We start from the raw sequence: 115,343 nt of genomic DNA, 5'->3' as shown, positions 1-115,343 counted from the left end.
TGTTTCTGAATACTATGTTCAGAACGCTGTAAACGCTCTGATCAAAGGAGAACCAGTCAATATGACAAAAACCGTAGCAATAGGATGTACCATTAAGGCAAAGAAATAATATATTTGCTTTACGTTTTAAATAAAATCGGTGTTCCTGGAACGCCGATTTTTTATGACCAGAATATATTGCGTCAATAGAAGCAGGTTTATTCCCGCTTAAATAATAACTAGTCTAAAATGCTTTAGCCAAAATCAAAAGCACAGCATGAAATTTAAATTCAGTCTTACATATTTTCTCATTACCATCTTCATTTTCCTGGTAGAGGTCCTGATTGCTACAAAACTTGCAGATATTTTCTTTGTAAGGGCCTACCTTGGCGATGTCATTGTTGTCATGCTTCTGTTTACCTTTATTAAGAGTTTTGTCAAAATGAACGATGAAAAACTGATTCTTGGTATTCTGGTTTTCTCCTGCATAGTAGAATTCGCACAATACTTTACTGTGGCAGAAAAACTAGGCTTCCGTCCTGGAAGCCTGATATATATTGTAATCGGAAACTCATTCTCGTGGATAGATATCCTGTGCTATGCGGCGGGCTGCCTGTTGCTTTTCATTTGGGTTAAACTTAATAATGCAAGGGCACAGCAGACTATTGCAGATTAAAAACCAAAGGCTGTCTCATCACGCTTCTTACTTTTTTGCCATCCTGTTCAGCAGGAATCCATTTTGTTTTAACCATTTTAAGAGCCCTCAGGAATTCATCTCTCACCATGGTATGCTCATAGGATTCTATTCTGATATTAGTCATATTGCCTTCTGCATCTACAATAAAATTGGCAACAGCTCTTGCGCTCATGATTTCTGCCTTTACCAAAGGAGAAGTACGGAAGTTCTTAAGAATTTCCGTTACAAAGGCCCTGTGGCCGCCGGGAAATTCAGCTGCTTTGAATGGGGCGGATTCCGCAGATACGATAGGTTTTGCTCTCTGAGCTGCAGTAGAATCTTTCTGGGCACTAGCAGAAATGAAACAGAAGAGCAGAATAAAAAACAGATATTTTTTCATAGTTCAAAAATTATCTTCCGAAACTGTCATACTTATCCTCTGCATATTTGATAAAACGGTTAAGTAAGGCCACATTTTCCTTTTCCATAGGCGAAAGATCTTTATCTACATTATTGGAAACAGGAATATACCAGTCAGTCTGCTCAAAGAAATATCTGTAAGTTTCCTTTTTGAAAGAATAGCCGTGTCTTGCGAAAACAGAATTTTTAATGATCTCAAGATCTAATTTCCGCAAATTTTTCAGGTCCTTTTCAGTTAATTTCTGCTTAGAAGCATTTAAATTAAAAATGGCTTCAGAAGCGACTCTGTTCTTGGACGTGGTATAGCTTTCGGTTTTTCCGGTTTCTTCATCTGTGTATTTTTCAACAAAATCTTTTGGATTGGACCAGTCGACCAGATCAGAATCTTTATCCAGCATAAAGTTTGGATTGTAAACGAATTCTTTCTTAGACAGTTTGATTGTTTTCAAAGGAGATTTTACTGCAGTTTTATTAAAAGCATTCCATTTTCCGGTAATGCTGTCGCCGCTTATTTTTATTTCAAATCTGCCATCTGTTTTATCATTTCCGGGTTCATCCAGCACAAAAGACTTTGTACTTTCATTAAAAATACCTCTGAAAGGGCGCTGATTTCCATTGACAATGCTTTGTCCGTACACACTGTCCTTTGTAATTCTGTTGATCTTCAGGGAAAGTCTTTTATTGACGAAGTCCTCGTATTCTTCACCATCTTCGGATGTAATCATTTCTTTTCCTGCAAAATTTCCCATATAAATTCCGTAATATTCCTTATAAATTTCAGGAACTACAGCAGAATCTTTTTTTGCAATCACAGAATCCTTTCCTGTGCCGCTTATTTTCCCGTCTTTTTTGCAGCTTATCAGGGAAACTGCCAGTAAAGAAACAAAAGTGTAATTTAGAATTTTCATAGATGTTTTTTTGTAATTAAATATTCAATCAAAAGGATATTGGGAATCCAGCCAAGCCATGCAATGATCTGATAAACATCCATAGGATTTGGATGGAATAAATATACAATAATTACTTTCCAGATTCTTAAAGTGAGGGCAGATAATGTAAAGGCAAAACTCCGCCACATCCACTGCTTGTGTTCTTTAAATCTTTTTTGTCTGGCAGACTGATAGGCTTTATAAGTACTGAACCACCAAAGCAAGCCTAAAATAACAAACGAAATTTTGGAGAAAAAGCCTCCATTGGCAAAAAATCCCATATAGATGCCCGATGGTGCGGCCAGAATCAGGATTAAAAAAATATAAACCTTACCTGTATTTCTGTGGAAATTTTTCAAGCCGAAATCTTTTCGGAGAATAGCCAGGAACCCTGAAAGAAGGACAAAGATACTTGTATAAACATGAGTATAGAAAAATGTGAGATACTCCGGCCTTTTTACAACTTCCGTCTGTTTAATCATCAAAAAACTGACTTCAGGATTAAAAGGAATATACTCTAGCGTAATCTTAAGCATCAGCCAAAAGAAATATGCAAACCCTATGATGAGAAGGATTTTAAAGAAAAGAGAAATATTTCTTTTGGCAGAAATCATTATTGGCTAATCAAAGCTTAGAGTAACAGGAAAGTCAAAATAACTGCGAACAGGTATTCCGTTACGTTCTCTCGGTTTCCATCTGGTTTTTAAAGATTTTATCGCTCTTTCTACTTCTTTATTGAAATCGGGATCATTTCCGGTTACCAAAACATTTTCTATCCTGCCTTTGGTATTAACCATAATTTTTGCTTTCGAAGAGAGAATTCCTTTTTTCAAATTTATATCTTTTATCCGGTTTAAATCTATTTTGTCAGCGAGATCTTTTCGAAATTTCATCATCCCTCCTGGATATGGTGCAGATTTATCGTCTGCAGGATTATATTGATCTGTTGAATGATTTTCTGCAGGTTGTGCTTGGGTTTCCTGTGCCTGACAAAAAGCAAATTGTACTCCTAAGAGTAAAACGAATATTAAGATTTTTTTCATGTTTATAGTTTACAGTAAAAATAATACTTTTTTACAATCCGTTGAGATCCTGAGCAATAAGCCATCCTTCACTCCAACATGCCTGAAAATTAAATCCTCCCGTTACTGCATCAATGTTCAGTACTTCTCCGGCAATGTGAAAATTAGGAAGAAGTTTTGATGACATATTTTTGAAGTTAATTTCCTTTAAATCAACGCCTCCAGCGGTTACGAATTCGTCCTTGAAAGTAGATTTTCCTGTTACCTTCAGCTTTTTTCTGCAAAGATTTTCAAGGATTTTCTGCATTTCTTTACCTGAAATATTGGAGGTTTGTTTATTAAGATCAATTTGTGAAACTTCCAGTATTTTCTGCCAGAATCTGTTCGTAATTTCAAAGATTTTAGACTGCCCGATTGTCTTTTTCGGATTAGACAGTTTAAAGTTCTGGAAAATTTCCTCAGCTTCATCCATCGTTTTTGAAATAAAATTTACTTCGATTTCAAAATTATACTTTGATTTGGCCAGACTTATCGCCTCCCAGGCTGAAATTTTCAGAACCGCAGGCCCTGAAAGCCCCCAATGTGTAATCAGTAAAGGCCCGCTTTCCTCAGTTTTCAAAGCAGGGATTGAAATTTCTGCATTTTCAAAGCTGGTTCCTGCAAGATCTTTCAGTAATTCGTCTTTAATATTGAATGTAAAAAGGGATGGGACAAGATCTACAATTTTGTGCCCAAGGTTTTCAATGATTTTCAATGACTTTGGAGAACTTCCGGTCGTGTAGACAATGTAATCTGCCTGAAAATCACCTAAACTTGTTTTTACCAGATATTTTTCATCCTGTTTTTCAATTTCCTTAACGGAACATTTTGTTTTGACCTCTGCTTTTTTATTCTGAACTTCATTCAGCAAAGTATTGATAATGGTCTGCGAAGAATTGCTTTCAGGAAAAACACGGTTATCGTTCTCGATTTTTAAAGGGACATTGCGCTGGTCAAACCATTCCATTGTATCTCCCGGCTGAAATTTGGTAAAAACACTTAATAATTCCTTATTGCCTCTCGGATAGAATTGCACCAGCTCTCTCGGGTCAAAACAGGCATGGGTCACATTACAGCGCCCGCCTCCGGAAATTTTTACCTTCTGAAGGACATCCGAGTTCTGTTCCAGGATGGTAATTTTATATTTTTTTTCGTCAAGGTTTGATGCACAGAAAAAGCCTGCCGCACCGCCTCCGATAATGATGATCTGTTTCATGTATGGGTAATCCTATGCTGAAGATTATTTTTTCAAAAGTACAATTTTTATAAACCATCTTATTTGAGTAATTTTGAAGAATATAATTTAATCATACTAAAAACGACTTTTACATGATTTTTTACCATAAATTCGAAGTACGCTGGAGTGATCTTGATGCCAATAAGCACTTAGCCAATTCATCATATGTACAATACTGTGCCCAATCCAGAATGGCTTTCATGACCAAAGAAAAAATGGGGGTTACCCAGCTAAGCAGATGGGGAATAGGACCTGTAATTATGCACGAAAGATATTCTTTCTTCAAAGAGATCTATGCAGACCAGACAGTTATTGTAAGTCTGGAGATTGATGGATGTTCGGAAGATTCTTCTATCTACAGATTTGTACATAAGTTTTATACACCGGATGGAGTACATTGTGCTACTGCAGAAGCCACAGGAGTATGGATTGATATGATGCTGAGAAAAATGACGACACCGCCGGATGATGTAGTAGAAGCTATGAACAAATATAAAAGTCCTGAAACGGTAATGATGAGCAGGGAAGACTTCAAAAAGCTTCCTTTCCGTCCGGATAATATTGATCCGGCAGAATTTACAAAATAGTTCAAGGTTTAATGTTTTTAAAATGATTTTTAAATCATGAATACATTTTACATTGAACATTAATACAAAAAAATATGTTTGAAGATAAATCACAGGAACTGACCCCAATCTCCAAATTAGGCGAATTCGGGCTTATAAAGCACCTAACGGAACATTTTCCTCTATCCAACGAATCTTCGGAACTTGGAGTGGGAGATGATGCTGCAGTTATTAACCCCGGAAATAAAAAAGTGGTTTTAACCACAGATGTTCTGGCGGAGGGAGTTCATTTCAATCTGGGCTATGTTCCATTAAAGCATTTAGGATACAAAGCTGTTGTCGTGAACCTCAGCGATATTGCTGCAATGAATGCCGTTCCTACACAGATTCTCGTTTCTCTGGCTGTTTCCAACCGTTTCCCGGTAGAAGCTTTGGAAGAGATCTATTCCGGAATCCAGTCTGCATGTACAAGATATAAAGTGGACCTGATTGGTGGGGATACTACAAGCTCTAATGCCGGACTGGTTATGAGTATTACTGCCGTGGGAATTGAAAACGATGAAAATATTGTAAAAAGAAGCGGTGCAAAACCCAACGATCTTCTGGTAGTAAGCGGAGATCTTGGAGGTGCTTATATGGGGCTTCAGATTCTTGAAAGAGAACATTCTGTTTTCCTGGCGAATCCTAATATGCAGCCGGAAATGGAAGGCTACGATTATATTCTGGAAAGACAGCTTAAGCCCGAAGCAAGAACGGATGTAAAAGCTATCTTGGAAGAGCTGGATATCAAACCTACTTCAATGATTGACATTTCTGATGGTCTGGCTTCCGAAATCCTTCATCTTTCTGACCAGTCGAAAACAGGATTCAGGTTATATGAAGAAAAAATCCCGATGGACAGCCTTACGATTTCCACAGCTGATGAAATGAATCTTAATCCGGTAATGACAGCTTTAAGCGGAGGTGAAGATTATGAACTTCTGTTCACTATTTCGCCTAATGATTTTGATAAGATCAAAAACCATCCTGATTTTACGATTATTGGTCATGCTGTAGAAAATGAAGAAGGAAATTATATGGTAGCAAGAGGGTCTAATCAGTTGGTTCCCCTTACGGCACAAGGCTGGGATGCTTTTTTAGGCAATCAGCAAAATGGATAAAATTACAAAATATCAAATAAAGCTTTATTGGAGAAATCATAGGCAAATTTAAAGCAAGTATAAGATCTAGAATGGATGAACAGCTACTTATTATTTAACAAATGATAGAGCATCTCCTCAAAGAACAGTTAATTTGAAAAAATAAGATTTATGATTATTGAAGAGATTCTTAAAATTAAAAATCATCCGAATTGGTGTTGGATTATATAAAGGATTTGGAATAGGAGTTAGTAATTTAGAAGTTCCGAATGTTTCGGTAAGTAGTATTTTTACCTCTCAAAAATTAATCAAAAAATTAAAATAAAATGGGACATATATCTATTTGTTGCGATGCATTTGAAGGAAATGTATGATCTACAAATCGGGTGAATCTAAATTTATTATGTATGACACCAATTTCTCAAGCTACGACTCAATATATGATTAATTATATTAATAAAAAGCGTGCTAAATAATTAATAATGAACAAATTAATAATATTTTCCTTTTTATCAATACTAGGTTGTAATTATCAGAAATCAAATAAAAAGATTATTGGCTGGCATGATTTTGATGATTTGAGCAATCTAAAAATGAAAGGTGTTATATTTTACGTAAATAAAGATATAGGTAATGGCTATCATGGAAGAGGAGTTGTAAGAATTAATATACTAGAAACAAATATAACCTCTTACGATCCTTCAAAATATCAGGAAAACTATTATTGTAAAATAAAAGGAAAAGAAGCCGAAATATATGATAACAACCTTAGAGATATGAATGTAGGAGATACTATTCAGATTGATACAACGGTATCTTGGAAGAATTTAAAGAATGAAAAATTCGAATACTCCATATCGATCGGTGAGCCAGCCTTTTTTGAATATATTAAAGAAAATAAATTACAAAAGTTATAGTGTTAAATTTTATAACATAAGGTTTTACAGCCTCTTGATAATAAGAAATCAAAACCAAAACCATTGCAATTGCTGTGGTTTTGGTTTTGAATGAATGGAAGATCACATTAAAGAGTAATAAAGTTATCTATAGTTTTGATAATACCAATAGTCCCGGCGGAGATCAAATGTTCCTTTTAGATAATTATTTATACTATAGCGCCGGAGACCCTATGTTTATATATAGATTTAATCTTAATAATACATTAGATAAAATACAAGAAGCGGATAAATCTATTTATGGAGTTTATAAAAAGGCTGATAATAAAATTGAATTCATTTATTAATATTGCTTTTAGAGAATATATATGGCTTAATAAAAGAACCGTCACAATATTGTGGCGGTTCTTTTATTAAGATAGATTTTCTTTACATTTATAAAATAGAAAACTATTCAAGATTTACAACTAACTGTTACCGAAAGACAAAAGTATATTTATAATATCAAATTAATGCCTCCACCAGAAAAAAACATCCCCACCCACCACCTCACCTCCGAGCAGTTTCAGCTCACAACTCTTGAAACAGGACATCCTGAAAATTTTAATGATGTCCATCGTCATAATTTCTTTGAGATTATCTGGTTCAGTCATGTAAAAGAAGACAGTTATTTAGAACTGGATTTTGAAAGTCATTATCTCAAGAATAATCAGATCTGCATCATTGCGCCGGGACAGGTCTTCAATATGAAACTGAAGGGTGAAAAAGGCTATGTGCTTGCTGTGAGCAGGGAAATATTTAAAGAAGTCTGTGATATTGAAATGATTTTAACAGGAGGAACATGTCCTTTTTTATTGGATGTCCAAGGCAGGAAGGCTTGTAGTACATTAATATCGCTTATGGAAGAGGAGTATAATGGCGCATCAAGAATTGATTTATTAAAAGCATATTTGCAGGCGTTCTGCATTATAATCAAGGAGCAGATTAACCTGCAAAATACCTCAATTAATGACAGACAGCGCATCCAGAAGTTAATAGGTCTGATAGAAGAACATTATATTATCCAAAGAGAAACAAATTTTTATGCAGATCAGTTAAAAATAAGCACCCATCATCTTAACGATATTGTCCGTTTATCAAGAGGAACTACAGTAAAAAAAATGATTGCCCAGAGGCTTTTGCTTGAAGCAAAAAGAGAACTTAGCTTTGGTGCTTTAACGGTTAAAGAAATTGCTTTTAAGCTAGGTTTCAGTGATGCCTCCTATTTCTCCAGGTTTTTCAAAAAACATTCTGGCCGGAATCCTGATAATTTTAAAGTTGGAAAAGCCTAGTCCTCAGAAAGTTCTTTTAAATAAGTTTTAAAACAGAGAATACTTTAAAAAACGTCAAATACAATCCTCAGTTTGTGCTAGTCTTCCTTCAGTTCCTATATTGAAAAGTAATATTTTTTAGAAGAATTTTGCAGACAGAAAAACGATCCTTCAGATTGTTTAATGATTTACCTGTTTTATGAAAAATTTAAGCATTGTAGTGTTTATTCTGGCGCTGCTCAACACCCTTGAATCACTAAGTATAGACCTTTATCTGCCTGCTTTTCCAAGTATGGCTCAGATTTTCCGGACTGATATCGGGCATATCCAGATCTCAATTTCAGTATTTTTTGCCGGATTTGCATTCGGGCAGCTGCTTTGGGGCCCGTTATCGGACAGAACAGGGCGAAAACCAATGTTATATTGCGGGCTTTTGCTTTTTATTATAGGTGCCACCGCGATATTTTTCACAGAAAATATTTATGTATTGTGGGCAATGCGTTTTCTTCAGGCATTTGGAGGAAGTGCTGGTATTGTCATCGGGCGTGCTATAGTGATTGACCTTTATGACAGACAGAAATCTGTAGCCATTTTCTCACAACAGTCACAGATAAGCGGGATTGCTCCAATTGTTGCTCCGCTGCTGGGAAGTGTATTTCTTAAATTCTGGGGCTGGAACAGTTCATTTGCTTTCTTGACCATTCTGGGGATTATTACTTTGTTCATGGTATACAAATACGTTCCCGAAACTCATTCAAAACTTATACTTCCTGATCACAAAGAAGATGAAAAAGGATTAAAAGACCATCTGAAAACAATTCTTTCCAACAAAGAATTCATCAACAGTACCATGATAGGGAGCATTGCCTTTGCCTCCCTGATCATTTATATTTCTAATGCACCATTTTTATTTATGAAGCTTCATGGATTCTCAAGCGGAGTTTTCAGCCTGATATTTGGATTTAATTCATTAGCACTAATAACAGCGGCATATCTTACTCCTAAATTAATAAAGAGGATAAGTGACACTAAACTTTTATTGGCAGCTACTGTTTTGTTGTTAACCGTATGTAGTCTTCATATTCTGATAGCTGCTTCAGATTTTTCCGTTGCTCTGGAAATTATAATGCTGTATTTGTCATTGCTGGCAATAGGAATCTTGTTTCCAATTACTTCTGCCCATGCATTGTCTCCTTTTAAAGAAGGACGTGGAACAGCAGCTGCAGTGATGGGATTTATGCAGCTGATGGTAACGTTTTTACTTTCAGGTCTGGCGGGATTCTTAGAAGCAGATTCTATAATACCGATGGTTTCTATGCGTGCAGGTATTGCATTATTTGCGGTCTGGTTTGCATACCGTTCATTTAAAAATAAAAAGATTCCCGTATAGTTTTAATTTATAGCCGATGTTTACAAAATATGACCTGTTTTTTAGATCTTATTTTAATCAAATTGCAATATTTTTGTTGAGAACTATAATGAATTAGAGCTTTAAAGAACGAGAATAATGCTTTATGAGATAGGAATATTATATTTAAACATTAATGAATAGAAACAAACGAAAACAAAATAATGAAGGTAATATTAAAATAGAAATTTTGGTGTTGCTGGCTTTAATTATCATTTTTTATAATAAGGATAGTGAAATAATGAATTTCACAATTCTTGCTAAAATGCTTATTTATTGTGCTGTAGTTGCAATTTATTTTTTAGTTGATTTTGTTTTTTTAAAGAGAAAAGGAGATGTTATTGATAATGTAGTAAGAGGAAGTTGTGTGTTTTTTGTTTTAATGTACTTTTTCAGTATCTATATAGTAGAAAATTCGAAAAGTAACAAATCAGCCTATATGGAAGCCAATATTGAATCATATATGGGTGGGCGATCGAATTTAATATTTTTTAAGTTTAAAGGTAAAGAATACAGTATGAAGTTTTTTAATAAAGAAGGTATTTCTAGAGAGGATATGGTAAATAAGTATAATATAATGGTAGAGTATAGACCTTCAGTTTTAAATACATTTGTTATTGTTGAGAGTACTTTAAAGAGAAAAGAAAAACTTTCCCAATAGCCTTTATTTCTTTTGCAAAGAAAAACTTACTCATTTTATTTTTGATAAGCTATTTCAAAAATTAGGAATAAAAAATCGGAAGGTCTAACTTCCGATAAATATTAAAAAGGTTCTTCCTCACAAATAGATGGAGGGATGCATCCAATAGGACCTCCGGTTCCAGGACCTCCACCGACGGCAATACATGTTCCCGGATTTCCGTCATCAGCCATTTCACAAGCCTTTCCGAATGTACATTCGCAGTCTGTCCAGCAATATGCAGAATCACCATTCATGTGGCAGCCACCCGGTCCGCTGCCAAGAATCGTTGACAGATCTTTTCTCAAAAGTTTTTTCATTTTTCCCATACTAAATTGATTGTTAAATGTTAATAGTTTGATATTTAAGTAAATATAATAAAAAAACAGATTCATTTCAACAGCAAGAGAAATATGTTGAATAATTTTGAGTATGAAAAAATGAAAAAAATAACACATCCGCTTAGTCAGATCAATCGAAGATTGATTATCTCTTTGCATCCTTAAAATCAAAGATATCCAACTTAAACTTTGCGTTAAAAATTTCTGCACAAAAAATAAACCGCTGTTCTCACAACGGTTTAATTATTTATTTACTGAAATTCATCTGTAACGGAAGACTGACTACAGAAAGAACCGGTTTCCCGTTCGATTCCGCAGGCTTCCATTTACCTTTATCCTTAATTCTGTAAAAAGCAGCTTCTATAAATGTATTAACAGCCTCATTGTTACCTTTTACCTTCACATTATATGCATTTCCTTTTGAATCCAGAGTAAAACTTAATGTAATTTTATAAGGATTGACAGCGAAGTTCAAAAAAGAAAGATCAACAGCATCATTTAAAAGCTTTTGGAATGAAGCTTTTCCCGTTGCATATTCAGCTTCTTTAGTAATCTTCGGTGTCGTAGCAGAAGGTACATCAGTTATCATTTTCTTTTCTTCTTCAGAGATCTTTTCTAATGCATTTTGATAGGCTGATATTTTCTCTTCAGTAAGAAGCCATTCCTGCTTAGTTCTTTCATCATTAGGCTTCGGATATTTCCTGTATAAAGATTTTATTTTTCTTTCATACTTCGAGTCTGCTTTTTGAAATTCAGATACCTGGGCATTGCTGAAGGCAAAAAGCAAAATAAATACTAATGCTGAAAGTCTTTTCATCAATGTTAGGCTTTTACGATATTAATGATCACTTCAGTAGCTTTTTCCATACTTTCCAGAGCAACATATTCATAAGGTCCGTGGAAGTTCATTCCTCCTGCAAAAATATTAGGGCAAGGCAGTCCCATATAGGATAGCTGTGCACCGTCCGTTCCTCCTCTGATTGCTTTGATCTTAGGTTCAATATCAGCTTCTTTCATCGCTTTTGCAGCAAGATCTATGATGTGCATTTTTCCTTCAAACTGCTGTTTCATGTTACGGTACTGCTCTTTAATTTCAATCTCAGCCGTTCCTTCACCATGTTTTTGGTTGAATTCAGCTACTTTTTCTTCCATGAATTTTTTTCTGGCTTCATATTTTTCCTCATCATGATCACGGATGATATATTGAAGTTTTGCCTCAGAAATATCAGCTGTAACATCCATTAAGTGATAAAATCCGTCAAAACCTTTAGTCGTAGCCGGAGTTTCGTTTGCAGGAAGCAACTGGATAAATTCAGCCGCTAAAAGGCTTGCATTGATCATCTTTCCATAAGCATAGCCCGGGTGAACGCTCAGTCCATGAATTTTTACGACAGCTCCTGCTGCATTAAAGTTTTCATATTCCAGTTCTCCCACTTCACTGCCGTCCATTGTATAGGCCCATTCTGCACCGAATTTAGCCACATCAAATTTATGAGCTCCTCTTCCGATCTCCTCATCTGGTGTAAAACCTACTGCAATTCTTCCGTGCTTAATTTCCGGGTGGGCGATAAGATATTCTGCTGCCGTTACAATCTCTGCACATCCTGCTTTATCATCAGCTCCAAGAAGCGTATTTCCGTCAGTTGTGATCAGTGTTTGTCCGATATATTTTTTTAAGCTTTCAAATTTTGAAGAAGATAAGGTGAACCCTGTTGTCTGGTTCAGAAGAAGATCACTTCCGTCATAGTTTTCCCAAACCTGCGGTTTCACATTTTCGCCACTGAAATCAGGTGAAGTATCATAATGAGAGATAAAACCAATGGTGGGTCTGTCATCATTCTCTAAATTCGAAGGAACATAACCCATAATATAACCATTATCATCAATAGAAACATTCTCCAGGCCTATTGTCTTCAGTTCTTCTGTAATATACTTGGCGATATCCCATTGTCTTGGAGTAGAAGGTGTGGTTTCACTTTCTGCATCACTGGTTGAATATATTTTTACATAAGCGAGAAAACGGTTCAGTAATTTCTCTTTCCACATCTGGTTGAATTCTATTGCGCTCATTAATTTTAAATTTCAACAAATATACAATGTAAATTTTTCAAATTTAAACTTTGAGAGGAGTAAATTAGATTCACTTATATAATCGGAGATCTCGATTTCGCTAATCAAATAAAATGTTATAACTTGCATCAATTATGATGTCCAAACGTTGCAAATATGCTTTGAAAGCAATGGTCAGATTGGCGAGAAACTACAACCAGGGATTTCTGCCAACTTCCGTTATTGCAAATGATGAGAACATTCCCAAAAAATTTCTGGAACAGATTCTTCTCGAACTTAAAAGAGCTAGACTTGTGAACAGTAAGCAGGGGACTGCCGGCGGCTATTATCTCCTTAAATCACCGGATGAGGTTTCCTTAGCTGATATTTACCGTCTTTTCGAAGGTCCGATTGCTTTGACGCCCTGTGTTTCTTTGAATTTTTATGAAGCTTGTGATGATTGTGTCGACGAAGCTACATGTTATCTCAGAAATGAACTGATTATTGTAAGAGAAAAAACCCGGAAAAGTATGATGGAAGCTACACTTACATCCTTCATTAAAAAAGGATAAAAAATTTTTTATTCTTAAATTCTACTAATTTGGTAGAATTAATAGAATTTATATATATTTGCAGCAGTTAATTTCAATTCAAAATGGAAAATACGCTGAAAATAGAATTCAATAAATTACTTGAAAGCAGCTCTGAAGGTGCTTTAAATGCAGATTTTTTACAGATTCTGGCAGAAAAATTTCCGGGAGAAGTTATATTTTCCACCAGCTTCAGCTATGAAGATCAGGTGGTGAATCATCTGGTAAAAAACCTTGACATTGATATTTTCACCCTTGATACAGGAAGGCTTTTTGAACAGACCTATGAAACCTGGACCTCATCCAGAGCTTTTTTCAAAAAGAATATCAAGGCATATTATCCGGACCCCGAAGCCTTGCAGGAGTTTGTTTCGGAAAACGGACCGGATTCCTTTTACCAGTCTGTAGAAAAAAGAAAAGCTTGCTGCAATATCAGGAAAGTGCAGCCTTTGAAAAAAGCACTTCATGGATATAAAGTCTGGATAACAGGATTACGTTCAGAACACTCTGCAGGCAGAGGGCAGATGCCACAGCTGGAATGGGACCCGGATCATCAGATCATTAAATTTCACCCCATTCTTCATTGGACTACCCAACAGGTTGCAGATTATGTTCAAACCCATCAGCTGCCCTACAATTACCTTCACAAAAAAGGATTTGTAAGCATCGGATGCGAACCTTGCACAAGAGCCATTAAAGAAGGGGAAGATTTCAGAGCCGGCCGCTGGTGGTGGGAAGATGCAGATAAAAAAGAATGCGGCTTACATGTTCATCAATAAAAAAAATACTATGTCATTATATAAGTTAAACTATTTAGATCAGTTAGAATCCGAATCCATTTACATTCTTAGGGAGGTTGCGGGACAGTTTGAGCGTCCGGCTTTACTGTTCAGCGGAGGGAAAGACAGCATTGTACTCGCTCACCTGGCTGCAAAAGCATTTCCTCATGGAAAAATTCCTTTCACATTTGTTCATGTGGACACGGGGCATAACTTTCCGGAAGTTTTAAACTTCAGAGATCAGCTTGCATCAGAACTGAATGTAAATCTGGTTGTACGGAAAGTGGAAGACACCATTCAAAAAAGAAAGCTTACGGAACCTAAAGGAAAATTTCCAAGCCGTAACTGGCTGCAAACCTTTACTTTACTTGATGTAATAGAAGAATTTGAGTTTGATGCTTGCATTGGAGGAGCAAGGAGAGATGAAGAAAAGGCCCGCGCAAAAGAAAGAATATTTTCTGTAAGAGATGAATTCGGGCAATGGGATCCTAAACTTCAGCGTCCCGAGCTTTGGAACATTTTCAATGGAAAAATCCACAAAGGCGAAAACGTAAGGGTTTTCCCGATAAGTAACTGGACCGAGCTTGATGTCTGGAACTATATCCGAAGAGAAAATATAGACCTGCCATCCATTTATTTTTCGCATGAAAGAGAAGTGGTAGAACTTAACGGACAGTGGATTGCCAATTCTGAATTTGCCGTACTAGAAGAAAGTGACACCATAACAACAAAACGGATTCGTTACCGTACAGTTGGAGATATGACCTGCACTGCCGCCGTAGAATCTGAAGCAGCTACTATTGACCGGGTAATCGAAGAAATCGTAGCCACCAGAATATCAGAAAGAGGAGAAACCAGAATTGATGATCGCGTTACTGAAGCGGCAATGGAAGACCGGAAAAAAGGAGGCTATTTTTAATAGATAATGAGCAATGAGTAGTAAGCAATAAATGTAAAAAACAGCTGATGCTCACCATTTATCATTCATAACTTATCATTTATCACTAAAAAAACATGGACATATTAAGATTAATAACAGCAGGAAGCGTAGATGACGGTAAAAGCACCCTCATTGGAAGACTGCTTTACGATAGCAAGAGTATTTTGCAGGATCAGCTGGAGGTACTTGAAAAACATTCCAAAAACAAAAATGAGGATGGTGTGGATCTGGCTCTATTAACAGACGGACTCCGTGCTGAAAGAGAACAGGGAATTACCATTGACGTTGCTTACCGGTACTTTTCTACTGCAAAAAGAAAATTCATCATTGCAGATGCTCCGGGGCACGTTCAGTACACCCGGAATATGATTACAGGAGCCTCAAACTCAGACCTGATGATCATTCTTATTGATGCTCGTAAAGGAGTCATTGAGCAAACCAGAAGACATTCCATTATCGCCTCATTACTGAAGTTGAAAAAAGTAGCCGTTGCAATCAACAAAATGGACATGGTAGATTATTCGGAGGATGTTTTTGAAACTATAAAAGCAGATTATTCTAAAATTGCCGAAGGTCTTGGTTTAAATGATGTCACTTACTTCCCGATTTCTGCTCTGAAAGGAGATAATATCGTTTCCTTATCGTCTGTTACAGATTGGTATAAAGGAAGCTCCCTTCTTGAATATCTGGAAGAAGTACAGCTTGGTCAGGAGCAGAATAGTGGCGGCCGCTTTCAGGTACAGTACGTCATTCGCCCGCAAACCGAAGAATTACATGATTACCGTGGTTATGCAGGACAAATCGTAAGCGGAAACTTTCAGAAAGGCAATAAAATAGCGATACTTCCGGCCGGTATCATCACAGAAATTACATCAATAGAAGTTAATGGCGCTGAAGTTCAGGAAGCTTTTGAAGGACAGCCTGTTGTCATTCAGGTTAAAGATGATATAGATATCAGCAGGGGAGATTTCTTTACCTCAGCAGAAGAGCTTCCGAATGTTGAAAAAGAAATAGAAGTACTCTTATGCTGGCTCGATCATAAAGGTCTTCAGCCGGGCAATAAATATGTGCTGCAACACCATAGTAGGCAGTTGAAAGCAGTCGTAAAACAGGTAGATTACAAGATCAATGTCAATACATTGGAACAGGAAGTTGCAGATGAAGGGATAAAACTCAATGAAATTGCCAAAGTAACGATCCGTACGGCACAGCCTTTAGTTTTTGATGATTTTGTAAGCAATAAAAAAACGGGATCGGCTATTTTGGTCGATGAAACGTCCAATGCTACCGTGGCAGCTTGTATAATTCAGTAGAAATGAAAGTATCTGAGCTTTTTATTAATAAGATCCTTGTAAAAAAGCACCACAATCCTGGTGGCTTCTTTGATAAAACCAAGATGAAAGCCTTTGTCAGAAAGCTATATAATATCCTGTTTCTTTCACAGCCTGTAAATACAGCGAATCAACTTCAAGATGATTTTAAAGCATTGGATGAGCTTCTTTTGGATCTGATTAAAAGTACTACACAGGATGAGGTTTTTGCTAAAAAGCAGGCTGATGATTTCTTTCTTGCACTGCCGGATATTTATAATAAGTTGATTCTGGACGCTGAATCTATTCTGGAATTTGATCCTGCAACAGAATCTTTGGAAGAGATACTTCTCTCATATCCCGGCTTTTTTGCAACCTATGTCTACAGGATTTCCCATCAGCTTTGGATTCAGAAAATAAAAACACTGCCGCGTGTCATCTCAGAATATGCGCACAGCAGGACAGGAATAGACATTCATCCGGGAGCAGTTATTGGAGAGCATTTCTTTATTGACCACGGAACAGGAATCGTGATCGGAGAGACAACAGTTATCGGGAATCATGTGAAACTATATCAGGGAGTAACACTGGGAGCCTTGAATGTTTCAAAAGATAAAGCCAATGAGAAAAGGCATCCCAATATTGAAGATCATGTGATTATTTACTCAGGGGCTACCATTTTGGGAGGAGAAACAACCATCGGAAGAGACAGTATTATTGGAGGAAATGTGTGGATCACACAGAACGTACCTTCCAATTCTCTGGTTTACAACAAAAGTGAAATAAAAATAAAAGACAACGGACCCCTTCCTGAATCTTTAACATTTGTGATATAAAAATAAAAAACAACATAAAATTGAATCGGTATGAAGTTCCAGAACACATTAGAAACTATCGGAAATACTCCGGTCGTAAAAATTAATCAACTTTTCGGTACAGATCACAACGTCTGGATCAAACTTGAGAAAGCCAATCCCGGAGGAAGCATCAAAGACAGAATTGCTTTATCCATGATTGAAGATGCAGAAGCTAAAGGTCTTTTAAATAAAGACAGCGTTATTATAGAACCCACAAGCGGAAATACAGGAATTGGACTTGCTTTGGTAGCCGCCGTAAAAAACTATAAGCTGATTCTCGTGATGCCGGAAAGTATGAGTCTGGAACGCCGTAAAATTATGGAATCATACGGAGCAGAATTCGTTCTGACTCCCAGAGAAAAAGGTATGAAAGGAGCCATTGAAAAAGCCGAAGAGCTTGCAAAAGAAACTCCCAATTCATGGATACCGAGACAGTTTGATAATCCGGCCAATGTAAAAATTCACATTGAAACCACAGCACAGGAAATCCTGAAAGACTTTCCGGAAGGAATTGATTATCTGATCACAGGAGTAGGAACCGGAGGCCATATCACAGGAATTTCCCAGGTTCTTAAGCAGAAACTTCCCAATATCAAAGTAATTGCCGTTGAGCCTGAATTATCTCCCGTACTCAGTGGAGGTTCCCCAGCTCCACATCCATTACAGGGATTGGGGGCAGGATTTGTCCCTTCCATTCTGGACACTGCTGTTTTGGATGAAATTGTTCAGATTAATAAAGACGAAGCTTTTGAATACACAAAAAATGCCGCTAAAAAAGAAGGTCTTTTTGTAGGAATTTCTACAGGAGCTGCTTTAGCTGCAGTAGCAAAAAAACGATCTGAAATTCCTGCAGGCTCTACCATTTTAACGGTAAACTATGATACCGGTGAAAGATATCTGTCCATTGAAGGACTTTTCTAGACACCTCTAATAAAAAGATTAAAAATGAAACAAAATAGCAATTCGCCACAGGTTTTTCTTGTTGGCGCAGGACCCGGCGACCCTGATCTGATCACTGTGAAAGCTGTAAAAGCCATTGCTGCAGCCGATGTTATCCTGTGCGACCGCTTGGTAAGTCCTGAAATAATAAACCGCTACGCCAATAAAAATACTGAGATTATTTATGTAGGAAAAGAATGCAGTAAAAATGCTTCTACACCACAATCCCGGATCAATACATTAATTATAGACTATGCTTCTCAGGGTAAAACGGTGGTAAGGCTTAAAGGTGGGGATATATCCTTTTTTTCCAATGTTCTGGACGAGCTGAAAGCACTTAAACAGCATCATATTCCATTTGAAATTGTACCGGGAATTACAGCAGCTTCAGGAGCGGCTGCATATGCCGGAATACCCTTGACAGCAAGAGGTTATGCTACATCCGTACGTTTTCTTACCTATTATAAAACAGAAATCCTAAGCAATGAATACTGGAAAGAGCTGGGAACGTCTGATGATACCTTAGTTTTTTATATGTCCAAGGGCAACCTGAACGGATTGGTTGATCAGTTTTTGGCATTCGGAAAGACGGATAACAAAAAGATTGCTGTCATAGAACAGGCTACTACTCCTTATCAAAAAGTACATACCTCTTCTCTGGAAGACTTTCATAAAAACTTTGGAAATAAAGACTTCGTATCCCCATCGTTGGTGGTTATTGGCAAAGTAGTGAATCTGCATGAAGAATTTTCCTGGCGTGAAACCTCTCTACAGGACGGAGTTTACTTTAAATCTGTAACTAACGGAACCTTAGTGTCAAACAATCAAAATATACTCGAATATGCTGTCTGAAACCAAATTAAATGCCCTCAAAGAAATATCCGGCAGCTTCTCAAGAGACGAAGCAGTCTGGGCCAGTGGTTTTCTTGCAGGTCTTGCAGGATCAGCCGTTGCAGCAAAAGAAGCTGTTCCTCTTGCCATTAATACTGAGACTCTTTCTGCAAAAAAACTGACTCTTGCTTACGGTACTGAAACCGGAAACAGTAAAAAACTGGCAGTAGAGCTTGCCGGAATCATAAAGAAAAAAGGGATTCAGGTAAAACTGGCAGACCTTTCCCAATATAAACCTAAAGATCTTACTAAAGAAGAATATTTCTTTGTAATCATCAGCACGCAGGGAGAAGGAGAACCTCCAGTTCTTGCCAGGAAATTTTACGATTATCTTCATGAAAATGATCCCGATCTCAATAATCTGAAGTTTGGGGTTCTTGCACTAGGTGATACCAGTTATCCATTATTCTGCAAAACAGGGGAAGATGTAGATTCCCGTCTCGAAGTACTGGGTGGCCAACGAATTATTCCTTTAAAAAAATGTGATGTAGATTATGAGCAGGACTCACACAGCTGGGCAGAACATATTCAGAATGTGGTTCATAAAACAGCTGAAAGCAGTCAGAAAAATAGTACAGCACCGAAAGTTTCAACAGGAAGAAAAAAATACCAGGGAAAAATTTCAGCAATTATCAATCTGAATGATATTGAATCTGACAAAGAAACTTATCATATTGAAATTGAAACGGAAGAACCTTTAATTTACAGTTCTGGGGATGCATTGGGCGTTATTGCTTTCAATCCCAAACATGAAGTGGATGAGATTATCAGCCTTACCGGAACTGATCCTCACAAACAGATAACGACTACAAAAATTACTGCCGGGGCAGAAGAACTTTTATATAAACATCTTAACATCAGCTATCTGCTTAAAAATACAGTGGCTCAGTATGCACAGATCACCGGGCATCATATCCCCGAAGTAAGATTAAGTCTTCTTGATCTGCTGCGTATTTATCCGGTGAAAAATGCAGAAGAGTTTGAGCAGGTTCTTACAATTCTGACAGGTCAGTCACCCCGTCTATATTCCATTTCTTCATCGCTTGAAGCTCACGGAGATACTGAAATTCATATTACCGTCGCGAAATCCGAGTTTTTCATCAATGATAAAAAGCAAAATGGATTATGCAGCAGTTTCCTCGCCGAATTTAAGGAAGGAGAAAACCTTGAATTTTATATCCAGGAAGCCAAACATTTCAGGCTTCCGGAGCAGAATAAAGATATCATCATGATCGGGCCGGGAACTGGTATTGCTCCTTTCAGGTCTTTTCTGTACGAAAGAGATGCTGTTGGGGCAGAAGGTAGAAACTGGCTCTTTTTCGGGGACAGGAACTTTGTTTCGGATTTCCTTTATCAGGCAGAGCTTCAGGACTTCCTTAAAACCGGAACCATAACCCATCTCGATCTTGCTTTTTCCAGAGACACCCCTGAAAAAATATATGTTCAGCACAGGCTGGAGCAGAAAGCGCAGGAAGTATACCATTGGCTGGAAGGCGGAGCATCGCTTTACGTATGCGGAACAAAAGATCCCATGAGTAAAGATGTTGAAAAAACAATTCTGAATATCATTCAGGATAAGGGAAAGCACAGCCCGGAAGAAGCTCAGGCTTATCTTGAAGACTTAGAACTCAGCGGCAGATATGTAAAAGACGTGTATTAAATCATAAATGGATAAAATATGACAGATAAGAATAACCTTTCACCTGTTGAAAGGATCAAAACCGGCAGTAACGGACTCAGAGGGACTTTAAAGGAAAGCCTTCTGGATGATTTTACCGGAGCGATCAGAGAAGATGACCAAACCCTCATTAAATTTCATGGAATGTACCAGCAGGACGACAGGGACAGACGTGAGGACAGAATAAGAAAAAAACTGGAATGGCTGTACTCTTATATGATCCGTCTCAGGCTTCCGGGAGGTTTTTTAACTCCTGAACAATGGGTTGGACTTAATGAAATTGCAGGAAAACACTCTACAGGAGTCATTAAAATAACCACACGCCAGACCATTCAGCTACATGGGATCTTAAAATCTCATGTGAAACCCACTATCCAGAGTTTCAATCTGCAGCATCTGGATTCTATTGCAGCCTGTGGCGATGTAAACCGGAATGTGACCTGTACTTCAAACCCTTCCGAGTCACCTTTGCATCAGGAAGCCTATGAATTGGCAGGAAAAATAAGTGAAATGTGTCTGCCGAAAACACAGTCCTATTATGATTTATGGATTGATGATGAAAAGGTAATCGACAGAAAAGCAGAGGAAGATCCTTTGTATCAGGACAGGTATCTTCCTAGAAAACTGAAAATCGGAATTGCAGTTCCTCCAAATAATGATGTAGACGTCTTTATCAATGATATAGCCTTGATTGCGATCATTGAAAATAATAAAATTATCGGCTACAATATTGCTGCAGGAGGAGGTTTAGGCGCCACCCATGGAAATGAAGCAACTTATGCCCGTCTGGCATCTCTTTTAGGCTTTGTAGATACAGAAGAGAAAGCATTGAAAGCGGTGTATGAAATTATTACCGTGCAACGCGATTTCGGAAACAGAAGTGAAAGGAAACTGTCAAGGTTAAAATATACGATAGACAAACTGGGTATTGAGGGCTATAGAGCTGAGGTAGAAAAAAGATGCGGTTTCAATTTTGAGCCTGCCAGAGAATTTAAATTTGAGCAGAGAAAAGACCGTTACGGATGGGTACAGAATCATGAAGGAAAGTGGTTTTATACCTTATTTGTAGAACATGGAAGAGTTCTTGATACAGAAGTATATCCTTTAAAATCAGGTCTTTTAAAGATTGCCCGGACCGGGAAAGTCAATTTCCGTTTTACCTGTAATCAAAACCTTATCCTGTCTGATATTCTGGAAAAAGATAAACCTGAAATTGAAGCCCTGCTTAAAGAATCAGGAATTTCCACATATACCGATGAATCCAGTGCAATACGTAAAAACTCTGTAGCCTGTGTAGCTCTGAATACCTGTTCATTAGCTTTGGCAGAAGCTCAGCGTTATCTGCCGTCTCTCGTTACAAAAATAGAACCTGTTCTTGAGAAATACGGTCTTCAGAATGAGGATATTACCATAAGAATGACAGGCTGTCCCAATGGCTGCGGAAGATCTCCTAATGCAGAAATTGGATTTGTCGGTACAGCTTATGGCAAATATAATCTTCATATCGGGGGCGACAGATTGGGAATGCGCCTGAATACAAAATTCAAAGAAAACATCGGGGAAGAAGAGATTATAGAAACCCTTGATGAGCTTTTCGGGATCTATTCGGAACAGAGAAATCCGGAAGAAACGTTTGGTGACTTCTCTTACCGTTATTTACAAACCATAAAATAAAAAATATGATCAACTTTCTTTACAGGCAGAAAAAAGTCAGGAGACATTACCATGATCTTTTAGGAAGACGAATGTGTATGTGCTGTTCATTCATTGACAACGCATAAATCATTTTTCAACCCTAAATTTTTATACAAGTGAAATCCATACACCACAAATATTTTAGATATTCTATATTCTTATCCGCACTTTTCTTAACGAGCCTTTTTCACGCCCAGCAGCTAATTGAAGTAAGCGGAACCATTCAGCATACAGAAACCCGGAAAGGAATAGCCGGAGTACAGATACAGGCTGAGAAAACACAGGATACAGCAATTACTGATCAGGAGGGAAATTTTAAACTGAGAACAAGAGTGAAAATACCATTCAGGATTGTAATCACTAAAGAAGGATTCGCAGGACAAACAGCCGAAATACTTTCTCTTTCCAATAAAATTGCCATAGAATTAAACCCCCAGAACACCATTATTAACGAAGTCGTTATTTCAGCTTCCCGTGTTCCTGAGAAAATCCTGAAATCACCGATTGCGATTGAAAAGATTGATATAAAAGCCATTCGGGAAAGCCCCGCCGCCTCATTTTATGAAACGCTGGAAAATGTAAAAGGGCTACAATTATTAACCTCTAGTCTTACTTTGAAAGTTCCCAATTCAAGGGGATTCAATTCTCCGAATAACTTCCGTTTTATGCAGCTGGTAGACGGAGTTGATGTGCAGTCTGCCACACTCGGAGTGCCGCTGGGAAATGCAATAGGCCCCACAGAGCTTGATATTCAGTCCATGGAAATTACTCCCGGAGCCGCATCTGCTTTGTATGGAATGAATGCGGTTAACGGGCTCGCCAGTCTTCAGACAAAAGATCCGTTTACTTCAGAAGGAGTAAGTCTCTATTTCAGAGGAGGAGTCAATCATGTAGATAATATCAGTCACAAAACGGCTGCTTTGGGGGAAAGCGCATTTAGAATTGCAAAAGTTCTGAATAAAAACTTTGCAGTAAAGATCAATGCCTCTTATTTCAGCGGTATCGACTGGATTTCTGATAACCGGACAGACCAGAATCCCAACTCATTAATTACCGCGAACCCAAACTTTTCCCTGACCAACAATCCCGCCGAAGACCTCTGGAATAAGTATGGGGACGAAAGGAATAATCGGACCACAGTGAAAGTCAATTATAATGGAAAACCGACCACGTTTAATGTTTCGAGGACAGGTTATTATGAAAAAGATCTGGTAAGCCCGGAAGTGAAAAATGTGAAATTTGATGCCGGATTGTATTACCGTTTCGGAGATCAGTGGAGAACATCTTACGTTTACCGTTACGGTTTGCTGGACGGTACTTTCCAAAGAGGGAACAAGATCCGTCTGCAAAACGCCACAGTTCAGAATCATAAAGTGGAACTTACAGGTAAAGATTTGACATTCAGAGCCTATATGTCGATTGAGAACACCGGAGATTCTTATAACCTGAAGCCCTTGGCAGATAACCTTGATCTTACCAACCTCTCGAACAATAACTGGAAAAATATTTTTCAGACCGTTTTGCAGGACAGGCTTAATTCAGGAGTAAATCTGAATGATGCTTTTATTTTTGCCAGACAGGAAGCGGATAAAAACAGAGTAATTCCCGGAACTGCTGCCTTTGAACAGTTAAAAAATACAATCATAGGAATTAATAACTGGGATTCTGCCAATTCCGGAATTGCCGGAGCACCTGCTACCGGAGGAGCAAAGCTTGAGCAGAAATCCCGCTTTTATCAGGGAGAAATCACCTATGATTTCAGCCGGTTTATAAAAGTATTCAGCCTTCTGGCCGGAGCAGACTATCGTCTTTACAGCATTACTCCGGACGGAAACAACTTTGTTGATTTTGAAAGACCAGTCAGTGAAAGAAATATTCCTCTGTCTGACGGAACTTTCGGTAAAAATGTGATTTACCAGAAATATGGAGCATTTGCCCAGATTACCAAGCTTTTTTTCAATGATAAACTGAAAGTAAATCTGGCATTACGTGTCGACAGAAATCCAGAATTTGAAACAAAGTTCAATCCGAGAATAAGTCTTGTTTACTCTCCTGTCAATCAACATAATTTTAGAGTTTCTTTTCAAAACGGGTATCGCTTTCCTTCCTTGTTTGAAGCATTGTCATTCGTCAATAACGGAAATGTGAGGAGAGTGGGAGGGCTTCCACAGGCCAATGAAGGACTGGGGTATCTTGAAAATTCTTATACACTGGCTTCTATCGATCAGTTTATCGGAGCAGTCAATAAAGATGTGGACGGAGGGCTGAACCAGAATCAGGCAGCACTGAAGAACAGAAACCTTTTAACTGCTGCCAATCTCCCGAAGTTACAGCCTGAAAAGGTAAATTCTTTTGAAATAGGATATAAATCAGCCTTATTGAACAGCAAACTGGTCATCGACTGGGACTTTTACTATAATGTTTATGAAGGATTTCTGGGACAGGTAGAAGTTGCTGTACCTAAAAATGAAAGTATAGGAAGTGACAATTCTGTTTTGGCTATGCTCGACAGAAGCAAACAGGACAGATACAGAGTTTATACAAATAGCAACAGCAAATATAAGAGCTTTGGAACCTCTCTGGGAATTCGCTATAACCTGGTTAAAAACTATAATATCAATGCTAATGTATCGTATAACGATCTTCTGACAACGAATACTTCAGATCTCTTTATTACAGCTTTCAATATACCAAAGTGGGCGATCAATATAAGTGTCGGAAACAGAGAAATTATTAAGAATATAGGGTTTACGGTAACAGCAAGATGGCAGGACAGTTTCCTGTGGGAAAGCCCGCTAGCTTCCGGAAATATTCCTGCTTATTACACTATTGATGCACAGGCAACGTGGAGGCTTCCGGAAATAAAGGCAAGTGTCAAAGTTGGAGCAACGAATCTTCTTAACCGCCGGTATCTTCAATATGCTGCCGGACCTGAAATAGGAGGCCTGTATTATTTGGCATTTACTTATGATTTAAAACTTTAATAAAATGAGTAACTACTTGTACCCCATATTCTTAAAGCTTGAGGAATTATCACTGCTTATCATTGGTGGCGGAAATATTGCTTTGGAAAAACTGGAATCGGTTCTGGCCAATTCTCCTAAAGCACGTATTAAGCTGGTAGCAAAGGAGATCAGTGATCAGATCAGGATATTAAAGCAGGATTATCCCAACCTTACCCTGCATGAAAGGTCTTACACAGATAATGATTTTAACAGTGCCGATCTTGCTATTGTAGCAGTTAATGATATTTTCGTAGCAGAACAGATTCGCGACAGAGCCCATCAGAATAATACATTGGTAAACATTGCCGATAAACCTAATCTGTGTGATTTTTATCTGGGTTCAGTTGTAAAAAAAGGGAACCTTAAAATAGCTGTTTCTACCAACGGAAAATCCCCGACGGTAGCCAAAAGACTGCGTGAAATTTTAACGGAAACTATTCCTGACGAAGAAATGGACGGGCTTTTAGACAATATGCAAAGCATCCGTAACCAGCTGAAAGGTGATTTTACCTATAAAGTAAAAGAGCTGAACAGGCTCACAACGGAGTATCTGGATGGAAAAAAGGACCAGCCAGCTGAAAATAAGCTGGAAATGGAAAAATTAATTAATATCACTAAAACAGTACAGCGAAGAGCCAATATTTACCTTGGAATTATAGGTGTTTTGACTCTTGTTGGAGTATTGGCATTAATTATTTATCAGTTCAATCTGTCTGGAGATATTCAGAGTTTTCTCAATAAGGATGGCCATATTTTTTACTGGATGCTGCTGGCTGGTTTTCTGGCTGAGATTGTGGCAGGATCAATGGGAATGGGATATGGTGTAATCTGTACAACAATTCTTCTATTGTTAAATGTTCCGCCGCCGGTTGTAAGTGCAAGCATCCATTCTGCAGAGTCATTTACCTCAGCAGCCGGAAGCATCAGTCATTATAAATTGGGAAATGTCAATAAAAAAATGGTCTTGGTCTTATTTCCCGTTGCAGCAGTTGGTGCTTTTATCGGGGCATTTGCACTATCTCATTTTGGCGAATATTATGCTCATATTGTGAAGCCTGTTATTGCCTGCTATACACTGTATCTGGGAATCAATATCCTTAGAAATGCATTTAAAGGAAAAGAAAAAAATATTGAAAAAAGAAGACATAAAAGGAAAACAAATCTCAGGGTTCTCGGATTGGCAGGAGGATTTATCGACTCTTTTGCAGGGGGAGGATGGGGACCTTTGGTTACCGGAACATTAATCAAAGAAGGCAGAACGCCGCGGTACGTTGTAGGTAGTTCTACATTAGCCAAGTTTTTACTGACTATTGTTAGTGCTTTAACTTTTATTTTTACGATAGGTATCCATCACTGGAATATTGTACTTGGGCTTCTTTTGGGAGGTGTTTTTACTGCACCTTTTTCAGCGATGTTTGCTTCACGGCTTCCGGCTAAAAAAATGTTTGCCATAGTAGGTGCCGTGGTTATTATCATGAGTCTCATTACCATTGTAAAATCATTGGTATAAGTCTCTTTTTAGATAATATTTCTGTCAAAAACGTCATATTGTGTTTTTTGAAAGGTTTATTCGGGACAGTATATCAGTTATTGAAATTTTATATCAGATATAAATTATTGAAAATCAAAATAATGTTAGCTTTGTGTAAAGTCGATACAGAATTGTATAGTTTTGTTATATTTGAGAAAATCAAAAAGTAAAAATGTTTCTAACAGAATGTCCTAGAGATGCCATGCAGGGTTGGGGAGAATTTATCCCTACGAGCAAGAAAATAGATTATATCAACTCCCTGATGGAGGTTGGGTTTGATGTATTGGACTGTCTGAGTTTTGTTTCCCCGAAAGCAATTCCGCAGATGGCTGATTCCGATGAAGTGGCTGAAAATATTGATAAATCTTTATCCGGGACGAAAGTCTCTGCAATCATTGGAAATTACAGAGGAGCCGAAAAAGCATTAAAACATCAGTCTGTAGATATTTTAGGTTTCCCGTTCTCTATTTCGGAAACATTTCAGCACAGGAATACCAATAAAAATCAGGAAGAAGCTTTTGAAGAGATCATAAGAATGCTTGAGCTGGTTAAAAGTGAAGGAAAACAGCTGAATATCTATTTTTCTATGGCTTTCGGAAATCCATATGGAGAAATGTGGAAATGGGAAGATGTAGATTTCTGGGCGAAAAGATTTTCAGAAATAGGGATTAAAGATGTCCTGCTTTCTGATACTACAGGTGTTGCCACTCCTGAAACTATTGCTCTTTTATTCGAAAAAATTCCTTCCAAATACCCTGAAATCAATTTCGGAGGACATTTTCACAACCGTTACGAAGATTCATATTCAAAACTGAAAGCAGCTTACGATAAAGGCTGCAGAAGATTCGACAGTGCCATTAAAGGAATCGGCGGATGCCCTATGGCAAAAGATGATCTGGTAGGAAATATGCCTACAGAACAGGTAATTAATTTTATGAGCGTAGAGAAAGTAGAGCATAAGCTGAATCTGCTGAATTTTGAAAGTTCTTACAACAAAGCAAAAGATATCTTTCATTTTTAATAATTTAAGGACCACAGACTTTACAGATTACTAGATGTTTTTTTAATATAATCTGTGCAGTCGGTGAGATCTGTGAGAACAAAATAAAAAAACAGGAGCGGGCTTTAGTCCGCTTTCCTATATTGAAAACTTAGCCAAAAATTATCAAAAAAATAACCCCAAAACCAACAAAATGTCACCAATCATATCCCCATCTGAATTAAAAGAAGTTTTTCAAAATCCCAACCTTATCATCCTTGATGCCAGAGCAGGAAAAGATATATACCAAAACTATCTTGAGAAGCATATCAAAGGAGCCCGTTTTATAGATCTGGATAAAGATCTGGCTGAGATTGGAGAAAATGCTGCTTTCGGAGGAAGACACCCGCTTCCTGATATTAAACAATTTGCAGAAACACTTTCCAGATTTGGCATTTCTGAAGAGTCACATGTTGTTGTTTATGATGACAAGAATGGAGCGAATGCAGCAGCAAGAACATGGTGGATGCTAAAATCTTTCGGACTGCAAAATGTACAGGTTTTGAATGGTGGAATTCAAGCTGCTGAAAAAGAAAACATAGAATTTTCATCGGGTGAAGAAACCTTTGGAGAAACTTCAGTTATCAAAAAAGAAGGTTGGCTTCTTCCGGTTAAGAATCTGGAAGGTGTTGAAAATGAATTGATAAGCCATTGTTCAACAGTTGTTGACGTAAGAGATGCTTACCGCTATAGAGGGGAGTCTGAACCAATTGATCTGGTGGCCGGACACATTCCCGGGGCGATCAATATTCCTTTTTCAGAAAATCTTGACGAGAACGGAAATTTCCTGAAACCTGAAATTTTAAAAGAAAAATACACGGAGCTTTTAAAAGATCAACCTCAGCATCTGATTATCCATTGCGGATCTGGTGTTACGGCTTGCCATACTATTTTAGCATTAGATTATGCAGGTTTCCCAATCCCGGATCTGTATGTTGGCTCATGGAGTGAATGGAGCAGAAGAGAAGGAAAAGAGATTGCTAGAGAAATTTGATGAATATTTTAATAGGTTATTTTGTTGAATATTAGTGATTTAATAAAAAAAAATAAAGGCTGCCAAAATTGACAGCCTGATTTATTTTATTGGAAATTTTAAAGCATTCCCAATTCAAACTTAGCTTCTTCACTCATCATATCTTTATTCCAGCTTGGCTCGAAAGTAAGCTCTAAGTCTACGCTTTTCACTCCTTCTACATCGCCCACTTTGTCTTTTACTTCCTGCGGCAGGGTTTCTGCAACCGGGCAATTCGGGGTAGTAAGGGTCATAATAATTTTTACATCGCCATCTTCGGAGATCTGTACATCATATATGAGGCCTAATTCGTAAATATCTACCGGGATTTCCGGGTCGTATACGGATTTTAGAACCTTGATGATTTCCTCACCAATGTCAGCAATTTGATCGTCTGTAAATTTCATTTTTTAATCTAGATTGATATTCCTTTTCAACAAATCTTCCTGACGCATACGCCGGAAAACATTTGCCAAAGTTAAGACATCTTTTTCACAATAGTCAACAATTCGCTGCAAGTCTTTTTCTATGTAGTAGATTGATGAAACCATTGAGCCGTCTATATCATCTTTGGGAGTAGGAATTCCGAAGACATGAGCCAGTAATTCCAAAGAAACAAAACTTTTATAATCTCCGAATTTCCAAAGCTCCATGGTATCAATATGGGGAATTTCCCATGGCTTTTTTCCAAACATCTGAAAAGGAACTGGAGGCTGCATTCCATTGATGAGGTACCTTCTGGCAATCCAGGGAAAATCAAATTCCTTTCCATTGTGAGCGCAAAGGATTACATTATTCAGTCTGGGACTGTTAAAGATCTCCCCGAATTCCTGAAGCATTTTTTTCTCATCGTGGCCGGAAAAACTTTTAATCTTTAAAGTATCATTCTTTTCGACCATTCCGATGGTAATACAGATAATTTTTCCAAACTCGGCCATAATGCCGGCACGGTCGTAGAATTCTGCTGCAGTAACATCTTCTTTTCTCTGAAATTTTGTTTTCTTTTCCCAGAGTATCTGCTCAGTTTCCGGTAAAGCGTCCCAGGATTCTGCCCCGGGAACAGTCTCAATATCAAGGAATAAGATCTTTTCTAATGGAATGTGCTGTATCATATGTGTTTGTGTTTTATCCTATTGGCATTCCGTTTTTTACGGGAAGTGAAGGGGTCAAAAGAGTGACGTCTTTTTTATCTTCACCATAAACCCCCATCACAAGGCATTCGCTGAAGAAATTGGCGATTTGCTTTCTTGGGAAATTCACAACAGCCATTACCTGCTTTCCTATAAGCTCTTCTTTTTGATAAAGAGAAGTGATCTGTGCAGAAGATTTTTTAATGCCAAGGTCCCCGAAATCTATTTCAAGCTGATAAGAAGGATTTCTTGCTTTTTCAAAATCATCAACTGAGATTATCGTTCCACATCGTATGTCTATTTTTTCAAAATCCGTCCAGGATATTTCCGGTTTTATGTTCATGATAATGAATTGATTAAGTGTTCTACTTCTGCTTTTCCTGTTTCATACTTTTTCTGAAGCTCGGATCCTTCGCCCATTCTTCTGTAATATTCCAGAGCCTGACCTCCAAAGAATTTCTTATAATGATCCGTGAGTTCCGGGATCTGTGGAAAGACCTTGTGGAAAAGCATCTCATAATAAGCTTGAAATTCACGCTCGTTTTTATCTTCAATGACCTGTCCGGGAGCTTTCTGCCGTACATGGAGCATTTCATGGGCAACCATATTCAGGACAAGACCTAGATCAAAATCGAATAAGTTTTTTGGAATCATTACGGTCTGAGGTCCACCTAATATTCCTTCTGCTGTCAAAAGCATAGAGGTGGGAGACAACTCTTCCCGAAACCCGAAACCTGCAAAGTTTTCATGTTCCAGGTCGAAAGAATGGATTAAAAATCTGGCGGCATCCAGAATCTGGTCATGTTCTTTGTAAGCCTCCAGATGTAAATTGATCTGTTCTAAATTCATTCGGAATATGTTTTAAAACAAATGTATTAAAATATTGAAAATACTGGTAGTATTTTGGAGGGAAAGATTATGTAGTAGTGATGTATACTCACTTTTTAGGGATTTTAATGTTAAGCAAGATGTTAATATAATTCTTTGTTAGTCAATGAAGTGGTTTAATATACACTGCGTTGTGAAAAAAAATACAGAAATTATTTGGTTAAATAAGAAAAACTATTACTTTTGCAAAGTAAGGGGAAGTCAAACAATGAATTTATAACCTTCGTGGTACAAAAATACAGGCCTGAGACCCTGTCTTCCCTTTTTTTTAAAAACTAAAAACTAAATGATAACCAGAAAGAAGTTTCTTGCCCTAAGTTCTTTAGGGGCAGTTTCGTTGTTGTTTCCTACGTATTTATTTTCAAAGGATAAAAGTATACCAGTATCGGCTGATGTTAATACACTTTTAAAAAATGCGAAGGATCTGAGAAGCAAAGGGAAAAATAATGAGGCAAAACAGATCTATCAACAGATCATTCTTCAATATCCCAACGACATTCGGGGTTACGACGGGATGAGGAAAGCTATACTGTCTCAGAAAAAAAAGGAATGGGAAGTGATTCTTATGTTTAAGGCTGCCCTGGCTTTGAATCCGGATAGCGCTGAACTGAAGCAACGTCTGTACAAAGAGTACCTTAATGCTGCTTTGGGTAATAAAAGGATAAAAAATACCATAAATTTTAACGGACGGCTTTTAGCTGATGTAAAACAGAAATATGAAAACCTTGCTCAGAATCAGCCTGGGAATAAAAGCCTGAACAAGCAGTATTCAAAGATCTGCAGATTATTGGACTATAATGCAGATTCCCAGAAAGCTAACAAAAATTCAGCGCTGAAAAAATACAGAAAAACATCCTTAAAAAACTATAAAAAAAGGTTTGATACTATTACTACCGCCCAGCTGGAAACAAAATTGGCATCATTGGAGGCCAAACCAAAATCTAATGACAGGAAACAGCATATAAGGGAAATCAACCATCTTATAGTTAAAAGATACCGGAAGGATAAAAATAATACAGCAGCTTTAAACAGAGCCCTTTCATATTATAACAACTTTGATAAGGCAGATCCTCTGTTTTTAAAATATATCAGAGATCTTGCAAAACTTCAGAAAAACCATAGCGTACTGATTTCTGTCGAGACTCAAAATCATGCAAGCAAAAAATCTTTCTGGTCTGCTTTGGCATTGCTGGATGCATACATAAGAAAAGCAGAACAGACAAGCACTTCAGTGCCTGCTGATGCTTCTCAGACTATACTGTTTCTTGAGGCCAATGCATTTACCCCACAGATGATTTTCGAGGTTACTACAAGAAAAATTAAAATGGATCTTCTGGCCGGACGTAATGAAAATGCAAAGAATAGAATACTGGAACAGTGCCAGAATATGTTCGGGATTGTAAATCCGCATTATATTGACAGAATAAATGTACTGACAGCTGTTTACTACAAAAAGACAAATAATGCCGGCGGAGCTAAAAAAATAGTTGATATAGCTATACATCCGGATTCTTTTGTACAGGACACAGATCCAATAATTAAATCATTGGCACATATGAATCTTAAAAGATCAATGTCCAAACCTATCCATATCCAAAATTTAAACAAGCTATTACAAAAAATATGAAGTTAAAATACTTTTTGATTTCATTTTTTCTTTTTCTTTTCAACATTGTTTCTTCTCAGCTTATGATTACAGAAGTGTATTTCAATACGCCTTTTAATGAGAAATTATGGTTCAGCAAAAAGGAAAATGGAGTTGCAACAGGGGAATTCCTGGAGGCTTACAAGCATCACAGAGGAGAATTTATTGAGATTTACAACTACAGTGATAAAGATATTTATCTTAATAACTGGTATATACAAGACTATATAGGGACATTCAGACTGCCTCATGATAAGCTAATCAAATCAGGGCAATTTATGGTGATCGCTTACAGTACAATTCATACACAGCCCCCATATTTAACAGAGTTCCCAGCTCTTTTTCCGACTACTGCAGGGAAAGAAAGCCAGATTATTTTACAGGACCAGATCATTCTGAGAAATAAGCATGAGAATGTGAAACTGATGTATTCTTTTAACGGATTTTCCGCCGTTAATAAAAGTGAGGTAAGATGGGAATACAGAGCAGAGCCGCCTACCAATTTTGTATCGAATGTATGGATGCATCCAAATGAATTCTATGCGGTAAATTCAATACAATATAATCCGGATCCCAATTTCAACAATACCCAGAATAATGACGGGGATACCTATAATAACTACAAAGCCACTCCAAACCCGTTAGATGCTACTTATAAACCGGCTATCCAAAGCTATGAATCTTTAGTAATGAATGATTTTCAGGATAATTATGCTTACCTGGACTGGACAGACAACGTAACGGACCTGGTGGATAAGACATGCCCGATTAATATTGAGACGGTATCGCAACCGGCTGATACATCGGATACAGATGCCGGCCATAACTGTTTTTCCTATGATGAGGCTGGAAATATGGTCTTTTCGGCAGACTGTAGTGGTAAATCGGCACCTCTATCCAAGATGTCCTCAGGATATAGTGCTGATGAGCTTGAAGCAATTAAAAACAGCATTATCATCTCTCCCAATCCTACAAAAGCCTCAGATTCCTATAATGTAAATATTACATGGTCCGGACCTGCGCTTGATAAGATTAACAATATTCAGATATTTAATTCTTCAGCAACTACAGTATACGGGTTTTCCCCAGGAGCTGGGGTAAATACAACGAGCTTTAATCTTCAGAACCAGCTTCCGGGATCATTCGTTGCCAATTTTACATTAAGTACCGGACAGGTAATATCTAAGAACATTTTAAAGTGGTAAAATGAAAAAACACAATTTATCCTACATCATATTTTTTTTATTATTTATTTCGGGGCTGAAATCTCAGGAAACACAGCAGATCCCTTTAGAATATAATACTTCCGGTTATTCTGAAAGTAACGGAACACCATTACAGAAAACGGTGAATGATCCTCTGATACCCACCATCAGTGCTGAAATGTCCGTAGCAGAATCGGGGGCATTAACCTATACGCTGCCTATAGAAATACATAAGGGAGTTAACGATTTTCAGCCTAATATAGCACTTGCATACAACAGCCAGAGCGGAAACGGAATGGCAGGCTGGGGATGGAATATCGTGGGGCTTTCTTCCATTTCAATAGGAGGAAAAAACAAAGAAATTGAAGGGATTACAAAAGGTCCGCAGTATGATAATACAGATCCGTATTATCTGGATGGGCAGCGGCTGATTAAGATAGATGCCAGTACTTTTGTTACAGAGAAATATTCCAAAATCAAGATCACAAAACCTTCTTCCGGGGAATTTCAGTTTATTATCCAATATACAGATGGTAAAATAGCAAAGTATAAGGAGCTTACACCGGGACAATTTTATATTTCAGTATTCCAGGATGCTTTTAATAATACTATAAATTATACCTATCAGGTAGAAAATTACGTTGCCAAAATAACCAAGATATCCTATGGCAGTACGGGCAGTGCTGATCCCTTCAGTATCAATTTTGAATATAAACTGCGCAAGGCACAGACAGAGGCATACCGTAATGGTGTAAAATTCATCAATAAATACATCCTGTCAAATATTTACAGCAGTTCCACAGCTGACGGAATCTTCAGAAAATATACTTTAACCCATGATTTTATCAACAGTAATACGAATGAAAGAATACGCCGTATAGATGTTGAAAACAAAGCAGGATTGAAGCTGAAGCCCCTGGATTTTGATTATAATCTGGGAGTTACGACAGGTACTGTTGAAAAAGCCTCAAAAAGTATCGCAGGGTTTCCGCAGGAAACAAAAGAACTTGGTGATATTGTGGCGGGAGATTTCTACGGGAATGGTGAATTATCTACCTGCTATATTGCAAAAGGGGTTGACGGAAGTTTTTCTCTGATCAATTCATCTTACGGAAAAGTACAGATCCCGGTTGAACCCGGTTCAAAATTAATTGTTGGAAAAACACTTACCTCCGATAATAAAATAAGTGAAAGAGATCAGCTGATCATAGCAAACACAGGCCTTTTTGCCACTCTGAAAGTCGTTGACCTGCTGACGATGAATACCAGAACCATGAGTACAGGTTTTCAGGCTAACGGAACATGGAACTGGAATATCATTACAGGCGAAATGACGCTTGATCTTTCAAAGAGCAGTGACAATTATGTGTCTGGAGATTTCAATAATGATGGGCTGCTTGATCTAATTCATTTTGTTCCCCGGGGTACTTATAATCCTGCTGAAGTAAGATTAACGGAAGTCGGAAAAGAACTTGGAGCCGGTACAACAACTGAGGTATTGGAACTTCCTGATGCTATGTATTTTTCTTTTGATCAGGTTTATCAGATTGAGATGGATGGCGATGGGATCCCTGAACTCCTATTTATAGATGCGGATAAATATTCGGTATATAAAGTAGATTATCTGGAAAAGAAGCTGGTTCCTATGGCCAATCTTCAAAAAATTACTTTGCCGGATTTTGTCAATAATATTTATACAAAACGCTTTACGCCGCTTATATTCGGAGATTTCAACGGGGATGGACTGACGGATTTCATGACGCCTAAGAAGATCTATTATATTGATAAGGATAATTCTGCAGGTGATGTAGCAAAAAGAATGGAAACCGAGTCGCAGATGTGGTGGCAGTATATAAGTACCGGAACCAGCTTTATTGCAACATCAAAAGACTATACGGCACAAAAACTTTCCTATATTGTTCCTTCCCAGAGAAGCTATTTCAGGGCAGGAGGTTCATTCTGGAAACAGCTTTGGTCCGGGCCGGATGTGGAATATGATTATACAGAATATGGAGCGACTACTATTATTCCTACTGATTTTAATAATGACGGTAAAACAGACCTTATCTCATTCAGTAAATTCGGAAAGGTAAAATACAGTGATACGCAAAAGCTTAGCCTGGCGGAGGTTCAGAATCTGGATGTGCGATATTTTGATCCAACATCCGGAAATGCACCGTGGTTTATGAAAGATGCTCTTTATACCAATAAAATATACTTTCATGAAAACGTTGCGGGTGTTACTGCCAATACGGATTTCACAACATTGAATACAGTATTACCGCTTAATACGGATATGATTTCTCCGTTTTCTGTTCCTTTGCAGTATACTAATTTCAATTATCTCAATACCTATAAATCCAAGCTGGTTATCTCAGATCCTTACACAAAAAGAGACATTTCATTTACCATTAATAATGACAGGTTTACGGAACAGCTTATTAAAAAGGTATCCAATGGTTCGGATGTTGATCAGCAGGTTGATTATAAGCCGATGATGGCTGACGTCAATAATAATCTGGAAAGATGCTATACTCAAAATGTAAGCATATGGGAATATAAATACCCTTATTATGTACATAAAAATAACGGAACGAGCTATCTTGTCAATAAAATACACACGCTGTTTGATGGAAAGGCATTAACAAAGGAATACAGATATGAAAATGCCGTTCAGCATTTATGGGGTAAAGGATTCTTAGGATTCCAGAAGACTTTTGCCAGTGATGCTTATGAATCTGAACTGAAAAACGGTAAATACATCAATAAGAATCCTACAAAAGCTGTTTTCTGGACTATCACAACCAGAGATGCATCAATTGATAACGCTGTTCTGAGAACAACTTACGGCGGAATTAATAAATATATTACAGATAATCATGCTACGAATGCAAAGTTTGACAGAGGAAACCATCAGTATCTTATTTTAACCACGGATGAAGTCAATAAAGACAATCTGAGAAAAATAACGATTACAAAAAAGTACGACTACGATGAAGCTGATGATCTGAAACTGAAAAAAGCCTCCACAGACTATAACGGAATAGGATCGTCTGTATCAAATTACATATATAAACCTGAATTTTTTAATGGTGATCACTATTTCTATGGTAAAATAGCTTCTGTAGAAAATATTGCCTACAAAGGCGGCTTGTCTTTCACTGAAAAAAACGAGTCAGATTATTACCCGAATGGAAATGCTTCTGAAACCAGAAAATTTGGCAATCAGGCAGGATCACTACCTATTACGGTATCTTATACTTATGATAATTTTGGTAACGTAAAAACCGAAACCTCATCCACGCAGGGAATAACTCCTCAGACAATTGCTTATGAATATGATTCCACAAACCGTTATGTAAATAAAACAACGACACCGGATGGATTAATTTCCACAGCTGTGGTTAATGGTTTAGGACGCACAACATCAGAGATATCATCACTAGGACTAAATACTGCATATAACTACGATGAGTGGGGAAATATAATTGAAATAACAGATTTTCTGGGCAAAAAAACTACAATTTCAAAATCTGTGGCCGACCCTTCTACCGGAGGAGTCTATAACCTTCACAAAAAGAGAGAAGGATCTGCAGAAACCATTGCAACATTTGATAAATTCGATAGAGAAATACAAATGAAAACACAGTCTGTCAATGGAAAATGGATTGTAACTAAAACAGGCTATGACATCTTTGGAAAGAAAATAAAATCCTCCGAACCTCTTTTTGATGGCGAAACTCCAAAATGGAATACCATAGAATATGATGAGATGAACCGCCCGGTAAAAAACATTGCATTCACCGGAAAAGTAATCACTACCTGCTATGAAGGAATGAAAGTAACTGTTGAGGACGGTTACAAAAAAACTTCTAAAACCCTGGATGCTATGGGACACACCATAAAACAGCAGGATCATGGAGGTGTAATTACATATTCATATTATCCTAACGGTATCCTTAAAGAATCGAACTATGAAGGAATAAAAACGTCTTTCGAAATAGACGGATGGGGCAATAAAACAAAAATGACTGATCCTTCTGCCGGAGTATTTACCTATGAATACGATAATTTAAGCAGAATTACCAAAGAAACGAACCCGAAAGGTTATATACTCTATACTTATGACGCTCTGGGAAGACCTCTTACTGAGAAGACATACGGAAATACACCTGCTGAGAATACCAATATTGAAACATCATATACGTATAACGGGCAAACGAAGCTTCCGGAAACAATAACGGGAATAAGTAATGGTAATACATTCACTTATACAACCTATTATGATCAGTATTACCGTATAAAAGGGAAAAAGGAAGAAACTCCTGACTTTACCTACACATCTTCTACTACATTTGACAGTTATGGAAGGGCAGATATTGTTACCATGTCCACAGTAGTTTTAGGTTATACCTCGGACTCTTCTATAAAAAATGTATACGATAGCAATGGCATCCTCGTTCAGCAGAATAACAATGATACCGGAAGTATGGTATGGCATCTTTCAGATATTAATGCGAGAGGTCAGAATACCCAGATGGAATACGGGAATGGATACACAATCACCAGCCAGTACAACCAGAGCGATCTTTCTCTTCAGAATCTTAAACACCAAAATACAAGTAACGGAACAGTTGCCTTGGACATAGACTACAACTATGATGTAAACAAAGGAGTATTAAACTGGAGAAGAAATAACACTTTTAATAAGAAGGAAGATTTTACCTATGATAAGCTTAACAGACTTCTTTCAGAAGCGGTTAATGGAGTGGTGACCAATCAGTATACTTATGACAAAAGAGGTAGAATCACCTCCAATACGGAATTGGGTAAATATAATTATAATGAAACCGATTATAAACTTAAAGGAATTGACTTCAATGCCAATGGGCAGAATGTAAGTACAAACAGAGGTTTTGCAGCAATAACTTACAACGCCTTTAAATCTCCTTTAACGATAAAGCTTGCCGGAAAAGAAGATCTTACTTTTGAATATAATATCCTGAAGACAAGATATTCCATGACTTCTGCAGTTTCGGGAAAACGTAAATACTATTCCTCAGATTTTGCTGTAGAAATTACCAAACGTATGGGTAAAGGTGGCGGTACAATAGAGATCGTTACTTATTTAAATGGTAGTCCTTATACGGCAAACTACATAAAAAAGGATTATATAAAAGTAGCATCGTCACTGCATGAATCCAATAATTATTACCTGCACCGTGATAATCAGGGAAGTATCCTGGCTATTACCAAAGCAGATGGTTCCGTTGTAGAAAAACGTTTCTTTGATGCATGGGGTAACCTGAAAAGTTTAGTGAACGAAAGCGGACAGGTAGTTACAGATGCTCAGCAACTGGCATCCGGAAATATATTCCTAGACAGAGGATATACCGGACACGAACACCTTTGGAAAGCCGGGCTTATTAATATGAATGCCCGTTTATATGATCCGGTTCTCAGAAAATTCCTGAGCCCTGATAATGTAGTGGCAGATCCGTTCAATACACAGTCTTATGACCGTTTTTCATATGTACTTAATAATCCTCTCCTTTATATAGATATAGATGGGAATGAACCGATAACTATTGGATTTGGTCTTGCTATAGCCATAGCCGCTGCCATAGGCATTACTACTAAAATTATCATCAATGCTATAAACGGATTGCCGGTATGGTATGGCTTAGGTAAAGCAGCTGTAACGAGTGCCGTAATGGGAGCTGTGAGTTTTGGAATAGGTTCGGTGGCCACCAGTGCAGCCGTAGGCTTCATAGGAAAAGCAGCCTTACAGGCGGGGATGCATGCCATGAGCGGAGGTATAATGTCTACGCTTGAAAGTGGAAACTTTGGATCAGGATTTTTATCAGGCGCAGTTTCATCTCTTATTTCCAGCGGTATACAGGCATTGGGAACTAATTTTACCGGAAACGGAGCTATGCAGGATGCCAACCGTAATTATATCTCTATGAACAGTTTTGGAAGAAGCGATTTAATGAAAGCGGTAATGGTTGCTGCGGGAGGTATTTCCGGAGGAATATCTTCTACTATTGCAGGAGGTAACTTTTGGCAGGGATTCAGACAGGGAATCATTACATCAGGATTGAACCATGTTGCACATATGACGACTGATTATTTAAATCAGAGAGAAACCCGACAAGCTATGTTGCAGACAATAAAAGAACAATATCCACGCTTTTATAAAGTGCTGTCTCAATTAAAAAGCTTTTTAGAAGCTAATCCTAAAGTTTTATCTACTTTGTCTGAAGACTCAGGGTTGAGCAAGGTTGAGATTCTTACAATGATGGATATTAAAAGCCCTGAGGGACAAATAATCAAACTGGGCCAAATGAAAGATTTTGGAAGATCCTTACATCCGAAAAGCTACATAAATGCAGATTTGGTAAAAGTATTTGAAGGATTGCAAACTCCGGAATTTATACAAGGTACTTCATTCTTATTGGCAATCACAGTATTGCATGAGTTTGTTCACTGGGGGAGAGTTGAGTGGGGTAATAAGCCAGGCCATTCAGGAGGATTGCCAAGTGATGCCCCGACTAATAAATGGAGATTAACTGATTATGGAGATTACTGGGAAAAAAGGACTTTTGGAGAAATATCGGGAGTTAATCAAGAAACAATTAATAGGTCTTACCAATATAATTGGAAGTTTTAAAATAATATGTATTACAATGATAAAATATCTTAAATCAAAAGCTTATCTTATTATTCTGGTTGTGTTATTGAGTTCCTGTCATACAGAGAAAAAAATGTCGGAAACCATTGGGAGCAATATCATAAATCAGAATCTGCCGGTTATTTTAGACTCTATAGATAAATATTATGCTTTTTCAGATAAAATTTTATCAAATAAAGAAAAAAGAATTGATATTATAGAGGTTGAAGACTCTGTCACTTATGATCAGTTTGTTCTTGAGGAATGTAATCTTTGTTTTAATGAAGTTAAAAAAGATGGTACTAACCTTGACCGGAAGAATTTTACAGAATTTAAAATCAAAGATCTTTCGGCTCATAAAATTGATAGATATAATCTGGAATTGATAAAACCTAAAAAGGGATTTTATGACAGAAAAACAATTGAAATAGGTTTCTCAAATTTTTATATCAACAGAAAAGGAGATCAATGTTTTTTTACTGTCGAAAAAAGACCAGCTAATTCAAAAGGAACCACAGTAGAAATTTATTTCTTTGAAAAGGTAAATGGTAACTGGAAATTTAAAACCAGGCATAAATTAATGAACGGTTAAAATTAATTTATACATTTTTTGCAGTTTATGAAATCTAAAAAAGAGCCGGGCACTAGTGCCCGGCTCTTTACTTAGGATAAAAAATTGGTTAAGGATGCTCGTTTCTGGCTCTTATCACAAGATTGACAAGGTCAGAACCGCCACTTGCAAAATTATCGCTCGGATTATGGGCACTTTGTGTGGCAACTGCGTAAGGAGCACCATCCCAGTATCCCCAGAACGGGCCGCCACTTTGTCCGGGCCAGATATCTGCTTTGTGAGTCATACTTTCATTATCATCAGCACTCCAGAAATCTCCGTCTAAGGCAATTCCTGTCTGATAAGTAGGTCTTTGAGTTCCTGTTAAATCTGCCGGATAACCAGCATGGGTCCAGTAAGCTCCGCCATCCCACGAATCAGAGTACGATTTTGAACCCAGCCATCCTGTACTGTTTCCAATAGGTCTGTCAAGGACAATGACCACATAATCATATTGAATTTCAGTAGAATCGATAGTAGGTCCCGCTACTTTGTATTTATAATAAGTTAATGTTCCCCAGGCACTTCCATAAGGGGCACTTCCATTATAATACATAGGAGTGAATTTTAACCAGCCTGTGGTGTTATTAGGCTGCCAGTCTACAATATGAGCACAGGTAAGGAGATGTCTCGGACCGATCATTACTCCGCTTCCTGAACCCAGTGCGCTTTCCACTCTTCCTACGCATCGCCACGGATAGGCAGTAGAGTTATATACTTTTCTCTGATCGGGACCGAATATAGTTTTTACCCCTTCTGCGGTTAAAAAAGATTCTCTGTCGATAAATTTGGGTTTACGGTCTTTTTTTGCTTCCAGTTTAGGCTGGTACTCGAAGTCTGAATAGGTAGGATAAAAGTGATCCGTTTCAAGAACTTTTCCCTCTGCTGCCTTTTCACTGGCAGGCATTCCTATTGATTTCATTCCTTTAGGAAAAGACCGTCCGTTAATGGTTTCCATGGCTGGTCCCTGGTTAGTTAGTTTTTCGGCATTTGCCGGTTTTTCAGTTGATTTTGCTTTAACGGTTTTAAGTCTTGATACTTCGTCCACCGTCATTGGTTGATTATTTTCAGTTTTTGACATGGTTATTTAGTTTTTGTCAGTTTTTCCTACTCTTTGGATGGCTTTTCGGATTCCGCCAGTGGTTTTTATGAGAATATTTTTTGAGAAAATTCTGATGTGATACTTTCTGTCTGGTTAATTTGTGCTGCTCCCATAGCTGCTAATGCTATAGCAATCTGTTTATCAAGCGTTTTTCTGATGATATTACCATTGGTAGCCCTTAATATTTTACAGAAATGATAAGTGAAATAGCCTCTTATCTGGCCGCTCATATTACCTTCCATTGATACCTGATTGTCTTTGGATGCTGCCCATAATGTATGATTCATACCAGCAACGGGTACTAACGCTTTGGTCATGGAAGTTGTTTTTTTAGAGCTTTTGGATGACTGCATTTCGCTGGCATAGGTCATATAAAATTCATCCTCAAGCATAGGCGGAATGAAGCGGGGAGCTTCGTACGAGAGTTCTAAATCCAGTCCCAGATCCATTTTTCTGGTTCCCGTTCCGGAATGGCAGCAATCAAAGATAACCTCCAGGTTAACGCCCGGTTTCAGCTTACTGAGCACAACTTTGAAATCATCATCACGGATCACTCCGGCGCCAGCATAATCATGTGGGCAGATAGCTTCGTCCAGACCGTCTATTTCCAGATCTGTTCCGATATTGGCCACTCTGGTACCATGTCCGGAATAATAGAAGACAAGAGAATCTCCTTTTACACTGCTGTTGACCAAAGATTTCAGGTAATTTAATATATTGGCTCTCGTGGCATTCTGATTGGTCAGAATTTTAATCTTTGCAGGGCTAAAACCACAGATTACCAAAGTATTGGCCATATCTCTGGCATCATTTACACAGCCGTTTAAGTCCGGTCCTCCTGATCCTATAGGTGCGTAGTCATTGATTCCTACTACTAATGCTTTTTTCATTTTTATTAGTTTTAAATTTCCCTACTCTGTTTTGGCTTTTCGGGTTCGGCCTTCATGGGTTAGTTTTACAAGACAAAATTCCAACATTCAATAAGACAAAACCAGAGGGAAAGGCCTAATTCTGTGGTAGGAAAAACACCTTTTTTCATGGAGGAAAAATTGGGATGATTATTTTTTTACGCAAAGTTTTATTTGGGGAGTGTTTGGCTTTGATGAGAGCAAAGAATGTAGCTGAGCCACTGATGAAGCATAACGAATAGATAAAAAACAATCGGGCAGATTTGAAAAATCTGCCCGATTGATGACGAGGCTATTAAAATGTTGATTTACAGTGTTTTGTGCATAATGTAAAGGGTCAGCATAAATCGTGTTTTAAAGCAAAAAGAACAAGACCGACTCTGTTTTTTATTTCCAGCTTCGTAAAAACGGAATCTCTGTAGCCGTCAATGGTCTTTGGACTGAGGAACATTTTATCAGCTATCTCTTTGTAGGTAAGTTCACTGCATGCCCATTTTATAAATTCTTTTTCCCTGTCCTTCAATTCAGAAAGCAGGGAAGCATTTTTGATATCTTCTGATTTTACCTTTAATAACTTCTGAGCAACAAAATCTGTATAAAAGCTGCCTTTATCAAATACAGTGTCAATCGCCTGGAATAGGATAGAAGGCTGCATATCTTTAAGAAGATAACCTTTTGCTCCGGCTTTCAGCATTTGGATGAGTACTTTTTCATCATCTTCCATAGTCAGCGCAATTACTTTTATATCAGGATGATGGTCAGTGAGCCATTCTGTGGTTTCTATACCATTTTTATAAGGCATATTGATATCCATCAGTACTACAGCGGGTAATTCTGATGCTTTTTCTATTGCGGCTATAAAATCCTCTCCGTTGGGATAATTCATAATGACACTGTACTGAGGGTTTTCCATGATCATGTTTTCCAGTGCTTTAGACATCAGGGTATGATCATCAACGATAGCTATGGGAATTGTTTTCATGTTATGTGTTTGTAATAGGTTATTGAAGTTTGTGTTCCTTTTTCAAGCTCTGACTGGATAGAGAATTCTGCATGGATCAGTTTTGCCCTCAGTTCCATATTCTTCAATCCGGAACCGTCCTGTATTTTGGCTGTATTAAACCCTTTTCCATTATCAGAAATATGAATACACAGAGTTTCCTGATCGTCCTCCAGCCGTATGGATACATTTTTGGCCCTGGAATGCTTTAAGATATTATTGATACTTTCCTGAATAATCCGGAAAAGGATCAGGCCATGTTTAGGCGAAATATCAATATCCTGTTTCTGGGTAATGAATTCTATCTTTAATAGCTTTAATTTCTGTATTCTTTTTACCTCTCTTTCTATGGATTCCGTCAGCCCGAAATGAATAATTTGCTCAGTAATCAATGTTTTAGATAAATTTCTGATATCCTGGATACATTCTCCCAACAATTCACTCAGCTCGTTAAGCTCTTCTTTCTCCGTGTTTTTCAGTTTAGAAATAAGTTGGTTTTGTCTCAAACGGACCACAGAGAGCTTCTGGCCTACATCATCATGCAATTCCTGACCAATATAATTCAGTGTTTGCTCCTTGATCTCGACCTGTGAAGTGGCCAGTTCTTTTTCAAACCGCATGTCTTTTTCTTTTTGTTCAATCAGAAGAGAGGTTTTCTTTTTAATAAAGACCACATAGATGAAGATCATCATCAAAACAACAATGAGTAAGGTAATGGTAAAGGTAATAACCAAATTATTTTCTTCCATACTTATCTAAGTTTATCATTTTTCGTTCCGAGCAATCCCCAAATAAGTATTCCATTACTGATAAGATTCAGCATAAATAAAATGAAAAAATAAATATGCTGTGAAACTGAAGTCCTGAAGTAAAGGATAGGAATACTTCCAATAAAAAGAATCAATAAAGAAACTGAGATCCAAAAAGGCAGATAATTGTTGAGTTCCAGTATTTTATCCGAATTAAAGGTCTGGTATAAAAATAAAATAATGGAAAACAGTAACAGAAGGATATCTACATATAGCATATTAAAGGAAAAATGATGCAGGAGATCATCTTCTATACAAAACATCACAGTAATATTGACAACAAAAAGAATCAACAGCACGGACTGTATTTTTTTAAGAACAGGCCAATAGAGTAACTGAAAATAGTATAGCAGATACATAAAAAATACAATCATTAAGAAGCCAATCACATAAAATGTTTCGGTAGACCGGTTGGTAGACCTGAAATAGAAATAGCAAAAAATATCGATAAGAGAAAGTAATATATATCCTGCAATAAAAAACAGATTCTCTTTCCCTATTTTCCTGTATTTGATGATCATTAGAGCCATCACCAAAAAGGATATCACTATAGATATCTGTTTCCCTATTTCTATGTTCCAGTTCATGGCTTTATTTTTTACGGCATATCAGCTGTGGACACTTTAGGTGGGGGTGCCAAGTTGGTCATATTCAGAACTGCCATATCCGTTACATTTTTATTTTCGTCTGAGGAGGATGTGACTGTTCTGGACCTTACATTGGTGCTGTCTTCTTTCAGATTCTGGGCAGTTGGTACCAGGAATATGGTTTGATAGCCTGCATATTCAGGCTTTGCCATTTTGTTTTTAGGATGATTCATCGGGTATTTTCCCATATAAATCCTGATTCCCGGATTTTTCAGGTGCTGTTTTCTGGCTGTTTCCTTTACGTAGTTAATGTATCCTTCCATATCTTCTAAAGAAAACCAGTACCAGCGTGAATCCGGCTCTCCGTTTCTGTATTTGGTAAGAATTGCATTGTTTGTTCTGGAATATTCATTATACAGTATCCTGCCTTCACTGTAGCTGATGAGTTTCTTTTTATAACTGTCACTTACAGGTTCCTTAGGCGGTTCGGAGCAGCGTGTGCAGCTTAACATGCAAAAACTTAAAATAAGTACGGCAAAAAGCGGACTTATCGCATTTAATAAAAAAGGAGTTTTCATTTTTTATGGTTTTTAATTTTATAAAACAAAATTAGGTAACTGCTTAACTCTAAAAAAGGGGGAAAACACTGTTTTTACAAGTAATAAATTTACGATAATTTGTTTTGAATTTCAAGGAGATATGAATTTATTGATCATGTTCTTACAGATTTAGGAACGGAAGTGCTGATAATTACAGATCTACCAGACAAAAAGCTGACATAAAATCAATTGCTTTTTGTTGCGACGAGTTTTGGCGTGATGGCAATTTACATTTGCAACAATCAATAAAACATTATATTATGATTTACACAGAAGATTTTTTTACATCAGGCAATTCATATCCCAATGATGATTTGGTGCAGCTTGTAGATAGTTTTACAAATGAAAATGTGAACTATAAACTGACAACGACATGGCATGACGGATCGGTAATAGATGATACAAAGACAGACGGCGTTGTGTACAGGAAAAAGGATAGTTCTTTTTATAAAAGAATTTATGATGAAAAAATTAATGTATTATGGTTTGGATTAAATAATGCCGGAGCAGCAGACAATATTCCGCTTGTCAATAAATTGAAAGTATTTGTTGAGAAACGGAAGGGTAACTGTACTTTATATTTTCCAGAAGGGCAGTATAAATTTTCTGACCAGCTGAAATTTTCAAACGTTGCTAATTTCTCACTTACCGGCTCTTCAAAACAGTATTTATTTTTCAAAGGAGATAAAGTGAATGCATCCTGTGTCCTGGATTTTGATGAATCTGATAATGACGGTTTAGTGATCGAAACATTTACCGGTTTGTCTATCGCTGATTTGTTCATTTCATATAACCAGGAAAACAAACAAAATCCTGGTGGAGCAGCTTTAAAAATTACCAAAGGACATATTTTTGAAATCGAAGGACTGGCTATAGATGCCTATGCAGCTCAGAGCTTACCGGTGGTAGGTATGGAAATAGGTGGCAATACGATGGAAACGTGCTGTTTTTCAGGAAGTATTTCAGATTGCAAAATTGCTGGTAATGACGGTTATGGGCTGTGGCTAAGAAATGCAAATACTTCCATTAATGTTACCTCGGTATATTGTTTACATACTCCTATAGTAGTGGATGGAACAGTTTATTCTACACTTTCTAACTGCGCTGTAGACGGAGGAACAATTGGATATCATATTACAGGATCTACTTCCTTTAATTCAACGAACTTGTCTTTTATTAGCTGTGGAGCCGAAAGCCAAATGAAAACAGCATTTTTGATTGATGATTTTTCACAAAATATTACTTTCTTAAACCCTTATACAGCCAATCCTAATACAATGGCAGATGCTAATGTGGGTGGATTAATGACCATTTGGGCCCATACTATGGATGGCTATAATTTTGTGAAAAACATTACTGTTATTTCCCCCACATCCCATCATAATAATGGTGAATTTGATGTTATGGTTTTTGGCAATATTGATAATGTTCAATTTCAAAATACCAATAAAAAAATTATGGAGAAAGGGTTTGGAGGGCCCGCTGTGGAAAGATTGGAGATAACAGGGGATTATGCTGAAAGAAATTTTACATTCACTTATGAAAACTGTCTTAATTTTGACCAGGCTACCTTCAATACCTCATTTTACAGAAACAATGACAGGATATACTTCAGGATAAAAGTGACTCCCGAAATCGGATCTGATATTCAGGCGATTACAATGGATAGTACAATAAAGTTACCTTTTAAAGGTAATGGAAAAGCAACCTTATCCAATCATATTTTTGATAAAGGGTCCTGCTTGATTAATGATGGAACAATTTATCTTTTAAACAGTGATTTAACAGATATGCCGATTTATATTGATGGCTTTGTTATGTTTAATGATAAAAAGATTTTAGGAACTGATTGGCCTTGGTCTTAAAATAATAAATCAAAGTTAAATAAATATAAAAGCCTGTCTCATTTCTGAGACAGGTTTCTTTGTAGACATAATATATTCTTTAAAATTAAAAAAAAGGCAAAATTTTTAGCAAGTCAACTAATAACTAAACATTTAGTTTAAAAGAAGATTTTTTAAAATTCATTTTCAATACGTCAAGTTCTGTCGCTTCCGGCTCTGATATTTGCTTCAGAAAACAAACACAGATGAAAATCGATATTAAAAACCGGGGTGGATATCCTTTAGCGGACACCACCTTAAAAAATAAAGCTAAAATGGGAAGTCATAAGAAAATGACTTACGAACTATCATTAATTCATACGAACCATCAAAATCACAAAAATGAACAACATTGAAAACAATGCTGCTGAATTACCAGCAGAAAATACACCAACACAGACACTTTTCAGATTTGTAAGCTTAAGAAGCCCACAGCTGTCTGATGAAAATGAGCAGGATAAAAGATTTATTCTGGCTCCCCAACAATTAAAAGAGGATGACACTTTTTATAGACCGGTAGTAGCTGCCTCTGGTTCAAAACATAGAAAGCTTCTTGAATGCGCAGCTTCTTTCGCAAATAATCCCAAATGTATTTCTTCGGGTCCTAATAGTACTTATAGTCTTGAAAGTTTTAAAAGAACTTATTCTAAAGACGCACAATTTGCTGCCTGGTTGATAAGAAATAGAGAGGCTTGTACTTATGAAGAATTTGAATCTGAAAAAACTAGAATATATGGAGGAGAATTTGACCCATTGACTCCCACACCGGATTCTATAGATCTTTGGAATAATCTGATCTATCAGATAGCCGTTCAAAAAGATTTTTACATCAAAGAAATAGTAATGCAAATACTCTTGGTACAGCATGTATATTCTGCGACTAATGAAGAAGAACTAAAACTTTTATTAAATGCTAAAGTTGTACTTCCTAAAGAATTAATGCTGGACGAAACAGCTGCTTCGGGATCTCAAATGTTTGCTAAAGCTGAAGTAAATGAATTTAAAGAAACCCGTCCTACTGAAGAAATGATAAAGCAGCAGCTTGTTTCTGTGGGGAAAGTAAAGCTTGAAAAATATGAAAATCTTACAAAGAATCTCTCTCTTTTAGAGAAACAATACAGGAATGAATATCAGAAAGAATACGACATTAAGTATGAAGAGCATCAGGTAAGAATAGCACCAATTATTGAGCAGTATGATAAAGATGTAGCTGAAAACAGAGAAAAATTCTGTCCAACGAGAGCTCCTGGTATGCCTTATGATCCGAAAGATCCTTGTCAGCAGATTCCAAAAGTACCAGATCCTGTGTTACCGAAATTTGAAGTTGGATTTCGGCCTGAAATTGAAGCGGAATATCTGACAACAGTATTAAAACCTGAAAATCTGGACACCTTAATGGATATTTTAGGGTATGAATTTCAAAACGACCCATCTAATAATGAACGTGTAGCAGCAGGGCCTGCTGATCTTTATCAATTGTTGGAAGGAAGAAATACGTTTTCGGAGATCACCTCCCTGGTTCAGGAATCAATCGAAAAAACCAATAGAATTATTGCAGAAAATACGGAAACCAACATTGAAGGCTATACAAGTATCGGAGGAGTAATTGTTCCCATGGCAAAAGCGGCGGCTGTACCATTTACATATCAGCTGTGCCCAAAAGACCTATATAGATTTTATGGACTTGATATGTCTTTAAGCGTTCCGGATTCCTCATGGGATATCTCTGGAGTTTACTATGAATTGGTTAGTAGTGTTGTATCACCTATAACAGGAAGTAGCTTTGTAAAATCCAGAAACGGAAATACTATTTATTTAAATAATCTTTTAGGACAGGGAGCTGAATTCTCAGCATTCGAAGGAGCATCCTTTTATATTGAACTGTATTTTTCAAATGGACAGATCGCTAAATTTAAAACACCTGGAATTACTGTAAAAAACTGTATTTCATCCAGATTTGAACTTGAGGCTGGAGAAACTGAAAATCCTCCTGTTGTTATTGATGAAGAGCAGAATTTTATTCCTTCAGGGTTCGGATTCAAACAGATCGGAATTGCGGATTATTTAAAAGTTGAGCAAAGTACCCATGCTTATGTAGAGGGTGAGGTGGCTCATATTGAGAATATCATGGCAAGAGAATACCGTGAGAAGTCTACAAGAAAACTGAGAAGAAGTGAAAATACAACAACTTCATCCTCAGATACTGAAAGAGAACAGCTTTCTGATACTACCACAGCGAACCGTTTTGAAATGCAGTCTGAAGTTTCCAAAATGCTGCAGGAATCTAATGACTTTGCAGGATTTGCTAATGCCAATTATAAGGGCCCTGGTGGATTGTTTTCATTGAATGTTGGAGCAAACTATGCAAACCACCGTTCAAGAGATGAAAGTACGAGACAGGCTGTGACACAGGCTCAGGATATTACAGCAAGAGCAATGGATAGAATCGTAACAAAAGTTCATGAAGAAAGAGTCGAAAAAATTATTGATGAGTTCGAGGAAAACAATTCTCATGGATTTGATAATAGAAAAGGTGATAAAAATGTAGTAGGTGTTTACCGATGGGTAGATAAGCTGATGAAAAACCAGATTTATAACTATGGCAAACGTATGATGTTTGAATTCATGGTTCCTGAGCCGGCTAAACTTCATTTATTAGGAATGACTTCCCAGAAAAACCCTGAACAGATTAATTTGGTTAAGCCGGAAGATCCAAGAACCTCATCAGTGATACAGCTAAAAAACTATAGTGATCTTGCGACAGAATCTGTTCTGAAATATTGGGTCTCAAGATATAATGTGGAAGTGCCTGAAAAGCCGGCAGAAACTTACAGCATAGGAAAAGCATTAAGCGGACAGTTTGCGGATGAGCATAGTGCAATCCAGAATGTAGCTGTTAAAGATGAAATTCAGATTCCTGACAATTATGTAGCTGTAGGTTGCAGAGCCGGATATAGTGCGGCAGGAGACAGTAGTGAATCTGCAATGTGCATTATGATAGGAGATCAGGATTTTTTCCATCATGGTTTTTGGTCTCAGTTAAAATTTTATCCTAGAAAAAGCTTTGATAAGCCATATTCTAAATCAGTTCCTATTTCTGCTACTTTTTATGAGATATTTTCGGGAACCGCCAACTGTGTTGTAGATCTTCAACTAACGCAGGAAGCTAAAGACGCATGGTATCAGAAAGTATTTAAAGCAATCATGGATGCTTACGAAGAAGCACTGGTAGAATACAATAATAAGCTTACAGAAGAAAAGAACAAAGCCGTAGAAATCAAAGGCTCAAACCCAATGTTCTACCGTCAGATTGAAAATACAATTTTGCGTAAAAACTGTATTTCTTACATGTCAGACAGAGCAGTTGGATCCACACACGGATATGGTTTGGAAGGGTTGACCAGTGGTTCTTCTTTCAGTAATTATGAAACAGTTTTAAGTAGCAATCTGGATAAGTATACAGCATTTGTAAAGTTTATGGAACAGGCTTTTGAATGGGAAAACCTTTCTTATAATTTATATCCTTATTACTGGGGCAATAAGCAGAATTGGCTGGGTCTTTATCAGTCTGAAGATACTGATCCTTTATTCAGGTCCTTTATGCAAAGTGGTATGGCCAGAGTGATAGTGACGGTACGCCCTGGATTTGAAGAAGTTGTGCAGTTTTACCTTGCGACCGGAAAGATCTGGAATGGTGGGGAAGTTCCTGTAATCGGAGATGAACTTTATTTGTCAATTGCTGATGAAATGAAAGAACCAAAAGGTTTAAAGCAAGGAAAAGCGTGGATTACAAGGCTTCCTACCTCACTGAATATTCTTCAGGCAGAAAGTATAGGATTAAAAGTAAAACATGCACTGCCTTTCAGTACAGAAAATCCGGAAGATTTTGAAATACCGTCTGAAGTAATTACAGAGGATAAATTCAATTTTGAACACAATACGAATCTTTTGGGTGTTCAGGAACCTGGAACTTCTTCTGAGAATGTAATTTCCGGAGACTGGGCTGGACAAATTAATTAATTATAATCTACTAAAAAACAATACAATGTCCAATATAGGAAAAATTATTAGGGTAAATGAATTACCTCCTGTAGGAGAAAGAGAAACAAATGTCATTTATCAAGTAGCTGTACCCGGTGCAGCTACTTATACAGACTATGCCATTGATGAAAATGGAGATATGAAAACCCATGTAACAGATTCTACTAATCTTGATATGAGCGATAGTCTTGTTAAAATTTCTGACCCTGATATCCAGTCAGAAGGAATTATAAATCAGGCTCAATTTAATAAAGAGATTAAGGGGGATCTGGATCATAAACTTGACACTCCTTCAGCAGACGGAAATATTCAGGACTTTCCAACAGTTTTAGGTATTGATGCTAATGGTAATACAGCAAAACTACCTGCCGGTGATCTGGGGAAAAACGTTGCAAACTCTTCTTTAACTACGGTATCCGGCGCCGGATTGACACTGGGTGCCAACTGGGTACTTAACACTTCCGGGCTTTATTATTCAATAACAGGGTTAGCTGATGCTTCAAATGATTCAACATTTAATACCTTATTAACTCAAAACTCTTCCGGAAGAGTAGCTAAGTCAAATGGAAAATTTGCGTTTACGAGCTTACCTGCTTTACTTTCTGAATCAGAGAAAACAACATGGAAAACAGCAATGAACGGGGGGTGGACTACAAACACAATGAGTGTGGCCGTTATCTTGCCCCCAATCGTTGATAAACAGGATAGAGATTACTTCATTACGTTAAAAGGAGCTAACTTAAATCTAAATCCAGCCAGCTTTTCTGTAGAGATTATGAATAGTACAGGTACAACTGTGATAGCTACTGTCCCGAATTCACAGGTACAATTATATACTAATGGAATTGACCTTGTGTTTTACTACAACTTTAAGAATTTACCGCTCGGAAATTACAAAATCAGACTATGGAATGGAGTGGCTTACTACACCACCAATCCTACAATCAACGTGATCGATTTGCTTACACCGGTCAGTTTATCCGGGTTAAGCTGGAACATGTTAAATAATACTGCAATATGTCCCGTTGTAGATCTTACAACAGCTTCAGGAACATCAATACATAGGGCACGGAATACCAATGAACAATTTGTGGGAACAAATCAAGATGCAGTTTCATTCAAGAGTAGTGTTCTCATTCCTTCAGCAATTGCGGACGGGGATTTCTACCTTGAAATAACGAACACGACATCTGGTGTGCATTATTATGATGGAGCATTTGGCTATGATTATGGCTTGGTAGATGCTGCTCAGCCACTTTCTCATTCTATGCAAATTTTGGCAGGAATAAGGAGAAATTATTTTCTTGATGAAAGAATCCTTCCGGATAATATTGCGGTTAATGGTAGTAATACCAATACTTCAACAGGTCTTAATAGAACTTCAAAACTTTACATAACAAAAAAAGGAAATGTAGTTAATATGAGCAGTATTAATAATGGCCAGTTTACAACTGTTGTATCAACTTGGTTTCAACCAAACGGGGTAGATTTGGCGCTTTTCGCGAATTTTAATAGCTACAGCAATAGTAATAGCAATAACGGGGCGAACATTCAAACGGATATTTACATTAATTCACTAATCCAATTATAAAATTATAAACGAGCAATTAAAAATATCAACTCAAATACAAGCTTTAATCAACGAAATTGAAAATATTGGGTAAACTTTTAACAAGAGAAAAAATAGAAAGGTCTAATGTATTCATAATATTTCCTATAATCAAAAAAAGGAGATTTCAAATCCGGACGAAAAATTATATCTGCCAATTCCTTATTTGGAAATATTGATTTTTTAGCGATCTCTGATGAAACAGCCCACTATCCAATCAAAACGTTGATTATAAAGTAGACGAGATAAATAAAGTAAGAATAACAAATATTACAGGTATATAAGGCAAACAGATTAAAAAACTAGAACCTTGTCCCTAAACCAGCGTGAAACCCACGCTGGCTTTTATTTTTCCGAAACAAATTCGTTAAAATTTCAAAATTTTATTCACAGTAAATCAATGTGTTGTAATAAAAATTCATCATTTTTTCAAAATTCCATGCAAGATTTCCCAAAAACCGGATTTTATAGATGAGTACTCAATACAATTAATGTTTAATGTTAAAAAAATAATGAAATGAAGAATTTAATAGTACTTAAAGTTATTACTGCCGTTTTGGTTGTCTCAGTTATCTTCTCCCTGTTCTCATGCATGAATGAGGACAGGATAGAAGTACCACCTGTAAAATTAGAAGATGTTAACGGAAATTATAAAGGACGGCTGATTACTATTCAGGGAGAGTCCAAAGCAGAGAAGATTGTGGATTTTAAAATAAAAAAAGACACCCTTGTATTTCCGGAGTTTCCGGTAAAAGAAATTATAACGGCAGTCGTAAAAGATCCGATAAAAGTAGAGGCTGCCTTAACAGCAATGGGAAAAATAAAATACAACCTCAAATATGAATCTGTATTGAATGCTGAAAAAAATTGGGTAGAATTCACTTTTACACCCAAGGAGCTTGAACTTCAGATTCCGGTGGACGGAGTCACTAAAAAGACGGTTGTAACACTTGTGGCAAAACAGAAGGGATATTTCTCAGGATTGGATTACACAATGAGATTTGCTCTTGCAGCAGAGAAGATAACCGTAAATGGAACAGTACTGAGCCCCTTTGAGACTATCTCCTACAATTTTCCATACTGTATAAAAACTAGTTGATAGATATATAATATAAACAATAGATTGTGGTTTGCCGGATGCGGTCTATTTTTGCTTTAAAATTTAATCGGTATTAAACCGGACCCCAAGTCGTACATGGAAGAAAACAAGGAGCAGATTTTGCTAAGACGCCTTCTCACGAAGGAAGAAGCTGCCTGGAAAGAACTTTTCGGAAACTATTCCGGAAGCCTTGCCGGGGTCTGTTCCCGTTATCTTTCAGGAAAAGATGATGTTCATGATGTTCTTCAGAATAGCTTTGTCCAGATGTTCCGCTCTATAGGAGCATTTGAATACAGAGGCAATGGTTCATTAAAAGCCTGGATGGTTCGGATTACCGTAAACGAAGCTTTAAAATATATAAGGCAGCATCCCGGCAATACAACAAATGATGACTTTTCGGAGTTTCCTGATATTCCTAATGATGAAGAACCGGATCTTGAGGAAATTCCCGAGGCAGCCATTATGAAAATGATACGGTCACTTCCGGATGGGTACAGAATTGTTTTTAACCTGTTTGTGTTTGAGAAAAAGAGCCACAAAGAGATCGCCGGGCTTTTGGGAATAGCAGAAAACTCTTCGGCCTCACAGTTCCATAGGGCAAAAGGACTGCTGGTTCAGAAAATTAAAGAATTTAAAATGTCAAAAAAAGCACAGTATGAATAATCAGTGGCTAAATGATCTGCACAGGAAAATGGAAGACCACGAAGAGGATATTCCGGATGGGCTGTGGGAAGATATCAGGAACGAACTTTTTTCCAAAGAGGAAGAAAACGGGGTTGCCGGAGGTATGATGCTTGGAACTGATAATAAAAAAGAAAGTGAAACTATTTCAGGCAGTAAAAGAAATTCTCTTTTGTACCGTATCAGTGGAATTGCTGCAGCCATTGCTATGCTATTCTTTACAGGGAAACTGTTACTGGAAATGAATGCAGAAAAAGGGAGCCATAAAATAGTAAAAGCATCTGAAAATAAACATAATACAGAAAAAGAAGATAGAAAGATCACAGAGCCGGTAAAAGTAAATACAAACGAGCTTGTCAATACCCAGCAAGATGAAAAATATAACAGTCATGAAAATATATTGACAAAGCAATCAGGTATCAGTTCGATTTTAGAAAATATATTTAGCAAAGAAGTCATTAATAATAACAGAACGACAGGACTTGCGGAGAAGCAAAACAGTTCAGTGCCTTTAGCAAAAGAAGAATTACCTGTTTATAACCCTGCTTCTACAAACGAGGATAACCCGGTATTGAAGAAAGAACAAGATGTAGAAGAAATTTTTAATAATCCGGAAAATAACATTCCGGAAAAATATGCAGGTAATGATAAAGTTAAAATTTACGGACACCGGTCTAAAAAATGGATGTTGAGTATGCTTGCAGGAAATGTTTCTTCAAACTCAGCTGAACAAAAATTCCCAGGCTATGCTTCCATAAGCGGAAGTCCTATGACTTTTAGCGACGTATGGATTTCTGGAACAGAACCGGACCCTCTCACAGAAGTTCTGCTGGCTAATCAGAGCAAAGAAGTTGAAGCAAGGATAAGGCATAAGATCCCTGTAACATTTGGACTTTCTGTATATTACAATATCGGCAAAAGATGGGGGATAGGAACAGGAATCAATTATACAAAACTTACTTCAGAACTTCACTCCGGAAGTAATTCAAACTATATAAAGGGAGACCAGAGCATTCATTATATAGGCATTCCGGTACAGGTAAACTATAATGTTATTCAGAAGGGCCGCTTTACAGGATATGTTACCGGAGGAGTGCTCGTAGAGAAGGCCGTTGCAGGAAAGCTTAAAACTAAATACATAGTAAATGACGAGGTACAGGATACACAGGAAGAACGTATTGATGTTAAGCCTGTACAGTTTTCAGTGAATTCAGCTGTGGGATTACAGATGAAAATTATTGATAAAATCGGGATATATGCAGAACCGGGAATCGGATACCATTTCAAAAATGACAGTGAGCTGAATACCGTTTACAAAGAAAAACCTTTGAACTTTAATATGAAGTTCGGAATCAGGCTATTATTGGACTGATAACCCGAAATAATACCAAGCCAAACCATTAAATATTTATATATGAAACCAAAACTGATTTTTTTGGCTTTACTATTCATGTCTTTTCTGAATATAAAAGCACAGTGCAATCCCACTATTACAAGCCCCAGGCTAGGCGTACAATTTCCGGATAAAATTGTGTTCTGCAATACCGAAACAGAAATACTTTCCACACAAGCATTCGGAACTTACCAATGGTACAAGCAGGAATGGACGTGGCAAACGCCTAATAACAATCCCTGGACCGCAATTCCTGGGGCTACTTCACAAACATTAACGATCAATGGGAATGATGACCAGCTGTATTACTTTAAAGTAGCGGTTACACAAGGAGACTGTATAGCAGAAAGTCAAGCTGTTATGGCTGACGGATTTGCCTATGCACTCCCTGCAATGATCAGTATTATGGAACCCGGAACTTTTGAGGTAGTAGGACAGGGAGAGCTTAATGTATGTACAGGAGCATCCGTAAAATTTGATGATGCCTTTCCTGACCTGTATGGGACACATGTTTGGTACAAATGTATTCCGGGCAGCCCTCCGCCATCTCCCGGAGATCCTTGTATAATTAGTGGTGTGACTGGCGATTCTTATATAGCCACAGGCTCCGGGGAATATGGATTTTATGCATGTACCGAATACTGCCCGGATCAGTGTGAATTTTTAGGAACAGGCAACTTTGTAAAAGTCAATTTCGGAAACTGGGAATTCTGCAGTCTCGGAACTGATGAGGTAAAGCGTAAAGAAAACAGCCTCAGAATTTATCCAAACCCTACAGCGCAATTCCTTTATATTGGAAAAGAATCAGATAAAATTTACAAAGAAATCTCCATTATTGATATGTCTGGAAAAGTGGTCTTAAAGAAAAATGATCACCGTTTTAATGATGCTATCGATGTAAGCCGACTTGCACCTGGAAATTATATTATTATTTCCAAAGACCCTGAGGGAAATACTTATAAAAATAAATTCATCAAAAAATAAATGGTTTATATTCCTTAGTTAGTTTTTTTTAATCACTGATAAGCCGGTACAGAGAGCGTCTGTATCGGCTTGTCTTTTTTAAGAATATTTTCTTTTAAAATATGATCGAGGTCAGAAAACTGTCCATGCAAAAGGAGATTTTCTGAAATAATATATTATTTACTTTTACAAAAAACACCAATCATGTTAGTTAAAATTTATGGAAGCGCTATCCATGGCGTTGCTGCACAAACCATTACTATTGAGGTAAATGTAGATACCGGAGGAGTAGGATATCATCTTGTGGGTCTTCCCGATAATGCAATTAAAGAAAGCAGTTACAGAATCTCTGCTGCACTGAAGAATGTTGGGTACAAAATTCCCGGTAAAAAAATCACGATTAATATGGCTCCTGCAGACCTCCGGAAAGAAGGTGCTGCTTATGATCTCTCCATTGCTATTGGCATTCTTGCTGCATCCGATCAGATTCTTGCTGAAAATATTCATCATTATATCATTATGGGGGAGCTCTCCCTTGATGGAAGCCTTCAGCCTATAAAAGGAGTTTTGCCTATAGCTATTCAGGCGCGGGAAGAAGGTTTCAAAGGAATTATTCTTCCAATGCAAAACACCAGGGAAGCTGCAATTGTAGATAATCTGGAAGTATATGGTGTAGAAAACATTAAAGAAGTAATTGATTTTTTTAATGAAAGAAAACCTATCAATAGAATTATACTGGATACCAGAAAAGAATTTCAGGACAAAATAAATGATTTTCCTTTTGATTTTTCAGAAGTTAAAGGCCAGGAAACAGCTAAAAGAGCAATGGAAATAGCCGCTGCAGGCGGTCATAATATTATTCTGATCGGCCCTCCCGGAAGTGGAAAGACCATGCTTGCCAAAAGAATTCCCGGCATTCTTCCTCCTTTAACCCTGAAAGAAGCTTTGGAAACAACGAAGATACATTCCGTAGCCGGTAAAATGGGCGCCGAAACCTCTCTCATGACGGTGAGACCTTTTCGGTCGCCGCATCATACCATTTCAGATGTTGCATTGGTAGGAGGCGTGTTAATTTGCAAAGTAAATGCGAATTTGCAAAGTAAACGAGAAAAACTACAAAGTAAATGCAAAAATGCAATAAACATTAATGCATAACGGATTTGAAATTAATTTACATTACTGTAAAATGAAAAATAGAAGTAATATTAAATCTTGTAAAGTAAATTCATGATGAGACAGTTATAAATATCAATTTATCATTCTTGAACATAAAGATTTCTGTTCTTTAAAATGTGAAAAGAAATACAAAATTAATTATTTAAATAAATGATTTTCCTTTTATTTAGATTAATTTCAAACAATATGACTATTCATTTTATGATAAGGTAAATAGATTCCAATTTTGTAAGAATAATTTTGTAATTATAAATAATACGACAAGTTTTGTCGCATTTGGATATTATTTTTGTATTAAAATAAATACTTTAAAGTAAACAATAAAATATGATAAAATTCATATTAAATCTCATTCATAGGATCTTAATAACTCTTAAAAAATGTTAAATTAGCAAAATTAAATTAATACTTACTCAAAAGACAACATTAGAATGAAAAAAATTTACTTCGGTGCATATATGATATGTACTGTTTTAGGTGTGTCTGCTCAGGAAGTTATCTGGCAAAAAGATATAAAGTCCAATACTCAGGATTTTCTAAGCCAGGTAACAACTACAATAGATGGACAATACTTAATTGCAGGAAGCTCAATTCAGGCTACTCCTTCGACAAGCTCAGGAACCTCAAACCAAAAACAGAACAATGGTTATGATTTCCATTTGGTAAAGCTCAATCAACAAGGTCAGGAAGTTTGGGAGAAGTACTTTTCAGGAAATAACCATGATTATTTATCTGCTTCAGTCGCAACACAGGACGGAGGTTTTCTTGTTACAGGAACTACATATTCTTCAAAAGGCCTTGATAAAAAAGGAGATTCCAAAGGTGGGTCAGATATCTGGTTCATCAGATTAAATGAATTTGGCGATGAATTATGGCAAAAAACTTTAGGAAGTTCTTTCGATGAAGAAGCCAGATCAGTTATCCAAAGTACAGATTTAGGATTTTTTGTGACTGGGAATGTTCAGAATTCCGCAAAAGGTTACGGGTCTAAAGATGTTTTGATTATTAAGCTTGATAAAGATGGTAAAACAATGTCTGAATCTGTATTGGGAGGAAAAGGCCTTGATGAAGTTGAAAAAATGATTCCTACTAAAGATGGTGGTGCTTTGTTAGGGATCTATTCAAGAAGTACTACAGGCGGATCAAAGAAGACTGAAAACTTTGGCGAGGGAGATTACTGGATCATTAAGCTAAACAAAGAAGGTAAGCCTGAATGGGAAAAAAACTTTGGAGGAAAAGGTGATGATCATCTAAGAACATTGTCATTAACATCTACAGGTTATTTAATTGGTGGAGAATCCAGATCAGAAAGATCAGGAAACAAAACCTCAGAAATAGAAGAAGGAACCGACCTGTGGCTGATCTCATTAAACGAAAGAGGTGAAGAGATCTGGCAGAAGTCTTACAATTTTGGGAATAGGGATATTTTGATGGGAACAAGTATACTTCATTCAGCAGACGATAAATCTTCCAAGGGAATTTTATTAGGTGGTTATACCCAGGCTGAGGGCCGTATAGAAACAGACGATGAAACCTTTTGGATGCTTTATTTGGATGCCAATGGAAATGAGCAGTGGAGAAAACATGTGAAAGGAGAATCCAGAAAAAGAGAGGAAAGATTATCTGATATTAAGCTGAACAAAGATGGTTCTATTATTCTGGCAGGAACAAGCGCAGAAGAACTTGGAAAAGAAAACTGGAAGATTGTAAAGCTTGGAGATAAACAGCTTGACCAGCTGATCGAAAAGCAGGAAATCAAGATCTATCCGAATCCTGTTTCAGAGTATACTTATGTGGAAATAGGCTTTGATTTCAAAGAAGCTGATATTATGCTTTACGACATGGGAGGAAGGCAGCTTCAAAGCTTGAAAACGAAAAATAAAGTAACAAAGATCAATACCCAGAACTTGATTCAGGGAGCTTATCTGATTACGATAAAAACAGACGCTGATAAAACAACAAATGCTAAATTGATCAAAAAATAAATTAAACTGAAATGAAAAAAAAATATATTTCGTCAACATTATTATTAATTTCATTATCGATAACAAAAGCTCAAACAGACGTAAAGGATATTATTAATAAAAATACACCCAATGTAACAACACCAGACTTGACAAGATTTTTAAGGTATAACGATTTTCCTAACGTTGAATTTATTGGAGCAACCAATATTGAGGTTCCCATTTATAGTATTAAGCTAAATGACCTTGAAATTCCAATTAAACTCACATACAATACCAAAGGAAACAAAGTATCTGAAATTGCATCGAACGTTGGCTTAGGTTGGATGTTGACAGCAAATGGAAATATCTCCAAACAAGTAAATGATATTGAAGATTTTAGTTTTCATGACGCTCCATTTTTAGAAGATCCACATAGCCAATTTGAACCAGCAGGTCCAGTTGATATGAGAATAACCAGAGGATATTTTGAAAATCAAGTTTACAATGTTTTATCTCCGGATTTTAAAATTGATTCTTCACCAGATTCCTATATAGTTAATGCACCAGGTTTAAAAACAAAATTCTATTTGCAAAAAGATCCGACTATCTGTCCTCAAAATAATTGTAGCATCAGTACATATCGATATATACCTAAATTTCTCGATGTTAACTCATATAAAATAGAGCCATTAACTAAAGGTACCGGCGGAATAAGTTCAGATCATGGAGATCCTTCGAATGCTTTCCAAAAAATTGTACTTTACAACGGTAAGGGATATGAGTATAATTTTATAAATCCAAGTGGGACCTCACTTACAAAACCGTGGGAATATAATTATAATTTTAGGGTTATGATGGGGAGTCGTATTGAAGATAGAACAAATACATGGTATTTGGATTATATAAAATCCCCAGCTAATCAAAAAAAAATAGAATATATATATGAAGATTATACTATAAATTATGAAAATCCCGTAATACAGAGATCTGATGAAGGGTTTGGGCAATTGGGATTAACTTCAACTTGGTTTAAAGAAGGAACAGCTCCTACTCCTAACTGGTATGGAGCGCAAGATATTAATTATACAGACGTTATTTATACAAAAAATTTCGGAAATAAAAGATTAAAGAAAATAAATTTTGAGGAAGGAAGTGTTGACTTTTATTACAATACAAGACAGGATTATGAAGATAAATCTTTAAACAAAATTCAAATTATGGATAAAAGTGGAAAGATTATCAAGATTGTTGATTTTTATTATTCTTATTTTTTACCCAAAGATTCCAATTGTTCTGATGATTATAATTGCCTAAGATTAAGACTCGACAAAATTGTCGATTCCAATAGTGGTGAGTACAGATTTAATTATGGTATTAATAATTCGGATAATCTATTCCCTCAAAGGTATTCTTCTAAAACTGATTATCAGGGATATTTTAATGATAACAATTCTGATATTCCATTAAATATAACGGAAGCATTATCACATCGTCATGATACATATTATCCGATGCCTAAAATGTACTATTATCCCGATCTTATAAAAGACAATTTTTTACCCTTTAAACTGAATGGTATCACTAATTTCAGTACAGTTGGGGATATCGATAAAACACCCAATGAAAAATCACTTATAGGTTTATTAAGCCGTATTACATATCCTTCTAACGGAAGCCTGGCAATTGAATATGAAAATGATGATTTTGAGTATTTAGGCACTGTTTATAAAGCAGGGAGTGCAAGAGTAAAAAAAATGAAGTATTATGGAAATGATGGAAATATTGTACGTCAGATAGAATATTCTTATAAAAATGAAAATAACCTTTCTTCGGGACAGATTAATTATTTCAAACCACCTATTCCAACTCATACTACGGTAGTCACATCTTATGAAATCCCTTTAGAATTTAACAAAGACGGAATAGTTGGATATTCCAGAATAGAGGAAATAGAATCCGGTAAAGGCAAAAAAGTAAAAAAATACAGTAATATAAGTGATTTTCCGGATAACCTTCCGGTAATAAATCCTGATGGGTGTTCTTTAACAGCAAATGAAATAAGTATGCTGAAAAAATATAAATTTCCTTTCAAAAACTTAGAAAATTTTAGTAACCGAAGAGGAAATTTAATTTACGAAGGTTATTTTAAAGAGAATTCAACATCACCGATCTACGAAGCCTTTAACACATATGATTATTATGAGAAAACAAAATTGAAATTAAGCAATATTGTTCACAAAAGTACAGGCATAAATTCTGAACCTGGATATAGTCCTGATCCTGGGTGCTCAATACTATCAGAATCATATTTAATTACCAATCAGGTTAATTTAACGGATACAATTAAAAAGAGTTATTATGATCAAGGAGTAGTGCAAAATGACGAACAATATATCTATGATATAAATAAAAATCAACTCAAAAAAACAAAGAAAATATCGAGTTCAGGAATTATTGAAACTAATTACAAAAATTCGGAAGATAAAGGAATTACGAAGTTGATCAATAACAACATCATTGATGATCCATTAGAAATAGAAACTATCAAAAAGAAAGATATTAATGACAGTGGAAAGGCAATTTCCAAAGTTGAAACAAAATATGATGATCCTGCTACTATATATCCTACTTCAACATTGTCTTATGATATTCAAAATAATGCTTTATCCAATGAAATTACCTACGATAAATATGATACTAAAGGTAATTTACAACAGTATACCACCAAAAATGGTATTCCTATAACATTTATATGGGGGTACAATCAGACTCAGCCGATTGCCAAAATTGAAGGCGCGAAGCTATTAGATATCTCACAGACATTAATTACTTCTATTATTAATGCTTCTAATGAAGATGCCATTCCTCCACAAGGGGTTACAGCAGAACAAGCAGAGCAAAATTTAATATCAGTTTTGGATACATTCAGAAAGGATCCCGGTTTAAAAGAATATAAAATTACAACTTATGTTTATGATCCACTTATTGGGGTTAAGGTAATCACTTCTCCCACTGGGTTGAAAGAATTTTACAAATATGATACTGCAAACAGATTAGAAAAAGTAGCTGATTTAGATGGGAATATATTGAAACAATATACCTACAATTATTCTCCAACAATATATTATAATAATCAGAAAAGTCAGAACTTTACAAGGAATAATTGTGGATTAAATGCTATAGGTGGGGCTTATACATATATCGTAAATGCTGATCAATACTCCTCAATAATAAGTCAGGCAGATGCAAATCAAAAAGCACAAAATGATATTAATGCTAATGGGCAAAACATGGCTAATGTTAATGGCATATGTACTCCTATATCCTGTAGTCTTTCTTTTAATTCATCAGTAGGTATAGCAGGTGGCGGAAGTGTTTCTGTTGCACCCAATTCTTATTATAGGATATCTTTTGGATTTTCTTCCGGATCAAACTCAACCAATTTACCGTGGACAGCAGGTGTAAAAGTTGCAACCATAATAGGAAGTTGTAAACCGATAACAGAATATAATTCCTACAATGGACAAGTGTATTATACTATTAAAACCAATGGTGATGTTACCTTAAAAACACATACAGGAACTGCTTTGCCTAATAATACATCATACAATTACGATTTTTATTTCCCAATAAACTAAAACGCATGAAAAAAATAATTATTCCAATCAGTACGTTGTTTGTAACAGGTATTATGTATGCTCAAACTACAAATACAGAAAACTATATACGAACACAAACATATCTTGAACCCGTCACTTCATCCAGTTCAACAGCGAAACAGATTGAAAATGTGCAGTATTTTGATGGTTTGGGAAGGCCTAAACAGATAGTTGATGTAAAAGTATCCCCACAGGGAAAAGATGTTGTAACCCATGTTGAATATGATCAGTTTGGAAGACAGTTGAAAGAGTATCTTCCTGTTCCGCAATCTGGGACTCAAAACGGAGCTATTTATACTAATCCTTTAGCTAATTCTACTCAGCCCGACATTTATGGATCGGAAAAAATTTATTCAGAAAAAGTAATGGAAAATTCTCCTTTAGACAGAATACTTGAACAAAGACAGATAGGAAATGCATGGAATGGCAAACCTATTAAATTTAAGTATGAAACTAATGTTGATGGAGAAGTGAAAAAATATACTACTACAACATCATGGGTAAATAATGCCACTTCTTCTTCTATTACTTTATCAGGAACATATGGAACCGGACAATTGTATAAAAATACAATTACCGATGAAGACGGAAATAAATCCATAGAATTTAAAGACGGGAATGGACAGCTTATACTGGTTAGAAAAGTGGTAAATGATACTGAAAATGCCGATACTTATTATGTGTATAATGATTTTGGACAATTAGCTTTTGTAATTCCACCATTAGCTTCTGTATCAGTATCTTTGGACTTAACCATACTTGATAATCTCTGTTACCAATATCATTACGATAACAGAAACAGACTTGTAGAAAAGAAAGTTCCCGGCAAAGGATGGGAATATATGGTATATGATAAGCAAGACAGATTAGTGCTGGCTCAGGACGCCAATTTGAGAACTACTACTAATAATAATTTTGGAGGAAAGGGATGGCTGTTTACCAAATATGATCAATTTGGAAGAGTGGTTTATACAGGATTCTTTACCAATACGGCAACAAGAACAGCTATGCAGACCGCTATCAATAATATGTCTTCTAATGCAGGAAATAATGAAAAAAGAACGACTATTCCTATTACGCAAAATGGAATGGATGTATATTATACAAAAGATGCTTTTCCAACAGGAAGTATGACTATTCTCAATGTTAATTATTACGATACTTATCCCGATTATAGCTTTAACCCGTCATTTCCAACAGAGATTTTTGGCAAACAGATTATGACAGATAATTCTATAGGAAATAATACAAGTACCAATACTCTTCCTGTAATGAATTTAGTAAAGAATATTGAAGACAACAACTGGACAAAGAATTATACTTACTATGATGTTAAGGGAAGACTGGCAGGGACATATTCTATCAATCATTTAGGAGGATATACCAAAACGGAATCTGATCTTGATTTTGCAGGAATAGTTTTACAAACTAAAGTTTATCATAAAAGGCTCAATACAGATGTCGAAAAAATAATTACTGAAACTTTTGAGTATGATAATCAGAACAGATTATTGTTGCATAAGCATCAGGTCGATAATAATCCTGTCGAGGTTTTAGCTCAAAATAAGTATAATGAACTTTCTCAACTCATTAATAAAAAAATAGGAAATGATTCTCAAAGTATAAACTACACCTATAATATTAGAGGTTGGGTAACTAAAATGAATGATCCTTTAAATTTGGGGAGTAATTTATTTGGCTATGAAATAAAATATACAAATCCTATCTATGCTTCTTTAACTTCAGGAAGTTATAACGGAAATATTGCAGAAATAGACTGGAGATCTTCAAATGATGGAATATTAAAAAGATATACATATCAATATGACACTCTTAACAGATTGATAAAAGGAAATTATGATGAGCCTGAAAATTCGGCAACATATAACCATTATTTTGATGAGGAATTAACATATGATCTTAACGGAAATATTAGAACACTGAAAAGGTTTTCCAGACCTTCGGTAGGAACAATTCCTGAAAAAATTGATGATCTGATCTATAATTACCAAAACAATAATCTAAGTAATAAACTAGATAAGGTTACACTTCCTTCGGGTATGGTCAATAATAGTTCAGGGTATAACGCTTTACAGAATATTTTTGGTTATGATGATAATGGAAATATGACCAATCATCTAGATACGGGAAAAGATAAAATAAAATATAATTACCTTAATTTAATAACCGAAACAAGTGCATATGGTGGGAATGAAACAACAAAGTACTTATATCAATCCAACGGAACAAAAGTAAGAAGAATTGAAGAGCTTCCTATTTTTATAAAATATAAAAAAATAACAGATTACTTGGATGGGTTTCAGTATGAAACAGTAGAGAATGATCCAGTTGGCAATATTTCAACTCCCCAGCTGTCACTTAAATTAATTCCTACCTCTGAAGGATATTATGATTTTGAAAAAAATAGCTATATTTACAATTATAAAGATCATTTGGGTAATATAAGAGTAAGTTACATGTATAATTCCAAGATGGGAATTCAGATACTTGATGAGAAAAGCTACTATCCTTTTGGATTAACTCACTCAAATTATTCGATTCTAGCTTCAGGTTTATTTCCTTCTTATAATTACGGTTATAATGGTAAGGAGTATCAGTCTCTATTGAGAATGAATGATTATGGTGCGAGAATGTATATGCCTGAATTAGGAAGATGGGGGGTGATTGATCCTTTAGCAGAACAAATGAGAAGATGGTCTCCTTATACGTACGGTTTTGACAACCCCATAAGGTTTATCGATCCTGATGGAAGAAATAACAGTGATTTTGATAGAATGATAAACGATTGGGCTTCTGGAGTGAATGCTGCAAATGCTACTCCTCCAAGTACAGATGTTCAGAAAAATAAAGACGGGACTTATACAGTTGTAAATGCTAAAAATGACGGGGATAATAATGTATATGTTACGAACAATGGTAAAAGAACAGGCGAAGTAATAGCGCAAACAATGACTCCTTATGATTTTATGGGAACAAACGATTCAACAGGTGAGTTTTTCTTTGATAAAAAAAATTCGGGAGTAACATTTGATTTAAATAATTTAGGAGTTACGGCAAGTGTAGATGGGCATACAATCATAAACGGAGATGCTAATGCATTATTACAATGGGGTAGACAGATATTCACAAATGAAGTTGAAAAACAAAGTCCAGCAACTTTTATTGGAAAACTACAGATTCTTAAATATTTATCAGCAAATTTTGATGCTAAAAATGGGACAGGTATATTAGATATAAAGTCGAGTTTAGGATTAAATAAGTATACTCCTGTTCAAAATGGTAATACAGCAGATGGCAAACCAATTTTAACAACTTTAAGGGGTATGGGGAATATAATCTTTGGTGCAAACTTAAGGGCTACTAAGCCTAGCTTTTATCTTAATATAGATTATTATCATACTACTATGACACAAGTAGGGCAATATAATCAGAAGCAAAATCATGGAAATGGATACAATTCTAGGTATCCGTATTATGGAGAGCATACGTACTCAGGAAGTTATATTTATATGGGATATTGGAAACATTTTTATAATAAGTAATATGAGAAAAATAATTTTAGCCTTACTTTCTATTTTCGTAATATCTTGTGTCCCAAAATTTGAACCAAACAAAAAAGAAGACAGACTTTATTTTAAAGAAATAAAAAGTGGAAATATGTTATTACAATGGTTTTATTATTCATCTGCTGTTTCTGAATCTCCTGAATATATTGTTCTGAATAAGAACAATAAAGAGGATACTATTGTTGTTTCTACAAATATTGCAGATATAAATTTAGATCGAGATAGTATGAAGATTTCATTTTATGGAAAACCTACAAGATATAATGAAAGTACGAAAGTTACTCTTAAAAACTATCCAATTAAACTAGATACTACAGTCGTATCTGATGGTCCCAAATATAGAAAAACATATAAAAAACCTGATAGATAAATTTTAATAGTGCATATAAGGGGTAGAAATTTCTACCCTTTTATTTTAATTAGTCAGTGCAAAGTTGGAAGTTTTAGCTTTAAATCCTCAATTATCTCCAAGCAGCCGTCCCGTTAGATACATAATACTAAGTCTCAAAAAAACAATGAAATCAAATATTAAGGTGAATAATGTGGATTTGTTAATGCAGGATATTATTTTCTTAATTAAAAAAAGCCTTGAAAACTAATTTTATTGTGAAAGTTTAGACCTTTTCCAACCTATACACATAAAAATAACAAGAGAAACATTAATTCAGAATTACTCAGATCAGGAAATTCAGGAAGCCTTATACAAGAGCTATTTTAAGAATGATTGATATAATTTCATATTCAAGTTCCACTATTTATTTTACAACATATCAATTTTATATTAATAAGCTTTATGAAGTTCATTTTTCCTTAAATAGAATAATGGATAAAATATTGTAAAGTATTTAGAACAAGAGAGAATGATTGATAAATTGTAGTGGGATAGATGATTGCTCTCACTGAGAAATTTATTAATAAGAGATATTTTAACGCAATGATAGAGAATTACATACAATATGCTGGCGGATATCAAAAAGATGATATTGATGAAAGGGATATAATAAAAGCTATATCAGACATTCAATTAATGGATGAAGAACATGGAGTCTTTTGGGTTTCAGTAATTACAGATAATGAAAATGTAATTGAAGTAAATAAAGATTTGTCACTTTTTTTAATTTTTGAAGGAAATCAAACCGAATGTCAAGCAAAAGATTGGAACGAAGTAGCAGAACTTTATAAGCTACTATTGCTTAAAAAATTCGAGCTAATAGCCTCAAGAATTAATAGTTTATAAAGTATATTATCGATGGAAAGGTTAACGCCACAAGAAGTAATGTGTATTTCTAATAACCTCTATAAAACTATGGCTTTATGATATTATTAATTGTAGTAATTGATAATAGCATGCATAAGTCAGGAAATTAATCTAATTTTTAATTAGAAATTGCCGCTTAACAATTTTGTTTTTCTTTATCACAGGAATAAAATTTATTTTTACAGTAATTTATCCAATCTTTTATTTGTATTTTCAAACACATTTTTATAGCGAAAAAGATTAAATCTTTTTCCTCTTTTTTTAATTTTTATATTGTTAATTCCTAGTTTTACAAGTTTGCTTAATAAGGGATTAACTTCGCTTTCAGGTATTTTTAAAATCACCTTTATCATATTGCTGCAAATCCATTAATTTTTATTTTACAATTTATCCTCTATGGCTAGAAACAGCTTTCATAAACGAAAGCCACCATCCTACAACAGTGAAGCCTAAAAATGTGTTTATAAAAAAGACAGTTATAAATCTATATTTTATAATTGGGATTCTAAAAAAACCTACAATTGTCGGAAGAAAATAAATCAATAGGATAATCCTAAAAAAAAGTGATCCGTCACTTTTTGAACTAGTTGTTGAAATTAGTAGTAACATAATACTTTTACCTTTTTAATCAGTTCTGTGATAAAAATTAACCAAATAAGTTTCAAATATAAAAAATAAAATTAAAAAAGCCACTAATAAGATACGCCTTTTTAGTGGTAACATAAACGAGGTATATTTCTAAGCTTTGTATTCTCTAATTGAGATTACATGGAGGAAAAAGAATTTTTAAAAGCAGAAGTCCTAAAGAAACTTGGTAAGAGGATAAAAGAGATCAGGATTGCCCAGGGATATTCAAGCTATGAATATTTTGCTTATGAGCATAATATATCTAGAGCTCAATATGGCAGGTACGAAAAAGGTGAAGACTTACGATTTAGTACTTTAGCAAAAGTTATTAGTGCTTTTGGGATGACCATGAATGAATTTTTTGCTGAAGGGTTTGAAGAAGATGGGATATAATTTGTAAAGTGTATTCTAGATAACTCTGTATTATGAAAACATCTACAGATTTGATCATGCAAGGGTATAGAATAAATAAATTTCGTCTACAGAATCTTCAAAATAAGCCAATGTATTTGCTTTGTTAAGTTCTAAAAGCTTTCACAATTTTTTAAAAATATTAAATTTTTCATTTAATTTGAAGTTCAACTTCTTGTATTTACAAGAGATAAACTACAATAATGTCAATAATACTTTCAGAGTTACCTAGTAAGAATAATGGCTATTGGGAAATAGTCAATTTTCCGTACGCATTAAAAGGATATCAAAATCAGCTATTAGCTAAAACTGAATTTATCCATAAACTCTATGACAAGGAGAAAAATAAATATGTATATGGAGAGGCTAAGTATATTGAGGTAGCATTATCATTATTGATGGAAATTAGGATTGGGGATATTTTTAGTTGTGCAACAAAAGAAATAAAAATAAAAGAAAAGCGAACTGAAAGAAATTTTTTCTTCGATGGTAGGCTGGAGCATAATTTAAAAATATTTGATTATGAGCGGTTTAAGAAATTTGATAATTTCTTGTTTTCCGAAACTGCAAATGGATCTTTTTATTATGAATTTGAATACTTTGTTAATGAAAATGATGGAAAGAAAAGGCATATAATTATTCCTTCTGTGGTTATAGCTCAAGCATTCTTTTTTAAAGATTCTACTTTTATAGAACTTTTATATGAAAATAACCTGAGAGGAGTTGCAGGGAAATATAATAAAGACTCAATTAAAACCGAAGAAGACAAAAAGATAGGGGTTTTTAAGTATGATAATTCCAATACAAATATCAAATATTCAACGGGTAAAGCAATAGGAGAATTTTTATATTCTTACGATGATTCTTTGTTTTATGAATTAGAAAAAACGAATAACATTCAATACTTATCAACAATTAATGATAGTTCAAAAATCCATTTTAATTATCAAATACCAATACATAAGGCTCTAAATTTGACATTAGAAGGAACCTATTACACTTCAGTTGATGAAGTTATTTTCTTGGCTAATCATATTTCAAATTTTGAAGGATATAAAGGGCATAAACTTAAAATCTTTACAGTTGATAGAATAGAGATTGCGCCTCTAATCGATAAAAGGTCTACAGATAAAAGGAGCGAAAAGGAAGAAATTAGAATAAATCATACTAAACATTTTAGAAAGCCTCTTAGAAAATTCATAAAAAGAAATAATAATATATCAGATTCTAAGCTAGGTGAGCTCGATTTAAAAATTAAAGATGCAATTTTTAATCTTATTAAAATTTCCAAATTAAAAAAAGAAGATCAAAAATATAAGTATACCTCAGAAACCTCAAGCGTTACTAATCAAACAGAAGAGACTTCACATAAGAAATCTGATAATTTAGAATCTGGAATAACAAAAGTAAATGGTAGCGAATATGATAAAACTAATAAAGAGACAGTTTTTAGTTATTTGACCGAGGTAATGAAAACTATAAAACAAAATCATCATCAAGATATAAAAATAATGATTTTAAAAGATAATTTTGAAGGGTATGAAATTTATAGAATATGTGATATTAATATAGAAAATAATGTATACTTCATTGAAGACTTTCATGATAGAATACAGATTATTCACTCTGAAGATCTTACCAAGTTAAAACGGATGGATTTTGAGAGAATCTTTATATTGTTAAAAAATAAAAAATATAATTGGCAAAAAATTAAAGAGGATGACAAAGCATCTGATGGAATCGTATTTGGAACATCTATTAATAAATATTCGAGAAAAGAAACTAACAGTATTAAGAATGGTTATCAGAAAATAATTAAAAGAATAAATGAAATATTTTGTTTATCTATAGAAGCAGCTATTTAGTGTAGTATCTTCAAACTAGAATTTATTTAAAATTGAAGAGCAAGTGATAGATTTTAAATTCTTTTTCTTTCCTTTTATGAGTACTTTCAAAAGTAAAATCATTATTAAATATAGAGTTTTCAGAAATTCCATTGTCAATAAGACATCCATCTTGGTCTTCGAAAGAATGCTGTAATTTTTCAATAATTTTCTCTTTTATTTTTCTCATTTCTCCAATCAGAATAAAACCAATCATCCCTCCAAAACCTTGTTCTTGTGAGTATTTTCCATTAAAATACCTATATACTCCCCCATCATTTTTTTTCTCAACATATACATATTCATTAATTAAATTTTGTCTAGTAGATAAGTTTTTACATTCCAGAGAATAATAATTCAATTTATCTGATACTTGATTAATCCAATTACTATGTTGAAACTTTAAATCATAGAATCCCTTAATATCATATTTTGATTTAGGTTCTTGGTTGATGATAATCCCATGATAATGAACTTTTTTATCAATATTTTCAAGCCAATATACGATATAACTTTTTATAACATCCTCAATCTCTTTTTTCTTTCCTTGAGGCTTATTATTTTCGTTTTCTATTCTTAATTTTAATTCTTCTTTAGAGTAATTTTTATAAAAGTTCAATAGATGATAATGTACTAAATTAATCCAAAAACAATCATCTAATTTTTGTGTCAGGGACCGTTTAGGGATATATTTTTGCTCTGGGACAATAATGTATTCTCTATCCATTAATATATACATTTAATATATCCTGACCATCTTCAAATGCTTTCGTTTCACTCCAGTTAGTATTGTCATCAGTTTTTAAAATATATATGCAATCATCTCCATAGAGTTTTTCTTGAAAAGCCAGAAAGTTTTCATTGGGATTTGATTTGAAAATTTCAATAAGTGTATACTGATTTACTTTTTGGGCACTTGGTTTTTCTGATTCTGAATTATTTAAAAATATTCCTAATACCATAAAGTTAAAATCTTTATAATGAAAATGACTATATTTAATAGAGGTATTAAAATATATTTCTATAGTATCATTTAATACTTTTTCATAAAGCTTAATCTCAGATAAGCTAATTTGAGTTTTAGGCTTAAAGTAATCTCTTACTCTCTGTTTTTCCAAATACGAAATATTATAAATTTTATATATTATTTCATCTAATTTTTTCTGGTTGAAATCAGAAAATTCGATCTTCCCATCATTTAAATCTTTTGATAATCTAGATAAATTAATAAATAATTCATCTTCAATATATTTTGGAAAAGGAATGTTTTTAATTGCTTCATATCCGATTTTTGGGTACGAGCTATCGTTTCGCTTTCTAAACTTTATATCAATATAATAGTTAATTAAACTTGAATTTAGGATGGCTAATATCACATATTCATACTGTTTTTCTTTTGGAAAAATAGAATAAATATCAAAATTATAATATATATGTTCTTGAGATAAATATGCTTTTAGAGAACTACCGACTCTGTTTATCAATATCTTATCTGTAGTATAAATGTTTTCGCTTCTAATCCTCTGGAAATTTGATTTGTCCCCAATATAGGTTTTAAAGTTATTGTTTAATTTATAATTAGAGAGATTGCTCGGCATTGCTAGTGGAGTAGGAAAGTTAATATCCTTAGTTGAGCCTGTATACTTTTGCTTGAACAGGTCAGAGTAATATGTACGTTGACTTTTATTTAAAGATTTCCAATCTTTTTCTGAAAGTTTAAATTCTTCAATAATTTGTTCTTTCCCAACAATTTGAAGACCATTATTGATGTAATCTTTTGTCCCCTCAAGTATGGTTAAAAAATTTATTAGTTTTTCGTTATTTTGCTCTAATTTTCTAATTAACTCTAAATCATAGTCATTGCTAAACAAATAATCTCTTAAAAATATTTGCTTTAGTTTTAAATCTTCTTGATTTAAGACAATTATAGAATCCGGATTAATAATTAATAACTCAAAAGGTTTTTGAGAAAAAAGCCCCATTTTTACAGGATAATATTTTATCAAATTACCTGTTGTTTTTACATTGTTGAAAATTAAGACATTAACACTTTCATTTGCGTTTTCAAATAGAATTTTTTTGACTTTTGTTAGATCATATATCTTTTCAACCGAATAGTTATTATAAAAAAAGTTTTGAAATTCTATTGAATTATCATTATAAAAATTTGAATTGTTTGATACGAAGCCAAAACGCGTATTAACATGGCTCCAAACTTTAATCTTTATAAAAAAGCATTGAGAAATTTGATGTTTACCGACAATTTTTTCAATTGAGAAAATTTTATTGTCAATAGATATATCATTCTTTATGAATTCATATTCTTTATCATTCTGGCTTATTTCAAAAAATGGGGGATTTCCCACAATGTAATCAAACTTTTTATCTTCAAACAGGTTCTCATCCGTAGTTAAAGTATTTTTACAGATAATATTTTCAAAAAAAGAATGGTGATTTTTAAATAGTTCAACTTTTTTATTTATTCTTAACTCTTTTGCGATATATTGTTTTAAGTCTTCCTGATTCAACCCTTTAAATACTTGAAGTGAAAGAGAGAAAAGAGTAAATCGTTGAGCTATTTTTTGTTTCTCTATTCCGAAAATATTATCAGATAACAATTCAATTCGCCTTCTAATAATACTTTCTATAGAATTTGATTGTTCTGCTTCTTTGAAAAGAATATCATTTTCCAAAAGTTTTTGAAAAGCAACAATAAGAAACATCCCAGAACCACAAGACGGATCGAGAACACTACCAATTTTTCCATTTGGAATAACGTCATCAACAATTAGTTGGGCTAATTTCTTAGGAGTATAATAAATTCCATTAGCTTTTTGCTTATCTGTCAAAAAAACTTCGTATATATAGCTGATAAATTCAACAGGTAAAATATCGAATTGAAAATCAAAAAGACTTAACTGTCCTGAGGATGTTGTTCCAGAAATTGAATGATAAATTAGATCACAAACATCTTTTGTTAAATATTCTTTTTCAATTTTAGGATTATCAAACAATTTATTATCAAAGATTTCATGTATGATTTCAAATAATCGATTAAGATTATTATAATCATTTTTTTCGAGCAAACTTTTATATCCGGAACATTCATTTCCATAATAATGCTCATAAAAAAAAGAGTTTATAATATGGTTATCCTCAAGATATTTAATGTATAAAGTTCTATCAATAAGTGCTTGTACCTTTTCTTCATCATTTATCTTTTGAGAAAGATTCTTTTTGAGTGAATATAAAGTATTTACAAGAATTTTATCAATACTTTTTGATTTCTTTATTTTGTCGAGAAATTCTCTATAATAATGCCAAATCAGGCCATTATCAAATTGAGCTTTGTTGATGGAATCTATTCTATGGTTGTCTTCAGTTCTTCCCTTATTTTTCTGAATTATATCAAACTTATCCATTTCTGCTCTTTTTTCAAAAGGAGAAATTTTAGCATAGTACAAATTTAATCTTGGATTTCCAAACAATGTAGTTTCTTGTTTTAGATCTACTAAAAAAATTAGATCTGCTTGATTTTCGTTCCAGATATATTTTCTCAACAAGATAAATTCATTTTCTTGCAAAGGTTCTAGAATTAAATAGAATGAAGTTCTTGTAGGTTTGGGACATTTATAAAAAAAGACATTATCTTTTATTTTTTCATTTAGATTATCTTCATTATTAATATAGATGCTTCTTGATTCTAAAGTATTTTTAAAATCGAATCCCCTATGTTGAAAAAAATCTTTTATTTCTTGCATTTAATTTGTTGAAAATCAAAAATATAATCAAAAATAAAAATATATTAAAAGAATAATATTAAGCAAAGCAAATATAACCATATTGACAAACATTTAAAAGAAAATATGAACTTATTTAATTGTCTGATATTTAATTATTTACGTTCGTTTTCTAAATGTTAATTAAAAATAAATTTATATTAGCCAAATGCAAAATTATATTTGTAATACGTCAAAACGTGACGCATTATAAATAATTTGATTTAAAAATATTCTCAAAGAAAAAAGGAAGAGAATGATCTTTGTTAAATTCGCTCAGCCGCAAGTTGTATTCTTTGATAAGAAAAAGTAAAATGTCAGGATTATCTACAACTTTAAATGCCATTTCAAAAATAATTCTCCGGTTGTCAATATTCCATAAATCAATACTTTCACTGTTTTCCGGAAGATATCCAAACTCATTTTCACATGCATATCGTAACCTTCCCCATATGGTATGTCTTCTCGAAAGTAATCCAGCGACTGAAGAGAGTAATTTAAAATAAGCAAAGCTATATGAATAGTTCTCAGTAAAGCCTTGATGCAAAATTGTGTTGATTTTTTGCTGATAATCAAGTTGTAAGCTACTAGCCATTTTATATTCAGAACTCAAATCATAAAGACAAAAAGAACAATGATTTAAAGAATGAGTTTGTATTTTATTTTTGTCTCCCTGTTCTAATCTGTGAAATGCAATAGGTTCATTACAGACAGGACAAGAATCTCTGAGTAATACTCTACACTTACAACAAATATAAGAAACAAAGATTCGCCATGACTTTCTGTAATATGGATGCTTTTTTAAACACAAAGGACAAAAGAGCAAACCGTTATTTTTCCTTTTCCTATGCATAATTCCTAAAGGAAGAATACCCATTGTTCGGCCAAAAGGATTATGGGATTCGAATAAAAAAGACTCATAACTGGTTAAAAATAACTGACTAATAGAGGAATAGTTAAGAGGAGTGTTGTTAAAAATAATATCCTTAAGATACTGACTAGGCATATTGTCGACATCTCTGTTCCAGAACTGTTGATTCTTAAAATAATATCTACCGAAAGAATGACTTTTTACATGATGCGCTTGGGAGAGCCTAAAGAACCAACTTGAAAATAGTTCATCAGGATAAGGAGGAATATAGTGTGCCCAGATATTTTTATCTAAACTTGAGATAAAAGGCATTAAATATTACGATTTCGTAACAATTTTTTTCTGTTTTCAGGTGAAACATAATCTATACTGTCGAGAATTTTATGATTAATCTTTTCAACTCCGCTCTTAATGGCAAGTTCAGCGCATCGAATCAATATTGTATTGATTTCTCCAATAAGCCCATCAGACATAGCAATTATTTTAGATGCTATTGAATTTTCCGTTAAAAATGAAGGATTTCTAAGAGGTAAAAGAGCTTCATAATTAACCAGTAACTGATGGAATGCTTCATTGTACTTCCATTGCTCAAGAAACATTGTGTCAAAACGATTTGCTAACTGAGCATCAGACTGGATAACATTAAATGCTTCCTGAATTCCGGCACAGACAATGGAGATTTTAAGTTCATTACTTAAGTACTTTAGAACATTGAGGAAAACTCTTTGTTTGGTAGGTGTTCCTGCTAGTACATGATGGATCTCGTCAATAATCAGAAGTTTAACTTCTAATTGTTTTAACAAACTTATAATTCTTCTGCGCTTATTATCTGGTTTTTCACTATTAATGATAGGAGCATTTAAAATATCCAGTATTTTATTGTAAAAACTTCTTTCATCAGGTTCTGGTGGGGCCTGAACCAATAAAACAGGTACAATAATATTATTGTATTCCGTTTCTCTTATATAAGGAGCATTTTTTTTATAAAACCTATTGATAAGAGCCGTTTTTCCATTGTTTGTATTTCCAATGATTAAAACATTAGGCATTCTGTCAACCGCAGGATAATCTCTTAAATCCTCTAATTTTGTTAGGATCTTATTTGCCATCGGATAAGGAATCCATTTCTGTGTTCGGAGATAATTAATTCTATCCTCATTGGTACCATTCAAGACAACTGCCTGGGTTTTAATTGTCAAATGCTTCATCGTCTAAATTTTCAAAAGGTTTAAGGTGTGTGAAACTATTGCCCATATCTTGATTATAATCCTGTTCATACAATGAATTAAACTTCACATCAGAATCTATTTTAGCAATATCCTGTAATAAATTTTCTTTATTTGAGAATTCTTTAGTTAAAATTCTTCGGGAAGTCTTACTGAGTTTTTTAGTTTTTTTTATAGCTTTTAGCTCAATTTCTTCCAATTTCTTGTAGGTATCAAAGATATGTTCTTCGTTAATATTTGTAATATTTTCTTCCTTCAGCTTTTTTAATACAGCCCTGTATTCCCAAATTGATATGGGAGGATATTTTGTATTTCGGTAAGGAATTTCAAAATATTCTTTAGTATCAGGATCAAAAAAATAAACAACACTAATATCTTTAGGATTTCTTCTAAAAGAATATTTCTGGGATGACTGTTTCTTATTAGGCGCATTAATATATTTCCTAAGAACTTCATCATAATAATGAATATGATCAATGATGATCCCATATTGCTGTATAGATCGTTCAATATAAGGCATAAAATCCAATCTTACCTTTCTTTCATTAAAATGGCGTGGGGGAAGTCCGATTCCTTTTGTGTTTTCGGTTCCAAAAATACCTTCGATATACTTATCTTCAGGTGTCATTCCTATTCCAGAATGAATAGATTTATGGTATACATTTACAATATAAGTTACCATCCATTTTTCAAACTCAGCTAAAGTGAATGAAGCATGCTTTTCAGATTTATAATTTGATTTTTCCTCCTTATTGGAAAAAGTAGTCCCTGGAAGGTCATGTACAACTTTGGAAAATGAACCTAAATATCTTTCAATATGCCCTCCATAATGAGGCGTTGCAACTGGTCTGAATTCCAAATTAATACTGTAATTTTCACAGGCTTTTTTCAGCATATTCCCCCTAAATTCTTTCGCATTATCTACGTGTATAGTATCCATAACACCCCAACATCCCCAATTTCCGTCTACTCCAATTTTCTGAAGATAAATTTCTTTTGGAAGGATAGCATTAGAAATACACAGTCCGGTTCCCATTGCTCCGGGAGGATCAAATGATAAATTAATACCCAGTATCATTCTGCTGAAGACATCTATCGCTACCGTTAAATAAGGACGATTAAAAGGTTGTCGGTATATTTCGTCTACTAAAATAATATCCACTGGAGTATGATCTATTTGTACAACCGAAAAAGGATGAGTTGCATGGGGAAAATTACCCCTTATTGGAGCAAATTTATTGTCAGATTCCTTTTTACCATAGCGGGATCTTATTTTTTCTTCTTCGGAAATTTCATGTATTCTTCTTCTTATGGTTGATTCATGTGGAAAAGGAACCTGTTTTTCATTACATTCATGTCGAATTGCCCTGATCAAATATTTTATGGATTTTCTAAAAGCCGTGAGATAAATATCCTTTATGTTCTTTTGAATAATCTCTTCCTGTTCTGGTGTTAACCTTGATTTACCTTTTCCTCCATTTTTCTTTTGTCCCAATAAAGAACTGATACTTCCAGTTTCATAATACCAACTGATCCATCTGTAAATAGTAGATCTGTTGACTTTAGCAGCTTCAGACGCTTCCTTAACCAATTGTAAATCCCCTCGATTATCAATAATTGGCTTTATGATTCTGAATCTTTCCTGAGCCTTTTCCCATTGTTTATCAGAAAACTCTAACAAATCTCTGTCTTTTTTTGTTGTAAGAGGTTCATGTATTGGAAAGACGTCTTTTATATTTATCGTATGCAGAATTCCCGAATCTATTTCTTCAATAGTTATCCTTGAAACATCTATAAGTCTCATAATTACACATTCCTTACGATCATATAGAATATGCTCGCCTAGTTTGAGATAAAAAAGTCCATTTTTCATTTTTTCCATTTAGGGTAATAATCTTCATAAAGTTCATCCAGCCATATTGCCGAATCCATTGTTAAAGGGTAGTCCCATAGACATCTTATCATGTTGATTGAAACCATATACCACATCATATGAATAAGCTCCATTTGTTTATATTTGTCCCTTGCTGAAACCTGTATCAATTCCTTGGGTGTGGATTCTCTTAAATCACACATCCATTTAAGTAAAAGCTGTATATCATGGTGATTATGATCATAATTGTTTTTTTTATACCGATATAAGAATTTACAGTTTTCCAAATAATGGGTTCTGATATTTTCTTCTGTTAAAATTTGGAAATCATATCCATTAGCCTTACAGAATTCAATGGCAGCTCGAAACTTGGGTTTGTATTTCCTAAAGTTTTCTCTTAGATCTTCACGATACTTTATTTCTACAAGAACAGGCTTGATGCCTTTTTTTGCGAATCTATAATGCCAAAAGAACAAGAAATCAGGAGTATAGGAACGTGAATTACCTTCAACATCACTGTACTCAATCTTTACAGGTTGTTGATAGTACCCTTGAACAATCCAATCCATTTCCAGTATGTAGATGAAATCTCTCTCTAGTGAAGATTCAAATTGAACTTCCTTATTATTCTTGGCACTAAAAAAACTTCCAGATAAAGAACGGTATGTCAGTCCAATTTTTCTCACCTTATTTTGAACGATTTCTTTCATCTAAGGTAAGGATTTTAAATTAGTCGCGCTAACTTTGCAAATAAAATGCAGAGTAGACGAGAATAAAGGCCATTTTGCCATTGTTTTTTCTCTTTTACTCTGCGAATATACAAGGCGGGAGCTATCCCCAGCCTGGAGAAATCTCTCTGGCGCACAACGGTGTTTTGTTCCTTGACGAAATGCCTGAGTTTAAAAGAACCGTTTTAGAAGTGATGAGACAGCCTCTTGAAGACCGGGAAGTAACCATTTCAAGAGCCAGATTTACTGTAAATTACCCTGCAAGCTTCATGTTGGTAGCATCAATGAATCCAAGTCCCAGCGGCTTTTTTCCTGATGATCCCGGAAATACCTCATCAGTTTACGAAATGCAGCGGTATATGAATAAGCTCTCTGGTCCTTTATTAGACAGGATTGATATTCACATTGAAGTTCAAAAAGTTGAATTTGAACAGCTGGCAGAAAAAAGAAAAGGAGAAAAAAGTTCAGATATCAGAGCGCGTGTATTGAAAGCACGCAGTATTCAGAATGAACGGTATAAGGATCTCAATATCAGCTATAATGCTCAGATAGGCCCTAAAGAAATTGAAGCCTTCTGCAGTTTGGATGAAACCTCTATGAATCTCATTAAACTGGCTATGGAGAAACTCAACCTTTCGGCAAGAGCCTACGACCGTATTCTGAAAGTCTCCAGAACTGCCGCTGATCTGGAAGGAGAGGAAAAGATACTTTCGCATCATATTTCCGAAGCTATACAATACAGAAGCTTAGACAGAGAATTTTGGAATGTGTAATTCTTAAGCCACAATATATTTCTGGAAAGCGGTCTGGATTATTATATTTGGCAGTTTTTCTCTATGGTCACTTGTAATAAATTAACAAAGGAGACATGAGATCTACAAATAGTACCGGACTATAAACTATCAATCTTTCTTCAGCACCAGCTCCATCTCTATCAATATTAGTAATTTAAATATGATGATATGAGATGTCTTTTTTAAGAAAATAGGAATATTTGGTACAGAATTTATTAATACTTTTTAATTTTATACCACACAAATATAACATGGAAGAAGCATATGAATATTTAAAAGCCAATTTTGAAATCACAGAAGATGATTGGAAAATTATAGCTTCCAAAATGTTTGAAGAAAGATTTAAGAAAAAAGATATTATCCTTGCAGCAGGTGAGCAGGAAAATATGCTGTCTTTTTTGTCTAAAGGAGTGTTGAGGTTTTTTATACCCACTGAAGAAGACAAAGACAATGATATCACCTACGATTTCATGTTTGAGAAAAAGTTTATTTCCGGGGATGAATCATTCCTGACGAGAACTCCTTCATTGTATGGAATAGAAGCATTGTCGGATGTGATTCTTTACAGATTCACTTATGATGATCTGCAGGATATCTATAAAAAAACAGGCAGTGCGGACCGTATTGGAAGAATTGCCCATGAAAGACTTTTTCTTGAAAGGTCCCATAGATTATATACTTTTCTAAAGTTCTCAGCAAAAGAAAGATACCAGAATTTATTTAAAGAAAACCCAATTCTGATAAAGGAAATTCCACAGAAATATATTGCCTCCTATTTGGGGATAACTCCACAGGCACTTAGCAGAATTAAGAGACAAATTTATTAACATTTGTTCATTGTGTACTCCTAAATGTCACTCTATTTTTGTCCCGATTTTTAAAAGATCATATTAATCAACAAAAATAAAAAGACACACATGACATTTTTAAAACACATTGGAATCTATTTCTTTTTTTTTAGTACTGTAACGTTAGCCCAGGTAGGGATAAGTACATCAAATCCACAAGGAAGCTTCCATGTAGATGGCGGGAAAAATAATCCCCAATCCGGACTTCCTTCAATTCTTCAGGCAAGCGATGACTTTATGGTAGCTAAAACAGGAAATGTAGGATTGGGAACTATTTCCCCATCTGTAAAACTGGACATATTTACACAAGGTACACCTGCGGTTCCTGTTGCGGGAATTAAAATAACAGACGGTTTGCAGGGAAAAAGCAAAGTTCTTACTTCGGATGAGAATGGAGTAGGTTTATGGAAAAGACAAAGCCTGGAACTGGTTGTGGGAACAATGGGAACAGGATATAATCTTCCTTTTAAACTTGATTTCAGCTATTACCAGACAGGATCAAATATAAGTCTGCCACCGGGAAAATGGCTTGTAACGGTAAATATGTTAGCTGTAAACAATCAATTTGCTGTTTTAGATACAGATGATTATATCTGGTTCAGATCTACTTTTTCAGACTCCCAATTTATAACAGGCAAGAGTGCTGACATTGTAGGTACAGCAGATAAAGTAAGCGGAATGCTTCAGGGACCTGTTACCAGCAATGCCTTAAAATATAATATCGCTAACGGGCAACTTGTGATCAATAACCAATCCCTGACTGCTAAAACATATTGGCTGATCGTAGGAGATTCAGAAGTAATAGGAAATCCGGATCCGTCAGTATATCTGGATCGTTTAGGCGGATCCAACTGGGGTGAAAATATTATTTCAGCTGTACCGATACAATAATAAACACATTTATTAGAAATATATTTATTGGGGGAATTTAGAAATTAATATTATCTAGATTCCCTTTTTTCCGTTCAGAATCATTTCAATCATTTTGATCTTTCTGTTTTCCCTGGTTTCGGGTTTCTTGGCTTCTTCGATCCAGCGGATGTATTCTTTTCTATGAGTATAGCTCATTTTATCAAATAAATTCCTGGCATCAGGATTTTCATTAAAAACCAAAACAATGTCGTCCGCAATTTCAACAGTTCTTTCCTCTTTGTCTTCGATAAGGCTTACGGACACCTCATCATCAAAAGTTTTTCCCAATTGTTTTCGGATTTCCTGCGTTAAACCTAAAATATGGCAGTCGGATTTCATTTTAGCAAGACTTCCACGATATTCAACCTTATTGTCAAATACTGCCTTAATCTTTATCTGTCCTTTTTTACCAAACAATTCTTCCGTAGAAAAAGGAAACTCTACAAAGGCAGCGTTCATATCTGCGTTCTGTTTTATAATTCCGGTAAACTTTACTTCTTTTTCCATCATTCAAATTTAAAATCAAAAATAAAAAAAACCGTGAACGTAAATTCACGGTTTTAATATTTATCAGAAAAAGATTATTTTACCTTTTTCGTTTTCTTAGGCATTTGAGTAGTCCCTGAATTTTTAGATTTTGTATCAGGAGGTGTGTTTTCTCCTCTTACAAGCTTTAACTCATCGATCAGTCTTCTTGCACCTGCATACTTGTCAATAGTCCAAAGAACGAAACGTACATCTACGTTGATTGTTTTCTGCCAGTCCTGTTCAAATACGATATCACCGCTTAATGCTTCGCTGTTTCCATCGAATGCAATACCGATAAGGTTTCCATCTCCGTCAATTACCGGAGAACCAGAGTTACCTCCTGTAATATCATTGTTTGAAAGGAAGTTTACAGGCATATATCCTGCAGCATCAGCATACTGTCCGAAATCTTTAAGGTTATAAAGGTCGATCACTCTTTGAGGAAGATCGAATTCTTCATCTCCTTTCTTGTATTTTCCTACAAGACCTGTCATATCAGTATAATAATTGTCTGTAACCCCGAAGTAGTTTCTGTCATTTCTAACAGGAAGCTTATCTACAGTACCGTAAGTTAATCTCATGGTAGAGTTCGCATCCGGATAGAATTTTTTCTCAGGCATCGCCTTCATTAGTCCGGCTAAGAATATACGGTTGTTTTTGTTGAAATTATCATCAACCTTAGAATATTTCTCTACGCTCATTTTCTGATCAGCAACAATTCCGTTTGCAATTTTCCAAAGTGGATCTGCATCAAGTTTCAATGCATCAGGATTCAGTAAGAAGTTCGTAGCAGAAGTCTTATTCGCGAAAATTGAAGAATATGCCACGTTAGAAAGCGTCTTGGAATCCAATCCTAAAATAGTGGCAGATGCTACATCTTTGTTTACTCTGGACTGATAAAGACCAGCCATAGAAGCAAGCATTTCTCCTTCCAAAGCTGGACTGAAGTTTTCATAAGCTTCTTTGATTGCTGCCTCAGTTTTAGGCTTCATTGCTAATCTTCCCTGCATATCCTGTGCAGAATAAGCTTTAAGAACAGCTCCTACCTGTAAAGCAAGAGTGATATATTTTGCATTTCTTGAGAACTGTGAAGCATAATTTCTTTCAACATTTCTGTCTGAAACCTGCTTGTAATAAGCACCAATATCTTCTAAAACTCCATCATAATCAGCATTTCCTGGCAATGCAGACCATTTTCTGTAAGTATCTTCAATCTTCTGTTTGTCAGAGATTGTTCCGTTTTTATCTACCGCATCAATAGTTCCCTGTCTGTTTTTCCAGTAGTTTGCTACAGAAGCATATTGAGAAGCATAGTTAAGCTGAGTCGCTTTATCCTTGTTCATATACTTTTTCATAACATCCATAGCCAGTTTAGAAGCATCTACCCAGGCCGGATAATCTTTATTTACCATCTGCTGGATTCCGTAAGAAGTAAGGTAACGGTTTGTTCTTCCAGGGTATCCTAAGATCATAGAGAAATCTCCAGGCTTGATTCCTTTAAGGGAAACAGGCAGGAAATGCTTAGGCTTCAATGGAACATTGCTTGGAGCATATTCCGCAGGATTCCCAGCTGCATCCCCGTATACTCTGAATACAGTGAAGTCAGCAGTATGTCTTGGCCATTCCCAGTTATCTGTATCACCCCCGAATTTACCCAATGATGAAGGTGGTGCACCTACCAGTCTGATATCTTTATAATCCTGGTATACAAAATAGTAGAACTCATTTCCGTTAAAGAAATCTCTTACCACTACTGTATATTTTCCGTTTTCAGAGTTTTCTGTCTGGATTGCTTTTGTTTCAGCATCAATAACAGTTTTTCTCTCTGCTCCGGTCATATTGTTGTTTAGCTTGGAATTGATTCTCTGTGTAGCATCATCCATTCTCACTAAAAATCTCACATAAAGATCCTTTGCATTAAATTCATCCTTCTGCTTCATAGCCCAGAATCCGTTTTTCAGATAATCTTTTTCCGGAGTGGAAGCAGCAGCAACAGCACCGTAACCGCAGTGGTGGTTGGTGAAGATAAGTCCTTTGTCAGAAACAATTTCCCCGGTACAGAAACCTCCGAAGCTTACGATAGCATCCTTTAAGCTGGAATTGTTTACCGAATAAATTTCCTCAGGTGTCAAATGCAGTCCTTCTTTTTGCATATCGACCCCGTTAAGTCTTTTGATGAGCATTAACAGCCACATCCCTTCATCCGCCCTCATCTGGGCAAAGCCCAATAAGAAAGTGAACAGTAGAAATAGTCTTTTCATTTTATAAAATAATTTTTGTGTCGCTAATTTACTAATTTTTACGATACTCTGTCCCGGAATGGTATGAAAATGGGAGGATCACCCCTATGAAAAAAATACTTGTCTCATTTTTTGCTGTTTTGCTTTTAGTAATGGTGGCCAGCTGCTCTTCAGTTCCCGAAAAAAATCCAGGTCTTCAGAGACAATGGATGCTTGTTTCTTTTGGTCAATTTTCCAAAGAAGAACTGATTAAAAAGAAGGCCGAAATCAACCTTACAAGTGCAATGGAAAAAGGGAAAATTAAAGGTGGAGCGAGTATGGGGTGCAACGGGATGTTCTTTACTTCTGAATTTAAAAAGGAGGGAAAGGTAAAGATCTCAGGAGTAGGAAGTACAATGAAAGCCTGCCAGGATATGAAGCTTGAAAATGCTTTTATCCGGCAATTTGATAAAATGACCCATTATTCCGTGGAAGGGCATTTCCTTACATTAACTGATGATAGCGGAAACTCCATGAAATTTGTAGCTGCAGACTGGGATTGAAAAAAACAGTTTGATTGAGGCTAGATTTAAATTCTGAAGATTTTAAATAAATCATTGGGGTTAAGAAATATAAAAAAGTCCGCGCTGGAGCGGACTTTCTGTTTGAAATCTGGTTGTGTTATCAGTTTTTTGGAATTGTTTTCTTTATTTCCTCCAAGGTTGCCGTATTGGGCAAACCTATGACATTGCTATTTGTGTTCCTAGAATTCGCGGTACTGGTTCGGGATACCTGCCTGTTGGGAATAGAAGCTTTTATTTCGGCTAAAGTTGCCGTATTGGGCAGTAATTTTCCCGATGCATTATTTGAATTGGAAGCCTGAACTTTTTTGTCCTGTTTTTTTACCTCAAGCCCCTGTTCCGAAGCCAGTGTAGTGGCAGCCTGTTTTTGGGAAGTGTTTTCCTGAGCTGATTTTGCCAGTTGGGCCTCCCGCTCTCTGAGCTGATTCACTACCTGTGCCTGATCTTCAGATTCCAGAGCTTTCTTGTTTTCCTGTGCATAAATAGACATGCTGAATGCTAAAAATGCAATGATATATAGTGATTTCATGATAATTTATTTAATATTGACCAATACCTGAATTTTTCCTGTTTCATCCTGACTGTAATCCTGAAGTGCTTTTCCGATTACCTGTCCTATTTTTACCTTTTTAGGATCAGCTTTCATGGCAGTTCCAGATTGGGATGAAGTAACCAGAAGGTCTCCTCTTTTAATTTTACCTCCTTCCAAACATACTTTGGTAGGAATGACACCAATAACTCCCATAGGAACTTTATCTGAAATATCAGAATCTATATGCTCTTCGGTCAGCAATACTCCCGGTTTCGTAGCATATACACCTGCTACAAGAGTAGAATAAGGTTTTGAAGATTTTTCGACAGTTCGGTCTGAATCTGTGGAGATCACAAGAATATCTCCGGTTTCGTATTCAGAAATACTTCCTTCCACATCGAATACTTCTGCTACGTCAGCCCCGCTGTTCTGTGTACCTCCGTTAAAAAATCCGCGTCCTGCAGAATTGATTCTTGCAACGTTAACGGTTCCCGGAGTTCCGGATTTAAAGACTGCTAAACTACCATTACTGTGCGTTTCCACTGTAAGGACAGGGTTCGTATTGGTATCGTTAAAATTGACAAATCTTGCGGCTTTACCATTACTGAAATTAGGAGTCCATGCAAAAATTGCATTTCCTGTTCCGTCGGCTGTGGTTTCTACACCGTCTCCCGTGTTTGATGCATTAGCTGTTATACCATTACCATTACCGTCAGCAATAGCGATCAAAGCAGGGCCGTTTCCGGAAGGATTACTGGCATGGAATAATCCTGCATACCCACCTGTTCCTGAAGAAATCCCATAGATACCTGCAGTACCGAAGTTGGCAAATTGTGAATTCACTTCCCCTCTTACTGCGGCAGAAGTACCTGTAACCTTGTCAACTTTAAAGTTTCCTGCAATACCGTTCCCCACGGTAGTTACAGTTATTACATCACTCGTATTGGCTTCATTGAATATATTGAACCTTCCTGCACGTCCTGTTGCAAAAGATGGAACCCATGCATATAGAGCATTTCCTGCACCATCTATATTGGTTTCAACACCATTTCCGTCTTTACCTGCATTGGCAGTGATGGCATTTCCGTTTCCATCAGTTAAAGCAATTAATGAAGCTCCGTTTCCGGCAGGATTGGATGCATAGAATAATCCGGCACGGCCTCCAGTTCCTGACGAAATCCCAAAAATACCTGCAGCACCGAAGTTTCCGAAAATAGTATTCACTTCTCCTCTTACTGCTGCTCCTACACTGTTGGTGTTATCCACTAAGAACGAAGCAGCATTACCCTGGGTGTTATCCGGAATATTTCCGTTTCCGTTGGTTTCTACCTCAAATACATTATTGATATCATTAGAGGCATTAAAGTTTTCAAAACGTCCTGCACGTCCTTTACTGTTGTTTAATCCTACCTGTCCTAAAACCCCTACAGCTGTTCCGGTCGTATTGGTGGCAACAAAACCTCTTACCCCGTAACCTCCACCATCATTTCTTCCCACCACAGCTCCGGCAATATCGCTGGTTGTTCTTCCGACTACAGCTTCACCAGCTCCGTTATTATCGCCGATAATACCTGCAGAGCTCTGTGCGGAAGTGATACCATGTATGGCAAAGCCGCTTCCTGTAGAGCTTCTAACCCCGGCTCCCGAGCCGGTAGAAGAAACGTTGATTACTGTTCCGTTTCCGACAGTGTTTGCATTAAGAACACTATTGTTATTGGCATTATTGAAAATTGACATACTTGCAGGGATTCCATTGTTACTGGTTGCGGTAAGCCCGGTTCCGGTGTTGCTATTGGCATATACTCCGGTTCCGTTGGCACTTGCATTTCCATATACACCTAATCCGTTAGGAGTAACACCGTAAACTCCCCATCCGCTTCCGTTTTGGCTTCCGTAAACCCCTACGCCCAATCCGCCGGTTCCGTTATTGATCCCTCTTACACCACTGGAAAACCCACCTGGAGATGCATTACTTACTATTCCCCTTACCGAAGCGATATTGGAAGTAGTACCATTATTAACCCCCTCTACAGAAGTTCCATCCCCGTCATTAATTAAAGTGAAAAGAGTTGATGCATTGTTTACTGTATTTGTATAAGGGATGACGAAACTTCCTCCGGTTCCGCCTGCAGATTTGGCATACATGGCGTAAGGAACACTTAATAGCTGGCTTGTTCCCGTTATGGTATAACTGGTACCTCCGGTAGGGTCGGTTTCAGTTTTTAAGTAGTAACTGCCTGTTGGCCAGTCTATTGTGGAAAATGTTCCCGAAAGCACTGTTCCTGTTCCTATTTCCATGGTAATCAGTCCGTTAGGGTTGGTGTTTCCGGTCAGTCTTTCAGAATAGACTAATGTTCCTGCAGGAGAGCCCTGTAATATACTTACTCTGACAGCAATGCTTTGATTGATCAGCAGCTGGCCCGATCCGTTTCTCATGATAGCCTGGTAGCTCATTTTTTCAGGAGCCTGTGCATGGGCCATAAAGAGGCACAGCATGATCCCCAGCGATAATAATATTTTATTCATGGCGTTATTTTTTTATGACTTTAAATGTTTTCAAATTTTCTCCGTTCTGGTTGATCCTGATAATATAGACCGCCGAAGGAAGGGAAGAAAGGTCAAGTTCGGACTTTGACTGTGAGATCATATCTTTTTTGATCAGTTTGCCTTGAGCGTCGAACAGCTGATATTCCGAGCCTTTGTAGGAAACAGAGGAAAAATCTATGTACAGATAATCTCTGGTAGGATTCGGATAAAGTAAAATACCTTCTTGCTTTAATACGGTTTCGTTGGAAGAAAGTGTGGTGATTTCATAGGCTTGCTGCACACCCTCCAGGATTTCGGAATTGACTCCTTTGAACAGGTAGGCGGTTTGCCCCACACTGTAAGAAACCGAGCCGTTGCCTCCTGATGCATCTGTTCCTGTGGTCAGAATTACCGACTGAGCGTTCAGAATACCGACGGAAAAAGTGAACAGAATGAGAAAGAAGCAGTGAATAGATGTTCTTTTCATGTAAAATAATTTTGTGGTTATTAATTTGGTTATACAAGTTTTCGACAGAAAATTTGTGAACACTAAATTACCACATATCAAAACCGGATTGGGGGAAAATAGACTAACGTCAAAAAAAATCGACCAACGGCATTTTATTGCAAAAATGTTGGTATTCAGGAGTTAAGGATCGAGAAAAGAGAGGCTTTCTTTGTAGGTTCTTCCTATAGGAAGCTTGATCTGATGGATAAGTTCTATTTCATGGCTGTTTTTTCCCCGGATGAAATGACGGGGTACTGCATAGCTGCGGTGGATTCTTATAAAAGAGTCGAAAAAGCTTTTGTGGAGGAGATTTCCCAGGGAATCAAGGACGCAGTGTTTCTTTTCATGGGTGACAAGCCGGGTATAGTCTTTTAAAGCTTCAAGGTAGAGGATATCGGTAAGTCTGACCTGGGAAATATTACCGTTTTCCTTTATTTTTAGACAATTTTCACCCAAAAGGGCATCAAAGCATTCACATTTTTCTTTCGTTTCAAAAAAACTGAATACTTTTTCTATGGAATATTGGAAGCGTTCTGCTTTAAAAGGTTTTGTGATAAAATCCAGCGTGTCAATTTCAAAGGCTTCTGCAGCCAGTTCGGGTTGAGAGCTTATGAATATGCAGGTTGGTATTTTATGGGCTAATTTTCTGAATTCCAGTCCGTTCATTCCGGGAAGTCTGGTCTCGCAAATCAGCAGGTCGATTGGGAAATCGAGGTAAGGAACTGCCTTTTCCGCCGAATTAAAAGACGCAATAACCTCTATATTATCATATTGCCTGATATGATGCTGAAGAACCAGCCTGTCCAGTTCATCACCATCAATAATCATACATTTAATATGGGAATTCATGATCTTGGTGTTGGTTTTTGCATATTTTACAATTTTAATTGTTTATTATTTGTAAATCTGCTTTATAAAGGTATTAATTTTTTAGAAATGAATAGTAATGTAAACTTAAATTAACATTAAAATCTAAGGAAGATTAAAAAATGATTTTGTTTTTTTTCATGAAAATTGGTATCTTGTGAAAATCACAAACATAGACAGAAATTAATGCTAGATAAGAAACAACATAATTACGAACAAGCAGTTTTGGTGGGTGTTATTACCCAGAATCAGGATGAGGATAAGCTTACGGAATATATGGATGAACTTGAGTTTTTAGCTTTTACAGCAGGCGCAACGGTTCAAAAAAGATTTACTCAGAAATTAACTCAGCCGGATTCTAAAACATTTATCGGAAGCGGAAAAGCACAGGAAATAAAAGAATACGTAAAGGAAAACGAAATAGGAACCATTATTTTCGATGATGAATTATCTCCTTCCCAGCTTAAAAACCTTGAAAGAGAAATAGAAGTAAAGATTCTGGACAGAACCAACCTTATCCTTGATATTTTTGCACAGAGAGCACAGACCTCTTACGCGAGAACTCAGGTAGAACTGGCACAGTATCAGTATCTTTTGCCTCGTCTGACAAGAATGTGGACTCACCTTGAGCGTCAGAAAGGGGGAATCGGGATGAGAGGACCGGGGGAAACAGAGATTGAAACTGACCGTCGTATTATCCGTGACAGAATTTCCCTGTTAAAAGATAAACTGAAAACCATTGATAAACAGATGGCTACCCAACGTAATAACCGTGGAAAAGTAGTACGTGCTGCTTTGGTGGGCTATACCAACGTTGGAAAATCCACCCTGATGAATGCGCTTTCCAAGTCTGAGGTTTTTGCTGAAAATAAATTATTTGCAACACTGGATACCACCGTAAGAAAAGTGGTTATTGGAAATTTACCGTTTCTGCTTACCGATACCGTAGGATTCATCAGAAAACTTCCGACACAGCTTGTAGAGTCTTTCAAATCTACGCTGGATGAGGTTCGTGAAGCGGATCTGCTTATTCATGTGGTAGATATTTCTCATGAAAGCTTTGAAGATCAGGTAGAATCTGTTAATCAGACATTAATGGAAATTAATGCTCATCAGAAACCGATGATCATGGTTTTTAATAAAATTGATGATTTCAGTTATGATAAAAAAGATGATGATGATCTTACCCCGTCTACAAAAAAGAACATCTCTCTGGAGGAGTGGAAAAAAACCTGGATGGGTAAATCCAAATATCCGACTGTTTTTATTTCTGCCTTAACGAAGGAAAATTTCCCGGAAATGAAGAAAATGATCTATGATGAGGTTATGAAAATTCATATTTCCAGATTCCCATACAATGACTTCCTTTTCGAGTACTTTGATAACGATGAGGAAGAAGAAAACAACGATTAATGAAATATCACTTTTTCCTGTTATTGGTTTTATTTTCGATTTTTGGATTCAGCCAGAAATCAAAGATCGATTTAAAAAATATAGAGAAAAGTCTTAAAAATCCGGATTCTCCTTACAATTATGAGAAGCTGATTTTTAAATATAAAGGATATCCAAAATCTCTGGACAGTATTGAGGCTCAATACCTTTATTATGGAAGAAACTTCAGAAATGATAAGGTTTCAACACTTGATGAGGGTTTCAAAGGACTTGCAGATGTTTTTAAACAGGGGAATTTTGAAGAATGTATCAAGTTGGGCAAAATTCTTTATGATAAAGATCCTACCAATCTGGATGTTCTTCTTATCCTTCTCAGGGCTTATGATTCTCAGAAAGACGGAAACAATTTCATGCATCATCTGAACCAGTTCCGTTCACTTACTGAAGGGATTAAAAGTTCCGGAGACGGAATTTCTGAAAAAACAGCCTATCTGGTAAATTCTGTAGGAGATGAATACATTCTTCTCAATATCCTGAATATCGGGAAAGATTATGTGAGAGGATCAAGAACAGCCAAAGACGGAATGTTTGACATCTGGGAAAAGGATGGGCATAAACTGTATATCAAAATAATTTATTTAGACCTATAAAATTAATTAAAAAAACACTTAGTGGAGTTATATTATTCATTTTCAGCCTTAATAGTACTAGCATCAATTTTTGCCTATCTTAATTACAGATTTCTGAAACTTCCGAGCACGATTGGGATAATGGTTATTGCCATTGTGGTTTCCATTTTTCTGGTAATGTTTGGTGAAACTGTGCTTCCGAGAACTTTTGGGCATCTTAACAAGTTAATGAACAGTATCGACTTTACGGAAGTTCTGATGGGCGCAATGCTTAACTTCCTTCTCTTTGCAGGAGGGATACATATCAATATCAACGATCTCAAAGAACAGTTCCGGCCGGTACTGATATTTTCAACCGCCGGAGTTGTGATTTCCACATTTGTGGTGGGATTCGGGATGTTTTATTTGCTGCCTTTTTTAGGAATTCATCTGCCATTTATCTACTGTCTCGTTTTTGGAGCTCTTATTTCGCCTACTGATCCGGTTGCCGTTTTGAGTATCCTGAAACAGGCCAATGTTTCCAAATCGCTGGAAACAAAAGTAGCCGGAGAATCCCTTTTCAATGACGGTATGGCTGTAGTGGTATTTACTGTTGTTCTGCAGCTGGCTATTGGAAAAGAGGTAGATCTGGGGATTGAAAATATAGGATTGCTTCTGATGAAAGAAGCAGGCGGGGGAATTCTGCTTGGTGTTTTATTAGGTTGGATAACTTCCAGGCTGATGCGAGAAGTGGATGATTATATTATTTCCGTTCTGGTAACACTTTCCGTAGTAATGGGAGGATATCTTATTGCAAGGCAGATGCATATTTCAGGGCCATTGACGATGGTTGCTGCAGGGTTATTCATGGGTAATTTCAATGTCAGGTTCAAAATGAAGTCCGTTACTCAGGATTATCTTATTAAATTCTGGGAACTTATTGATGAAATTCTCAATGCCGTTTTATTCCTGTTTATCGGATTTGAGCTATTGATGATCAAAGACTTAAAGCATTTTATGGTTCCTGGTCTTTTGGCAATTGCTGTGGTTTTAATTGCCCGTTTTATTTCGATCTGGGTGCCAACAAAATTTATGTCCCTAAGAACAAGATTTAGTCCGCAAACGGTAAAAGTTCTGGTCTGGGGAGGAATCCGTGGAGGAGTTTCAATAGCATTGGCCATGTCTATTCCAAAAAGTGAATACAGTGAAATTATCTTAAGTATCACCTACTGTGTCGTGGTTTTCTCTATTATTGTTCAGGGGCTTACCATTGCGAAGGTCGCCAATCCGAAGGCGATTGCGAAAGAAGAAGAGGAGCAGGAGGGTATTGTTGCAGATGAACATGTTTAAAAATTCCTGTAACTGATCCGAATTAATTAAATTTCATAAAATAACACATCTGTATGAACAATATTATCAAAGAAATACAGGAAGCACTGGCCGTTTTGTCCATTCCTGAAAAAGCTGAGTTTTTCCCCAGATTTTTCAAAACAGGGAAAGGAGAATATGGCGAAGGAGATTTGTTTTTGGGCGTAAAAGTTCCCGATCAGAGATCTGTAGCTAAAGAATATTACTCAAAAATAAGCCTGCAGGAACTGAGCGTCTTATTGTCTTCAAAATACCACGAACACAGACTTACTGCGCTTTTCATGCTGATCTCCAAGTTTGAAAAAACAAAGGACAAGGCTGTAAAAGAGGAAATCATTCAGTTTTATCTGGATCATCTTCCGTATGTCAATAACTGGGATCTGGTAGACTCAAGCTGTTATAAAATTTTGGGCAGATATGCTTTTGAAAACGGGAAAGAAGAAATTCTGAGAAACCTTTCAGATTCTGAAGAAATGTGGCATAAAAGGATTGCTGTAGTCGGGACCATGCATTATGTGAAAAAGGGATCTTATGAGCTTACCAAAGAATTCGTAATTAAAAACCTGAAACATACTCATGATCTGATGCATAAAGCAAACGGATGGCTGCTCCGGGAAATGGGTGAGAAAAATGAAACGGAGCTGATAAGCTTTCTGAATAAACATTATCAGGAAATGCCGAGAACCAGCCTGAGATATGCCATCGAAAAACTTGATGAAGATGTAAGACAGGATTATTTGAAGGGAAGAATTTAAAAAAAGAGGTTTTTTCCCTTCAAATCCCTTAAAATGTAAAGTATTTAAGGTTGAAATTAAGTAATTTTGTCTTTTTTAAAACTCAAAATATGAAAAATATTCTGAAGCTGTTCTTGCTGCTTTTTCCATTATTATTGCTGACAAGCTGTTTTGATATTTTAGATAAAGTAAATGTAAAAACTGACGGAACAGGAGAATATACGATTATCCTTAACGCCAGTAAAAGTAAAACACGACTGGCTTCTATCTCTAAAATGGAGACGATTAACGGAAAAAAAGTTCCTAAAAAGGCTGAAATTGAAAACAAAATCAATGAAGCAGCCAGAATTTTTAAAGGAACTCCGGGAATCAGCAACGTAAAAACGTCGATGGATTTTGATAATTACATCATTAAACTAAGCTGTAATTTCAAAAAGATTGAAAATATTAATGCCGGACTGGAACAGCTGAAAGCTAAAAATATCCTCGGCAAAATGATTCCCACACAGATTTATAGCCAGAGTCTTGAAAAAAAATCATTTACAAGAAACAAGGTCAATACTTTTAAAGCGGATTACGACAAAATGGGAAAGGCAGATAAAGAAATCTTTAACAATGCCAGATACACATCAATCATGCAGTTTGAAAATACGGTAAAATCTCAGACCAACAGTTCTTATGTATTGGCTCCGAATAAAAAAGCTGTAAAGCTGGAAGCGGATATTTTAGACCTGATTTTTCAGAAGAAACAATTACAAAACACAATATTATTTCAATAAATTCTAACACTTAACCATGAAATCTTTATTCTTAAAAACACAAACGATTATTTTCGTACTTTTTAGTTTTATGTCTGCATTTGCACAAAAAAGCATGCAGCTTCCTACTGATGCCGTATTTTATATGGAAATCAACGGGAAACAGCTTAATCAGAAAATTAACTGGGAGAAGCTTAATCCTTTATTGCACGAATTAAATAAAAAAAGCAAAGAAAAATCTTCGTGGACCGATTATTCTAAAACGGGAATTAAATATGATGCTATCCAATACCATTATGCCAGTTTTAATGATTCGATACAGACGTATACCACTCATTTTATTGTAGATAATAAAGAGAAATTCCAGGAATTCATCAATTCTGCCAAGAAAAAAGGACTGGAGATTTCCATAAAAAAGAATTATTCCTATGTAGATTTTGACGATAATATGTTTGTGGCCTGGAATGATAACCGTGCTGTTTTAAGTATGGTAAATTATCACAAGCCCTTTAAAGCGATAGATTGGGATGCTGAGGCAGATAGTGCTGTAGCGGCAGTAGCAGACAGTGCTGCGGTAGTTGTGGATAGTGCCTATGCCATTGAACCGGAAAAGCCTTTTGATTACAAGGAAGAAATCATCAGCCTTAAAGAAGAAATTAAATATCTGAAAGATAATATCCGGGAAAATAATAAGGAAATTACCAGAATTCAGAAAGATATCAAATATCTTGAAAAAAACCATAAATACCCGAAGGAAAACGTAGACACCCAGCATTCTGACGGTCAGGAAGAAGTCTACCCACATGAGGAGGAATATGCAGAAGCGGAGGTAGATACGGCCTATCAGAAAGAACTGGATTCCATGAACATTGAAAACTTCAAAATTGTAAAAAAGATTGCAGAAAACCATTTTGATCAATATTTCAGTTCAAATTTAGAAATTGAAGTGCCGAAAGCTATGCTTGCTTTCAGAGACCCGAATTCTGATGCTTATGTTTACACAGATTACGGAAGAATGATGAATGACGGAATTTACGGTAAAATGATGAGACGTTTTCAGTTCGGGCAGTTCTTTAAAAATGCATACGATTCAAATTCATACTACAATCTGTATTTTGACAAAGACAAAGTAAAGCTGGTCAATAATTATCAGCATAAAAATCCGGGAATCCAGAAAACGATTTCGTCTGTTTATAAAGGCAGAAAGAACAAAAAACTGGCAGAGCTTATCAATGAAAAAAGCATCGGTTATTATGTAATGAATCTGAATGGGGCAAAAACTTTTGATATGATGTATGATCTGCTTCAGGACACAGAAGACGGGGAATATAAAAAAGAAATGGAGCTGGTGATGGAAACCATGAAAATTGTTCTGGATGAAGAAGCCATCACAAAAATTGCTCCCGGAAACGGAATTTTTGTTCTGAATGAATTAAAGTCTAAAAAAGTAGATTACACCGATTACGAATATGATGATGATTATAATGAAAAAGAAGTGAAGAAAACCAAAGATGTAGCCGTTCCTAATTTTACATTTGCTTTTGCAACAGAAAATGAAGGCTACTGGAACCGTATTTTCAACGTGTTATCTACCAATAAACATTTGGCTAAGAAATTCTCAAAAAACGGAAATATTTACTCTTTTAAAGATGAAAAAGGGGATGGATATATGGATCAGCTGTATTTCGTTGTAAAAGACGGCATTGTTTACCTTACAAGCGCTACCGAGAATCTTATTCCACAGGGACAATCTGATATTTCTAAACAATGGGCAAAAGATTCATCTAAATATCCTTTGTCCGGAAGACTGGATGTCCAGAAACTTATAATCGGTCTGGAGAAAGAATTTAAGACTCCTTCCGAAAGAAAAACGCTGGATCTGTTCAGAAAAAATGTAGGTGAAATGTATTACAAAACAGAAGTGAAGGGAGAAAGTGTAGAAACGGAAATAGATTACAACATTAAAAATTCTTCGGAAAACAGTTTAATGTACTTCTTTGACCTGTTCGATGAGATTTTTAAAATAAAAGAAGAGGATAAAAAGCCCCAAATACTGTAAATGAATAAAAAGAAACTTATTGTCCCGTTAATTTTTCTGGTCGCGGCAGCGTTCTATTTTGTATTTTTTTATAAAAGCAAAACATTAAAGTTTGTTCCTGAAAATGCAGATGCAGTCGTTTTAATCGATATGAAAAAATTAACGAGACAATATATTTCAAATCTGATCACTCATCCTGCAAAGTGGTCAGACAGTAAAAAAAAGAAAGACAAGAAAACGGTTTCATTAAAAGACTCGGGAATCCGAATTCCGGATTTCTTACAGATTTTCCATCTTAAAGACACTAAATTTTCAGAATGGTACACGGTAGTTGAATTGAAAGACCTACAGAAATTCTCCGCTTTTTTGAAGAATAATCAATTTGTCAGCAAAGGAAAAAATACATTTCAGAAAGATCAGATTTTCATTAAAATAGAGGGTGAAAACTGCATTGTGGGAACCTCAGCTTCAGCTTTTGAAAATATAGATAAGCTTTTTCAATCTTTCGAAAAAAAGACTCTGGATGCAGATCAGTTTATCAGCAATTCTTTAGGCAGTATTTCCTTTATTTCAGGAAAGAAAATTCAGAACTTTTCCATTGAATTAAAAGCTGATGAAATTGAAATAAAAAATACTCCGGAATCCGAAGATTTCACCTCAATTGTTTCCGGGCAGCAGCAGAAGAATTACTTTTTAGACGCAGAACTGGATACGGAAAATATAAAGCATTTCGCCTCTTTGTTCAATAAAAGTATTAGAGATTCGGCTCAGATCAATTATTTTAAGGCAACCGCTGATCTTGAACAGGTAAATGATACCATTATCAGCTATGAATATGATGATAATTTTAATGAAATTGAGAAAAAGACCTATCAGAAAATCATTCAGCCCAACTATGTGATTGATCTTCAAAGTCAAAATCCCGGAAAAACATGGGATTATTTTCAGCATAAAAAATGGATCAATGCGCAGGATCAGTTTATAGGTATTCCTTTTCAGCCTAATCACATAGATAGAAATGATGGAGGGTTTATTGTGAAATCTACCAGAAAATCAATTGTGCAATCCCCAAAACTTAAAGAAAACTATATTTTTTTCAGAAACAGTCCATTGCTGCTATCTTCCCTGAGCACGTTAACGGCTACAGAGAAAAAATTGCTGTCTGACATAGACTATATATTTTACGGAAATAAAGCACAAAACTATTGGATGAAGATTAAAGCTAAGAAGAGCACGCTGCCTTTAATTTTAAGGTGGTGAATCCTCAATTCTAAAGAATTATAATAATGAATCCATCTGATATTGCTTTACTGAAGACATTCACCCATTATTTTTTACACTTGGTTTTTCCGGTTTTCATTGCCCTGATCTTTTTTCGTAAAGACTGGAAAAAAGCATATTTCATTATGCTGGCCACTATGCTTGTAGACCTGGACCATCTTTTTGCCAATCCTGTTTTTGATCCGTCAAGGAATAGTATTGGTTTTCACATTTTTCATTCCTATTATGCCATTGCGGTGTATTTTTTGCTGCTCTTTTTTAAAGGAAATATCAGAATTGTGGCCATAGGACTTTTGTTTCATATGCTGACGGATTTTCTTGATTTTAACCTGTGGATCCATTAAAATATTATTAATATTTTCTTTTGATATTTCAAATTTCATAGATTTTTTGTATTTTGTAGACACTTTATGAGATTAAAAGAACTTTTACATTATACGTATATTTTCCCTGTTCTGGCTGTGGGGTATTATTTTTCCGGACTGATGGGAACAGGAGTCTTCTATGATATTATCGCAGGTCTTCTGCTCACCGGAAGTGTCTTATCTGCAGTACATCACGCAGAAGTAGTTGCTCATAAAGTAGGGGAGCCTTTCGGGACTATTATTCTGGCACTTTGTATCACTATTATTGAAGTTGCGCTTATCATCTCACTGATGGTAGCCGGCGGAGATCAGGCGATCACGCTGGCCAGAGACACTGTTTTTGCTGCCGTAATGCTTATTCTTAACGGAATTTTGGGGATCTGTATCCTCGTTGGTGGCGTAAAGTACCATGAACAATTCTTTGCAAGGACTTCTGCCACTACCTATCTGGTAAGTATTGTTTCCATTCTTGTCCTTACCCTCGTCCTTCCCAATTTTACTTCAAGTGTGAACGGTCCTTTCTATAATGAGGCACAGCTTATTTTTATTTCCATTGCCTGCCTTGTGATCTATGGGGTTTTTCTGATGGTCCAGACTGTACGTCACAGAAGTTATTTTATTGTACCTGATGAACATCCTGAAGAACATTATATTCCTTCTCTGAAAAAAACACTGATAAGTTTTGGCTTTCTGGTAATCTGCCTCATTATTGTAGTGTTGATGGCTAAAGGACTTTCCGGAACTATTGAAAATATGGTACAGAGTATAGGCGCTCCGAAATCTTTGGTAGGGGTAATTATTGCAGCCGTTGTGCTTCTTCCCGAAGGAGTTGCGGCGATACGTGCAGCAAGAAGCAATCAGATACAGTCCAGCTTAAATCTTGCACTGGGATCTGCCTTAGCGAGTATCGGGCTTACCATTCCTGCAGTGTCTACCGTATGTATTGTATATAATATTCCACTAGTATTGGGACTTGATAAAAAAGATATTATCCTTCTGTCCCTGTCTGTATTTATTGTCATGCTTTCTTTAAGCCGTGGAAAAACAAATGTTCTATATGGAACCGTTTTATTGGTAAACCTGGCTGCTTACATCTTTACTGTAATTGTTCCTTAAAGAGATTAGAAGTCTGTTTCTATAATTTAAAATCTATAATCCTAAATCTTAAAGTCTCCTCGCCAGCTCCATTTTAAAAGCCATCAGCTTGGCAATATTTTCTGATTTATAAATCGCCATATCAGCATTTTCTCCGACAAAATTTTCTTCAATCGTAGTTTTCCAGAGTTCAAGCCAACAGTCAAAATGTTTTTGTTCCATTGCCTGAATTTCATTGATGGGAAAATGAACACCCATAGGATTTCCTTTGTAGCTCATTTGCCCAAACAGAATAGATTCCCAGAATGAATACATTTTCGGAAGATGTTTATCCCAGTCAACTTTGGCAACGTCATTAAAGAAAAAACCAATGGTCTCATCTTTAACGACTTTCGCGTAAAATGAATTGACAAGAAGCTCAATATCCTCTCTTGATTCCAATTTTTTCATAGATCAAATGTACTGCAAATTCAAATTAAAAATTCATGCAGCGGATTGATATATTTCATAATCGGAAATTTAATTGTATATGATATAATTGATCTGTGTTTTGAGTGTAATTTTTTGATAAAAATTTTCTTGTCACGGCTTAAATACCAAAACGATAGCTTGTATTTGACGTTATTATAATTTATATACTTATGATCAATAATCGTATTAATGAGGGTTTGTTGGCTTTTCTTTTAAAACTTATCACCAATTGTTAATATTTTTTATATTTTTTTTATGATATGTTGTTTTTTTTTATATTTTTGAAACATAAACTACCATAAAAACCACAAAACAAACTAACCATGAAAACAAAATTATTTCTTCAAGACCTGGAATCATAGTTTCTCAAAAACTACTGTTACAATTTTAAACTAAAGATTGTAAATCCCCCATTTTCTTTTTTCTAATGTTTCACATAATTTCAGTTATTATGTCAAAATCTTTATGCCATAAAATAGCAGCTTTACTGGTGCTGTTATATTCAATGAATGCCTATTCACAATTGGTCGGATCTGATGTTCAGATCTGGGAAAAGTCAAATCCAACACCTCGGGAAGCCAATGTTTCAAAGAATGAAAATATTCTCAATTTCCATTATGGAATTAAAGATAGGTTTCTGAAAAAATATATTAGATATAGTAGGAATAAGAGCCATACCTTAAGTTTGGTTCATACTTCTAAAGAGGATGAAAAAATCTGGGACAATGAAGTACGGAAGATATCCCTCAGTAATAATGTATACGAAAAGAATGGGAGTATAAAAATACGTAAAAGACCAAGTATTTTTACTTTTACAAGTACTGCTGAAAAGAAGGATGGGAAAGCTGACAGCATTAAAATAAAACTTGAGGACCGCAATCTTTATGAAATGATCTTCATTCCAAGAAAAGCGAAGAAAATGGACCTTAATAAAATCCATTCTTATCTCTCGATCAAGTACGGAATTTCTTTAGAAAAAGGGAAGTATTACAGCAGTGATGAAAAAGTTATCTGGGATCCTGAAAAACATAAAGAATTTAAATATAGGCCTACCGGTCTGGGACGGGATGACGGAAATGAGCTGTATCAGAAACAGTCGTCCAATCAGGAAGATCAATTCTTAACCATCGGAAAAACGGATATCAAAAAGACAAATGTAGAGAACACAAGTCTTTTTGATCATAATAATTTTGTGATGTGGTCTGATGACAATAAAGAAATGACAATGAAGCCGGAGGGAAACTTTAAAGTTCTCGAAAGAAACTGGGAAATTAATTTTATAGGATCTACTATTCCGAAATCAGATTATAAAGTAAGAGTGGTTAAAAAGGTTATTAATCCCGATTCAGTTCCTACTGCCTATTGGATATTTCTGAAAAACTCTGCAGGAGAAATTACAAAAATACAAGGCGTTGAAAATGAAAACTATGTAGATTTCAGTAAGGTAGATTTCTATAAAGAAAAAGGAGGGGAGGTTTTCAGTCATTTTACATTTGCAGTAAGTCCTTTAAGGGATACAAATGGCAATGGTCAGAACGGATCAGGTTCATCCTCAATTAATGAAAATCAAATTTCTTTAGACTTAGATCAAATTGTTCTTTATCCTAATCCTGTTAAAAAAGGGCAAAGCTTTACCGTAAAATTTCCTGAAATGGAAAACTTATCTATTGCTATTTATGATGGTGGAGGACGACTGGTTAAATTAGAGAAAATAGACCATCATTCAAGATCATACAGCAGTTCGCTTGACATTCAGAGTTCTTACCTGATCAGTCTTACACAGAACGGAAAAGTTATCAAAACATTCAAATTAATCGTCAACTAAAAACCAAATCATGAAACTAAAATCATTAAAACTTCCTTTTACAAAGAAGTCGGCGCTGCTGGTATGTTTTTTTGCAACTATGTTTGTTTTCGCCAGTTTTACGAAAGAAGACAGATATAAAGTAAGAGAATGGAAAAAAGATCTGGTGAGTAAGCTGACGGATAAAAAAGATATAGATCAGCCAATTACATCTTCAAATGAGATTTTATCTGAAGAGAAATCTGATATAAATAATTTAAATCAACATTCATTAGAGTCTGATGCTAATGCTTATTCTGGAGGGCTAAATTTAAATCATGAATCTGATATGGAATTAGGTTCAGAAACAAAGCCTTCAGATATAATGAGTTCTTATTCTGCTAAAGAAAAAGAAGGAACGGTTGGAGTATTTTCAGATCAGGAAGAGGACAGAATTTCAGATAACTTCTTTACGATTGATATTCCTAATCTGAATAAAGAAAACACCCATGTTTATCTGGAATATGATTTGTATGGTTTGGCCTCGCATCAGTCGGTACCAAGATCACTGAATCACAATCTGGCAATCGGTGGTGAAATTATTGTGCCTCAGGCAGCCTGGAGCCATCAGAAAGAAGAATTAAGTTCAGAACTTATCAAAAATGGTACAAACACTGTATTATTTACATCACCTGCCGCAGGGGTAAAATACAAAATCAAAAATCTGAAAGTTGTTTTTGAAAAGAACAGAGGGACATCTAATGATTTAGTTGTTAATTCTATTCTTTCAGGTGACAAGTTATATGTGAAAGGAATTAACAGGCAATTACAGGATTTAAGTATAAATAATGATCATGTTACTATTACAAATGGGGAGTTTGAAAAAATCATTCAGTTATCAGAAAAAGATAAACTAAACGGTAATTTTTCGGTAACAACTAACGGAATTACTCAATCATATAAGATTCCTGCAGATATAAAATCATTTAAAACTTTAAATAATAACTATTTTAATTCCAAAAGGATCGCTGTTTCCAATGACAAAGAATTTGATATTCAATATGAAGATTTAAATTTAAAAATAGAAAAAGAATCCTCTGAAGCAGCGAATATTGAAATTTTAAAATTAAGAGAAAAAGATATTCCTTCCACTTCAAGCGGTCTTAAAAATATCACCCCGAATAACTCAGCTTATCGTTTTTCAATAATTTCAGGAAAGCTGAACAAAAAAATTAAGATTACAATTCCTTATGACGAAAAAAAATTAGGTCTCTTTTCTCCAAAAGAGATCAAGGTTTTTTCATTTGATTATAATAGAAGACAATGGAAAGCTGTAGAAACAGCAAATGTAGACCAGAAGAATAAGACGGTGACATTTGAGGGTAACGGAGACGGCGATTATATCAATGGTATTATTTCAGCTCCGGAATCACCACAGTTGAATTCCTTTACACCAACCACGATCAGTGGTCTGAAAGCTGCAAATCCGGTAAGTGCTCCCTTAATGGAAGCTCCTGCAGCAAGCCAGACAGGAGATGCCAACATCAATTATCCGTTAATGTTGCCGGCGGGGACTTCAGGGATGCAGCCCTCGTTATCTGTAACCTACAGCAGTGGCAGCGGAAACGGCTGGATGGGAGAAGGCTGGAATATCGGAGGGTTATCATCAATATCAGTAGATACAAGATGGGGGACTCCAACCTTTACAGCTGGCCAGGAAACCGAATTATACTCATTGGATGGAGAAATGTTAGCATATCCTGAGGGTTATCTTCCTCACAGGCATAATAAAGTGAATACAAATGGTACATTTGACACTTCACGGCAGACAAGGAACGGATCCGGGGCGAAAACATTCTATTTAAGAAAAAACCATGATTTTACTAAAATTGAGAGGTTTGGAACAGGAACTACAGATTACCGCTGGATTATTACTTCTACAAACGGGACAAAAACCTATTACGGCGGCGATCAGACAACCCTTGTTCCCAATGCTGTGCTGAAAAATACAAATGGAAACATTATCCAATGGGGAGTATGGAAGATAGAGGATGTTCACGGAAATAACATGATCTATGAATATAAAAATCAGTCAATTAACAACTTTACAGGAGATGACCAGAACCTTAATGCAGGGTGGGTATTCCATATTGATAAAATCTTTTACTCGGGAAGGAATGGTCAGAAAGGACCTTATATTATAACATTTTTTAATGATACGCCAAGACAGGATAAACAAATTAATACTAAAGGTATTCTTAAAAGAATTGAACCTTATTTACTCTCAAAAATAAATGTTGATTTTAAGAACGCGAATAATCAGCAGCAAAACATACGGTCTTACCTATTCACTTATAATACCGGGATATTCCAGAAAAGTCTTCTGAGTAAAATGAAATTGAAGGTAATTAATCCAAGGACCGATGGTGCATCATTTGATTATAATTTTGAATATTATGACAATGGGACGGTCTTCGGAACCGCAACCAATGTAGTAACTCCAGGAACTGATGCTTTCTCTGATGTGGTAAGTTCTATAACAACCCCTTCCAAAATAAGTGCTGACAATAATTTTGAATGGGGATGGTCCCTAAGAACCGGAGGTGGTTTGGCATTATTCAGACCACAATTGGGAGGTGTAAAAAACTTTATGCTCTCCCTGTTCGGAGGTGCTTCATATCCCCGTATGAAAAGAGGGCAGGAGCTGGTAGATTTCAATGGTGATGGAATTGCAGATATTCTATATCGCAAAAGAAATGGCGATAATGGCATCAAATTGATTCCCGGAAGCATTGACAACAATGGCCAGCTGGTATTCAACAGTCAGCAACAATCAGTAGGAAACCTGAACAGTAACTTTTCACATTCAACAGGTACAACATGGAATTTGGGAGGTAGTGTGGTATTTAACTGGTTTAAAATAGGATTCGATTTTTCATATATTAATTCTGAAAGTGAAAATGAAACTCCTATTTATATGATGGATGCCAATTCCGACGGACTGCCGGATGTCATTAAAGATGATAAAGTATGGTTTAACCGAAGAAACGGAAATGCTCAGGAAATGGTAATTACTAGTGATTTAACTGAAAATATGGTCATCACCGATAATGATCCTCAGCCTTATACAGAACCTGAAGATCCCGATGACATTGATCCTGTAAAACCAAAGAATGATGTAGTTAAAGTCTGGATTGCCCCTAAAAACGGATTTATAGAAATTTCAGATGAAATAGCTATTGATCTCGGTCAGGATCCTTCTGCAAGAGCCGTTTATTCGATAGAGATTAAGAACCCGAATACGGTATCAAAAAATTGTAGGTTATATTTAAAGGAACTCATTAACACCTCCAATCAAAGTATTTCGATACGCCAGTATGACAGTTATCCGGGAACTCCATTGGGCGTAAGCAATTCTTCCAGGATTTATGTAAAATCCGGTGAAAAAGTGTATTTCAGACTGCATAAAAAATCCGGAACAAATTATATTGTAAATACCAATCCTGTAGTTACTTATACTGATAATGTTGGAAACCAACTACATGATGAGTTTGTTGAGGAACAGGATGGCTATATGCCGAACCAAACCAATTATAATGATAAGTTCCTTTTGAACAACCTGACGAAGTCACTTAAATTTACGGAACAGGCAGATATCCGCATCACAATTCCGGAGTTTACCATATCTACACTATCCGACAGAGTAAAATATTCAATCGTTCTCATTAAGGAAGATACCAGTGTGGCACAGAATCAGCAGACAGTTACCAACGTTATTTATGAAGAAACAGTTGGTCCTTCTCCCGGACAGCCTGTAACGGTTTCACCGGTGGATCTTAATTATTCTGTTCCTGCTCTTAGTGCGCCAGGTGAAGCATGGCATCTGAAATTTTTAGTGGAAACCGACTCCCACATCAACAAAGAAATTGAGTGGAACGATATTTTGGTTGAAGGATACCCTAATGCTTCTCACAGACATTATGCTGTAGCTCAATATCCATCTTATCATATCAGAGACCTGAAAAATAAATTTGATATTTCCACCCTGAATAATTTACCGAGTGGTAATGATGAATATTCAATATCCATCAATAAGAACTTTAGCTTCAACCCTTCTGTCCCAGGCAGATTTATGTACGTAATCAAGCAAAAAGGTCTTTTTCTTGATAAAAGAATTGTAGAAATATCCAATGGTACCTTAAAAGAATATACAATAGACTATAATCCTATTAATGGTAACGATCCGATACCTTTTTATCATGGAGATCCTACAGCTGGTATAATTGATGACCACGAAAAGCTGAATATCTTAATTTTCTGTGATACGAATAAAGACAGGCTTGCGTATGAAGCGCTTAAACTGCAGCTGAATGAGAATATCTTTAATATTTACAATCAGTCAGGCAGTTCTCTTTTAAATCATACCACCGAGACATCAATCAACACAGGTGAGTATAACGGGGTAAGCGCTGTTTATCACAACTGGGGGCAATTCCTTTATAATGAAGCTAAAGATATTGTTGCTGCTCCGGGTAGCACTAATCAACAGCCTCCTTTGACACCTGGTTGCGAGCCCCGAAAGGAAAATGACTGTATTATTATCCCAACAGGACCTAGCGGAAGTACCGCACCGGCATATACAACGAATCCAAATACGCCGAAAGATCAGTATGGTGCATTAATTAATGATGCAACGCTTGAAAATCCTTTCCAGTTTGATTTAAACTTTCCAGCTTGTGCTGGGATTACCAACTCTCAGCAATATGGAGAATGTGTGGGAGACCAGCTTGCAAACCAGTTTCAAAACAATTATGCCAATAACCAGTTATTTGGAGCAGCGTCTCCTTTCACGCCGCTAAATCCATTTAAAACCGAAAAAGTAAGAGAACATAAATGGATTAACCAGATGTTTCATGAGCAATATTCAAAAATTGGAAGCTTTAGAGATGATGAAACACCAACCTCACCATTTTTAGACAGTGATACTGATGAAGATGATATTGAAGTGGCCAATAATCCTAATACAAGAATGTTTGCTATTTCTAAAAAACAGAAAAGTAAGTCAAAAACAAAAAATGCAGGAATCGGTATCGGTCTCAGCTTTACAAACTCAACTTCAGAACTCAGAAATATCGGTAATATCCAGACTCAGGACTTCTTTGATGTGAATGGTGATAACTATCCTGATATGTTGTACAGGACCCAATCTCAGCAAACCAGCATTCTGGGTGGTTTGAAGGGTGCTCAGACCGGTATAGAGGGAGCAGATAAAGTAATTACAAGAACGGAGGATTTTATGAACACCAAATCTATAGCATTTGGTCCTTCAGGAAGTAAGTCAGTAGGAAGACAGACTAATAATAGTGATACTAATGCCACAGGAGACACCTCTGTTTCTTGGTCTATGAGTGTGGGGACATCCAATTATCCGAATTCCTACAATAAAACATCAGAATATTGGATGGATATTAACGGGGATGGACTTCCTGATAAGATAGAAGGAAGTAATTACAAACTAAACTTTGGAACCGGATTGGTAAATGGAAGTATTCCTGGATCAACAGGAGCTTTTGCAGGATTTGAAGAGCCTGTATCCAAGCCTGTATATTCTTCATCTTTTGGAATCGGTGGGGGTATAAACTCTGTTATTGATGCTGTTCAGGGCGTTGAATTGGGAATAGCCATTTCCGGAGGAGTTGGAGGAGGATCCTCTACTGCTACATCAAAAAGATCTTTCCTGGATGTAAATGGAGACGGTCTGGTAGATATAGTTCAGGTAGATGAAAATACCGGACAAACCAGTGTGAAATATAACTTAGGTAACCGCTTTGCCAGCCCTGTGAGTTTAAATGCCAGCCTTGCGGAAGAATCAAAAACACACAGTGGGTATGCAAACTTAAACGGAGGATATTATATTAATATACCTTGTATTGTCATCTTTGGTATTCCCATTTTATACGTAAAACCTTTCGGGGCAGATCTTTCTGCAAACGTAGGATTATCTGTATCTGAAATCAATAAAGGGCTGAGAGATGTGAATGGTGACGGTCTGCCTGACCTTGTAGTCAATACTAATAATGGTTTGAGAATACATTATTCCCAGATCGGTAAAACTAATAAACTTAAAAAAGTATCCTATGCCGAATCCTATGGTGGTGATGCTCCATCAAACCTAGGCAGCGCTTTTACCATTGATTATAAGTATTCTACACCATCCTATAATGACCCACAGGCAAAGCTAGTGATGTCTGAAGTAACCATACCGAATCCTGATGCCTTCTCTGGTACTTATACACAGAGTACAAGCGGTAAAGATATGATCAACCGGTTTGATTATGAAAATTCCAGATATGATAGAAGAGAACGTGAAAAATATGGATTTGGAAAAGTTAAGACGTACGAAATGTCAGATAATTCAACCATCTATCGTACAACCGTTCAAAACTTTTATAACCAGAATTATTTTATTCGTGGCTTATTAAAATCAGTAGAAACTTATGGAGGAACAGGGACATCAAACATCCTGTCAACTTCTGTCAACAGCTATAAACTTTATCAGTTTAATTCTTCTATGAGCGACTTGGTAGAGTTGTCTTCAACTCAGTTTGAAACTTATGACGTAGGCGGTACAGAAGGTAAAAAAATGGGTCGTGTATTATTATCCGGCACTACAAAAACAACCTATGAAAACGGAAACTCGATTTCTACACAAAGCCAGTTATTTTATAATAGCAAGGGGCAGCTTACCAAATACCAATACACAAGTCCGTCCGCGAGTTATAATAGTGTGATATCTTATCATACCAATCTCAATAATAACATCCTCAATATACCAAGCATTATCACGGTTTATCCAGGAACGGGATCTGTAAATCCTCTGCGTAAACGTTCAACGGAGATTACAAATTTAAACACAGGAGATATTTCTAAGTTTAAAATTTGGCTTAATTCAGGGGAAATTGCTGAAACAGACATTACGTATGAGCTTTTTGGAAATATTAAAACAATTAAGTATCCGCCTAATGAATATAATGAAAGACATGAACTGGAATATTTTTATGACCCAATGGGTAAATATGTAATTCAGGTAAAGGATCCTATTTTTAACCTGTCTTCTTATGCTACGTATGATCCTCTTAAGGATACGGTTTTAGAATCTACTGATATTACAGGCAATAAGATGAGTTATGAGCATGACGGATATGGAAGACCACTTAGAATAGTTAGCCCAAATGACTGGCAGTCGCAGGTTAATACCATTATGTATCATTACTTTGATACGCCGGTAACTCTTAGTAACGGTAACAAAATATATCTTTTCACAGCCAAAACATCACATCTTGATCCGTATCATCCTGGTAATGATATTGAAACTATTTCCTTTGCCGATGTTACAGGTAAAGTAATTCAGGTGAAAAAAGATATTGAGATTGATGATGAGGAAAAAATGACAGTATCAGGAAGAGTAATTAACGATAATTTAGGAAGGACGGTTCTGCAATATCATCCGTTATTCGAAAATAAAGATGCCGTACTAAATAATAAGCTTAGTCTTACTGTTGCTCAATATCATACTTCTGCAGGTTATGATTATAAAGACAGGAATGTTTCTTCTACTGATGAAGACGGAAATTCTGTTGACAACAGATTTTTTATAGAAAGTGGAAGATTCAAAACTGAAACTACCCAAATGCAGAATGCGTCGGATCAGATCAAAACAGAAATTTTTGCCAATGCAGAAGGAAAAACTGTAGAAACCAGAAACCATTTGCCGGGACAGGTTTTAAGTACATTTTTCTCATATAGCCAAATAGGAGAAATCATGAATGTTACGGATCCTGAAGGGTTGGAAACCAATTTCAGTTATGATATGGGTGGCAGGAGATTAACTCAGACACATCCGGACCGTGGTGAAACTGCATATACTTATAGCAAAGCAGGACAGCTTACCTATGTTTTGAACAACAACCTTAACAATAATGGAGGTATTCCGATTCACTATAAATATTATTACAACAGACTTACTAATATCGATTTACCGGATATACCATCAGGTACAAATCCAGCTAATGTATCATATACTTATGGTATTTCAGGAAACAATATCGGTAGAATTATAGAAAAACAAGACGGCACAGGGACAAGCCTTTACGAGTATGGCAAAATGGGAGAGATGGTCAATGAAATTCGCTATATCTATGGTTTTTATATGCCGAATTTGAAATTTGATACATCTTACGAATATGATAACTGGAACAGGATCCGAACTATCAATTATCCTGATAATGAAAAAGTACAGTACGAATACGATTTAGGAGGAAATCTGAAAAAAATATCCAATGATTCGGGTTACGAGTATGTAAAATCCATTAAATATGATCATTATGAGCAGCGTACGAATATTGTGTTCGGTAATGAAACATCCTCCAGCTTTACTTATGAACCGGCTATGAGGAGGCTGCAAAACCATGTTCTTCTTGATGCGAACAGTAATATATTATTAGACGGAGCTTACAGTTACGATTATGCCAGTAATATTACGGGAATCGAAAATATAAGCCAGACAACCAATACCGGTTTTGGAGGGAATTATGGTCTTCGATATAGATATGATACTCTTAACAGGCTTGTGAGTTCTTCAGGTAATGCTGAGCCGGGGAGAAAAGACGGTTTACCACCTACCCCGGTTGTAGGTAGTATAAATGCGACGTATGAAACTGCCCTATCTTATAATATGAGTAGTGGAATCAGTACAAAGAGACAGCATCATGAACAGGATGGAATAGTCAATACAAGTAACACGTATGAAAACATGTATACTTATGTTAAAGGGACTCATATGGTAGATAAAGTTACAGATGCTTATACTGGAAATGGAGAATATTTTAAATATGATGGCAATGGAAATGTGATCAGCCAAGAGACTATACAGACAGGTCCTACTAGTTTTTATTGGGATGAGCAGGACAGGTTGAGGGCTATTCATACACCGGAAATAGGATCATTCCAATATTATGTTTACGATGATAAAGGCGAACGTACCATCAAAGCTAATTTGAAGAATGATGCAGAACTGTATCAGAACGGTGAAATGGTAAATAATGGGTTGGTGTTTGATAACTTCAAGGTGTATCCTAATCCTTATGCTGTATACACTTCAGATGGATTGCTTACCAAACATTATTTTGCAGGGGATCAGCGTATAGCAAGTAATATTAAAGATGTAGGTGGAATGTTTAACAATAGACAGGCATCATCTGTGAAAAGTAAAGAAGCTTCTGATCCTAAAAATCAACAATCAGTTGCCGAAAATGATTTTAAAAACTACCTATCAAAAGCAGGCTACGAAAAAATAGAAGTAGAGAAGGAATTTGCCAGAGCACCTGCACCTGTGAGCGGTATTTATTACCTACATAGTGACCACTTAGGTACAGCAACCTATGTTACCAACGAATATGCCGAGCCTACACAATTTTTCTTAAATTTACCTTTCGGGGAAACTATGGTGGAGCAGCAGGAACCAACAGCCTACGCTAATCCATATAAGTTTAATGCGAAAGAATTAGACAGCGAAACAGGTCTTTATTATTATGGAGCTAGATACTACAATCCAAGACTGAGTATTTGGTATGGCGTGGATCCATTGGCGGAGGATTATCCTTCATGGTCACCATATGTTTATACCTTTGATAATCCTATTAAATATATTGATCCAGATGGAAGAGAACCTGCAATAGGTCCAGGTCCTAGGGGAACTTTTGGAACTTTGAGATGGACAAAGAAATTTGATAGTAATACGCACATAAATCTTGGCGATTCATATGTAGATCATGTTGCTGGTAGATATGGTACTCTGACTTCATTCGATGGTAAGGTTTCCCTTGGGTTGCAACATAATTATGGATATTATTACGATTTGGTAGAAAGAGGAAAATTTACAGAATATTTTCCTATTGATAAAGGTCAAAATAATTATGCGGAGAGTATGTATACAACTAACTGCTATGGCTATGTTCTTACAAATGGATTTTTTGCTGTGAATGCAACACCAAAAGAAGTTATTAACTTTTTAGATCATACAGGATATCACACAAAAGAAATAAATGGGAATACTAAATATGATGTTGGAGATATTCTGGTTTGGAATATAAAAGTTGAAATGTATTCTAGTAAAACAGGAAAAATGGAAACATTGGAAGAGGGAGGTCATATAATTGAAGCCGTTGGAAAAAATAAAAAAGGAGAAGTTTTATGGGAAAGCTATTGGAATGGCGAAGCAGTAAAAGGGACACTTTCGAAAATACTGAAAAAAAATGCAAAATATGGTAGTGAATATTCTAAAACCAGAAGTGCAACGCTACTATCCCCGGATAATAGAAAAAGTGTAAAATTCAATAAGAAAAAATATGAATCAAAATAAGTTACTTACTAAATTGAGCCCTCTGTTTATGTTTTTTTTATGTACTCTGATTGGGGTGTCTTGTAAAGACAAAAAGGAGAAGAATGAGAAAAAGAATAATAAGAGTGTGCATAATGTTGAATATATTTTTATTTCTAAACCTACAAAAAACGATATAGTTAAATATAATGATGGAATATGGAATTTGCAAAATATAAGCATTATAAGTCTAAAGAAGAGAGATACAGCAGTTAGAAAAGTCAATTTTGAAAGATTATTGTTAAATGATAAGGGTTTTGTAGAACAAAAATCAAAGATACTTGTTGGGGAAAGATTGAAAGTTAATGCTAATCTATTTAATTTCAAATCACTAGATTCATTGAATGGAAATTATGCCATTAAGTTTATGACAAAAGACTCAATGCTTATATCAAGCGGTCCGGTCATAAAAATTATAGATAAAAATGTTGCTTTAAAAGAGTTAGTACATATAGAAATTTTATTGTTAAAAAGTAATTAGTACTATTTTGTTGTATCAATGGTAGTTATCTTAAACATAACTAAAACGATTAAAATTATTTAAGGAGCGAAAAAATTATAAATTTTCAAAGCGTGTTCTGATCCTTGTTTTTTATTGTAATGTACTACTGTTTAGAAGAATTCAAATGTAAAAATAAAATAGTTTTACTTCATACATTTATAACCCATTACCTATAAGCAAAAGCCAACTTTTTAGTTGGCTTTTGTGGTTTATACATAGTTACATTTAAGAGAAATATGATTCTGAAACAGAAAATAAATAATTGGGTATGTCATGGTAAAATCAGCTGGCTTTTAACTTTTTATAAATTCAATTCTTTTGTATTTCATAAATTTTGAAAGATAACTTCTTTTAAATGGACAAACTGAATGCTAATATTGTTTTTCATTAATTTAAAATTATTTAATGTCAATCTATGCAGGACAAAAAAATCACTTCAATAAGTATGAATAAATTAATTTAGGGAAGTTATTTCGTAGAATTTACCTTTGAAAATAGGAAAAAGTTCAACATAAGATTATTAAAAATTAAGTAATAGGATTATATATTACTAAGTATAAAAAAAGGGTGCTTCATTCTAAATTTAAAATGTCATGGAGCACCTCCTGTATTGTATGAGGAATATATTTTTTTGACTGTTACATTTTGTGCAAAAGCATCACCACTATAGTTAACTGAGTTTATCAAAAGCTTTTGATGAATTTCATAAAAACAATATTTTATCTTTGCATTGTAAAAAGGAGAAATAATAAAAGCAGTTTCACTTATTTACAACAGAACAAAAACAAATGATATAAAAATGGCAAGAGGCTTCAGACAGAAGATCCGTCAGAAAAATACTGAAAACAGCGGTTTTGGAAGCAATGCATCCGGAAGGTTCATCAATAAAGACGGGCTTCCGAATGTAAAACGGAAAGGCGTGAATGTATTCAATAGATTAAGCTGGTACCATACCATGCTGAATCTTTCCACTTTCCGGTTCTTATCCTATCTCGTAATTGCCTATATTCTGGTGAATCTGGGATTTGCGTTAATTTATTACCTGATTGGAGTAGAACACCTTACCGGAATCGATAAAAGCGATCCACTGAATGAATTCATCGATGTTTTCTTCTTCAGTTCGCAGACTTTTACCACAGTAGGGTACGGAAGGATTGCGCCTGTAGGTTTTACGGCAAGTCTTGTAGCTACTTTTGAAGCATTTCTGGGATTGCTTACCTTTGCCATTGCAACCGGGCTTTTTTACGGAAGATTTTCAAGGCCGAGAGCTTACCTTCGTTTCTCTAATATTGCCGTTATTGCCCCTTTTAAGGAATCCAGAGCCCTGATGTTCAGGCTGGCGCCTTTTAAAGACAATGCTTTAACGGATGCCGAAGTTATAGTTTCAACG

At 35.7% G+C, this 115,343-nt stretch carries 87 protein-coding genes and 2 pseudogenes (2 of these 89 running past the window's edge); 57 read left to right on the top strand and 32 right to left on the bottom strand.

The window, feature by feature from the left end; all coding sequences use genetic code 11:
* Both ACQWU4_RS10080 and ACQWU4_RS10075 read left to right on the top strand, forming a co-directional pair.
* A protein-coding gene (locus ACQWU4_RS10080; RefSeq protein ID WP_429935635.1) for a thioredoxin family protein crosses the window boundary here: on the top strand, window positions 1–109 show its final stretch. 551 nt of this gene lie to the left of the window's left edge; 109 of the gene's 660 nt are visible here — the last part of the coding sequence; its start codon lies beyond the left edge, outside the window; it ends in the stop codon at window positions 107–109.
* 147 nt (window positions 110–256) lie between these two features.
* Window positions 257–655 carry a DUF2809 domain-containing protein gene (locus ACQWU4_RS10075; RefSeq protein WP_429935634.1) on the top strand — a complete coding sequence of 133 codons (399 nt, stop codon included), beginning with the start codon at window positions 257–259 and terminating at the stop codon, window positions 653–655.
* Here ACQWU4_RS10075 and ACQWU4_RS10070 read toward each other — a convergent pair.
* Genes ACQWU4_RS10070 through ACQWU4_RS10050 form a run of 5 tightly spaced genes read right to left on the bottom strand, consistent with a single transcriptional unit; the run spans window position 642 to window position 4,281 of the window.
* On the bottom strand, window positions 642–1,055 hold the full coding sequence (locus ACQWU4_RS10070) for a hypothetical protein (RefSeq protein ID WP_429935633.1): 414 nt from the start codon (window positions 1,053–1,055) through the stop codon (window positions 642–644). The genes ACQWU4_RS10075 and ACQWU4_RS10070 overlap by 14 nt on opposite strands.
* A gap of 10 nt (window positions 1,056–1,065) precedes the next feature.
* Window positions 1,066–1,983: a YARHG domain-containing protein gene (locus ACQWU4_RS10065; RefSeq protein WP_429935632.1), complete on the bottom strand. Its 918-nt coding sequence runs from the start codon at window positions 1,981–1,983 to the stop codon at window positions 1,066–1,068.
* On the bottom strand, window positions 1,980–2,618 hold the full coding sequence (locus ACQWU4_RS10060; protein ID WP_429935631.1) for a DUF2306 domain-containing protein: 639 nt from the start codon (window positions 2,616–2,618) through the stop codon (window positions 1,980–1,982). Before ACQWU4_RS10060 ends, ACQWU4_RS10065 begins: the two co-directional genes overlap by 4 nt.
* A 6-nt stretch (window positions 2,619–2,624) precedes the next feature.
* The gene (locus ACQWU4_RS10055) at window positions 2,625–3,047 is read right to left on the bottom strand and encodes an energy transducer TonB (protein ID WP_429935630.1); all 423 of its coding nucleotides are present in this window, start codon (window positions 3,045–3,047) and stop codon (window positions 2,625–2,627) included.
* Between the two features lie 31 nt (window positions 3,048–3,078).
* Complete coding sequence (locus ACQWU4_RS10050; protein ID WP_429935629.1) at window positions 3,079–4,281, bottom strand: NAD(P)/FAD-dependent oxidoreductase; 1,203 nt, start codon at window positions 4,279–4,281, stop codon at window positions 3,079–3,081.
* Between the two features lie 113 nt (window positions 4,282–4,394).
* Between ACQWU4_RS10050 and ACQWU4_RS10045 the strand changes: the two genes are divergently transcribed.
* The 6 genes from ACQWU4_RS10045 to ACQWU4_RS10020 all read left to right on the top strand — a co-directional run bounded on the left by ACQWU4_RS10045 (window position 4,395) and on the right by ACQWU4_RS10020 (window position 10,282).
* A complete protein-coding gene (locus ACQWU4_RS10045; protein ID WP_429935628.1) occupies window positions 4,395–4,889 on the top strand; it encodes an acyl-CoA thioesterase in 495 nt (164 codons plus the stop codon).
* A gap of 74 nt (window positions 4,890–4,963) precedes the next feature.
* Window positions 4,964–6,028: a thiamine-phosphate kinase gene (gene thiL / locus ACQWU4_RS10040; protein ID WP_429935627.1), complete on the top strand. Its 1,065-nt coding sequence runs from the start codon at window positions 4,964–4,966 to the stop codon at window positions 6,026–6,028.
* Between the two features lie 461 nt (window positions 6,029–6,489).
* Window positions 6,490–6,924 (top strand): hypothetical protein, encoded by a 435-nt coding sequence (locus ACQWU4_RS10035; RefSeq protein ID WP_429935626.1) that lies wholly within the window; start codon window positions 6,490–6,492, stop codon window positions 6,922–6,924.
* A 491-nt stretch (window positions 6,925–7,415) separates the two neighbouring features.
* The gene (locus ACQWU4_RS10030; protein WP_429935625.1) at window positions 7,416–8,234 is read left to right on the top strand and encodes a helix-turn-helix domain-containing protein; all 819 of its coding nucleotides are present in this window, start codon (window positions 7,416–7,418) and stop codon (window positions 8,232–8,234) included.
* Window positions 8,235–8,412: 178 nt separating this feature from the next.
* Window positions 8,413–9,603 carry a multidrug effflux MFS transporter gene (locus ACQWU4_RS10025; protein ID WP_429935624.1) on the top strand — a complete coding sequence of 397 codons (1,191 nt, stop codon included), beginning with the start codon at window positions 8,413–8,415 and terminating at the stop codon, window positions 9,601–9,603.
* Between the two features lie 154 nt (window positions 9,604–9,757).
* The gene (locus ACQWU4_RS10020) at window positions 9,758–10,282 is read left to right on the top strand and encodes a hypothetical protein (RefSeq protein WP_429935623.1); all 525 of its coding nucleotides are present in this window, start codon (window positions 9,758–9,760) and stop codon (window positions 10,280–10,282) included.
* 101 nt (window positions 10,283–10,383) lie between these two features.
* On the opposite strand, the gene ACQWU4_RS10015 is transcribed toward ACQWU4_RS10020, so the two are convergent.
* The 3 genes from ACQWU4_RS10015 to pepT all read right to left on the bottom strand — a co-directional run bounded on the left by ACQWU4_RS10015 (window position 10,384) and on the right by pepT (window position 12,711).
* Window positions 10,384–10,620, bottom strand: a complete 237-nt coding sequence (locus tag ACQWU4_RS10015) for a hypothetical protein (RefSeq protein ID WP_429935622.1) — start codon at window positions 10,618–10,620, stop codon at window positions 10,384–10,386.
* 268 nt (window positions 10,621–10,888) lie between these two features.
* On the bottom strand, window positions 10,889–11,458 hold the full coding sequence (locus ACQWU4_RS10010) for a hypothetical protein (RefSeq protein WP_429935621.1): 570 nt from the start codon (window positions 11,456–11,458) through the stop codon (window positions 10,889–10,891).
* Window positions 11,459–11,463: 5 nt separating this feature from the next.
* Window positions 11,464–12,711, bottom strand: coding sequence for a peptidase T (pepT, locus tag ACQWU4_RS10005; RefSeq protein ID WP_429935620.1), 1,248 nt, complete (start codon window positions 12,709–12,711; stop codon window positions 11,464–11,466).
* 134 nt (window positions 12,712–12,845) lie between these two features.
* On the opposite strand from pepT, the gene ACQWU4_RS10000 reads away from it, so the two are divergent.
* From ACQWU4_RS10000 to ACQWU4_RS09940, 13 genes are all read left to right on the top strand, one after another.
* Window positions 12,846–13,262: an RrF2 family transcriptional regulator gene (locus ACQWU4_RS10000; protein WP_429935619.1), complete on the top strand. Its 417-nt coding sequence runs from the start codon at window positions 12,846–12,848 to the stop codon at window positions 13,260–13,262.
* Window positions 13,263–13,345: 83 nt separating this feature from the next.
* Window positions 13,346–14,059 carry a phosphoadenylyl-sulfate reductase gene (locus ACQWU4_RS09995; protein ID WP_429935618.1) on the top strand — a complete coding sequence of 238 codons (714 nt, stop codon included), beginning with the start codon at window positions 13,346–13,348 and terminating at the stop codon, window positions 14,057–14,059.
* 10 nt (window positions 14,060–14,069) lie between these two features.
* Window positions 14,070–14,978 (top strand): sulfate adenylyltransferase subunit CysD, encoded by a 909-nt coding sequence (gene cysD, locus ACQWU4_RS09990; protein ID WP_429935617.1) that lies wholly within the window; start codon window positions 14,070–14,072, stop codon window positions 14,976–14,978.
* Window positions 14,979–15,073: 95 nt separating this feature from the next.
* Complete coding sequence (locus ACQWU4_RS09985; protein ID WP_429935616.1) at window positions 15,074–16,312, top strand: sulfate adenylyltransferase subunit 1; 1,239 nt, start codon at window positions 15,074–15,076, stop codon at window positions 16,310–16,312.
* Between the two features lie 2 nt (window positions 16,313–16,314).
* Entirely contained in the window at window positions 16,315–17,145 is an 831-nt protein-coding gene (epsC, locus tag ACQWU4_RS09980; RefSeq protein ID WP_429935615.1) for a serine O-acetyltransferase EpsC, read from the top strand.
* A 30-nt stretch (window positions 17,146–17,175) separates the two neighbouring features.
* Window positions 17,176–18,087, top strand: coding sequence for a cysteine synthase A (gene cysK / locus ACQWU4_RS09975; protein ID WP_429935614.1), 912 nt, complete (start codon window positions 17,176–17,178; stop codon window positions 18,085–18,087).
* 24 nt (window positions 18,088–18,111) lie between these two features.
* Entirely contained in the window at window positions 18,112–18,957 is an 846-nt protein-coding gene (cobA, locus tag ACQWU4_RS09970) for a uroporphyrinogen-III C-methyltransferase (RefSeq protein WP_429935613.1), read from the top strand.
* A complete protein-coding gene (locus ACQWU4_RS09965) occupies window positions 18,947–20,656 on the top strand; it encodes a diflavin oxidoreductase (protein WP_429935612.1) in 1,710 nt (569 codons plus the stop codon). The genes cobA and ACQWU4_RS09965 overlap by 11 nt, the downstream gene beginning before the upstream one ends.
* Before the next feature lie 18 nt (window positions 20,657–20,674).
* A complete protein-coding gene (locus ACQWU4_RS09960; protein ID WP_429935611.1) occupies window positions 20,675–22,348 on the top strand; it encodes an NADPH-dependent assimilatory sulfite reductase hemoprotein subunit in 1,674 nt (557 codons plus the stop codon).
* 146 nt (window positions 22,349–22,494) lie between these two features.
* Window positions 22,495–25,353, top strand: a complete 2,859-nt coding sequence (locus ACQWU4_RS09955; protein WP_429936045.1) for a TonB-dependent receptor — start codon at window positions 22,495–22,497, stop codon at window positions 25,351–25,353.
* Window positions 25,354–25,357: 4 nt separating this feature from the next.
* On the top strand, window positions 25,358–26,884 hold the full coding sequence (locus ACQWU4_RS09950; RefSeq protein ID WP_429935610.1) for a TSUP family transporter: 1,527 nt from the start codon (window positions 25,358–25,360) through the stop codon (window positions 26,882–26,884).
* A 193-nt stretch (window positions 26,885–27,077) separates the two neighbouring features.
* The gene (locus ACQWU4_RS09945) at window positions 27,078–27,926 is read left to right on the top strand and encodes a hydroxymethylglutaryl-CoA lyase (protein WP_429935609.1); all 849 of its coding nucleotides are present in this window, start codon (window positions 27,078–27,080) and stop codon (window positions 27,924–27,926) included.
* Window positions 27,927–28,098: 172 nt separating this feature from the next.
* Entirely contained in the window at window positions 28,099–28,938 is an 840-nt protein-coding gene (locus ACQWU4_RS09940) for a sulfurtransferase (RefSeq protein WP_429935608.1), read from the top strand.
* Window positions 28,939–29,036: 98 nt separating this feature from the next.
* Here ACQWU4_RS09940 and ACQWU4_RS09935 read toward each other — a convergent pair whose 3' ends face one another.
* The 4 genes from ACQWU4_RS09935 to ACQWU4_RS09920 are packed head-to-tail and all read right to left on the bottom strand — an operon-like array spanning window position 29,037 to window position 30,935.
* Window positions 29,037–29,363 (bottom strand): SUF system Fe-S cluster assembly protein, encoded by a 327-nt coding sequence (locus tag ACQWU4_RS09935; RefSeq protein WP_048505128.1) that lies wholly within the window; start codon window positions 29,361–29,363, stop codon window positions 29,037–29,039.
* 3 nt (window positions 29,364–29,366) lie between these two features.
* Entirely contained in the window at window positions 29,367–30,068 is a 702-nt protein-coding gene (locus ACQWU4_RS09930; RefSeq protein ID WP_429935607.1) for a 3'-5' exonuclease, read from the bottom strand.
* A 13-nt stretch (window positions 30,069–30,081) separates the two neighbouring features.
* On the bottom strand, window positions 30,082–30,429 hold the full coding sequence (locus ACQWU4_RS09925; RefSeq protein ID WP_429935606.1) for a tRNA-binding protein: 348 nt from the start codon (window positions 30,427–30,429) through the stop codon (window positions 30,082–30,084).
* Window positions 30,426–30,935, bottom strand: a complete 510-nt coding sequence (locus tag ACQWU4_RS09920; protein WP_429935605.1) for a hypothetical protein — start codon at window positions 30,933–30,935, stop codon at window positions 30,426–30,428. Before ACQWU4_RS09920 ends, ACQWU4_RS09925 begins: the two co-directional genes overlap by 4 nt.
* A gap of 325 nt (window positions 30,936–31,260) precedes the next feature.
* Between ACQWU4_RS09920 and ACQWU4_RS09915 the strand changes: the two genes are divergently transcribed.
* The 4 genes from ACQWU4_RS09915 (at window position 31,261) to ACQWU4_RS09900 (ending at window position 41,089) form a co-directional block, all read left to right on the top strand.
* A complete protein-coding gene (locus ACQWU4_RS09915) occupies window positions 31,261–32,601 on the top strand; it encodes a tetratricopeptide repeat protein (protein WP_429935604.1) in 1,341 nt (446 codons plus the stop codon).
* Window positions 32,598–33,824 carry a lamin tail domain-containing protein gene (locus ACQWU4_RS09910; protein WP_429935603.1) on the top strand — a complete coding sequence of 409 codons (1,227 nt, stop codon included), beginning with the start codon at window positions 32,598–32,600 and terminating at the stop codon, window positions 33,822–33,824. The genes ACQWU4_RS09915 and ACQWU4_RS09910 overlap by 4 nt, the downstream gene beginning before the upstream one ends.
* A 1-nt stretch (window position 33,825) precedes the next feature.
* A complete protein-coding gene (locus ACQWU4_RS09905; protein WP_429935602.1) occupies window positions 33,826–40,497 on the top strand; it encodes an RHS repeat-associated core domain-containing protein in 6,672 nt (2,223 codons plus the stop codon).
* Window positions 40,498–40,591: 94 nt separating this feature from the next.
* Window positions 40,592–41,089: a hypothetical protein gene (locus ACQWU4_RS09900; RefSeq protein ID WP_429935601.1), complete on the top strand. Its 498-nt coding sequence runs from the start codon at window positions 40,592–40,594 to the stop codon at window positions 41,087–41,089.
* An 88-nt stretch (window positions 41,090–41,177) separates the two neighbouring features.
* Here the strand turns inward: ACQWU4_RS09900 and ACQWU4_RS09895 are convergent, their stop codons facing one another.
* From ACQWU4_RS09895 to ACQWU4_RS09870, 6 genes are all read right to left on the bottom strand, one after another.
* Window positions 41,178–42,188, bottom strand: a complete 1,011-nt coding sequence (locus tag ACQWU4_RS09895; protein WP_429935600.1) for a trypsin-like serine peptidase — start codon at window positions 42,186–42,188, stop codon at window positions 41,178–41,180.
* A gap of 65 nt (window positions 42,189–42,253) precedes the next feature.
* A complete protein-coding gene (locus ACQWU4_RS09890) occupies window positions 42,254–43,099 on the bottom strand; it encodes a caspase family protein (RefSeq protein WP_429935599.1) in 846 nt (281 codons plus the stop codon).
* A 355-nt stretch (window positions 43,100–43,454) separates the two neighbouring features.
* Window positions 43,455–44,099, bottom strand: a complete 645-nt coding sequence (locus ACQWU4_RS09885; protein WP_429935598.1) for a response regulator transcription factor — start codon at window positions 44,097–44,099, stop codon at window positions 43,455–43,457.
* Window positions 44,096–44,866, bottom strand: a complete 771-nt coding sequence (locus ACQWU4_RS09880) for a sensor histidine kinase (protein ID WP_429935597.1) — start codon at window positions 44,864–44,866, stop codon at window positions 44,096–44,098. Before ACQWU4_RS09880 ends, ACQWU4_RS09885 begins: the two co-directional genes overlap by 4 nt.
* 2 nt (window positions 44,867–44,868) lie before the next feature.
* A complete protein-coding gene (locus ACQWU4_RS09875) occupies window positions 44,869–45,513 on the bottom strand; it encodes a hypothetical protein (RefSeq protein ID WP_429935596.1) in 645 nt (214 codons plus the stop codon).
* 11 nt (window positions 45,514–45,524) lie between these two features.
* Complete coding sequence (locus ACQWU4_RS09870; protein WP_429935595.1) at window positions 45,525–46,091, bottom strand: hypothetical protein; 567 nt, start codon at window positions 46,089–46,091, stop codon at window positions 45,525–45,527.
* Window positions 46,092–46,372: 281 nt separating this feature from the next.
* Between ACQWU4_RS09870 and ACQWU4_RS09865 the strand changes: the two genes are divergently transcribed.
* From ACQWU4_RS09865 to ACQWU4_RS09805, 13 genes and pseudogenes are all read left to right on the top strand, one after another.
* Entirely contained in the window at window positions 46,373–47,977 is a 1,605-nt protein-coding gene (locus ACQWU4_RS09865) for a hypothetical protein (RefSeq protein ID WP_429935594.1), read from the top strand.
* Between the two features lie 360 nt (window positions 47,978–48,337).
* Window positions 48,338–52,015 (top strand): hypothetical protein, encoded by a 3,678-nt coding sequence (locus tag ACQWU4_RS09860; protein ID WP_429935593.1) that lies wholly within the window; start codon window positions 48,338–48,340, stop codon window positions 52,013–52,015.
* Between the two features lie 25 nt (window positions 52,016–52,040).
* Window positions 52,041–53,627 carry a hypothetical protein gene (locus ACQWU4_RS09855; RefSeq protein WP_429935592.1) on the top strand — a complete coding sequence of 529 codons (1,587 nt, stop codon included), beginning with the start codon at window positions 52,041–52,043 and terminating at the stop codon, window positions 53,625–53,627.
* Window positions 53,628–54,162: 535 nt separating this feature from the next.
* Window positions 54,163–54,744: a DUF4840 domain-containing protein gene (locus tag ACQWU4_RS09850; protein ID WP_429935591.1), complete on the top strand. Its 582-nt coding sequence runs from the start codon at window positions 54,163–54,165 to the stop codon at window positions 54,742–54,744.
* A gap of 96 nt (window positions 54,745–54,840) precedes the next feature.
* Window positions 54,841–55,407, top strand: a complete 567-nt coding sequence (locus ACQWU4_RS09845; RefSeq protein ID WP_429935590.1) for an RNA polymerase sigma factor — start codon at window positions 54,841–54,843, stop codon at window positions 55,405–55,407.
* A complete protein-coding gene (locus ACQWU4_RS09840) occupies window positions 55,400–56,797 on the top strand; it encodes an outer membrane beta-barrel protein (protein ID WP_429935589.1) in 1,398 nt (465 codons plus the stop codon). Before ACQWU4_RS09845 ends, ACQWU4_RS09840 begins: the two co-directional genes overlap by 8 nt.
* Window positions 56,798–56,839: 42 nt before the next feature.
* Window positions 56,840–57,802, top strand: coding sequence for a T9SS type A sorting domain-containing protein (locus ACQWU4_RS09835; protein ID WP_429935588.1), 963 nt, complete (start codon window positions 56,840–56,842; stop codon window positions 57,800–57,802).
* Window positions 57,803–57,985: 183 nt separating this feature from the next.
* Window positions 57,986–58,846, top strand: a pseudogene (locus ACQWU4_RS09830) (YifB family Mg chelatase-like AAA ATPase); the annotation flags it as partial.
* A gap of 542 nt (window positions 58,847–59,388) precedes the next feature.
* On the top strand, window positions 59,389–60,942 hold the full coding sequence (locus ACQWU4_RS09825; protein WP_429935587.1) for a T9SS type A sorting domain-containing protein: 1,554 nt from the start codon (window positions 59,389–59,391) through the stop codon (window positions 60,940–60,942).
* 11 nt (window positions 60,943–60,953) lie between these two features.
* On the top strand, window positions 60,954–64,541 hold the full coding sequence (locus ACQWU4_RS09820; RefSeq protein ID WP_429935586.1) for a DUF5977 domain-containing protein: 3,588 nt from the start codon (window positions 60,954–60,956) through the stop codon (window positions 64,539–64,541).
* A gap of 5 nt (window positions 64,542–64,546) precedes the next feature.
* A complete protein-coding gene (locus ACQWU4_RS09815; protein ID WP_429935585.1) occupies window positions 64,547–68,125 on the top strand; it encodes a DUF6443 domain-containing protein in 3,579 nt (1,192 codons plus the stop codon).
* A gap of 1 nt (window position 68,126) precedes the next feature.
* Window positions 68,127–68,519: a hypothetical protein gene (locus tag ACQWU4_RS09810; protein WP_429935584.1), complete on the top strand. Its 393-nt coding sequence runs from the start codon at window positions 68,127–68,129 to the stop codon at window positions 68,517–68,519.
* A 516-nt stretch (window positions 68,520–69,035) separates the two neighbouring features.
* A complete protein-coding gene (locus ACQWU4_RS09805; RefSeq protein WP_429935583.1) occupies window positions 69,036–69,386 on the top strand; it encodes a hypothetical protein in 351 nt (116 codons plus the stop codon).
* Window positions 69,387–69,794: 408 nt separating this feature from the next.
* Here the strand turns inward: ACQWU4_RS09805 and ACQWU4_RS09800 are convergent, their stop codons facing one another.
* A complete protein-coding gene (locus ACQWU4_RS09800) occupies window positions 69,795–70,016 on the bottom strand; it encodes a superinfection immunity protein (RefSeq protein ID WP_429935582.1) in 222 nt (73 codons plus the stop codon).
* Between the two features lie 159 nt (window positions 70,017–70,175).
* On the opposite strand from ACQWU4_RS09800, the gene ACQWU4_RS09795 reads away from it, so the two are divergent.
* Together ACQWU4_RS09795 and ACQWU4_RS09790 are read left to right on the top strand one after the other, a co-directional pair.
* Window positions 70,176–70,427 carry a helix-turn-helix domain-containing protein gene (locus ACQWU4_RS09795; RefSeq protein ID WP_429935581.1) on the top strand — a complete coding sequence of 84 codons (252 nt, stop codon included), beginning with the start codon at window positions 70,176–70,178 and terminating at the stop codon, window positions 70,425–70,427.
* Between the two features lie 221 nt (window positions 70,428–70,648).
* Entirely contained in the window at window positions 70,649–72,310 is a 1,662-nt protein-coding gene (locus ACQWU4_RS09790) for a hypothetical protein (protein WP_429935580.1), read from the top strand.
* A 22-nt stretch (window positions 72,311–72,332) separates the two neighbouring features.
* Here the strand turns inward: ACQWU4_RS09790 and ACQWU4_RS09785 are convergent, their stop codons facing one another.
* The 6 genes from ACQWU4_RS09785 to ACQWU4_RS09760 form a co-directional block, all read right to left on the bottom strand.
* Entirely contained in the window at window positions 72,333–73,055 is a 723-nt protein-coding gene (locus tag ACQWU4_RS09785) for a hypothetical protein (RefSeq protein ID WP_429935579.1), read from the bottom strand.
* Complete coding sequence (locus ACQWU4_RS09780) at window positions 73,048–76,089, bottom strand: N-6 DNA methylase (RefSeq protein WP_429935578.1); 3,042 nt, start codon at window positions 76,087–76,089, stop codon at window positions 73,048–73,050. Before ACQWU4_RS09780 ends, ACQWU4_RS09785 begins: the two co-directional genes overlap by 8 nt.
* Before the next feature lie 226 nt (window positions 76,090–76,315).
* Window positions 76,316–77,290, bottom strand: coding sequence for a TniQ family protein (locus tag ACQWU4_RS09775; RefSeq protein WP_429935577.1), 975 nt, complete (start codon window positions 77,288–77,290; stop codon window positions 76,316–76,318).
* Window positions 77,290–78,186: a TniB family NTP-binding protein gene (locus ACQWU4_RS09770; protein WP_429935576.1), complete on the bottom strand. Its 897-nt coding sequence runs from the start codon at window positions 78,184–78,186 to the stop codon at window positions 77,290–77,292. The genes ACQWU4_RS09775 and ACQWU4_RS09770 overlap by 1 nt, the downstream gene beginning before the upstream one ends.
* Window positions 78,167–80,077, bottom strand: a complete 1,911-nt coding sequence (locus ACQWU4_RS09765) for a Mu transposase C-terminal domain-containing protein (RefSeq protein WP_429935575.1) — start codon at window positions 80,075–80,077, stop codon at window positions 78,167–78,169. The genes ACQWU4_RS09770 and ACQWU4_RS09765 overlap by 20 nt, the downstream gene beginning before the upstream one ends.
* Window positions 80,074–80,787: a TnsA endonuclease N-terminal domain-containing protein gene (locus ACQWU4_RS09760; protein WP_429935574.1), complete on the bottom strand. Its 714-nt coding sequence runs from the start codon at window positions 80,785–80,787 to the stop codon at window positions 80,074–80,076. Before ACQWU4_RS09760 ends, ACQWU4_RS09765 begins: the two co-directional genes overlap by 4 nt.
* Before the next feature lie 101 nt (window positions 80,788–80,888).
* Here ACQWU4_RS09760 and ACQWU4_RS09755 point away from each other — a divergent pair.
* The 3 genes and pseudogenes from ACQWU4_RS09755 to ACQWU4_RS09745 all read left to right on the top strand — a co-directional run.
* Window positions 80,889–81,578: pseudogene (locus tag ACQWU4_RS09755) on the top strand (ATP-binding protein); the annotation flags it as partial.
* Between the two features lie 272 nt (window positions 81,579–81,850).
* The gene (locus ACQWU4_RS09750) at window positions 81,851–82,426 is read left to right on the top strand and encodes a Crp/Fnr family transcriptional regulator (RefSeq protein WP_429935573.1); all 576 of its coding nucleotides are present in this window, start codon (window positions 81,851–81,853) and stop codon (window positions 82,424–82,426) included.
* Between the two features lie 90 nt (window positions 82,427–82,516).
* Entirely contained in the window at window positions 82,517–83,338 is an 822-nt protein-coding gene (locus ACQWU4_RS09745; RefSeq protein WP_429935572.1) for a hypothetical protein, read from the top strand.
* A gap of 54 nt (window positions 83,339–83,392) precedes the next feature.
* Here ACQWU4_RS09745 and ACQWU4_RS09740 read toward each other — a convergent pair whose 3' ends face one another.
* Window positions 83,393–83,866: a YdeI/OmpD-associated family protein gene (locus tag ACQWU4_RS09740; RefSeq protein ID WP_429936044.1), complete on the bottom strand. Its 474-nt coding sequence runs from the start codon at window positions 83,864–83,866 to the stop codon at window positions 83,393–83,395.
* Window positions 83,867–83,940: 74 nt separating this feature from the next.
* Window positions 83,941–86,148, bottom strand: a complete 2,208-nt coding sequence (locus tag ACQWU4_RS09735) for a S46 family peptidase (RefSeq protein ID WP_429935571.1) — start codon at window positions 86,146–86,148, stop codon at window positions 83,941–83,943.
* An 86-nt stretch (window positions 86,149–86,234) separates the two neighbouring features.
* Between ACQWU4_RS09735 and ACQWU4_RS09730 the strand changes: the two genes are divergently transcribed.
* Window positions 86,235–86,669, top strand: coding sequence for an META domain-containing protein (locus ACQWU4_RS09730; RefSeq protein WP_429935570.1), 435 nt, complete (start codon window positions 86,235–86,237; stop codon window positions 86,667–86,669).
* A gap of 121 nt (window positions 86,670–86,790) precedes the next feature.
* Here ACQWU4_RS09730 and ACQWU4_RS09725 read toward each other — a convergent pair whose 3' ends face one another.
* The 4 genes from ACQWU4_RS09725 to ACQWU4_RS09710 all read right to left on the bottom strand — a co-directional run bounded on the left by ACQWU4_RS09725 (window position 86,791) and on the right by ACQWU4_RS09710 (window position 91,102).
* Window positions 86,791–87,216 (bottom strand): hypothetical protein, encoded by a 426-nt coding sequence (locus ACQWU4_RS09725; protein WP_429935569.1) that lies wholly within the window; start codon window positions 87,214–87,216, stop codon window positions 86,791–86,793.
* A 6-nt stretch (window positions 87,217–87,222) separates the two neighbouring features.
* Entirely contained in the window at window positions 87,223–89,745 is a 2,523-nt protein-coding gene (locus ACQWU4_RS09720; protein ID WP_429935568.1) for a beta strand repeat-containing protein, read from the bottom strand.
* Window positions 89,746–89,749: 4 nt separating this feature from the next.
* Complete coding sequence (locus ACQWU4_RS09715; protein WP_429935567.1) at window positions 89,750–90,232, bottom strand: T9SS type A sorting domain-containing protein; 483 nt, start codon at window positions 90,230–90,232, stop codon at window positions 89,750–89,752.
* A gap of 162 nt (window positions 90,233–90,394) precedes the next feature.
* On the bottom strand, window positions 90,395–91,102 hold the full coding sequence (locus ACQWU4_RS09710) for a LytR/AlgR family response regulator transcription factor (protein ID WP_429935566.1): 708 nt from the start codon (window positions 91,100–91,102) through the stop codon (window positions 90,395–90,397).
* Between the two features lie 204 nt (window positions 91,103–91,306).
* Between ACQWU4_RS09710 and hflX the strand changes: the two genes are divergently transcribed.
* The 9 genes from hflX to ACQWU4_RS09665 all read left to right on the top strand — a co-directional run bounded on the left by hflX (window position 91,307) and on the right by ACQWU4_RS09665 (window position 100,780).
* Window positions 91,307–92,533, top strand: coding sequence for a GTPase HflX (gene hflX / locus ACQWU4_RS09705; protein ID WP_429935565.1), 1,227 nt, complete (start codon window positions 91,307–91,309; stop codon window positions 92,531–92,533).
* The gene (locus tag ACQWU4_RS09700; protein ID WP_429935564.1) at window positions 92,533–93,162 is read left to right on the top strand and encodes a DUF4919 domain-containing protein; all 630 of its coding nucleotides are present in this window, start codon (window positions 92,533–92,535) and stop codon (window positions 93,160–93,162) included. The genes hflX and ACQWU4_RS09700 overlap by 1 nt, the downstream gene beginning before the upstream one ends.
* A gap of 21 nt (window positions 93,163–93,183) precedes the next feature.
* Window positions 93,184–94,470, top strand: coding sequence for a cation:proton antiporter (locus ACQWU4_RS09695; protein WP_429935563.1), 1,287 nt, complete (start codon window positions 93,184–93,186; stop codon window positions 94,468–94,470).
* Window positions 94,471–94,523: 53 nt separating this feature from the next.
* Complete coding sequence (locus ACQWU4_RS09690) at window positions 94,524–95,243, top strand: DNA alkylation repair protein (protein ID WP_429935562.1); 720 nt, start codon at window positions 94,524–94,526, stop codon at window positions 95,241–95,243.
* Window positions 95,244–95,332: 89 nt separating this feature from the next.
* Window positions 95,333–96,001, top strand: a complete 669-nt coding sequence (locus tag ACQWU4_RS09685) for a hypothetical protein (RefSeq protein WP_429935561.1) — start codon at window positions 95,333–95,335, stop codon at window positions 95,999–96,001.
* A gap of 16 nt (window positions 96,002–96,017) precedes the next feature.
* Window positions 96,018–98,039: a hypothetical protein gene (locus ACQWU4_RS09680; RefSeq protein ID WP_429935560.1), complete on the top strand. Its 2,022-nt coding sequence runs from the start codon at window positions 96,018–96,020 to the stop codon at window positions 98,037–98,039.
* Window positions 98,040–99,278, top strand: a complete 1,239-nt coding sequence (locus tag ACQWU4_RS09675; protein ID WP_429935559.1) for a hypothetical protein — start codon at window positions 98,040–98,042, stop codon at window positions 99,276–99,278. It begins immediately after the preceding gene.
* Between the two features lie 26 nt (window positions 99,279–99,304).
* Complete coding sequence (locus tag ACQWU4_RS09670) at window positions 99,305–99,643, top strand: DUF6122 family protein (protein WP_429935558.1); 339 nt, start codon at window positions 99,305–99,307, stop codon at window positions 99,641–99,643.
* Between the two features lie 66 nt (window positions 99,644–99,709).
* Window positions 99,710–100,780: a calcium:proton antiporter gene (locus tag ACQWU4_RS09665; RefSeq protein ID WP_429935557.1), complete on the top strand. Its 1,071-nt coding sequence runs from the start codon at window positions 99,710–99,712 to the stop codon at window positions 100,778–100,780.
* A 48-nt stretch (window positions 100,781–100,828) separates the two neighbouring features.
* Here the strand turns inward: ACQWU4_RS09665 and ACQWU4_RS09660 are convergent, their stop codons facing one another.
* Window positions 100,829–101,209 (bottom strand): group III truncated hemoglobin, encoded by a 381-nt coding sequence (locus ACQWU4_RS09660; RefSeq protein ID WP_429935556.1) that lies wholly within the window; start codon window positions 101,207–101,209, stop codon window positions 100,829–100,831.
* Between the two features lie 472 nt (window positions 101,210–101,681).
* Between ACQWU4_RS09660 and ACQWU4_RS09655 the strand changes: the two genes are divergently transcribed.
* From ACQWU4_RS09655 to ACQWU4_RS09640, 4 genes are all read left to right on the top strand, one after another.
* Complete coding sequence (locus tag ACQWU4_RS09655; protein ID WP_429935555.1) at window positions 101,682–103,055, top strand: T9SS type A sorting domain-containing protein; 1,374 nt, start codon at window positions 101,682–101,684, stop codon at window positions 103,053–103,055.
* 10 nt (window positions 103,056–103,065) lie between these two features.
* Window positions 103,066–113,433 carry a SpvB/TcaC N-terminal domain-containing protein gene (locus tag ACQWU4_RS09650; protein ID WP_429935554.1) on the top strand — a complete coding sequence of 3,456 codons (10,368 nt, stop codon included), beginning with the start codon at window positions 103,066–103,068 and terminating at the stop codon, window positions 113,431–113,433.
* Window positions 113,420–113,932 (top strand): hypothetical protein, encoded by a 513-nt coding sequence (locus ACQWU4_RS09645; protein WP_429935553.1) that lies wholly within the window; start codon window positions 113,420–113,422, stop codon window positions 113,930–113,932. Before ACQWU4_RS09650 ends, ACQWU4_RS09645 begins: the two co-directional genes overlap by 14 nt.
* A gap of 820 nt (window positions 113,933–114,752) precedes the next feature.
* A protein-coding gene (locus ACQWU4_RS09640) for an ion channel (protein ID WP_429935552.1) crosses the window boundary here: on the top strand, window positions 114,753–115,343 show its 5' portion. It continues 381 nt past the right edge of the window; only the first 591 of its 972 coding nucleotides appear in the window; the start codon lies at window positions 114,753–114,755; the stop codon falls past the right edge of the window.

The organism is Chryseobacterium sp. MIQD13 (assembly GCF_050496705.1).
Classification (GTDB): Bacteria; Bacteroidota; Bacteroidia; order Flavobacteriales; family Weeksellaceae; genus Chryseobacterium.
The sequence above is the reverse complement of the archived record's forward strand: the minus strand, read 5'-3'. Positions and strand labels throughout refer to the sequence as shown.

Coding starts and splice junctions, on each gene's coding strand:
- ACQWU4_RS09925 (WP_429935606.1), bottom strand. CDS start 30,429: ATGAACATAAAACCGGAAATATCCTGGACGGATTTTGAAAAAATAGAC.
- ACQWU4_RS09855 (WP_429935592.1), top strand. CDS start 52,041: ATGTCCAATATAGGAAAAATTATTAGGGTAAATGAATTACCTCCTGTA.
- ACQWU4_RS10020 (WP_429935623.1), top strand. CDS start 9,758: ATGAATAGAAACAAACGAAAACAAAATAATGAAGGTAATATTAAAATA.
- ACQWU4_RS09700 (WP_429935564.1), top strand. CDS start 92,533: ATGAAATATCACTTTTTCCTGTTATTGGTTTTATTTTCGATTTTTGGA.
- ACQWU4_RS09885 (WP_429935598.1), bottom strand. CDS start 44,099: ATGAAAACAATTCCCATAGCTATCGTTGATGATCATACCCTGATGTCT.
- ACQWU4_RS09845 (WP_429935590.1), top strand. CDS start 54,841: ATGGAAGAAAACAAGGAGCAGATTTTGCTAAGACGCCTTCTCACGAAG.
- ACQWU4_RS09940 (WP_429935608.1), top strand. CDS start 28,099: ATGTCACCAATCATATCCCCATCTGAATTAAAAGAAGTTTTTCAAAAT.
- pepT (WP_429935620.1), bottom strand. CDS start 12,711: ATGAGCGCAATAGAATTCAACCAGATGTGGAAAGAGAAATTACTGAAC.
- ACQWU4_RS10010 (WP_429935621.1), bottom strand. CDS start 11,458: ATGAAAAGACTTTCAGCATTAGTATTTATTTTGCTTTTTGCCTTCAGC.
- ACQWU4_RS09680 (WP_429935560.1), top strand. CDS start 96,018: ATGAAATCTTTATTCTTAAAAACACAAACGATTATTTTCGTACTTTTT.
- ACQWU4_RS09750 (WP_429935573.1), top strand. CDS start 81,851: ATGGAAGAAGCATATGAATATTTAAAAGCCAATTTTGAAATCACAGAA.
- ACQWU4_RS09950 (WP_429935610.1), top strand. CDS start 25,358: ATGAGTAACTACTTGTACCCCATATTCTTAAAGCTTGAGGAATTATCA.
- ACQWU4_RS09740 (WP_429936044.1), bottom strand. CDS start 83,866: ATGGAAAAAGAAGTAAAGTTTACCGGAATTATAAAACAGAACGCAGAT.
- ACQWU4_RS09785 (WP_429935579.1), bottom strand. CDS start 73,055: ATGGATAGAGAATACATTATTGTCCCAGAGCAAAAATATATCCCTAAA.
- ACQWU4_RS10015 (WP_429935622.1), bottom strand. CDS start 10,620: ATGAAAAAACTTTTGAGAAAAGATCTGTCAACGATTCTTGGCAGCGGA.
- ACQWU4_RS09735 (WP_429935571.1), bottom strand. CDS start 86,148: ATGAAAAGACTATTTCTACTGTTCACTTTCTTATTGGGCTTTGCCCAG.
- ACQWU4_RS09720 (WP_429935568.1), bottom strand. CDS start 89,745: ATGAATAAAATATTATTATCGCTGGGGATCATGCTGTGCCTCTTTATG.
- cysK (WP_429935614.1), top strand. CDS start 17,176: ATGAAGTTCCAGAACACATTAGAAACTATCGGAAATACTCCGGTCGTA.
- ACQWU4_RS09745 (WP_429935572.1), top strand. CDS start 82,517: ATGACATTTTTAAAACACATTGGAATCTATTTCTTTTTTTTTAGTACT.
- ACQWU4_RS09860 (WP_429935593.1), top strand. CDS start 48,338: ATGAACAACATTGAAAACAATGCTGCTGAATTACCAGCAGAAAATACA.
- ACQWU4_RS09890 (WP_429935599.1), bottom strand. CDS start 43,099: ATGAAAAAAGCATTAGTAGTAGGAATCAATGACTACGCACCTATAGGA.
- ACQWU4_RS10060 (WP_429935631.1), bottom strand. CDS start 2,618: ATGATTTCTGCCAAAAGAAATATTTCTCTTTTCTTTAAAATCCTTCTC.
- ACQWU4_RS09725 (WP_429935569.1), bottom strand. CDS start 87,216: ATGAAATCACTATATATCATTGCATTTTTAGCATTCAGCATGTCTATT.
- ACQWU4_RS09840 (WP_429935589.1), top strand. CDS start 55,400: ATGAATAATCAGTGGCTAAATGATCTGCACAGGAAAATGGAAGACCAC.
- ACQWU4_RS09965 (WP_429935612.1), top strand. CDS start 18,947: ATGCTGTCTGAAACCAAATTAAATGCCCTCAAAGAAATATCCGGCAGC.
- ACQWU4_RS09715 (WP_429935567.1), bottom strand. CDS start 90,232: ATGAAAAGAACATCTATTCACTGCTTCTTTCTCATTCTGTTCACTTTT.
- ACQWU4_RS09960 (WP_429935611.1), top strand. CDS start 20,675: ATGACAGATAAGAATAACCTTTCACCTGTTGAAAGGATCAAAACCGGC.
- ACQWU4_RS10055 (WP_429935630.1), bottom strand. CDS start 3,047: ATGAAAAAAATCTTAATATTCGTTTTACTCTTAGGAGTACAATTTGCT.
- ACQWU4_RS09810 (WP_429935584.1), top strand. CDS start 68,127: ATGAGAAAAATAATTTTAGCCTTACTTTCTATTTTCGTAATATCTTGT.
- ACQWU4_RS09895 (WP_429935600.1), bottom strand. CDS start 42,188: ATGTCAAAAACTGAAAATAATCAACCAATGACGGTGGACGAAGTATCA.
- ACQWU4_RS10035 (WP_429935626.1), top strand. CDS start 6,490: ATGAACAAATTAATAATATTTTCCTTTTTATCAATACTAGGTTGTAAT.
- ACQWU4_RS09780 (WP_429935578.1), bottom strand. CDS start 76,089: ATGCAAGAAATAAAAGATTTTTTTCAACATAGGGGATTCGATTTTAAA.
- ACQWU4_RS09645 (WP_429935553.1), top strand. CDS start 113,420: ATGAATCAAAATAAGTTACTTACTAAATTGAGCCCTCTGTTTATGTTT.
- ACQWU4_RS10000 (WP_429935619.1), top strand. CDS start 12,846: ATGATGTCCAAACGTTGCAAATATGCTTTGAAAGCAATGGTCAGATTG.
- ACQWU4_RS10070 (WP_429935633.1), bottom strand. CDS start 1,055: ATGAAAAAATATCTGTTTTTTATTCTGCTCTTCTGTTTCATTTCTGCT.
- ACQWU4_RS09875 (WP_429935596.1), bottom strand. CDS start 45,513: ATGAACTGGAACATAGAAATAGGGAAACAGATATCTATAGTGATATCC.
- ACQWU4_RS09825 (WP_429935587.1), top strand. CDS start 59,389: ATGAAAAAAATTTACTTCGGTGCATATATGATATGTACTGTTTTAGGT.
- ACQWU4_RS09730 (WP_429935570.1), top strand. CDS start 86,235: ATGAAAAAAATACTTGTCTCATTTTTTGCTGTTTTGCTTTTAGTAATG.
- ACQWU4_RS09935 (WP_048505128.1), bottom strand. CDS start 29,363: ATGAAATTTACAGACGATCAAATTGCTGACATTGGTGAGGAAATCATC.
- ACQWU4_RS09815 (WP_429935585.1), top strand. CDS start 64,547: ATGAAAAAAATAATTATTCCAATCAGTACGTTGTTTGTAACAGGTATT.
- ACQWU4_RS09995 (WP_429935618.1), top strand. CDS start 13,346: ATGGAAAATACGCTGAAAATAGAATTCAATAAATTACTTGAAAGCAGC.
- ACQWU4_RS09880 (WP_429935597.1), bottom strand. CDS start 44,866: ATGGAAGAAAATAATTTGGTTATTACCTTTACCATTACCTTACTCATT.
- ACQWU4_RS09675 (WP_429935559.1), top strand. CDS start 98,040: ATGAATAAAAAGAAACTTATTGTCCCGTTAATTTTTCTGGTCGCGGCA.
- cysD (WP_429935617.1), top strand. CDS start 14,070: ATGTCATTATATAAGTTAAACTATTTAGATCAGTTAGAATCCGAATCC.
- ACQWU4_RS09670 (WP_429935558.1), top strand. CDS start 99,305: ATGAATCCATCTGATATTGCTTTACTGAAGACATTCACCCATTATTTT.
- ACQWU4_RS09820 (WP_429935586.1), top strand. CDS start 60,954: ATGAAAAAAAAATATATTTCGTCAACATTATTATTAATTTCATTATCG.
- ACQWU4_RS09835 (WP_429935588.1), top strand. CDS start 56,840: ATGAAACCAAAACTGATTTTTTTGGCTTTACTATTCATGTCTTTTCTG.
- ACQWU4_RS09770 (WP_429935576.1), bottom strand. CDS start 78,186: ATGAAGCATTTGACAATTAAAACCCAGGCAGTTGTCTTGAATGGTACC.
- ACQWU4_RS09660 (WP_429935556.1), bottom strand. CDS start 101,209: ATGAAAAAATTGGAATCAAGAGAGGATATTGAGCTTCTTGTCAATTCA.
- ACQWU4_RS09795 (WP_429935581.1), top strand. CDS start 70,176: ATGGAGGAAAAAGAATTTTTAAAAGCAGAAGTCCTAAAGAAACTTGGT.
- cobA (WP_429935613.1), top strand. CDS start 18,112: ATGAAACAAAATAGCAATTCGCCACAGGTTTTTCTTGTTGGCGCAGGA.
- ACQWU4_RS09910 (WP_429935603.1), top strand. CDS start 32,598: ATGAAGTTAAAATACTTTTTGATTTCATTTTTTCTTTTTCTTTTCAAC.
- ACQWU4_RS09870 (WP_429935595.1), bottom strand. CDS start 46,091: ATGAAAACTCCTTTTTTATTAAATGCGATAAGTCCGCTTTTTGCCGTA.
- ACQWU4_RS09805 (WP_429935583.1), top strand. CDS start 69,036: ATGATTGCTCTCACTGAGAAATTTATTAATAAGAGATATTTTAACGCA.
- ACQWU4_RS09915 (WP_429935604.1), top strand. CDS start 31,261: ATGATAACCAGAAAGAAGTTTCTTGCCCTAAGTTCTTTAGGGGCAGTT.
- ACQWU4_RS10045 (WP_429935628.1), top strand. CDS start 4,395: ATGATTTTTTACCATAAATTCGAAGTACGCTGGAGTGATCTTGATGCC.
- ACQWU4_RS10025 (WP_429935624.1), top strand. CDS start 8,413: ATGAAAAATTTAAGCATTGTAGTGTTTATTCTGGCGCTGCTCAACACC.
- epsC (WP_429935615.1), top strand. CDS start 16,315: ATGAAAGTATCTGAGCTTTTTATTAATAAGATCCTTGTAAAAAAGCAC.
- ACQWU4_RS10050 (WP_429935629.1), bottom strand. CDS start 4,281: ATGAAACAGATCATCATTATCGGAGGCGGTGCGGCAGGCTTTTTCTGT.
- ACQWU4_RS09790 (WP_429935580.1), top strand. CDS start 70,649: ATGTCAATAATACTTTCAGAGTTACCTAGTAAGAATAATGGCTATTGG.
- ACQWU4_RS09905 (WP_429935602.1), top strand. CDS start 33,826: ATGAAAAAACACAATTTATCCTACATCATATTTTTTTTATTATTTATT.
- ACQWU4_RS09665 (WP_429935557.1), top strand. CDS start 99,710: ATGAGATTAAAAGAACTTTTACATTATACGTATATTTTCCCTGTTCTG.
- ACQWU4_RS09920 (WP_429935605.1), bottom strand. CDS start 30,935: ATGAATTTAGAACAGATCAATTTACATCTGGAGGCTTACAAAGAACAT.
- ACQWU4_RS10065 (WP_429935632.1), bottom strand. CDS start 1,983: ATGAAAATTCTAAATTACACTTTTGTTTCTTTACTGGCAGTTTCCCTG.
- ACQWU4_RS09710 (WP_429935566.1), bottom strand. CDS start 91,102: ATGAATTCCCATATTAAATGTATGATTATTGATGGTGATGAACTGGAC.
- ACQWU4_RS09945 (WP_429935609.1), top strand. CDS start 27,078: ATGTTTCTAACAGAATGTCCTAGAGATGCCATGCAGGGTTGGGGAGAA.
- hflX (WP_429935565.1), top strand. CDS start 91,307: ATGCTAGATAAGAAACAACATAATTACGAACAAGCAGTTTTGGTGGGT.
- ACQWU4_RS09900 (WP_429935601.1), top strand. CDS start 40,592: ATGTCGGAAACCATTGGGAGCAATATCATAAATCAGAATCTGCCGGTT.
- ACQWU4_RS09930 (WP_429935607.1), bottom strand. CDS start 30,068: ATGATACAGCACATTCCATTAGAAAAGATCTTATTCCTTGATATTGAG.
- ACQWU4_RS09985 (WP_429935616.1), top strand. CDS start 15,074: ATGGACATATTAAGATTAATAACAGCAGGAAGCGTAGATGACGGTAAA.
- ACQWU4_RS09765 (WP_429935575.1), bottom strand. CDS start 80,077: ATGAAAAATGGACTTTTTTATCTCAAACTAGGCGAGCATATTCTATAT.
- ACQWU4_RS09865 (WP_429935594.1), top strand. CDS start 46,373: ATGATTTACACAGAAGATTTTTTTACATCAGGCAATTCATATCCCAAT.
- ACQWU4_RS10075 (WP_429935634.1), top strand. CDS start 257: ATGAAATTTAAATTCAGTCTTACATATTTTCTCATTACCATCTTCATT.
- ACQWU4_RS09800 (WP_429935582.1), bottom strand. CDS start 70,016: ATGTTACTACTAATTTCAACAACTAGTTCAAAAAGTGACGGATCACTT.
- ACQWU4_RS09760 (WP_429935574.1), bottom strand. CDS start 80,787: ATGAAAGAAATCGTTCAAAATAAGGTGAGAAAAATTGGACTGACATAC.
- ACQWU4_RS09685 (WP_429935561.1), top strand. CDS start 95,333: ATGAAAAATATTCTGAAGCTGTTCTTGCTGCTTTTTCCATTATTATTG.
- ACQWU4_RS10030 (WP_429935625.1), top strand. CDS start 7,416: ATGCCTCCACCAGAAAAAAACATCCCCACCCACCACCTCACCTCCGAG.
- ACQWU4_RS09850 (WP_429935591.1), top strand. CDS start 54,163: ATGAAGAATTTAATAGTACTTAAAGTTATTACTGCCGTTTTGGTTGTC.
- thiL (WP_429935627.1), top strand. CDS start 4,964: ATGTTTGAAGATAAATCACAGGAACTGACCCCAATCTCCAAATTAGGC.
- ACQWU4_RS09690 (WP_429935562.1), top strand. CDS start 94,524: ATGAACAATATTATCAAAGAAATACAGGAAGCACTGGCCGTTTTGTCC.
- ACQWU4_RS09775 (WP_429935577.1), bottom strand. CDS start 77,290: ATGCCTTTTATCTCAAGTTTAGATAAAAATATCTGGGCACACTATATT.
- ACQWU4_RS09655 (WP_429935555.1), top strand. CDS start 101,682: ATGTCAAAATCTTTATGCCATAAAATAGCAGCTTTACTGGTGCTGTTA.
- ACQWU4_RS09650 (WP_429935554.1), top strand. CDS start 103,066: ATGAAACTAAAATCATTAAAACTTCCTTTTACAAAGAAGTCGGCGCTG.